Origin of the sequence: Pseudomonas cavernicola (genome assembly GCF_003596405.1) — a bacterium.
GTDB lineage: Bacteria > Pseudomonadota > Gammaproteobacteria > Pseudomonadales > Pseudomonadaceae > Aquipseudomonas > Aquipseudomonas cavernicola.
Map to the genome: position 1 here is coordinate 625,696 of NZ_QYUR01000006.1, position 115,343 is coordinate 741,038.

Consider the following 115,343-nt stretch of genomic DNA (forward strand, 5'->3'; position numbering starts at 1 on the left):
CTTTCCCACCTCATCGTCCTGATGAATCGCTTCCCGCGATGTTCCCGACCAACATCCTTGCCGGCCCGCGTCATTCCCTAGACGCAGGTGTGATAGTAGCGATATCCCTGACAGCAGCAAGTCAGGCTAAATATCTAGAGGCTATTCAATGAACGCAAAATATAAAAATAAAGTTATAAATATCAACATGTTAGAAAATAGCGACGAACACATCAGACACCTTGCTGGCCGATCTTCCCTGCAATCACTTACACCACTTGTAAGCAATCACTTACAAGACCTCACACAAAAAACCCGGCCAGAGCCGGGTCTTTATTGGATCGTTAAACAGTTACTGGAACAGCGCGTCACTCGACAAGCCGTTCTTCTCCAGAATTTCACGCAGACGCTTGAGCGCCTCCACTTGAATCTGTCGCACCCGCTCGCGGGTCAGACCAATCTCCTGGCCAACCTCCTCCAGAGTGCAACTCTCATGGCCTCGCAGCCCAAAGCGCCGTACCACGACCTCACGTTGCTTATCGGTCAGTTCCGACAGCCACTGGTCAATGCTCTGCGATAGATCATCGTCCTGCAACAACTCGCAAGGGTCGGTCGGGCGATCATCGGTCAAGGTATCGAGCAGCGTCTTGTCGGAGTCCGGCCCGAGGGAGACATCCACTGAGGACACGCGCTCGTTAAGTCCCAGCATGCGCTTTACCTCGCCGACCGGCTTTTCCAGCAGACTGGCAATCTCTTCCGCCGAGGGCTCGTGGTCGAGCTTTTGCGTCAGCTCACGCGCGGCGCGTAGGTAAACGTTCAATTCCTTGACCACATGAATCGGCAACCTGATCGTCCGGGTCTGATTCATGATGGCCCGTTCGATCGTCTGCCGAATCCACCAGGTGGCATAAGTCGAGAAACGGAAGCCGCGCTCAGGATCGAACTTCTCCACCGCTCGAATCAGGCCAAGGTTGCCCTCTTCGATAAGATCTAGCAGCGACAAGCCGCGATTAACGTAACGTCGAGCAATCTTCACCACCAGGCGCAGGTTGCTTTCGATCATGCGCTTACGCCCAGCCGGATCGCCCTTCTGCGCCAACCGCGCGAAGTGCACCTCCTCTTCTGGAGTAAGTAGGGGGGAGAAACCAATTTCGTTGAGGTACAGCTGAGTTGCGTCTAGCGCACGAGTGTAGTCGATGTACTTGTGTTGCTTAGGTGAGGTGGAGTGTTTGGATTTGGCGCGCTTGGTAGGAGTATCGGACTCCTCACTCAGCACTTCCTCCAAGACGATGCCCGACTCCATAAGGAGCACTTCATCATCTAAGTCAAACTCCGGCGCTTCTTTGTTGAGTGCCATTTTTGTTGTCCCTTGCTGAGTTCGACAGCAAGCTCTGGCGGCGCCTTGTTTCCCTGGCAACACCTGAGCCCGTCCTCCTACATGGTGGCGCGGGCTGACAGCGGATCAACGGCGAGGCAGGAATTGCAGCGGATCTACAGGTTTACCCTGACGGCGAATCTCAAAGTGGAGTTTCACTCGATCGGCTCCTGTGGAACCCATTTCGGCAATTGTCTGCCCAACTTTGACCTGCTGCCCCTCCCGTACCAAAAGCCTGCGGTTGTGGCCGTAGGCGCTTACGTAGGTATCGCTGTGTTTGATGATCACCAATTCGCCGTAACCCCGTAATCCACTTCCGGCGTACACTACGGAACCATCTGACGCAGCTAAAATAGGCTGTCCTAATTCCCCAGCGATATCAATTCCTTTATTCAAACTACCGTTTGAGGAAAAACGTCCGATCAAAGCGCCGCCGGCAGGCCATGCCCAACCTGTGGCCGAGCGGCTTACTGCTTGCACTGGAGTATTGGCCGGTGACTGCACGTCAGGAGCCTGAACCGGGCGGTTAACCGGCGCAGTTCGCTCTGGCACGGCGGGCGTTTTGACCGCTGATGACGTCACTACGACCGGCGTGGCGGCAGCAACGGATTGTCCGCCGCGCGACTTGCCATCAAAGCGAATCGCCTGCCCCACACGAATCGTATAAGGCGAAGGAATGTTGTTGCGCGCAGCCAGCGCTTTCCAGTCCCAGCCGAAGCGGAAGGCGATCGAATAGAGCGTATCGCCACGTTTAACCACGTATTGCCCGCTAGTTACGGCTTGACGTTTCTGGATGGGTGCCGCGCGATTGTTATTGCGATCGACCACCTGCACGGTACTAGACGGCGAACTACTGCAACCGGCCAATAGCGCACTGAGGACAAGGCCACTCAGCAGACGTTGTACGCCACTGATGCAAATCCGCGGCTGAATGGCTGTGAGACTCACCCGCCTCTCCCTTTCCCAGTGACTATTCATGGTTCATGGTCGTTATTGTGCAGAAATTATTCGGCGCAGCCAGTAACACTTCTGGCGCTACCCTTGGCGCGAAACAATTAGAGATGTTTCTTGAATCTATCCGCACCAAGAGTCAGACCAAGGGTCCATTGAGCAGCGGCACAAAACGCACCGCATCCAGCACATGTCGAGAGAAACCATTCTCTTCACGGACAATCAGCATCAGCTGCTGCACATCACCCGCTCCGACTGGAATCACCAAACGCCCCCCCGGAGCCAGTTGATCGAGCAGTGCCTGCGGCACCACGGCCGCTGCAGCAGTGACGATGATGCCGTTGTAGGGCGCCAGCGCCGACCAACCTTCCCAGCCGTCACCCCAGCGAAAGACCACGTTGCGCAGGTTGAGCTCGATCAACCGCTCTTTCGCGCGGTCTTGCAGCACCTGTATCCGCTCGACCGAAAATACCCGCTCGACCAACTGAGCCAGCACCGCCGTCTGATAACCCGAGCCGGTGCCGATTTCCAGCACCTTGTCCAAAGGCCCGGCCGCCAGTAGCAGCTCGGTCATGCGCCCGACCATGTAGGGCTGGGAGATGGTCTGGTTATGCCCGATGGGCAAGGCGGTGTCTTCATAGGCGCGATGCGCCAACGCCTCATCGACGAACAGATGCCGAGGGGTACGGCGAATCACTTCGAGCACCCGGGGGTTGGACAAACCTTCCTCGTATAGGCGCTGAATCAAACGTTCGCGGGTGCGCTGCGAGGTCATGCCTATGCCGCGGCGCTGCAAATCGTCTTGCTCACGAGCCATCAGAGCAGGCCCTCCAACCAACTGTCGAGGCCCCTGAAGGCCTCATGAAAAGTACGATCCAACTGCAGCGGGGTAATCGATACATAGCCCTGCATCACTGCATGGAAATCCGTCCCCGGCCCACCATCCTCGGCATCGCCGGCCACCGAGATCCAGTAGCCTTCTTTGCCACGCGGGTTCACCACTTTAACCGGTGCCGCCGCGCGGGCACGGTGACCGAGGCGGGTCAGCTGGATGCCACGGATATGATCCAGCGGCAGGTTAGGGATGTTCACATTGAGCACGGTGCGCGGCGGCAGATCGAGCTTGTCGTGGGCCGACACCAATTTGCGGGCAATGTACGCGGCGGCCGGCAGGTTGTCCGGCTGACGCGACAACAGCGAAAAAGCGAATGCCGGCCGGCCGATGAAACGCCCCTCCAGGGCAGCCGCCACGGTGCCGGAATAGAGCACATCATCGCCCAGGTTGGCGCCCAGGTTGATACCCGACACCACCATCTCCGGTACCGACTCCAACAGGCCGTTAAGGCCCAGATGAACGCAATCCGCCGGGGTGCCATTCAGGCTGATAAAACCGTTAGCGAGGTATTGCGGGTGTAGCGGACGGTCGAGGGTCAGGGAGCTGCTTGCGCCGCTCTTGTCCTGATCCGGGGCGATGACTACGCACTCGGCATAATCCACCAGCGCGGCATGCAGCGCGGCGAGACCGGGTGCAGTCACTCCGTCGTCGTTCGAAATCAGAATACGCATGGGTTATCCGTCTGCCCTGCCGGCAGCAGATCGACAAGCTCACGCACCATTACGGTGGCAAAGCATCCAGCCGGCAGGACGAATTCCAGTTGCAGAATGTCAGGCTCAGGATAATGCCACGTCAAACCACCAATGGGGAGGCGCAGGATGCGCCGTTCGTGCGCCATGCCCGCTGCGACCAACCAATCGCGCAATTCCGCCTCATTTTCTGCGACTGCCTGCTCCAAAATATAGGTAGCCCCAGCCGTCGGTGATTCACCCGCGCCCCACATCGGCCCCGTTGGATGCAGATCGAGAATCGCCAAACGCGGGTCACTACATTCGGCCTCTCCCGCTGGGAAAAAGCTGCGGCTATCGGTGAAGGCCAGCAAATCGCCCACCCGTGCCTGCTGCCAACTGCCATCCGCTACACGGGCCGCCAACACCTGATTGAACAAGTAGCTGCGGGCCGCCGAGAGCAGCCGTGAACGCAGATTGCGTTGTTCCGGCAACTCTTTGCGATTGGCGAAATCACGCGCCTGCACCACATTGCCGCCCTGATAAGCAAAACGCTGGCTGCCGAAGTAATTCGGCACCCCCTGGGCCGCGATCTGTTGCAGACGCGCTTCCAGGGCCGCGGGATCGCCGGCTAGCTGAGTCAAGCGCAAGGTAAAACCATTCGCCGCATGAGCCCCACGGTGCAGCTTGCGTTTGTGCCGCGCGACTTTGAGGATACTCAGGGTTTCGCCTTCCGCGGCAGACAGATCAGGGTCAGCCTTGCCGGGTAGATGCAGACTGAACCACTGGCGGGTCAGCGCCTGACGATCTTTCAAACCGGCATAGCTGATCATCTTCAATGGCACACCTGCGGCGCGCGCCAGTCGGCGGGCCGCTTCCTCGGTGTTCAGCCCGCGCTTTTCTACCCACAACCAGAGGTGTTCGCCCTCTCCGGCCAGTGGAATATCCAGCACTTCATCGACCTGGAAGTCTTCCGCCGTGGCTTTCAGTACCGCGCGACCGACGGCCTCACCATGGGCTCGCGGGCCAAGCAGTTCGAACTCAGTCATAGGGCCACCAACAAGGCAACTGCATGCACGGCGATGCCTTCTTCGCGGCCGGTAAAGCCGAGTTTCTCAGTGGTCGTGGCTTTCACATTCACCTGATCCAATTCGACTGCCAGATCGGCGGCAATCGCCGCACGCATCGCCTCGATATGCGGCGCCATCTTCGGCGCCTGCGCCACGATGGTGGCGTCGACGTTGCCGACCTTCCAGCCTTTACCCTTCACCAATCCGAGCACATGACGCAGCAGGACCCGGCTATCCGCGCCCTTGAACTGTGGATCGGTATCCGGGAAGTGCTTGCCGATATCGCCCAGCGCCGCCGCGCCAAGCAGGGCATCGCTCAGCGCATGCAGCAGCACATCGCCATCGGAATGGGCGATCAGCCCGAATGAGTGGGGAATACGCACGCCGCCGAGGGTAATGAAGTTACCTTCACCGAAGCGGTGTACATCGTAGCCGTGGCCAATACGCATCGAACTGCTCATGAAGAAATCGGGCCCTGAAAAGTCAGGGCCCGATTCTAACCGCTTTGGCTGGCGTTAGAACGTGTTCAAGATCGTCGCGAGCGCAGATCAGGGCCGCACCCGTTCTCGAAAATGCTCCCGGCATTTTTCCTACCTCCCCCATCCATGGGGTCGCCTACGGGTAGCGGCATCCCCCACATCCATGTGGGTCACCAGGCGTAACGAGTCAAGCAGGCGAGGGCGCGGACGACTGCATGGATGCAGGAGGTAGGGCGAAGCAGGATGCCCGAGCCGAGTTTACGAGTGGTAAATGAGCAGTCCGAGCCTGCTTTCAACACAGCATGGTCAAGCACAGCAGATATTGAACACGTTCTTAGCCTTTCAGAGCCTGCGCATGATGGCGTAAATGCTCATCGATAAAGCTGGCGATGAAGTAATAGCTATGGTCGTAGCCCGGCTGCAACCTTAGCGTCAGTGGGTGATTCGCTGCTTTTGCGGCAGCCTCCAACGCCTCAGGTTTCAACTGGTTGACGAGAAAGTCGTCGCGATCGCCCTGATCCACCAGGATCGGCAACTTCTCCGTAGCCTCCGCCAGCAGCGCGCAGGCATCCCACTCGCGCCAACGCGAACGCTCTTCACCGAGATAGCGCGAAAAAGCCTTCTCGCCCCACGGGCAGGACGACGGATTGCTGATCGGCGCAAAGGCCGACAGCGACTGATAGCGCCCCGGGTTACGCAGCGCGCAAACCAACGCACCATGTCCACCCATCGAATGACCGCTGACGCCACGCTTGGCCGAAACCGGGAAGTGCGCCTCGATCAGCGCCGGCAACTCCTGCACCACATAGTCGTGCATCCGATAATGCCGCGCCCAGGGCTCCTGGGTGGCATTCAGGTAAAAGCCCGCACCCAGACCAAAATCCCAGGCGCCGTCCGGATCACCCGGTACGTCCGGCCCACGCGGACTGGTATCCGGCGCCACGATGACCAACCCCAGCTCGGCAGCCAGGCGCTGGGCGCCAGCCTTCTGCATGAAATTCTCATCGGTGCAGGTCAGCCCGGACAACCAATACAGCACCGGCAGTTTGGCGCCCTGCTCGGCCTGCGGCGGCAGGTAGACGGCAAACACCATGTCACACCCGAGCACCTCTGAACGGTGCCGGTAGCGCTTATGCCAGCCACCGAAGCTCTTCTGGCAAGAGAGATTTTCCAGACTCATGTTTTTACTCCGAACCTGTTCAAGATCGTCACGAGCGCAGGTCAGGCAAGGCGAAAACAGGCGAGGAAGCGGAGTTGACTGTAGTCAATGAGCATTACTCGCTCCGCTCGCCCCTTCGGGGCCGTCTTTCAGACGTTCTTCCTTCGGTCGTCCGAGCCTGTTTTCAACGCAGCATCACGCGCGAAGCCCGCAGTAGATATTGGGCAGGTTCTTAGAAGTGGATGACCGAACGGATGCTCTTACCTTCGTGCATCAGGTCGAACGCCTTGTTGATATCTTCCAACCCCATGGTGTGGGTGATGAAGGTATCCAAGGGGATCTCACCGGTGCGCGCCATTTCCACATAACTCGGCAGCTCGGTACGCCCGCGTACGCCGCCGAACGCCGAGCCACGCCAAACGCGCCCGGTGACCAACTGGAACGGCCGAGTGGAAATCTCCTGACCGGCACCCGCGACGCCGATAATCACCGACTCCCCCCAGCCCTTGTGGCAGCACTCCAAGGCCGCGCGCATCAGATTGACGTTGCCGATGCATTCGAAGGAGTAATCGACCCCGCCATCCGTCAGCTCGACGATCACGTCCTGAATCGGCCGGTCGTAATCATTCGGGTTGATGCAGTCGGTCGCGCCCAGTTGCTTGGCGATCTCGAACTTGGCCGGGTTGATATCGATGGCGATGATCCGCCCGGCCTTGGCTTTGGTCGCGCCGATGATGGCCGACAGGCCGATCCCGCCTAGACCGAAGATCGCCACAGTGGCGCCCGGCTCGACCTTGGCGGTATTCAACACCGCGCCGATACCGGTAGTGACGCCACAGCCGAGTAGGCAGACCTTTTCCAGCGGCGCTTCCTTAGGGATTTTGGCCAGGGAAATTTCCGGCAGCACGGTGTACTCGGAAAAGGTCGAAGTGCCCATGTAATGGAAAATCGGCTTGCCCTGATAGGAGAAACGGCTGGTGCCGTCCGGCATCAGACCCTTGCCCTGAGTGGCACGGATCGCCTGGCACAGGTTGGTTTTGCCGGACAGGCAGAACTTGCACTTGCCGCATTCCGGGGTATACAGCGGAATTACGTGATCGCCCACCGCTACCAAGGTCACACCTGGGCCGATGGCCTCGACGATGCCACCGCCTTCATGGCCGAGAATGCTCGGGAATATGCCCTCCGGGTCCGCGCCCGACAACGTGTAGGCATCGGTGTGGCAAACGCCGCTGGCCACGATCCGCACCAACACCTCGCCAGCTTTGGGCGGCGCAACGTCGACCTCGACGATTTCCAGCGGTTTCTTGGCTTCGAAGGCAACGGCAGCACGTGACTTGATCATGGAGGTTCTCCGACTATTAAAACGATGCGTAGAGTGTAGGTCAGCGCCTTTTGATTAATAATCCATGGCAAAGCAAAACATTATTGCCATACAGGGATAATCACCGCGCATGAATCGCTGGGAAGGATTGGACGAGTTTGTCGCCGTAGCCGAATGCGGCCAGTTCACCGCTGCCGCCGAACGCCTCGGCGTGTCCTCATCACATATCAGCCGGCAGATAGTGCGCCTGGAAGAGCGCCTGCAAACCCGCCTGCTCTATCGCAGCACCCGGCGAGTCGCGCTGACCGAAGCCGGGCAGACCTTCTTGCAGCATTGCCAGCGCCTACAGGATGCCCGCGAAGAAGCTCTGCGCGCGGTCGGTGAGCTAACCAGCGAGCCCAAAGGATTGCTGCGCATGACTTGCGCCGTGGCCTATGGCGAGCGCTTTATCGTGCCACTGGTGACCGACTTCATGGCGCGCCATCCGCAGCTACGGGTGGACATCGAACTGAGCAATCGCACTCTGGACTTGGTGCAGGAAGGGCTGGACCTAGCGATTCGCCTGGGTCGCTTGCAGGACTCGCGCCTGGTTGCTACGCGCCTAGCGCCCCGACGCATGTACCTGTGTGCGGCGCCTGCGTATCTGGAGCATTACGGCCGACCACACAGCTTGTCGGAACTGGGTCGGCATAACTGCCTGATCGGCAGCAGTGACACCTGGAGCTTTCAGCAGAACGGCCGCGAATCGTCGCAGCGGGTGCAAGGCAACTGGCGCTGCAACAGCGGCCAAGCGGTGCTGGACGCGGCATTGCGCGGCCTGGGCTTGTGCCAGCTGCCGGACTATTACGTGCAGGAGCACCTGAGAAACGGCGCACTGGTGTCGTTACTGGAAAACCATCAGCCGCCAAATACTGCGGTCTGGGCGCTGTATCCGCAGCAGCGGCATTTATCGCCCAAGGTGCGACAGCTAGTGGATCATCTGAAAGCCGGACTGGCCGAGCGACCGGAATACCGGTGCGCTTCGTAATTGGAACAACGGCCGGCCCACGGGGCCGATTGGTGGGTTACAGCCCTTGGCCTAACCCACCCTACCGCTTCAGCGTTTTTGCGACCAGCGTTGACGCAACCACTCCAGGTCTTCCGGCCGGGTGATTTTGAGGTTGTCGGCGCGACCCTCGATCAAGCGCGGCGCCTGACCGGCCCATTCGATTGCCGAGGCCTCATCGGTAATCCGTACGCCGGAAACCAACGCATCAGCCAATACACGATGCAAGGCACCGAGACGAAACATCTGCGGCGTAAAGGCCTGCCAGATCACCGAGCGGTCGACGGTTTCAGCCACCCGGCCATCGGCGCCGGCGCGCTTCAGGGTATCGCGCGCCGGCACGGCGAGTAGGCCGCCGACCGGATCATCGGCTAATTCGGCGAGCAGCAGATCAAGGTCGAAGCGCGACAGGTTTGGTCGCGCGGCATCATGCACCAACACCCAATCGTCGTCGCCCGCACCCAATTCAGTCAGTCGCAGCAAGCCGCTGAGCACCGAGTCGGCACGTTCAACGCCACCCTCGGCTCGTTGGATACGCGAGTCTCGCGAACAATCCAGGTGTGGCCAATAGGGGTCATCACTGGCCAGGCTCACCACCAAACCGCGCAACTGCGGATGCCCGAGGAAACAGGCCAGGGTATGTTCGAGAATGGTCTTCCCGGCCAGCTCGAGGTATTGCTTGGGACGGTCGGCGCCCATTCGTGCGCCCACCCCCGCAGCAGGAATCAGTGCCCAAAAGGCTGGGATTGCAGAGGAAATCATTCAGTCAACTGATAGAGGGTCTCGCCCTCTTTAACCATGCCAAGCTCGTGACGGGCACGCTCTTCGACGGTCTCCATACCCTTCTTCAGCTCCATTACTTCGGCTTCGAGGATACGGTTACGTTCGAGCAGGCGCTCGTTTTCACCCTTTTGCTCGGCGATCTGATGCTGCAGACTGGTGACCTGCGCCAGGCTGCCGTCGCCCACCCACAGACGATACTGCAGACCAGCCAGCAGTAGGATCAGCGCGACGAATAACCAGTAAGGGCTACGCATGGAGTCAGCAATATCCATATGAAAAGGGCAGCTAGCGCTGCCCTTTTACCATTCCTGGTTTAACCGCGGAACTCGGCACGACCACGGTACGGTGCTTTCGCCCCCAATTGCTCTTCGATACGCAGCAATTGGTTGTACTTGGACACGCGATCGGAACGGCACAGTGAACCGGTCTTGATCTGACCGGCAGCGGTACCCACGGCCAGGTCGGCGATGGTCGAATCTTCGGTTTCACCGGAACGATGCGAGATCACTGCCGTGTAGCCAGCCGCCTTGGCCATCTGGATGGCTTCCAGGGTTTCGGTCAACGTACCGATCTGGTTGAACTTGATCAGAATCGAGTTGGCGATGCTCTTGTCGATACCTTCCTTGAGGATCTTGGTGTTGGTCACGAACAGATCGTCGCCAACCAGTTGCACCTTGTCGCCGATCTTCTCGGTCAGCACCTTCCAGCCCGCCCAGTCGGACTCATCCATACCATCTTCAATCGAGATGATCGGATAACGCTGAGCCAGCCCGGCCAGGTAATCGGCAAAACCGGCAGCGTCGAACACCTTGCCTTCACCGGCCAGGTCGTATTTGCCGTCTTCAAAAAACTCGCTGGAAGCGCAGTCCAGCGCCAGGGTCACATCGGTGCCCAGCTTGTAGCCGGCGTTGGCCACGGCTTCGGCGATAGCCGCCAGCGCGTCTTCGTTGGACGCCAGGTTCGGCGCAAAACCGCCTTCGTCACCCACCGAAGTGCTCAGACCACGAGCCTTCAGTACGGCTTTCAAGTGATGGAAAATCTCGGTCCCCATACGCAGACCATCGGCGAAAGTCTTGGCGCCAACCGGCTGCACCATGAATTCCTGGATGTCGACGTTGTTATCGGCGTGCTCGCCGCCGTTGATGATGTTCATCATCGGCACCGGCATGGAGTACTGACCCGGTGTGCCATTCAGATTGGCAATGTGCGCGTAAAGCGGTAGATCCTGGTCATGGGCAGCGGCCTTGGCAGCAGCCAGCGACACGGCGAGAATCGCGTTAGCGCCCAAAGTGGCTTTGTTCTCAGTGCCATCGAGGGCAATCATCGCGCGGTCGAGCGCCTGTTGATCGGCCGGGTCTTTGCCCAGCAGCAGGTTGCGAATCGGGCCATTGATGTTGGCCACGGCTTTCAACACACCCTTGCCCAGGTAACGGCTCTTGTCGCCATCACGCAGTTCCAACGCTTCGCGGGAACCGGTGGAGGCACCGGACGGCGCGCAGGCGCTGCCAACGATACCGTTGTCGAGGATCACATCCGCTTCTACTGTGGGGTTGCCACGGGAGTCGAGAACCTCACGACCTTTGATGTCGACGATTTTTGCCATTGTTATTAGCACTCCAAGATTTGACGAAAACGGCGCTGCAGAGAAGTTGGCGCTACCGTCTGCGAATGTTTACAACGAATCGAGCCGGCTACGACGACTATCTGACTCACGGGTCAGAGCTCGTCCGAGCGGCACTTTACCGAAGAATTACCCGCTTAGGCAGTCTCAATCGGCGGAAAACTCTTCACCAGCTCATCCAGCGCTTTGAGCTGAGCGAGGAAGGGCTCCAACTTGTCCAGACGCAGTGCGCAGGGGCCGTCGCACTTAGCGTTATCCGGGTCTGGATGAGCCTCGAGAAACAACCCCGCCAGACCTTGGCTCATGCCGGCCTTGGCCAGATCGGTGACCTGGGCACGGCGACCACCGGCGGAGTCGGCACGCCCGCCCGGCATTTGCAGGGCGTGGGTCACGTCGAAGAACACCGGGTACTCGAACTGCTTCATGATGCCGAAGCCGAGCATGTCGACCACCAGGTTGTTGTAACCGAAGCTGGAACCGCGCTCACAGAGGATCAACTGGTCATTCCCGGCCTCCACGCACTTGGCCAGGATGTGTTTCATCTCCTGGGGCGCGAGGAACTGGGCTTTCTTGATATTGATCACCGCGCCGGTCTTGGCCATGGCCACGACCAGGTCGGTTTGCCGCGACAGAAACGCCGGCAACTGGATGATGTCGCAGACCGCCGCCACGGACGCCGCTTGATAGGGCTCGTGGACGTCGGTAATCACCGGCACACCGAAGGTCTTCTTCACTTCCTCGAAGATCTTCATGCCCTCTTCCAGGCCGGGGCCACGGAAGGAGCTGACCGAGGAGCGATTGGCCTTGTCGAAGCTGGCTTTGAAGACGTAGGGAATGCCGAGCTTTTCGGTCACCCGCACGTACTCTTCGCAAGTCTTCAGGGCCAGATCGCGCGACTCGAGAACGTTGATGCCGCCGAACAACACAAAAGGTTTGTCGTTGGCGATTTCGATATCGCCAACGCGGATGACTTTCTGGGTCATGCCTTTCTCGCTTTCTGCGCCAGGGCCGCGTTAACAAAACCGCTGAACAATGGGTGACCGTCACGCGGCGTGGAGGTGAACTCCGGGTGGAACTGGCAGGCAACGAACCACGGATGATCCGGCGCCTCCACCACTTCGACCAAGGCGCCATCGCCGGAACGCCCGGTGACTTTCAAGCCGGCGGCCTGCAATTGTGGCAGCAGGTGGTTATTCACTTCGTAGCGGTGACGGTGACGCTCGACTATCACGTCCTTGGCGTAGCAATCGTGCACCAGCGAGCCGCTTTCCAGCTGGCAGTCCTGGGCGCCCAAACGCATGGTGCCGCCCAGATCGGAAGCCTCGGTGCGGGTCTCGACGCCACCGGCCGCGTCTTCCCACTCGGTGATCAGACCGACCACCGGATGGCCGCCGACCTTGTCGAACTCAGTGGAGTTGGCATCGCTCCAGCCCAGCACGTTGCGGGCGAATTCGATGACTGCGACCTGCATACCCAGGCAGATGCCCAGGTAAGGAATCTTGTTCTCGCGGGCATAACGCACGGTGGTGATCTTGCCTTCGACGCCGCGCAGACCGAAGCCGCCCGGCACCAGAATGGCGTCAACGCCTTCCAACAGGCCGGTGCCTTGCTGCTCGATGTCTTCCGAGTCGATGTAACGCAGGTTGACCTTGGTACGGTTCTGGATGCCGGCGTGACTCATCGCTTCGATCAGCGACTTGTAGGCATCCAACAGCTCCATGTACTTGCCGACCATGGCGATGCTGACTTCATGCTCAGGGTTGAGCTTGGCATCGACCACCCGCTCCCACTCGGACAAATCGGCACCGCCACACTCCAGCCCGAAGCGCTCGACGACGAAATCGTCCAGGCCTTGAGCATGCAGCACCGAAGGAATCTTGTAGATCGTGTCGACGTCTTCCAAGCCGATCACCGCGCGCTCTTCGACGTTGGTGAACAAGGCGATCTTGCGCCGCGAGGCCATATCGATCGGATGGTCGGAGCGGCAAATCAGCACGTCCGGCTGCAGGCCGATGGAACGCAGTTCCTTCACCGAATGCTGAGTGGGCTTGGTCTTGGTTTCGCCGGCGGTGGCGATATACGGCACCAGCGTCAGGTGCATCAGCATGGCGCGCTTGGCGCCCACTTCCACACGCAACTGACGGATCGCTTCGAGGAACGGCTGCGACTCGATGTCACCCACGGTGCCACCGATTTCGACCATGGCCACATCGGCATCGCCGGCGCCCTTGATGATGCGCCGCTTGATCTCGTCGGTGATGTGCGGGATCACCTGGATGGTGGCGCCCAGGTAATCACCCCGGCGCTCTTTACGCAGCACGTCTTCGTAGACGCGGCCGGTAGTGAAGTTGTTGCTCTTGGTCATGGTGGTGCGGATAAACCGCTCATAGTGACCAAGGTCGAGGTCGGTCTCGGCGCCGTCGTGGGTGACGAACACCTCACCGTGCTGGAACGGGCTCATGGTGCCCGGATCGACGTTGATGTAAGGGTCCAGTTTGAGCATGGTGACCTTCAGGCCCCGCGCCTCCAGGATAGCCGCCAATGAAGCCGAGGCGATGCCTTTCCCCAATGAAGAAACAACACCGCCCGTGACGAATATGTAGCGCGTCATGAAAAACCCTAGAAGTCTGCGTTTAAGCGGTCAGCGCCGCCGGGGAAAGCGAAGGAAGGCCTGAGCCCACCCATTACAGCAGAACCTTAACTGGCGCTGCCTTGAAAATTGAAAGCCATCCACCGATTCCGAAGGAATCTGCAGAAGCTGTATGAGACGGGAGCGTAGTCTACCGGAAAGGGCCTTTCAGCTCAAACGCTGGTCATTCGTCGGCGGCTGCCAGATCAACTGCCACCTACCCTCGGCCGGCCCATGTAGTCCCGGCAGGTTGGCGACTGCGAGCAACTCGTCAGCACAATAGAGCAACGGCAATCGACCACGCACAAAAGCCGGTAGCCTCGCCTCGTTAAGCAGACGCTTGAGATCACGATGGCCGCGACCCGGCAGTAGTAGCACCTCACCACCCTGTCGATAGCGCACCTGCAACTCCCCTGTTGGCCCCCGCCCTTGCAGACGTAAGCAGCCATTGCCCGGTAGAGTTAGCGGTTGTTTGCAGTCACGCCAAGGCAGCGCCTGAGGATCTTTCTGCAACCAGTCGCCGCTTAGCCACCACAACCGTCCGTCGGCCCGACGCAGCTCTCCCTGGGCTAGACGCCAGATCGGCGCGGCACCCACAGCAGCATCCCGCAAATCCTCCCAACCAGCCCAATGTTCGCTATCCGGCAAGAGCGTCAGCGGCGCCAGCCAATGGCGCAAGGCATTGCGTTGACGCGCTGCCGACAAGGCCAACAGTGGCTCCAGTGCCAGGGAGGGCAAAGGCAACCAGGGAAAGGCCGACGGCGTTTGCGCCCCAGCCAGATCAAGCTCGGCCAACTCATCCAGCAGACCCTGCGCCTCGCGCAGATGCGCAGCGCTTCGCGCCAACGTCACCACGGCTTGCGGCCAGTGGGCGGTCAGCTGTGGTAACACCTGATGACGCAGATAGTTGCGGGAGAATTGGGTGTCGTGATTAGACGGATCCTCCACCCAGCTCAGCCCCTGCTCATGGGCATAGGCTTCCAATTCAGCGCGTGAACACTCCAGCAGGGGACGCAACAACCACCCTCGCCCCAGCGGCCGACTATTCGGCATACCCGCCAAGCCACGCACGCCGGCCCCACGCAGCAAGCGGAACAATAGGGTTTCTGCTTGATCATCACGATGCTGAGCCGTCAGCAGCACCTCAGCATCCGCCAAAGACTCAATGAACGCCGCATAACGTGCCTCACGAGCAGCACGCTCCAGACTGGCGCTCGTCGCGACCTGTACATGCCGCACCTGTAACGGCACCCCCAGGTCCGCACAGACTTTCTGGCAATGCTGAGGCCACGCATCGGCCGCGGCCTGCAAACCGTGATGAATATGGATAGCGGAGAGTGGCGGCAAGGCCTCGCGCTTGGCGAGGCGTGCCAGGAGATGCAGCAGAACGGTGGAGTCGAGTCCGCCAGAAAAAGCGATACGCCACGCCGGCGCATCACGCCAGGGCGCCAGGCGCGCTAGCAACCTGGCGGACAGGTCCATTTAGGCGACGCCGTAGCTCATCAGACGCTCATAGCGGCGTGCCAACAGCGCGTCAGTATCGAGCTTCTTCAACGACTTCAATTGCGCCGTCAGTTCCTTGCGGATCGACTCCGCCGCAACAGCCGGCGCACTATGGGCACCACCCAGTGGCTCGTCGATGACTTTGTCGACGATGCCCAGGCCTTTCAAGCGCTCTGCGGTAATCCCCATGGCTTCCGCGGCATCCGGCGCTTTTTCGGCGGTCTTCCAGAGAATCGAGGCGCAACCTTCCGGCGAGATCACCGCGTAGGTCGAGTACTGCAGCATGTTCAGCTGATCGCAGACACCAATCGCCAACGCGCCACCAGAACCGCCCTCACCAATCACCGTGGCGATGATCGGGGTTTTCAGACGCGCCATCACCCGCAGGTTCCAGGCAATGGCTTCACTCTGGCCGCGCTCTTCCGCGTCAATACCTGGGTAAGCTCCCGGAGTGTCGATAAAGGTCAGGATCGGCATCTGGAAACGCTCGGCCATCTCCATCAGACGGCAGGCCTTGCGATAGCCTTCGGGACGCGGCATACCGAAGTTGCGACGGACCTTCTCGCGCACTTCGCGGCCCTTCTGGTGACCGATCACCATGACCGGTTCATCGTTCAAACGCGCCACACCGCCGACAATCGCCGGGTCATCGGAGAAATGCCGATCACCGTGCAACTCATCGAACTCGGTAAAAATGTGCTCAATGTAGTCGAGGGTATAAGGGCGGCGCGGATGGCGAGCCAGCTTGGCGATCTGCCAACTGCTGAGATTGCCGAAGATGCTGGCAGTCAGCGTGCTGCTCTTGTCCTGCAGGCGAGCAATTTCATCGCCGATATTCAGCGCGTTGTCGTTACCGACCAAGCGCAACTCTTCGATCTTGGCTTGCAGATCGGCGATCGGCTGTTCGAAATCGAGAAAATTCGGGTTCATAGTCATCCGTCTTGCGTCGACGGCCAAGCGGCCGGGCGGCTGAGTCCGTTTAGCGCCTTACCTTACGGGATCAGGCGCATTCAGGTCGAGATTAAAAGTGTCGAGACTAACGCAGTGGGTTACCCCTCGCGCGTTAGCGGTAGTGCAAAAAGACGTTGTCGCGCCCGAACTGGTCACGCAATGTTTGAATCAAGCTGTCCGCCGGGTCGATCCGCCAGCCTTCACCGAACTGCAATAATGCCTTGGCCTCGCTGCCGGTGTAGTCCAGGGTGATCGGGCAGGCGCCGCGATGACGCTTGCACAACTCACCCAGCCAGCGAAGCCGATCGCCTTTCAGCGCATCGCTCTGCACCCGCACTCGCAGGCTCTCCGCCAGCGAAGTTCGGGCATCCTCCAGGCTCATCACGCGCTTGGCACGCAGGCGCAAGCCGCCGGAGAAATCGTCATTGCTGACTTCCCCCTCAACCACCACCAGAGCGTCGGTTTGCAACAGCGCCTGAGCCGAGTGGAACGCATCGGCGAACAGCGAGGCCTCGATCCGCCCTGAGCGGTCATCCAGGGTGATGAAACCCATCTTGTCGCCCTTCTTGTTCTTCATCACCCGCAGGTTGACGATCAACCCCGCCACCGTCTGCGAGTCCCGCGCCGGCTTCAGATCGATAATCCGTTGGCGCGCGAAGCGGCGCACTTCACCCTCATATTCGTCGATCGGGTGACCGGTCAGGTACAGCCCCAGGGTCTCTTTCTCGCCGCGCAGACGCTCTTTCAGTGACAGCTCTTTCGCTCGGCGATGATTGGCGTAGACGTCCGCCGCGCTGTCCGCGAACAGCCCGCCGAACAGGTCGGCATGCCCACTGTCATGGCTGCGGGCGGTCTGCTCGGCGGCCTGAATCGCCTCTTCCATCGCCGCCAGCAGCACTGCGCGGTTACGGTCGATGTTGGCCTGATAGGCTTTGATTTCGTCGTGGAAATACGGCCCGAGACGATCCAGCGCACCGCTGCGGATCAGCGCATCGGTGGTGCGCTTGTTGATGCGCTTCAGATCGACTCGCGCGCAGAAATCGAACAGATCCTTGAACGGACCGTCCTTACGCGACTCGACTATCGCCTCCACCGGCCCCTCACCGACGCCCTTGATCGCGCCCAGACCGTAGACGATACGGCCATCGTCATTCACCGTGAACTTGAATTCCGAGGTATTCACGTCCGGCGCATCGAGGCGCAGCTTCATGCTGCGGCACTCTTCGATCAAGGTCACGACCTTGTCGGTGTTGTGCATATCCGCCGACAGCACGGCAGCCATGAACGGCGACGGGTAATGGGTTTTCAGCCAAGCGGTTTGATAGGAAACCAGACCATAGGCCGCCGAGTGGGATTTGTTGAAGCCGTAGCCGGCGAACTTTTCCACCAGGTCGAAGATGTTGCCGGCCAGGTCTGCATCGATGTTGTTCTGCGCACAACCTTCGATGAAGCCGCCGCGCTGCTTGGCCATTTCCTCGGGTTTTTTCTTACCCATGGCGCGCCGGAGCATGTCCGCCTCACCGAGGGTATAACCGGCCATCACCTGGGCGATCTGCATCACCTGTTCCTGATACAGGATGATCCCGTAAGTCGGCAGGAGTACCGGCTTGAGCCCGTCGTATTGGTAGTCCGGATGCGGGTAGGCCAGCTCGGCGCGACCGTGCTTACGGTTGATGAAGTCGTCCACCATGCCTGACTGCAACGGGCCAGGGCGGAACAGCGCCACCAATGCGATCAAGTCTTCCAGGCAGTCCGGCTTGAGCTTTTTGATCAGCTCCTTCATGCCACGCGATTCCAGTTGGAATACCGCAGTGGTCTCGGCTTTTTGCAGCAGGGTGTAAGTCGGCTTGTCATCCAACGGGATGAAGTCGATGTTCAGCGGCCCGTCGCCCACCTTGGCACGATCGCGATTAATGGTTTTCAGCGCCCAGTCGATGATGGTCAGGGTGCGCAGGCCGAGGAAGTCGAACTTCACCAGACCGGCGGCCTCCACATCGTCCTTGTCGAACTGAGTTACCAGGCCGCCGCCCTCGTCGTCGCAATAGATCGCCGAGAAATCGGTCAGCTTGGTCGGCGCGATCACCACACCACCGGCGTGTTTGCCGACGTTACGGGTGATGCCTTCGAGCTTGCGGGCCATCTCCCAGATTTCCGCCGCTTCCTCGTCGACCTTGAGGAAATCGCGTAGCACTTCCTCCTGTTCGAAGGCTTTTTCCAGGGTCATACCGACTTCGAACGGGATCATCTTCGACAGACGGTCGGCCAAGCCGTACGACTTACCCTGCACCCGCGCCACGTCGCGCACCACCGCCTTGGCCGCCATGGTGCCGAAGGTAATGATCTGGCTAACCGCGTTGCGCCCATAGGTTTCCGCGACGTACTCGATGACCCGGTCACGACCATCCATGCAGAAGTCGATATCGAAGTCGGGCATGGAGACCCGTTCCGGGTTGAGGAACCGCTCGAACAGCAGGTCGTATTGCAGCGGGTCGAGGTCGGTGATCTTCTGCACATAAGCCACCAGCGAACCGGCACCCGAGCCACGGCCAGGACCGACTGGAATGCCGTTGCGCTTGGCCCACTGGATAAAATCCATAACGATCAGGAAGTAACCGGGGAAGCCCATCTGGATGATGATATCCAGCTCGAAATTCAGCCGGTCGACATACACCTGGCGCTTGGCTTCGTAGTTCGGCGTGGTGTCTTTCGGCCAGAGCACGGCCAGACGCTCTTCCAGACCATCGAAGGAGACCTTGCGGAAGAACTCGTCCATGGTCATGCCTTCCGGCACCGGGAAGTTGGGCAGGAAGCTCTTACCCAACTGCACTTCGATATTGCAGCGTTTAGCGATCTCGACGGTGTTTTCCAGCGCCTCAGGCAGGTCGCTGAACAGCTCCCACATCTCCTCGGGCGTTTTCAGGTACTGCTGATCGCTGTAAGTCCGCACCCGACGTGGGTCATCCAGAGCCCGACCTTCGCCGATGCACACGCGGGTTTCATGGGCTTCGAAATCGCCCTGCTTGATAAAGCGCACATCGTTGGTCGCCACCAGGGGCACATCACAACGTTCGGCCAATGCCACCGCCAGGTGCAGATATTCTTCGTCGTTGACCCGGCTGGTACGTTGCAGCTCCAGGTAAAAACGCTCGGGAAAGACGGCCTGCCACTCGCGCAATGAGGCCTCTGCCTCTCCTGGATTTCCGGCCAGCAAATTCAGGCCGATTTCGCCCTCCTTGGCCCCGGACAGCGCGATCAGCCCCTCCGCCGCTTCTTTCACCCACTCGCGCTCGATGATTACTTCACCGTTGCGCTGACCTTCGATGAAACCACGGGAAATCAACTCCGTGAGATTGCGGTAACCCTTGGCGTTCATCACCAGCAAGGTCAAGCGGCTGAGCGGGCCATCCTCATCCTTGCTCGCCAGCCACAGGTCGGCGCCACAGACCGGCTTGATCCCGGCGCCCATGGCGGCTTTGTAGAACTTCACCAGCGAGCACATGTTGCGCTGATCGGTGACCGCCACCGCCGGCATCCCCGCCCCCGCCGCGGCCTTGACCAGCGGCTTGACGCGCACCAAGCCATCGACCAGGGAGAACTCGGTATGCAGACGCAGGTGAACGAACGAAGCGGTCATGGTGATCCTATGAAAAACACAAAAACGACAAGGCCCGGATTGTACCGGGCCTTGGAGGAAACATCAGCTTGCAGGCTTAACGCTTTTAGGTGATCAGATCGAAGGGGCGCGATTGTCGGCCGTTACCGCCGACGGGGGCTTACCCTGCGCAACCAAAGTGGCAACTTAGGCGACATAGCGTCGTTAGCCCTGCAGCTCCAGCAATTTGCGTACCGGTGCGAAGGAGCGTCGATGGATCGGCGTCGGTCCCAGGCGCTGCAAGGCTTCTAGGTGCAAAGGAGTTGGATAGCCCTTATGCCCGGCAATGCCATAGCCGGGGTACTGCGCATCCAACACGAGCATCTCGCGATCACGACTGACCTTGGCCAGGATCGACGCCGCAGCGATCGCAGGCACCTGGCTGTCACCCTTGATCACCGAAGAGCTGGGCACCGCCAGTTTCGGGCAGCGATTGCCATCGATCAGCGCCAGCTTGGGCGTGACACTCAGACCCTCGACCGCACGCTGCATGGCCAACATGGTGGCATGGAGAATATTCAGGCGGTCGATCTCTTCCACCTCGGCGCGGGCGATGTACCAGGCCAAGGCTTTCTCGCGGATTTCATCGAAGAGCTTTTCCCGCCGCGCCTCGCTGAGCTTTTTCGAATCGTTCAAGCCAAGAATCGGCCGACGCGGATCGAGAATGACCGCAGCAGTGACGACTGCACCACACAACGGCCCACGCCCGACTTCATCGACACCGGCGACCAACTCTTCGACCAGACTGAAATCCAAACCCAATTGCATCAGCTCGACCCGATCAAGTTCAGTACGGCCGTCGCGGCCTCCGTCGAGGCATCGCGACGCAACGCCCGATGGATCACATCGAAACCTTCGGTCTGCACTTCGCCACCGTCCAATAGCGGCGCCAGCACCTGCGCCAGCGCTTCCGGCGTGGCGGCATCCTGCAGCATCTCAGGCACTAGCAAGCGCCCGGCCAGCAAGTTCGGCAACGACACATAAGGGCTTTTCAGCAGGCGTTTGAGAATCCGGTAGGTCAGCGGTGCTACGCGATAAGCCACTACCATCGGCCGCTTGTAGAGCAAGGCCTCCAGCGTGGCAGTGCCCGAGGCGATCAAAACTGCATCGCAGGCGGCCAGCGCCGTATGCGAGTGGCCGTCGAGCAGGGTCAGCGGCAAATCACGCCCGGCCAGCATCGACTCCAGCTGCGCGCGCCGCTCCGGGCTGGCGCACGGCAGCAGGAAGCGCGTACCAGGGCGCAACGCCCGCAGGCGCAGCGCGGAATCGAGGAACAAGGCACCCAGCCGCGAGACTTCACCACCACGACTGCCCGGCATCAGCGCGACTACCAGGTCCTCCTCGGGCAGATCCAGCTCAGCCCGTGCGGCAGCGCGATCGGCCTGCAACGGAATGACATCCGCCAGCGGATGACCGACAAAACGCACCGGAACGCCATGTTCGTCGTAGAACTGCGCCTCGAACGGAAACAGCGTCAGCATCAGGTCGCAGGCATCACGGATCTTCAGCACACGCTTCTGCCGCCAGGCCCAGACCGACGGGCTGACGTAATGCACGGTTTTGATCCCGGCGCGACGCAGTTTGAGTTCGACGCCGAGATTGAAGTCCGGCGCGTCGATACCGATGAACACATCCGGCTTGGCCGCAATCAGCGTCTGAATCAGGCGCTTACGCCGCGACAACAGCTCCGGTAGACGGCCGAGCACCTCGACCAGACCCATCACCGCCAGACGCTCCATGGGGAAATAAGGGTTCAGCCCCTCAGCCTGCATTCGCGGGCCACCGACGCCGATGAACTCGATATCCGGGTGCTGGCTTTTCAGCGCCTGCATCAACCCAGCTCCGAGAATATCGCCAGAGGCCTCGCCAGCCACTAGCGCGACGCGCAGTACACGAGCCATTCTAGCGGGTGATGCCGCGTGACGAGGCTTGAATGGAGTCGATAAACACCGCGACTTCCGGAAACTGTTCAGCCAACTCGGCCAGTTCGGCCAGGGCTTTATCGACAGTCAGACCTTGACGGTAAACCACCTTATAAGCACGGCGCAGCGCCTGAATCGCCTCATCGCTGAAGCCACGACGACGCATGCCCTCAAAGTTCATGCTGCGCGCTTCAGCCGGGTTACCGAACACCGTGACATAGGCCGGCACATCCTTACCGATCGCCGTACCCATCCCGGAAAAGCTGTGCGCGCCGATGTGGCAGAACTGATGCACCAGGGTAAATCCGGAGAGAATCGCCCAGTCACCGACATGTACATGGCCCGCCAACGCGGTATTGTTGACCAGGATGCAATGGTTGGCGATCACGCTGTCATGGCCAATATGCGCATATGCCATGATCAGATTGTGATCGCCGATGGTGGTCTCGGCACGATCCTGCACAGTGCCGCGATGGATGGTGACACCCTCGCGAATCACATTGTAATCGCCAATCACCAAGCGAGTTGCTTCACCCTTGTACTTGAGATCGGGAGTGTCTTCGCCCACCGAGGAAAACTGATAGATACGATTATGTTTACCGATCTTGGTCGGCCCCTTGAGGATCACATGGGGACCAACCACTGTACCCTCGCCGATTTCCACACCAGCCCCGACGATCGACCAAGGGCCGACTTGAACGTCGGCTGCCAGCTTGGCTGTCGGGTCGATGATTGCGCGAGGGTCAATCAAACTCATAGCTTGCGTTCCGCACAGATAATTTCAGCCGAGCAGACTTCTTTACCGTCGACACTGGCACGGCACTCGAACTTCCAGATGCTGCGTTTGGTGCTCAGAAATTTGGCCTCCAGGATCAACTGGTCACCAGGCAGCACCGGCTGGCGAAAACGCAGTTTGTCGGAGCCAACGAAGTAGTACAGGGTGCCATCAGCCGGTTTCACGTCGAGCATCTTGAAGCCGAGGATACCGGCCGCCTGGGCCATCGCCTCGATGATCAGCACACCCGGCATGATCGGATGCTGAGGAAAATGCCCATTGAAGAACGGCTCATTGATGCTGACATTTTTGTAAGCACGAATGCACTTGCCTTCAGCAGCATCCAGCTCAACCACGCGATCCACCAGCAGGAACGGGTAGCGGTGCGGCAGGTATTCGCGAATTTCGTTAATGTCCATCATGTTCGGGGGAGCCTGTAGTGAAGGTTGGGGACTCGCGTTAACCGCAAGTCACGCATCAGATGAAGCATCCCCGGCCGGGGTCACGGCTGCCAGGCGCTTTTCCAACTGCTGCAGGCGGCGCGCCATGTCATCCAGCTGGCGGAAGCGCGTTGCGCTTTTCTTCCAGTCCGCGGCCGGTTGCATAGCAGTTCCGGAGGAGTAGGCACCGGGCTCGGTTATCGAGCGGGTGACCATGGTCATGCCCGTGACGAAAACACCGTCACAGATTTCGATATGCCCAACCAGGCCGACACCACCCGCAAGCATGCAATGCTTGCCGATTTTAGTACTGCCGGAAATCCCGACACAGGCGGCCATCGCGGTGTGATCGCCGACCTGCACGTTGTGCGCGATCATGATCTGGTTATCCAGTTTGACGCCATTACCTATAACGGTGTCGGCCAATGCACCACGATCAATGGTGGTATTGGAGCCAATCTCGACATCATCGCCAATAGTGACCCCGCCAATCTGCGCGATCTTCTGCCAGACGCCTTTCTCATTGGCGAAGCCAAAGCCCTCGCCGCCGATCACCGCGCCGGACTGAATGACGACCCGTTTACCGATGCGTACATCGTGATAAAGGGTGACGCGCGGAGCGAGCCAACCACCCTCGCCCAGCACCGTACGCGCACCAATAAAACAATGCGCGCCAACAGTCGCACCAGCGCCGATTTGCGCGCCACTCTCAACCACTGCATACGCACCCACACTCGCGCTGGTATCTACCAGGGCATCGGCTGCAATTACCGCGCTCGGATGCACGCCTGCCGCTGCTTTGGGCTTTGGATCAAACAGGTGAGAGAGCTGGGCATAGGCCAGGTACGGATTAGCGACCACCAGCGCAGCGCCGCTATAACCCTCGGCATCGCTGGGCGTCAGTAACACAGCACCAGCACGGGTCTCGGCGAGGAACTTACGGTATTGCGGGTTAGCCAGAAAACTGAGCTGGTCAGGGCCTGCCTCATGCAGCGTGGCCAATCCCGTAATCGCTTTGTCCGCAGCGCCACGCAGGGTGGCGCCAAGACGCTCGGCCAGTTGGCCGAGGGTAAAAACAGGCACAGTCATAATTAACGCAGCTGATTCATGCGCTCGATGACTTGGCGAGTGATGTCGTATTGAGGTTTGACATCGATCACCGCACCGCGCTCGAGCACCAGGTCAAAGCTGCCCTTTTTGATCACTTCTTCGACCGCCTTATCCAGATTCGGCTTCAGCTTCTTCAGCATTTCACGGTCGGCAACGGCTTTGGCTTCGTTCAGCTCCTTGGACTGGAACTGGAAATCGCGGGCCTTCTGCTTGAATTCAAGCTCGAGACGCTCGCGCTCGCCTTGCTGCATTTTCTCGCCTTCTTTAACCAGACGATCCTGGATGCGTTTGGCATCGGTTTCCAGGGTTTTCAACTTGTTCAGTTGCGGGCCGAATTTCTTTTCCGCATCCACGGCGTACTTCTTCGCCGAGTCGGACTCGAGAAGTGCCATTTGATAATTAAGCACGGCGATTTTCATCTCAGCGAATGCCGGAGTCGCCATAAAGGCAACGCTTAACAGAACCAATTGAGTCAACTTACGCACGATGCACTCCTGCAAACCTGTTGTCGTTATGAATTATCAGACCGTTAGAACGTCTGACCGAGGGAGAACTGGAACACTTGGGTATCGGCATCATCCGGTTTCTTGACCGGCATGGCCAAGCTGAAGCTAAGCGGGCCCAGCGCGGTAATCCAGGTCAGACCAACACCAACAGAACTGGCCAGACTGTCCACACCGAGATCGCAGCCACTGTCGCCGCGATTCTTTTGGGTGGAACTGCAATTGGTATCGAAAACATTACCGACATCCCAAAACAACGAGGTCCGCAGGGAACGCTGATCCTTAACAAAAGGCATCGGGAACAACAACTCGACCCCACCCTGGATCAGCACATTACCACCGAAGGGTAGCGGATCTTGGTCAGGGTCGGTAAAGCGACCGGTAGAATCCGGGCCGGGAATGATATTGCCGTTGGCATCTCGCGCGACGCTTGGGGTGCTGCGCGGACCAAGGCTGCTATCCTCGAAACCGCGTACCGAGTTGAAACCGCCGGCATAGTAGTTCTCATAGAACGGCAAGCCGGAGGTAGAGCCGTAGCTATCGCCATAACCCAGCTCGGTATGGAAACGCATAGTGGTGGCCTTAGTCAGCGGCTGGAAGAGCTGACCACGGTAATCGAGCTTGAAGAACGAAAGGTCGCTACCCGGTACCGTACTCTCTAGTACCAAGCTCTGCGAATGGCCACGGGTAGCCAGCACGCCGCGGTTCAGGGTCGACTCGGACCAACCGGCCGAGGCCTTGAAGTTGAGATAGCTGTCACCTTCCTGCTCGAGGAAATTCAAGATCTCATCGACGGTGAAATCACCCGTTTTAATGTCATCCTGCTGCGCCGTCAGACCAAAAGTCAGACGCGAAGTCTCGCTAATCGGATAACCCACACTAACACCGCCACCCAGGCTATCTACCGCATAGCTGGAAACGTTGGTATCCAGCTCGTCGTAGTCAGTAGTCCGGTAGAAGGCGTTGTAACCCAAGCTAACGCCATCGACAGTCCAGTAGGGGTCGACGAAGCCAAAGTTGTATCGGGTCTGGTACTCGCTGCGAGTCAGACCAATGCTGACCTTGTTACCCGTACCCAGGAAGTTGTTCTGGCTGATCGAGCCGCCGAGGATCAGGCCAGCGTTCTGGGCAAAACCCACGCTGGCAGTGATAGAACCGGATGCTTGTTCCTCGACGCTGTAGTTCACGTCGACCTGGTCATCAGTACCTGGCACTTGCGGGGTTTCGACGTTGACCTCTTTAAAGAAGCCGAGACGCTCCAGGCGAGTCTTGGACTGGTCGATCAGGTAGGTAGAAGCCCAGCCGCCTTCCATCTGGCGCATTTCGCGGCGCAGGACTTCGTCTTCGGATTTGGTGTTGCCGCGGAAGTTGATGCGATTGACGTAGGCACGCTTACCCGGGTTAACCACAAACGTGATCGAAACCGTGTGGTCTTCGTCGTGCGCTTCCGGTACGCCATTCACGTTGGCGAAGGTATAGCCTTCGTTGCCCAGGCGACGGGTGATCAATTCAGAAGTGGTGGTCATCACCTTACGCGAGAACACCTGGCCTTCTTTGACCAGCAGCAACTTCTTGATCTCTTCCTCGGGGACCTTCAGGTCACCACTGAGTTTGACATCGCGCACACTGTACTTCTGCCCTTCATCAACGTTGACCGTGATGTAGACGTGTTTCTTATCCGGGGTAATGGACACCTGTGTGGAGGAGATATCCATATTGATGTAGCCGCGGTCCAAGTAATAGGAACGCAGGCGTTCCAAGTCACCGGAGAGTTTTTCGCGGGCGTACTTGTCATCGTTCTTGAAAAAAGACAACCAGTTGGTGGTCTTCAGCTCGAACAGATCGATCAGGTCTTCATCGGGGAAAACGCTATTGCCCACCACGTTGATGTGCTGGATAGCCGCGACTGTGCCTTCGTTGATATTGATCTTCAATGCCACGCGGTTGCGCGGCTGCGGAATCACTTCCGTTTCGATTTCTGCCGAGTAGCGGCCCTGAGCCACATACTGGCGCTGCAACTCGTTACGCACGCCTTCAAGCGTCGCGCGCTGGAAAATCTCGCCTTCCGACAGTCCCGACTGATTCAAGCCCTTGAGCAGGTCTTCACTGGTGATGGCCTTGTTGCCCTCGATCTCGATGCTGGAGATTGAAGGACGCTCTACCACGGTAATAACCAGTACATTGCCATCACGACCGAGCTGGATATCCTGGAAGAAACCGGTCTTGAACAGCGCGCGAGTAGCATCCACCAATTGTCGGTCATCCGCCTGCTCGCCAACATTGAGCGGCAAGGCACCAAACACGCTGCCCGCGGAAACCCGCTGCAGGCCGTTGACGCGAATATCGGAGATGGTGAAGGACTCGGCGTGAACTTCGGCGATCATCAGTGCGGCGAGCACCATAGGTAGCAGCAGACGTTTCATGAAGTCCTTTCTTATTTCCAACTGACGATAAAAAATCTGCCGCAAAAGGCGACAGATTTGTAATTCAGTAACGCGTTACAGTCGACTCAGGTCATTGACTATGGCAATCAGCATCAGCCCGACGACCAGACTAATACCGATCTGCATCCCCCACCCTTGCACTCGCTCTGACAAGGGGCGCCCACGCACCCACTCGATCAAATAAAACAGCAGATGCCCCCCATCTAGGACAGGAATCGGCAAAAGATTGAGAACCCCCAAACTGATGCTCAGATAGGCTAGGAAATTCAGAAAATCCCCTACCCCCGACTGGGCCGAAGCGCCCGCCACTTTAGCAATGGTTATCGGCCCGCTCAAGTTTTTTACCGAGAGCTCGCCGAAGAGCATTTTCTTTAGCGAATCAAGGGTCAAAACACTCATTGTCCAGGTGCGACTGAACCCCTCGCCCACCGCCTCCAAAGGCCCGAAGCTAACTTCGCGCAGCATCTCGGCCGGCCATTCGACGCCCTGCACCCCCGCCCCCAGGTAGCCGGTACGTGCCTTGCCTTCACCCCGCACCGCGAGTGTCAGCGACACTTCAAACCGTTGCCCAGCCCGCTCAACCGACAAAACAACGCGCTCAGCTGGACGCTGCCGCACCCGGTCGACCAACTGCTGCCAGTCATCCAGGGCTACGCTATCCACCGCCAGCAGACGATCGCCTATCTTGAGTCCTGCTGCTTGTGCCGGTCCTTCCGGATCCAGCTCAGCCAACACTGCCGGTACCGCCGGACGCCAAGGCCGAATACCCAGGGAGCCGATCGGATCAGGCTCCGCAACCCCCTTGAGCCAATCTCGCAGCACCACTTGATGCGGGCTTTCAATACTGGAGTCAGCCTCGCGCACCAGCAGATCAACCTTGCCGCTCTCACCCAAGCGGCGCACCAGCTGCAAGTTGACTGCAGCCCAACCTGCGGTCGGCTCGCCATCCACTGCAACGATTTCCTGCCCGGCCACCAGCCCGGCCTCAGCCGCAAGACTACCGATCTCGACCGCACCAATCACCGGCCGCACTTGTTGGCTGCCGAGCATGGCCAACACCCAGAAAAACACCAGCGCGAGAAGAAAATTAGCGATCGGGCCGGCTGCGACTATGGCAATCCGTTGCCGCACCGACTTGCGATTGAAGGCCTGAGACAGCTGCTCAGGGGGTACCTCGCCCTCGCGCTCATCCAGCATCTTGACGTAGCCACCCAGCGGAATGGCGGCAATAACGAATTCCGTACCCTGGCGATCATGCCAACGCAGCAACGGCGTGCCGAAGCCCACCGAGAAGCGCAGTACCTTCACACCGCAACGCCGGGCGACCCAGAAATGGCCGAACTCGTGAAAAGTAACCAGCACCCCAAGCGCAACCAAGAGGCCAAATACCATATAAAGCGTGCTCATCTACATCCTCCGGGCTAGCGCCCGTGGCGATTCAACCATTGCTCAGCCAGAGCGCGCGCCCTGGAATCTGCCGCCAACACGACATCTAGACTTTCGACCGCAACCGCCGGCTCAAAATTCAGCACTGCGTCGATGATACTCGCGATCTCAGGGAAACGAATGCGCCGCCCGAGAAAGGCAGCCACCGCCACCTCATTGGCCGCATTCAGCATCGCCGGAGCAGTGCCGCCGCACTCAGCAGCCTGACGCGCCAGACGCAGACAGGGGAAACGCAGTTCGTCGGGCGGCAAGAAATCCAGACGCGCGACACTGAACAGGTCCAGCGGCGCCACGCCAGAGTCAATCCGCTCCGGCCACGCCAACGCATGACTGATAGGTGTGCGCATATCCGGATTACCCAGCTGCGCCAGCACTGAGCCGTCGACATAATCGACCAGGGAGTGAATCACGCTCTGCGGGTGGATCACTACCTCCACCTGGGCAGGCTTGGCGTCGAACAACCAGCAGGCCTCGATCAACTCCAGGCCTTTGTTCATCATGCTCGCAGAGTCCACCGAAATCTTGCGCCCCATCGACCAGTTCGGATGGGCGCAGGCTTGCTCGGGTGACACCTGCTCCAGCTCGGCCAACGGGGTTTCGCGGAACGGCCCACCCGACGCGGTCAACAGAATCCGACGCACACCGACCGCACCGAGCCCACGGGCATAGTCGGTCGGCAGGCATTGGAAAATTGCATTGTGTTCGCTGTCGATCGGCAGCAGCACGGCGCCACTTTTGCGCACCGCCTGCATGAATAAAGCGCCGGACATCACCAGCGCTTCTTTATTGGCCAGTAAGACTTTTTTGCCCGCTTCAACCGCCGCCAAGGTTGGCTTGAGGCCGGCCGCCCCGACGATCGCGGCCATCACCGCATCCACTTCCGGATGCGCGGCAACTTCGCACAGCCCAGCCTCACCCACCAGCACCCGCGTAGTCAGACCTGCGGCCTGCAAACCACCTTGCAAGTGCCGCACCGCCTCAGCATCTGGTACCACCGCATAACGCGGACGATAGAGCAGGCACAAGGCCTCCAGCTCAGCCAGACGAGTAAAACCGCTCAAGGCGAAAACCCGATAACGCTCGGGATGACGGGAGATCACATCGAGAGTACTGAGACCGATGGAACCGGTAGCCCCCAGTACGGTGATCTGTTGCGGCCGGCTCACAGCGCGCGCCCACTCGCATCAAATAGCCAAAACAGTAGCGCGAATACCGGGATGGCCGCGGTCAGACTGTCGATGCGATCTAGCACGCCGCCGTGCCCCGGCAGCAGATTGCTGCTGTCTTTCAGCCCAGCCTGACGCTTGAACATGCTCTCGGTCAGATCACCGACCACCGAGACCAGCACCACCAATGCCGCACCGCCCAGACCCAGAACGAACTCATTGACCGACCAATCGCGGTAAACCCCAACCGCCGCAGTGATCAACAGACTGGCCAGCAGGCCACCGAACAGGCCTTCCCAGCTTTTGCCAGGGCTAACTTGCGGTGCCAGCTTGCGTTTGCCGAATGCCTTACCGGAGAAGTAGGCACCGATATCCGCCCCCCACACCAGCACCATCACCGACAGAATCAACCCGTTGGCCAGTGGCCACTGCTTGAGAAGCACCAAACCTTGCCAAGCCGGCAGTAAGATTAGTAGTCCGATCACCAACTTGGCGGGCGCACCCGCCCAATAGCGGCTACTAGACGGAAAGCTCAACACCAGTAGCGTGGCCAACAGCCACCAAACGATCGCTGCCAGCAATATCCAGGGGGCGAGCGCCGGCACCCGATAAAACAGATAGAGCAGAACAGCGACCAGCAGCGCGTAGCCAACACGGGCAGGCTGCGCCGAAAACCCGGCCAGACGCGCCCACTCCCAACCACCCAAGGTGACTACCGCGCCGATGAACAGAGCAAAAGCTCCGCCATCCAGCAGGAAGAACCCGCCTAGCGCGACGGGCAACAGCAGCAACGCCGTGATGATTCGTTGTTTCAACATTGAGCGCGAGCCTCGGCTGCCACTTGCTCACTGGTCTTACCGAAGCGACGTTGGCGGGTGGCATAATCGGCCAGTGCTTTGCGCATGGCTTCGTGTTTGAAATCCGGCCAAAACAAGTCGGAGAAATACAGCTCGGAGTAAGCCAACTGCCAGAGCAGGAAATTACTAATGCGGTGCTCACCGCCAGTCCGGATGCACAGATCCGGCAGCGGCAAGTCGCCGGTTGCGAGACAGGTTTGCAATAAACCAGGGGTTATATCTTCCGGCTGCAGATGACCCGCCTGAACCTCACGCGCCAAGCGTTGCGCAGCCTGCGCGATATCCCACTGACCACCATAGTTGGCGGCGACCTGCAGCACGAAGCGTTTATTTCCAGCTGTCAATGCCTCAGCCTCGCGCATCGCAGCTTGCAGCCCTGGGTGGAAGCGCGTGCGGTCACCGATGATACGCAGGCTGATGGCGTTTTCATTGAGCCTTTTCGCCTCACGGCGCAGCGCCGTCAGGAACAACTCCATCAACGCCCCCACCTCTTCGGCAGGTCGCTCCCAGTTTTCACTGGAGAAGGCGAACAGAGTCAGAACCTCGACACCCGCTTCGGCGCATACCTCAATCACCGCACGCACCGCATCGACGCCTGCTTTATGCCCGGCAATGCCGGGTAGCAGGCGTTTCTTCGCCCAGCGGTTATTACCATCCATGATGATTGCCACATGACGTGGCACTGCCGGAACCCCAGCTTTGACTTTCTTGTCCATGGCGATACTGGCCGTCAGACGGCCATCAGGTCCGCTTCTTTCTGCTTCACAGCCACTTCGATATCCGCCACGAACTTGTCTGTCAGCTTCTGGATATCATCTGCAGCACGACGTTCTTCGTCTTCGCTGATTTCTTTCTCTTTGACCAGCCCCTTGAGCTGACTCAGCGCATCGCGACGGATATTACGCACAGCCACACGGGCATCTTCCGCTGCGTCACGAGCCTGTTTGGTGAAGCCCTTGCGGGTCTCTTCAGTCAAGGCAGGCATCGAGATAAGAAGGAGCTCGCCCAGGTTCGTCGGGTTGAAGCCCAGACCGGAACTCTGGATAGCCTTGTCGACCGCCGCCAGCATATTGCGCTCGAAAGCCACCACTTGCAGGGTCTGGGAATCCTTGACGGTCACGTTTGCGACCTGATTCAGAGGTGTGTCGGCACCATAATAAGGCACCATTACCCCATCCAGAATGCTCGGATGCGCCTTGCCGGTACGAATTCGGCTGAAAGCATGAGCCAGCGATTCCAGGGTTTTCTTCATGCGCTCCTGCGCGTCTTTTTTGATCTCGTTGATCATTGCTCACCCTCCTCGATCAGAGTTCCTTCAGCGCCACCCACCACGATATTCAGCAGGGCGCCTGGCTTATTCATATTGAAGACCCGCAACGGCATCTTGTGATCGCGGCACAGACAGATGGCCGTCAGGTCCATCACGCCCAGTTTGCGATCCAACACTTCGTCATAGGTCAAATGGTCGAATTTTTCTGCATGAGGGTCTTTAAAGGGATCGGCGGTGTAGACGCCATCGACCTTAGTCGCTTTCAACACCACGTCCGCATCAATTTCGATGGCGCGCAGACAAGCTGCGGAGTCCGTAGTGAAAAAAGGATTACCCGTACCTGCAGCGAAGATCACCACATCACCCGAGTTCAGATGACGGATACCTTTACGGCGATCATAGTGATCAGTCACCCCCACCATGGAGATGGCCGACATGACAATGGCGGGGATATTCGAGCGCTCCAGCGCATCGCGCATGGCCAAGGCGTTCATCACCGTCGCCAGCATACCCATGTGGTCGCCGGTTACGCGATCCATGCCGGCCGCGCTCAAAGCGGCGCCGCGGAACAGATTACCACCGCCAATAACCAGACCAACCTGCACGCCGATACCAACCAGTTGGCCGACTTCCAACGCCATGCGATCCAGCACCTTCGGATCAATACCGAAGTCTTCCGAACCCATCAGGGCCTCGCCGCTAAGTTTGAGCAGAATGCGTTTGTAGCGAGGTTGGCGACCACTCACCTGCTGGGCCATGCGTGTCTCTCCTGCGGCGTTTGAATTCTGAGCAGGCTAATGCAGCCTGCATTGATCGAGCGCTTGGACAGCACTCCAGGCATTTGGTGCTGGACAATGCACCAATACCGCTAACACATGCAATTTGTCGCCCTAGTTTGACAAAGAGGCTGCGCGCGTAAGCGGGCAGCCTCTTCGGGGCGACAGCTTGAAACCGTCTTACTGCTTGCTTGCAGCCAGCTGTGCAGCTACTTCGGCAGCGAAGTCGACTTCGCCCTTGTCGATGCCTTCACCCACTTCGAAGCGTGTGAAGGAAACGATTTCGGCGCCAGCTTTCTTGGCCAGATCGCCAATCTTGACTTCAGGATCCTTAACGAAAGGCTGCCCAACCAGGCTCGCTTCAGCGAGAAACTTCTGGATACGGCCTGCAACCATTTTCTCAACGATTTCAGCCGGCTTGCCTTTGATCTTGTCCTCGTTCAAAGCCAGGAAAATTTCTTTTTCCTTGGCAACGGTTTCTGCGGAAACCTGAGTCGGATCGAGGAACTGCGGGTTGCTCGCCGCAACGTGCATGGCGATATCTTTTGCCAACTCGACGCTGCCGCCTTTCAGAGCAACCAGAACACCGATGCGATGGCCGTGCAGGTAAGAACCAACCACGTCAGCCTCAACGCTGGTCAGGCGACGGATATTGACGTTCTCGCCAACCTTCGAGACCAGAGCCAGACGCGCTTCTTCCTGAGCAGCAATCAGCGGAGCCGCGTCAGTCATTTGCTCAGCGAAAGCCTTATTGACGCTGCTGCTGACGAATGCTTTGAAGTCATCCTGAAGAGCCAGGAAGTCGGTCTGCGAGTTGACTTCGATGATCACGGCGCGCTTGTTGTCTTCGGCAACGCGCACAGCGATCGAGCCTTCGGCAGCGATGTTGCCGGCTTTCTTGGCTGCCTTGATAGCACCAGCGGCACGCATGTCGTCGATTGCTTTTTCAATGTCGCCGCCAGCAGCGGTCAACGCTTTCTTGCAATCCATCATGCCCTGGCCAGTGCGCTCACGCAGTTCTTTAACCAACGCTGCAGTAATCTCTGCCATTTTCGAAATCCTCTTGGATAGGTCTTCAACCATTCCACCCGGCGGACCGGGCGATCAATTCTAAGGTGGCAAAAAGGGGGCCTAGCCCCCTTTTTGCGTACCGAGTGACGCTAGACGCCTTCTACTCAGCCTTCAGCTTGCTCAGCAGCCGGAGCCTGCTCGACGAACTCGTCAGTGCCGCCAGCAGCATTGCTGCGACCGCGAACAACGGCGTCAGCCATGGCACCCATGTACAGCTGAATGGCGCGAATGGCGTCATCGTTGCCTGGGATGATGTAGTCCACACCTTCCGGGCTGCTGTTGGTATCGACGATGCCGATAACCGGGATACCAAGCTTGTTAGCTTCGGTGATTGCAATGCGCTCGTGATCAACGTCGATTACGAACAGGGCATCAGGCAGGCCGCCCATGTCCTTGATACCACCCAGGCTGCGATCCAGTTTTTCCAGATCACGGCTGCGCATCAGCGCTTCTTTCTTGGTCAGTTTGGTGAAAGTGCCGTCTTGGGACTGGATTTCCAGTTCACGCAGGCGCTTGATCGACTGACGGATGGTCTTGTAGTTGGTCAGCATGCCGCCCAACCAGCGGTGATCGACGAACGGCGAGCCGCAGCGAGCAGCTTCTTCGCGCACGATCTTGCCAGCGGAACGCTTGGTGCCGACGAACAGAATTTTGTTTTTGCCCGAAGCCAGCTTCTCAACGAAGGACAGAGCCTCATTGAACATCGGCAGGGTTTTTTCGAGGTTGATGATGTGAATCTTGTTACGCGCACCGAAAATGAACTTGCCCATTTTCGGGTTCCAGTAACGGGTCTGGTGGCCGAAGTGCACACCGGCCTTCAACATATCGCGCATATTGACTTGGGACATGATAGTTCCTTAATAAGTCGGGTTAGGCCTCCACGCATCCCAATGACCAACCCCCAGCGTTAGCTGAGAGGCACCCAGGCCACCGTGTCGATACGTGTGTGGGTTTAAGCTTTTCAGGCTGGAGCCCGGAAAGCGGCGCATTTTATATCACAGAAGATGGCGAAACGAAACCAGCAGTAACGAGCAACCGAGAATGTTTGCTCCTTATCGGTGCCAATAAAGCAGCCCCAAATGCAACAGCCGCCGCCCGACATCACACATCTATATGCCGCAGGAATCACTGCGTTGTGCTTAGTTTCCCGAAGGGGTCTGCTAGAATCGCGCTTTCCTGTATTTTTGCCTTGCGCCTGTGTGCGCCGAGAGAGTTCGCATGACCGTCACCATCAAGACGCCCGAGGAAATCGAAAAAATGCGCGTTGCCGGCCGCCTGGCTGGTGAAGTGCTGGAGATGATCGGCGAGTACGTCAAACCTGGCGTCACCACCGAGGAACTGGATCGCATCTGCCACGACTACATCGTCAACGTGCAGCAGGCCATCCCGGCACCCCTCAACTATAAAGGCTTCCCCAAGTCGATCTGCACCTCGATCAACCATGTGGTTTGCCATGGCATCCCGAATGAGAAGCCACTGAAGGACGGCGATGTGCTGAACATCGACATCACCGTGATCAAGGATGGCTACCACGGCGACACCAGCAAGATGTTCATGGTCGGCAAGGTCAGCGAGTGGGCCGAAAAACTCGCCCGCATCACCCAAGAGTGCATGTACAAGGGCATTGAGTTGGTTCGCCCGGGCGCCCGCCTCGGTGATATTGGCGAAGTGATCCAGAAGCACGCCGAGAAAAACGGTTACTCGGTGGTTCGCGAATACTGTGGCCACGGCATCGGCAAGGTGTTCCACGAGGAGCCGCAGGTCCTGCACTACGGCCGTGCCGGCACCGGCATGGAGCTGAAAGAAGGCATGACCTTCACCATCGAGCCGATGATCAACCAAGGCCGCGCGGAAACCCGCCTACTGGGCGACGGCTGGACCGCCATCACCAAGGACCGCAAACTCTCCGCACAGTGGGAGCACACCGTATTGGTGACCGCTACTGGCTACGAGATATTCACCCTGCGCCACGATGACAGCATCCCGCGCACTTCGGCCTGATAGGCCGCTCGCACTATAAAGGAAGGCTGCTGCATGCCGCAGGTGGATCCCGAGTTGTTCGACCGCGGACAGTTCCAAGCGGAACTGGCCTTGAAGTCCAGCCCAATCGCTGCATTCAAGAAAGCGATCCGTCGAGTTCACGAAGTGCTCGACGCCCGCTTCAAGAGCGGCCGGGATATTCGTCGCCTGGTGGAAGACCGCGCCTGGTGCGTCGACCAAATCCTGCGCGAAGCCTGGGCGCGATTCGACTGGAGCCGCGAGGCCGACATCGCCCTGCTGGCGGTCGGCGGCTATGGCCGCGGCGAGCTGCACCCTTACTCGGACATCGACTTGCTGATCCTGCTCGATAGCGCCGATCACGAGACCTTTCGCGAGCCGATCGAGCGCTTCCTCACCCTGCTCTGGGATATCGGCCTGGAAGTCGGCCAGAGCGTGCGTTCGATAGATGAGTGCGTCGAAGAGGCCCGTGCCGACCTGACGGTGATCACCAACCTGATGGAAAGCCGCACCATCGCCGGCCCAGAGCACCTGCGCCAGCGCATGCTGGAAGTCACCAGCAACTCACAAATGTGGCCGAGCAAGAACTTTTTCTTGGCCAAGCGTGAGGAACAGCGCGCCCGTCACGGCAAATACAACGACACCGAGTACAACCTCGAACCCAACGTCAAAGGCTCGCCCGGCGGCCTACGCGATATCCAGACCATCCTCTGGGTCGCGCGCCGACATTTCGGCACGCTCAACCTGCACGCGATGGTCGGCCAGGGCTTCCTGCTGGAAAGCGAGTACGCCCTGCTCGCCTCCTCCCAGGAGTTCCTCTGGAAGGTGCGCTACGCCCTGCACATGCTGGCTGGCCGCGCCGAAGACCGCCTGCTGTTCGATCACCAGCGCAGCATCGCCGGCCTGCTCGGTTTCGAAGACAGCAACAGCAAGCTTGCCATCGAACGCTTTATGCAGAAGTACTACCGGGTGGTGATGAGCATCGCCGAGCTGAGCGAACTGATCGTCCAGCACTTCGAAGAGGTGATCCTGCGCACCGGCGAAACCAGTCAGGCGCAACCGTTGAATAGCCGCTTCCAGCTGCGCGACGGCTATATCGAAGTCACTCATCCGAACGTCTTCAAGCGCACGCCGTTCGCGCTACTGGAAATCTTCGTGCTGATGGCTCAGCACCCGGAGATCAAAGGGGTACGCGCCGACACCATCCGCCTGCTGCGCGACCACCGACACCTGATCGACGCTGAGTTTCGCAACGACATTCGCAATACCAGCCTGTTTATCGAGCTGTTCAAGTGCGAGATCGGCATTCACCGCAACCTGCGGCGGATGAACCGCTACGGTATCCTCGGCCGCTATTTGCCCGAGTTCGGCGACATCATCGGGCAGATGCAGCACGACCTGTTCCATATCTATACGGTCGATGCGCACACCCTGAACCTGATCAAACACCTGCGCAAACTGCAATACACGCCGATCTCGGAGAAGTTTCCGCTGGCCAGCAAGCTCATGGGCAGGCTGCCCAAGCCGGAGCTGATCTACCTGGCCGGTCTGTACCACGACATCGGCAAGGGCCGTGGTGGCGACCACTCGGAGCTGGGCGCGGTGGATGCGGAAGCTTTCTGCCAACGCCATCAACTGCCGACCTGGGACAGCCGGCTGATCGTCTGGCTGGTGCAGAACCACCTGGTGATGTCGACCACCGCCCAACGCAAGGATCTGTCCGACCCGCAGGTGATCCACGACTTCGCCCAACTGGTCGGCGACCAGACGCGCCTGGATTACCTCTATGTGCTGACGGTGTCCGATATCAACGCCACCAACCCCAGCCTGTGGAACTCCTGGCGCGCCAGCCTGCTGCGCCAGCTGTATACCGAGACCAAGCGCGCCCTGCGCCGCGGCCTGGAACACCCGGTCGACCGCGAAGAGCAGATCCGCCAGACGCAAAGCGCGGCGCTGGACATTCTGGTGCGTAGCGGCACCGACCCGGACGATGCCGAACAGCTCTGGTCGCAGCTCGGCGATGACTACTTCCTGCGACATACCGCTGGCGATGTCGTCTGGCATACCGATGCGATCTTGCAGCACAGCGCGAGCCACGACCCGCTGGTGCTGATCAAGGAAACCACCCAGCGCGAGTTCGAGGGCGGCACGCAGATCTTCATTTATGCGCCGGACCAGCACGACTTCTTCGCCGTGACCGTAGCGGCCATGGATCAGCTCAACCTGAACATTCACGATGCGCGGGTGATCACCTCCACCAGCCAGTTCACCCTCGACACCTATATCGTGCTCGACGCCGATGGCGGCTCGATTGGCGACAACCCGGCGCGGATCAAAGAGATTCGCCAAGGTCTGGTCGATGCACTGAAGAATCCGGATGACTACCGGACGATCATCCAGCGCCGCGTACCACGCCAACTCAAGCACTTCGCCTTTGCCCCGCAAGTGACCATTTCCAACGATGCGCAGCGCCCGGTGACCGTGCTCGAGCTGATCTCCCCCGACCGCCCTGGCCTGCTGGCGCGGATCGGCAAGATCTTTCTCGACTTCGATTTGTCGCTGCAAAATGCCAAGATCGCCACGCTCGGCGAGCGCGTAGAAGACGTGTTCTTCGTCACCGACGCGCACAATCACCCCCTGTCAGACCCGGAGCTGTGTGCTCGTCTGCAGGAAGCGATCATCAAGCAGCTGTCTGACGCCGACGGCGAGAAAATCGAATTGTCACGTATCAGTATCTAGCTCGAACTCTAGGGTGCGATCAGGCCAACGGCCGCATTGCACCGAATTTGATCCACCGGCGGCGCACTGCGCTGCGCTTATTATTGACGCCCGACACCATGAATGACGCACTGAAGCAACTGCAGCCATACCCCTTCGAAAAACTCCGCGCCCTGCTGGCCGGCGCCCAACCGCCGGCAGGCAAGTCACCGATCGCCCTGTCGATTGGCGAGCCGAAGCACCGCTCGCCGGCCTTTGTCGCTGAAGCGCTGGCCAGCAACCTCGAACAACTGGCGGTCTACCCGACCACTCTGGGTATCCCGGCCTTGCGTGAAGCCATCGCCCGCTGGTGCACACGGCGCTTCGACCTGCCGGCCGGCTGGCTAGATGCCGCGCGGCATGTGCTGCCGGTCAACGGCACCCGTGAAGCGCTGTTCGCCTTCACCCAGACCGTGGTGCAGCGCCGCGACGACGCGTTGGTGGTCAGCCCCAACCCGTTCTATCAGATCTATGAAGGCGCCGCGTTGCTCGCCGGTGCGCAGCCGCACTACCTGGCGTGTCTGAGCGAGAACGGCTTCAATCCGGATTTCGACGCAGTGCCCGCCGAAATCTGGCAGCGCTGCCAGATTCTGTTCCTCTGCTCGCCGGGCAACCCCACCGGTGCGCTGATCCCGCTGGCAACCCTGAAAAAGCTGATCCAGCTGGCCGACCAGTACGACTTCGTGATCGCTGCCGACGAGTGTTACAGCGAGTTGTACTTCGACGAACAGAATCCGCCCGCCGGGCTGCTGAGCGCCTGCGCGGCGCTGGGCCGCAGCGATTTTGCCCGCTGCGTGGTCTTTCACAGCCTGTCCAAGCGCTCCAACCTGCCGGGCCTGCGCTCAGGGTTTGTCGCCGGCGACGCCGACATTTTGAAATCTTTCCTGCTGTACCGTACCTACCACGGCTGCGCCATGCCGGTACAAACCCAGCAGGCCAGCGTCGCCGCCTGGAACGACGAAGCGCATGTCCGCGCCAACCGCGACCTGTACCGCGAAAAGTATGACGCCGTGCTGGATATCCTCGCCCCGGTGCTGGACGTGCAACGCCCGGATGGCGGCTTCTACCTGTGGGCGAAAACGCCCATCGACGATGCCGAGTTCACCCGCGAGCTGTTCGCCCGCGAGCACGTGACCGTAGTGCCTGGCTCCTACCTGTCACGCGAAGTCGCTGGCTTCAATCCAGGTGCCGGCCGCGTGCGCATGGCCCTCGTAGCGCCGCTGGCGGAATGCGTCGAAGCCGCCAAACGTGTCCGCGATTTTGTTAAAGGTCTTTGAACATGAGCATCACGCTGTACGGCATCAAAGCCTGCGACACGATGAAAAAAGCCCGCACCTGGCTCGACGAGCAAGGTGTCAGCTATGCCTTCCACGACTACAAAAGCCTCGGTATCGACCGCGGCAGCCTGACCAAGTGGTGCGCCGAACACGGCTGGGAAAGCGTGCTGAACCGTGCCGGCACGACCTTCCGCAAGCTGAGCGACGCGCAGAAAGCCGATCTCGACCAACGCAAAGCCATCGAGTTGATGGTCGCCCAGCCGTCGATGATCAAGCGCCCGGTACTCGACCTCGGCACCAGAACCTTGCTCGGCTTCAAGCCGGACAACTACGCTGCGGCGTTCGAGTAAGCCATGGATCTCGCCGCCTGGGCCTTGTTCATCCCCGCCTGCTTTGCGCTGAATATGGCGCCGGGACCGAACAACTTGCTGTCGCTGAACAACGCCGCGCGCCAGGGTCTGCGCATTGCCTGCACGGCGGGGTTGGGCCGCCTGCTGGCCTTCAGCGGCATGTTGACCCTGGCGGCCTCGGGCCTGGCTCTGGTACTGCAAGCTTCCGCCATGCTGTTCCTGGCGATCAAACTGCTCGGCGCGGCCTATCTGTTCTGGCTGGCCGTACAACTCTGGCGCGCGACGCCGGCTGCGCTGGAAAACGCTGCGGACAGCCCCCAGCTATCGCTCTGGCGCCTGACACGCCAAGAGTTCTGGGTCGCGGCCGGCAACCCCAAGGCGATCCTGATTTTCACCGCCTTTCTGCCGCAGTTCGTCAATCCGCAGCAGCCGGTTGCCGCGCAGTTCGCCGCACTCGGCGTCGCTTTCCTGCTGCTGGAATGGCTGGCCATCGGCCTGTATTCCCTGGCCGGGCTGCACCTCGGCCGCCTGCTCGCCGGCCCACGGGCCCGGCGCTTATTTAACCGTGGCTGCGCCGCCCTGTTGGGCAGCGCCGGTCTGGGGCTGTTGCTCAGTCGCCGACCCGCCTGATCCATCCGACTATTTTGCAAGAGGAAAAAACATGACCAACTCCCTGTTCAGCCTGGCCTTCGGCGTCGGCACCCAAAATCGTCAAGGCAACTGGCTCGAGGTGTTCTACGCCCAACCGCTGCTGAACCCGTCCGCCGAACTGGTAACCAAAGTCACGGGAAAGCTGAACTACACCGGCGGCAATCAGGCGATCAGCTTCAGCACCAGCCAAGCCACCGAGCTGGCTGATTTGCTGAAGAGCGTCGATTCGGTCCAGGCCGCACTGCTGACCCGACTGGCCGAAAGTCACCGGCCGCTGGTCGCCACCCTGATCGCCGAGGACGCAGCGCTGACCTCCACGCCTGAGGCTTACCTCAAGCTGCACCTGCTCTCGCATCGCCTGGTCAAGCCGCATGGCCTGAACCTCGCCGGGATCTTCCCGCTGCTGCCGAACGTGGCCTGGACCAGCCAGGGTGCCGTAGACCTGGCTGAACTGGCCGAGCGCCAGTTGGAAGCACGCCTGAAAGGTGAGCTGCTAGAAGTCTTCTCGGTGGACAAGTTCCCGAAAATGACCGACTACGTGGTGCCGGCTGGCGTCCGCTTGGCCGACAGCGCGCGCATTCGCCTGGGTGCCTATGTGGGTGAAGGCACTACCGTGATGCACGAGGGCTTTATCAACTTCAACGCCGGGACCGCCGGCCCGGGCATGATCGAAGGTCGCGTCTCCGCTGGCGTATTCGTCGGCAAGGGCTCGGACCTGGGTGGTGGCTGCTCGACCATGGGTACCCTGTCCGGCGGCGGCAATATTGTCATCGCGGTCGGCGAAGGCTGCCTGATCGGCGCCAATGCCGGCATCGGCATTCCCTTGGGTGACCGCAACACCGTCGAGTCCGGCCTGTACATCACCGCCGGCACCAAGGTGGCGCTGCTGGACGATAAGAACCAACTGGTGAAAGTGCTCAAGGCCCGCGAATTGGCCGGCCAGCCCGACCTGCTGTTCCGCCGCAACTCGCAAACCGGCGCCGTCGAGTGCAAGACGCACAAGTCCGCCATCGAGCTGAACGCAGCCCTGCACGCACACAACTAACAGGTCGCAACAGACGTAGGGTGGGTCAGGCCGAAGGCCGTGACCCACCACCCATGAGCCAAACGACCAATGGTGGGTTACGTCGCTGGCACGGCTAACCCACCCTACGGATTCGATATGTCCCTATCCTCCCCCTGGCGTGCGGATTTCCCGGCGCTCGCCGCCCTTGAAGCCGAAGGCCAGACCTATCTGGACAGCGCGGCCACGGCGCAAAAACCGCAGGCTGTGCTCGACGCCCTGCTCGGCTACTACGCCAAGGGCGCCGCCAATGTTCATCGTGCCCAGCATCTGCCCGGCGAACGCGCGACCCGCGCCTTCGAGGACACACGAACGAAACTCGCCCACTGGCTAAATGCCGCCAGCCCGCATGAGATCGTCTTCACCCGCGGCGCCACCGAAGCCTTGAATCTGCTGGCCTATGGGCTGGAGGAGCAGTTCCAGCCTGACGATGAAATAGTCATCAGCGCCCTGGAGCACCACGCCAATCTGCTGCCCTGGCAGCAACTGGCGCTGCGCCGCGGCCTTAAATTGCGGGTATTACCACTGGATCCAAGCGGGCTGATCGACCTGCAAGCCGCACAGCAGCTGATCGGCCCGCGCACCCGCCTGCTCGCCGTCAGTCAATTGTCGAACGTGCTCGGCGGCTGGCAACCCTTGAACGAACTGCTCGCCCTGGCCAACGCTCAAGGCGCGCTGACGGTGGTGGACGGTGCCCAAGGTGTGGTGCATGGCCGGCATGACCTGCAGGCTACGGGCTGCGACTTCTACGTGCTATCCAGCCACAAGCTCTACGGCCCGGACGGGGTTGGCGTGCTCTATGGCCGTGCCACAGCCCTGCAGCAGCTCAAGCCTTGGCAATTTGGCGGTGAGATGGTTATGCAGGCCGACTATGCCTCTGCCAAGTTCCGCCCAGCGCCCCTCGGCTTCGAAGCCGGTACTCCGGCGATTGCCGGGGTGATCGGCCTTGGCGCCACACTCGACTACCTGAGCGGCCAGGATGCGACGGCAATCGCCCGCCACGAGGCCTCGCTGCACGCCGAATTGTTGGCGGGCCTGGCTGCCCGTGACGGCGTTCGTCTGCTCGGTGAGCCACAAGTGGCATTGGCCAGCTTCGTGATCGAAGGCGTACACAGCGCCGACCTGGCGCATTTGCTCACCGAACAAGGTATAGCCGTGCGCGCCGGCCACCACTGCGCCATGCCACTGCTGAAAAGTCTCGGTCTGCCGGGGGCGATTCGTGTGTCGCTCGGTCTGTATAACGATGGCAGCGATCTAGAGCGTTTCTTCAGTGCCCTCGATCAAGCCCTGGGGCTGTTGCGATGAGCTTGCCGGACGCAGCCAAGAGCGCATTGCAAGCCTTTACCCAGCCCGGCAGCTGGGAACAACGGGCGCGCTTGTTGATGCAATGGGGCGAGCAGCTACAAGCACTAGACGACAACCAGCACAGTGACGAATACCGCGTGCACGGCTGTGAAAGCCAAGTCTGGCTGGTCGGGACAGTGCAGGATGGCCGTTGGCAATTCCGCGCGACCAGCGACGCGCGACTGATCCGTGGCCTGCTGGCGCTACTGCTGGCACGGGTCAACGGTTTGTCGGCGGCCGAGCTGGCGACCGTAGATCTGGCGGATTGGTTCACTCAGCTGGGCCTGGCCCGCCACCTATCACCCTCGCGCAGCAATGGCCTGAATGCGGTGCTGCAACGGATGCGTGAGCTGGCCAGTGGACCGAGCGGTTGATTCGCTGACCTATCGCTGTATCCGTAGGCTGGGTAGAGCCGTTTTTGGCGAAACCCAGCTCATACCCCGCTGGGTTTCATGAGGTGCATCCATGCACCTTGCCATACGGGCAGCTAAAGCTGTGCAAAACGGCTTTCCTGTCGTTTTGTCGCTGCGCTCTACCCAGCCTACGGTCTAGATCTTCAACAGGTTCTTACGACTGAGCGCTTTGCCGCTCCGCCGGGCGGCGCGCGCCGGCCACCAACTTGTCCACCGCCTTGGCCGCGGCGACCATACCGAAGGTCGCGGTCACCATCATCACCGCGCCAAAACCGCCGGCGCAGTCGAGCTTGACCCCTTCCCCGACAAAACCCTTCTGCAAGCAAATACCGCCATCCGGCTTCGGGTAGCGCAGTTGCTCGCTGGAAAACACGCAGGGCACGCTGTAGTGGCGGCCCGGCGTGCGCGAAAAACCATAATCGCGGCGCAAGGTCGAGCGCACCGAGGAGGCCAGCGGGTCGTTGAAGGTCTTGTTGAGGTCGCCGACCTGGATCAGCGTTGGGTCGATCTGCCCGCCGGCGCCGCCGGTGGTGATGATCTGAATCTTGCGGCGTTTGCACCAGGAGATCAGCGCGGCCTTGGCCGCGACGCTGTCGATGCAGTCGATCACGCAATCCATATTCGGCGTGATGTACCCGGCCATGGTCTCGCGGGTGACGAAATCGCTGACCGCATGCACCACGCAGGCTGGGTTGATGGCGCGAATGCGCTCAGCCATCACCTCGACCTTGGGCTGACCGATGGCCCCTTGCAGCGCATGAATCTGCCGATTGGTGTTTGTCATGCAGACGTCATCCAGATCGAACAGCGAAATCTCACCGACGCCACTGCGGGCCAAGGCTTCCGCGGCCCAGGAGCCGACACCGCCGATCCCCACCACCGCCACATGGGCAGCCGCCAGTCGCGCCAGGCCGGCCTGACCATAAAGCCGGGCGACACCGCCAAATCGTTGCTCGTCTGCACTCATCACCACACCTCAGCTTTGCCTTACCCGTCATCTGCGCCTTGCCAGTCATCTTCAAAGCAGGCCGGCGCGCATTATAGGAAGGCACGCCGCCCGCCCCAAGTCTTCTGCATAGCTGGCCAGCTGTTTTTCTACGGGCGGCTAACGCTATAGTCTGCTGCATAACGATAAGAGGAGTTGGCCATGCGTAACTTCAGTTTCTATAACCCGACCAAGATCCACTTCGGCGAAGGCCAGATCGCCAAGCTCAGCAGGGAAATCCCCGCTGGCAGCCGGGTGCTGGTCACCCACGGCGGCGGTAGCATCTTCCAGAACGGCGTCTGGGCGCAGGTAGAAGCAGCGCTGGCCGGCTACAGCATCAGCCGCTTCGGCGGCATCGAAGCCAATCCGCAATTCGACACCCTGGTCCGGGCGGTAGAACAGGGCAAGGCCGAGCAGTGCGACTTTATTCTCGCGGTCGGCGGCGGCTCGGTGATCGACGGCAGCAAATTCATCGCAGCGGCGCTGTGTTATGCCGGCGAGCCCCTCGATCTGCTCACCGGTACCCGCGTGCAAGCCGCGCTGCCGTTGGGTTGCGTGCTGACCCTCGCGGCGACCGGTTCGGAGAGCAACCCGCATGGGGTGGTCACCCATGTGGCACGCCAGGAGAAACTGGGGTTCTCCAGCGCACTGCTCTACCCGCGCTTCGCCATACTCGATCCACGTACCACCTTCAGCCTGCCGACCAGGCAGATCGGCAACGGCGTGGTAGATGCCTTCGTGCATACCATCGAGCAATACCTGACCTTCCCCGTCGATGCGCCGCTGCAAGACCGCTATGCCGAAAGCCTGCTGCAAACCCTGATCGAGGAAGGCCCGAAAGCGCTGGCCGCCCCCGAGGACTACAACGTCCGCGCCAACCTGATGTGGTGCGCCACCCAGGCGCTGAATGGCTTGCTCGGCTGCGGCGTACCTCAAGACTGGGCGACCCACATGATCGGTCATGAGCTGACCGCGCTGTATCACCTGGATCACGCACAAACCCTGGCCGTGGTGCTGCCAGCCTTGCTGGCCGAGCGCCGCGACAGCAAGCGCGCCAAGCTGTTGCAATATGCCGCGCGGGTCTGGCAGATCGAGCAAGGCGACGAGGAGCAACGGATCGACGCGGCTATCGCCGCCACCCGCACGTTCTTCCAACGCATGGGTGTGCCGACCAGTCTGTCCGAGCACGGCCTGGGCGCCGAGGTTATTCCACACGTACTGGCCCAATTGGAGCGGCATAAGATGGTCACGCTGGGTGAGCAACGCGATATCGACCTGGCGGTCAGCGAGCGTATTCTTCTGAGAGCGCTGTGAAGCCTGAGTAACTGTGACCGTCTGCAGGCAGCAGCAGACGGCCGGCGAATAGCCCGCCCAGCGAACTTCTGCTACCCAGCGTTGACCAAGGCTAGCAGGCCGCTTATCCGTCCAGCGCCACTCTGCTGGCGGGAGCTATACAGTCATTTGACGCCGGGGTAGGATGCGCGCCGACCGGCGCTCGCCGGCATGTCCCCGTTCCACCCTTTGGAACCTGAAACGTCTATGTCATCGCGTAAATTTGGACTCAACCTGGTGGTCTTCGTGGCAATCGCCGCGTTGTTCACCGGTATCTGGGCACTCTATAACCGCCCGGTAACCGCCCCGGACTGGCCTGAGCAGATCTCTGGCTTCTCGTTCTCGCCGTTCCGCCTGGATCAGAATCCGCAGAAGGATCAATACCCGAGCGACGAACAGATTCGCCAGGACCTCGAGCTGCTGAGCAAGCAGACCGACAGCATCCGCACCTATTCGGTGGACGGCAGCCTGGGCGACATTCCGCGGATCGCCGAAGAGTTCGGCCTGCGCGTGACCCTGGGGATCTGGATCAGCCCGGACGAGGAGCGCAATGAGCGCGAGATCGCCCGCGGCATCGAGATCGCCAACTCCTCGCGTAGCGTCGTGCGCGTGGTAGTGGGTAACGAAGCACTGTTCCGCCGTGAAGTGACCACCAAGCAGCTGAGCGCCTTCCTCGATCGCGTCCGCGCCGCCGTCAAAGTCCCGGTGACCACCTCCGAGCAGTGGCACATCTGGGAGAAATATCCGGAGCTGGCCAAGCACGTCGACCTGATCGCCGCGCACGTCCTGCCTTACTGGGAATTCATCCCGATGGAGGACTCCACTCAGTTCGTCCTCGATCGCGCCAAGGATCTGAAAAAGCTCTTCCCGAAAAAGCCTTTGCTGCTCTCCGAAGTGGGCTGGCCGAGTAACGGCCGCATGCGTGGCGGTGCCGATGCGTCCCAGGCGGATCAGGCGATCTACCTTCGCACCCTGGTCACCACTTTGAACGCCAAGGGCTACAACTACTTCGTCATCGAGGCCTTCGACCAGCCGTGGAAGGCCAGCGACGAAGGCGCGGTAGGCGCCTACTGGGGCGTGTACAACGCCGCCCGGCAGCCGAAGTTTGCCTTTGAAGGCCCGGTTGTCGCGATTCCGCAATGGCGCGTGCTGGCCGTCGGCTCGGTGGTGCTGGCCATGCTCGCGTTGGCCTTGCTGCTGATCGACGGCAGCGCTCTGCGCCAACGCGGCCGCACCTTCCTGACCTTCGTCGCCTTTGCCGGCGGCTCGGTGCTGGTGTGGATCGGCTACGACTACAGCCAGCAATACAGCACCTGGTTCAGCCTCACCGTCGGCCTGCTGCTCGGGATTGGCGCGCTCGGCGTGTTTATCGTGCTACTGACCGAGGCCCATGAGCTGGCCGAAGCGGTGTGGGTCCGTAAGCGTCGTCGACCGTTCATCCCGGTGATCGGCGATAGCGCCTATCGGCCCAAGGTCTCGATCCATGTGCCGTGCTACAACGAGCCGCCGGAGATGGTCAAACAAACCCTCGACGCGCTGGCCGACCTGGATTATCCAGACTTCGAAGTCATCATCATCGACAACAACACCAAGGACCCGGCGGTCTGGGAACCGGTGCAGGCTTATTGCGAACAGCTCGGCCCACGCTTCAAGTTCTACCATGTCGCGCCGCTGGCCGGCTTCAAGGGCGGGGCACTGAACTACATCCTGCCGTACACCGCAGCGGATGCCGAGGTGGTGGCGGTGATCGACTCGGACTACTGCGTCGACCGCAATTGGCTCAAGCACATGGTGCCGCACTTCGCCGATCCGAAAATCGCCGTGGTGCAATCGCCGCAGGACTACCGCGACGGCAAGGAGAGCACGTTCAAGAAACTCTGTTACGCCGAATACAAGGGCTTCTTCCATATCGGCATGGTCACCCGCAACGACCGCAACGCGATCATCCAGCACGGCACCATGACCATGATCCGCCGTACCGTGATGGACGAATTGAAGTGGGCCGACTGGACCATCTGTGAAGACGCCGAACTGGGTCTGCGCGTATTCGAAAAAGGCTATTCCGCCGCCTACGCCTACGACAGCTTCGGCAAGGGTCTGATGCCGGACACCTTTATCGACTACAAGAAGCAGCGCTTCCGCTGGGCCTACGGCGCCATCCAGATCATGAAGGGCCATGCCGCCAGCCTGTTCCGTGGCAAGGACACCGAACTCAAGCGCGGCCAGCGTTACCACTTCGTCGCCGGTTGGCTGCCCTGGGTCGCCGATGGCCTGAACATTTTCTTCACCATCGGTGCCCTGCTCTGGTCCGCGGCGATGATTATCGTGCCGCAGCGGGTCGATCCGCCGTTGCTGATCTTCGCCATTCCGCCGCTGGCGCTGTTCTTCTTCAAGTTCGGCAAGATCGTGTTCCTCTATCAGCGCGCGGTCGGGGTCAACCTGAAGGACGCCTTCTGCGCGGCCCTGGCCGGTTTGGCGCTGTCGCACACCATCGCCAAAGCGGTGCTGTACGGCTTCTTCACCACCAGCATCCCGTTCTTCCGCACGCCGAAAATGCGTTCCAGCCACGGCCTGATGGTGGCGCTGGCGGAAGCTCGCGAGGAAGTCTTCATCATGCTGCTGTTGTGGGGCGCGGCGATTGGTATTGGCATAGTCCAGGGCTTCCCCAGCGCCGATGTGAAGTTCTGGGTCGCCATGCTGTTGGTGCAGTCGCTGCCGTACCTGGCCGCGCTGATCATGGCGCTGTTGTCTTCCCTGCCAAAACCTATGGAAGCACTCGAGGTGGCGCTGCCAGAGTAAGAACCGTAGGGTGGGTTAGCCAGAGGTGTAACCCACCATGGCTCGACAAGCGGCACGGCCTTGGAAAATGGTGGGTTACGCCGCTGCGCGGCTAACCCACCCTACGAAGCTGGAGCCCACCGCGCAGCAGCTTCACGGCGGCCATTGGCCGCCGTTTTGCTTTAAGATGGCGGCCTTTCCTCTTGATGCCGCCCTGGAACCGCAATGACTGCCCTCTCCCCGACCCTCACTCCCACCCTAGAGCTGGCCTGCGCCCTGATCCGGCGCCCCTCTGTAACCCCAGAGGACGCCGACTGCCAGACGCTGATGATCAAGCGTCTGAGCGCTCTGGGTTTTACGGTGGAGCCGATGCGCATCGAGAACGTCGACAATTTCTGGGCCACCCACGGCGGTGAAGGCCCTGTGCTGTGCTTCGCCGGGCATACCGATGTGGTGCCGACCGGCCCGCTGCAGGCCTGGCAGCATGCGCCATTCGATGCGTTGATCGACGAACAGGGCATGCTCTGCGGGCGCGGCGCGGCGGACATGAAAGGCAGCCTGGCGTCGATGGTTATCGCGGTGGAGCGCTTCGTGGTTGAACACCCACGACACAAAGGCGCCATTGCCTTTCTGATCACCAGTGACGAGGAAGGCCCGGCCCATCACGGCACCAAAGCCGTGGTCGAGCGCCTGGCGGCCCGTGGCGAACGCCTGGATTGGTGCATCGTCGGTGAGCCGTCGAGCACCTCCCTGGTCGGTGACGTGGTCAAGAATGGCCGTCGCGGCTCCCTCGGCGCCAAGCTGACGGTGCGCGGCGTGCAGGGCCATGTGGCCTATCCGCACCTGGCGAAGAACCCAATTCACCTGGCCGCCCCGGCCCTCAGCGAGCTGGCGGCCGAACATTGGGATGACGGCAACGCCTTCTTCCCGCCGACCAGTTTCCAGATCTCCAACCTCAACTCCGGTACCGGTGCGACCAACGTCATCCCGGGTGAGCTGGAGGCGGTGTTCAACTTCCGCTTCTCCACCGAATCTACTGTGGAAGGCTTGCAACAGCGGGTCGCCAGCATCCTCGACAAACACGGCCTGGACTGGCATGTGGAGTGGGCGCTGTCTGGCCTGCCGTTCCTCACAGAACCGGGCGAGCTGCTCGACGCGGTGTCCGCCAGCATCAAGGCCGTCACCGGTCGCGAGACCACGCCGTCCACTAGCGGCGGCACTTCGGACGGGCGTTTTATCGCCACCCTGGGCACCCAGGTGGTCGAACTGGGGCCGGTCAACGCGACCATCCACCAGATCAACGAACGTGTGTTGGCCAGCGACCTCGACGTGCTGACCGAGATTTACTACCAGACCCTGGTGAAGTTGCTCGCCTGATGCTGACCTGTCCGATCTGCGCAGCGCCCTTGAGCGCGGTTGATAACGGCGTGGCCTGCCCGGCCAATCACCGTTTCGACCGTGCTCGCCAGGGCTACCTGAACCTGTTGCCGGTGCAGCACAAGAACAGCCGCGACCCCGGCGACAACCTGGCGATGGTCGAGGCCCGGCGGCGCTTCCTCGATGGCGGCCACTACGCGCCGCTGGCCAAACGCCTGGCCGAACTGGCCGCCGAACGCGCGCCGGCGCGCTGGCTGGATATCGGTTGTGGCGAGGGTTATTACACCGCGCAATTGGCCGCGGCCCTGCCGGATGCCGACGGCTACGCCTTGGATATCTCGCGAGAGGCGGTCAAACGTGCCTGCCGGCGTAACCCGCAATTGACCTGGCTGGTCGCGAGCATGGCACGCATCCCGTTGGCGGATGCCAGCTGCCAGTTTCTCGCCAGCGTATTCAGCCCGCTCGACTGGCAAGAAGCCAAACGCCTGCTCACCCCCGGTGGCGGCTTGATGCGCATCGGCCCGACCAGCGAGCATCTACTCGAGCTGCGCGAAAAACTCTACGACGAAGTCCGCGACTACAGCGATGACAAACACCTGGCCTTGGTGCCCGAAGGCATGCAACAGGCGCACAGCGAAGTGCTGCGCTTCAAACTGAGCCTGAACACAGCCCAAGCCCGCGCCGACTTGCTGGCCATGACTCCGCACGGTTGGCGCGCCAGTGCCGAACGCCGCGCTGCGGTAATCGAACAGCCATTAGAGGTCACTGTGGCAGTGCGCTACGATTGGTTTCAACTCGATCGGTAAGGTGTAACTCACCATGGATGCCAGCAGGCAATACCGAGCAACGGGACATCCACGACTGGATTTTTAAAAGAGAATTGCCATGCGCCAACCCGATATCGAGATCTACCTGAAGGACGCCGACCACAACGCCATCGCCAGTTGGTTGAGTGCCGTGCTCGGTCCCTGCTCGGAATGGCGGCAACAGGGCCAGACCTATAAGTGCGACATCGACAGCGCGGCCGGGGTGATCCCGCTGACCTGGCTGCCCAAAGCCGTGGGCAAGTGGAGCAGCCTGTATCTGGAAAGCGACTCGACGCCCTGGGCCGATGACCTGGCTTGCGCCCGTGCGGCTTTTGCAGCCTTAGGCGTAGAGATCCGCTGCGCACCGGGCGGTTGGAGTGAAGAGGAAAGCGAGGAAACCGCCGACCGCTGGATCAGGGTCAGTGCCGACGGTGAAGAAGAAATCACCTGGCATACGTCCTAGTGTGCTGTTTCAAAAATAACTGTTCAATTTTGGCGGCGTCTTTTGCCGCCATACCGCGCTGCCGCTCCTCGCCATAGCTGGGCTATGACTCGTCGCGGCGCCTTGTCTGGCAGCAACATCCACTCGCCAATTCTTGAACGTATTTCCGAGACAGCACACCAGTGGCTTGAACCGCGGTATCTGTAGGCTGGGTTTCGCCAAAAAACGGCGCTACCCAGCCTACGTGCTGCGCTAAAAACCAAAGGCCCGTCACTGACGGGCCTTTGGTTTTCAAGAGCTCTTAAGCCTGGGCGAGGTCTTTAGGCTTTAGTCACATCTTCGGCCTGAGGGCCTTTCTGACCATCGATAACGGCGAACTCAACACGCTCACCTTCATTTAGGGAGCGGTGACCTTCGCCGCGAATGGCACGGTAGTGAACGAACACATCGGCGCCACTTTCGCGCTGAATGAAGCCATAGCCTTTGGAATCATTGAACCATTTGACGGTTCCAGTCTCACGATCAGCCATTACAACTTTCTCCAACTCGCATTTTATTATTGCCTCTTAACGAGGTATCGACGGATCAGTAAGAGCGCACTTCTTTAACCGCCTGCTCAAGCCAAAATCAGCCTGAAACGGCTATTGCGAAGAGCATTCTTAACGCGACCGCTGCCGGAGTATAAATCAAGCACAAGCACTGCAAAGGACTTTTTAGAAATCAGCTGCAAGCCCCAGCGCATAGGTCTTACAGTCTTACTTTGGTTAATTTTTAACCACCAAATCTTTGAGCTTTTTTGCCAGGGTTTGATACTGATAAGGCTCCAGGCGATAGGCCCAATCAGTTTTACCCGGCAACTGTTCGGTACTGAAGTTACGGCTCTGCGGGAGGGTCAGCCAAAGTTGTTCGCCCTGGCTGTAAACCGCACCGTTAAGCTGCCCGCCAGTGAAGTTTGTCAGGCTGAACTGCAACAATGGCCGGCTCTTGAACTGCACCTGCGCCAGCGGCGCGGCATCGGCAAAGTCCAACTCGGCAAATAGCATGACCATGCCGTTTGCTGCCGCCTCATAGGCCAAGCGCTTGCCTGAGGGCAGTTGTTTAACCTTGAGATTCAGTTCGTTCTGGTTATCGCGCAAGACCGTCAGGCGCTCGCCATTGGCATAACGCAGGTCGAGTTCCTTAACGCTGGCGAAGGGAATCGCAGTGATACGCCGGTCCAGCCACTCCAACTCGGTGGCCGGTAGCTCAAGCGCCTGGTCGATCAACCAGACCTGATCCTCGCCGGCCATCCGCAGCAACTGCCCCTCCCCCTGCTGTGCACGCTTGCCGACCCACAGCCCGAGCGACCGACCGCCGGACAGCTCAAGGCTAATACGCGTCGCCTGCTGCTCCGCCTCGCCCTGTTCGGCGAGCCCCAATTGCCCGTGTAGTTGAGCATTGGCGGTTTTCGCCTCGAGCTTGTGCGCCTCCGCCAGGGCTCGTAGCAGAGTTGCGATGGGTGTCAGCGCTGCCGGATAAGCCGCTTTTGCCGGCACGACCCAAGCTTCACCTTGGCGCTCCAATCGCACCAACGGCTGACCGGGACGCCGTACCTCAATCGCACTGACACTCGTGACCTGCTCCTGCAGCGTCGGCAATAGCGCGACGCGGCTGGGCACGACTGGCGGCAACGGGCGCTGCAACCAGAAGTACGCCAGCACCAGTCCTGCGGCGACTAGCGCCAGCAGCCACAGGCTCTTACGCCCCATGCCCGCGCCGCCCTATCAAGCCTGGCGGCGCCGACGCCACAGCCACAGGGCCAACACGGCCAAGGTCAATAGCAGCGGCACCAGGGCGATATTGATGAACTTCAGCGTTCGGCCCAGCGCCTCGATATCGGCATTCAGTTGGTAGCGCACTTCACGCAGCTCTTTGCGCAGCTTCACCCGCTCCTGCAGGAACTGCTGCACCGTGGCTTGCTGTTCCGGTGTCAGCTCCTGGGTCTTGCTCGGATCCTGCTTCTGCTGCAGGACGGCGAGTTTCTGCTCGGTATCGGCCAAACGCGTCTGCAGGGCCTCTTCCTTCTCGCGGAACTGCACTTCGGCGTCCCGCTGTAGCGCTTCCACTACCGTGAACGGGCGGCTGAAGCGCCCCCGCGAACGCACGCTGATCAGCGCATCGGAGCCGGCCAGGTTATCCAGCGCATTGATCGCGAAGGTGGCGTTATCCGCCCAAGGCTGCGGTACGCGCTGACCGAACATTTCCTGCACCTGCACCCACATGCGATCGGTCAGCAGGTCGGTGTCGGCGACGGCGATCACGTTGATGCTCGCCGCCTCCTTCAGGCCATCCTTGCGGCCCTCGATGCCATTCGGAAATGCGCTCTGCGCCGGGCCGCTGATACGCCCGGCGATGGCATAACGCTCACCGGTCGGCTGCAGTTCACGGATCAGTTCTTCGGGGTTGCGCAGCATGTCGAAACGCTGGGCATCGAATGGCATCGCATATTGGGAACTCTGGATCAGCGGCATGAAGCGGCTCTTCGCTCCTTCCACCGGCTCAAGAATACCGGCGGTGGCCACCGTGATGGTTTCCAGCCCGGCAGTGCTCACGTCGGCTTGATCCAGCGCCGTTTGTGGCAGGCTCAGCCAACCGGCATGGCGTACCGCCCGCTGCCCCTGGCCCATGCTTACCGACATGGCGTAGGAACCATCGCCAAGCACCTTACCCGGCACCAACCGCACGCCCCAGGCCTTGAACAGCGGTTCAAGGTCGGACGCCTTGTCGCTGCCCGGCATGTCTCCCGGCAACTGCATGCCGGTGTCGGCCTCGCTGTAGGGGTCGACGAACACCAGCAACTTACCGCCGCGCAGCACAAATTGGTCGATGGCGTAGAGGGTCGGTTGCGGCAGTTGCTTGGGATGGACCAGCAGCAACACCGATACCGTCTCCGGGATCTGGTCGATGCCCGGCTTGAGGCTTTCGACCTTGAACTGCTGACGGATCTCCTCCATCACCAGCCACGGCGGGGTCGGCTGGCGCGCCTCCATATCGAAGCCGCCGCTGAGCTGCAGGGTGGAAAGCACGCCGACTACCGGCAGCTCAGGTTTGGCCAGACCCTGTACCAGGCGGCTGATGTCGTACTCGAGGAACTCTTCATGGTCGAGCTGGAAGAACGGGATGACTTGCCTCCCCTCCGCGCCGCTGGTGCCGGCCAAGCCGAAGTACGCCTGCTCACCCGCCTGATTAAGCGGCACGGCCTGCAAGCCATACTGCGCCGCCTGGTCTTCCTCTTCCGAGAACGGCTGCGGATCGATGATATGCAGCTTGATCTTGCCAGCCGCCCCCCGCTCATAGGCCTTCAGCATCTCCTCGACGCGTTTGGCGTAGTTGCGCAGCGCCACCAGATCCTTGGTGCTTTTGTCCGAGTAGAAGAAGTACAGATTGATCGGCTGATCGATCTCGGTAAGGATTTTCTTGGTGCCAGCCGAGATGGTGTAGAGCTTCTGCTCAGTCAGATCCAGACGGCTATCGGTCAGGGTCAGGCTGGAGAACATGTTGAACGCTAAAAACGCCAGGGCGATCACTAAAAGCCCGGCGCCGGAATACATCAACTTTTTCATGCGGGCGTCCTCAGTCGGCTTTCTTCAGATCGACAACCACGGCGGTGGCGGCCAGCCAGGCGGCGATCAGGGTGACGAAATACAGCAGATCGCGCAGATCGATCACGCCTTTGCTGATGGCATCGAAGCGAGTCAGGAAGCTCAACGATGCCACCGCATCCAGCAACCATTGCGGTGCCCAGCCACTGAACGCATCCAGCACCAGCGGTAGACCGCTGACGATAAACAGGAAGCAGGCACTGACCGTGAGGATGAAGGCAATCACCTGGTTCTTCGCCAGCGCCGACATGCACGAACCGATCGCCAGGTAGGCGCCGGCCAATAGCCAGCTGCCGATATAGCCAGTGAGAATGGCGCCGTTATCCGGCTCGCCCAGGTAGTTGACGGTGAGCACCATCGGGAAGGTCAGCAACAGCGCCAGACCGGCAAAGGCCCAGGCGGCTAGGAACTTGCCAAGTACCGCTTCGGCGCGGGTGATCGGTAGGGTCATCAGCAGCTCGATCGAGCCGGATTTGCGCTCCTCCGCCCACAGCCGCATGGCAATCGCCGGCACCAGGAACAGATAGAGCCACGGATGGAAATTGAAGAAGGGCGAGAGACTGGCCTGGCCGCTCTCGTAGAAGCCGCCCAGGTATAAGGTAAACACCCCGGATAGCACCAGGAAAATCAGAATAAATACGTAAGCCAGCGGCGTGGCGAAATAGCTCGCCAGCTCGCGCTTGAACAGTACGGGTAACTGCTTCATACCGTCTCCCCGCGCGTCAGTGTGCGGAACACTTCGTCCAACCGACCACGCTCGACATTAAGCTCCTTGACCGCCCAGCCGCGTTGGCTGAGCAGCGTGTTGACCTGCGGGAAGATCACCTGCCCCGGCTGCGCCAGCACGGTCAGGCTGTGTTCGAGGTCGTTGACCTCCACCCCCGCCACACCCGGCAGAGCCGCGAAAGCGGCCTGATCCAGCGCCTCGGCGCCGACCAGCGTGACCGCCTGGTGGTAGCGCGAACGGCTTTCCAGCTCGAACGGCGTGCCATCGGCCAGCAGCTTGCCATGGGCGATCACTACCGCACGGGTACAGACCGCCGTCACTTCCTCGAGGATGTGGGTCGAAATGATCACGATCTTGTCTTTCGCCAGGTTCTGAATCAGCCCGCGCACTTGATGCTTCTGGTTCGGGTCGAGGCCATCGGTGGGCTCGTCGAGAATCAGCACTTTCGGGTCATGCAGAATGGCCTGGGCCAGGCCGACGCGACGCTTGAAGCCCTTGGACAGGGTGTCGATGGACTGATTGAGCACCTGCTCCAGCTCGACTTGGGTCACCGCGGTGGCGACTTTCTGCTGCTTCGCCGCGCCCTTGAAGCCGCGCACCTCGGCGATGAATTCAAGAAAGCCTTTGACCGTCATATCGCCATAGCACGGCGCGCCTTCCGGCAAATAGCCGATCTGCTGCTGGGCCTTGAGCGTCTGCGTCTGGATATCGAAACCGAGGATGCTCGCCGTGCCGGATGTCGGCGCAAGAAAGCCGGTGAGCATCTTCATGGTGGTGGATTTACCGGCGCCGTTCGGCCCGAGAAAACCCAACACCTCCCCCTCTTGAACGCGGAAGGACAAGTTGTCCACCGCCAGTTTGCCCACCGCTGAACGCTGGGCGAAACGCTTAGTTAGATTTTTTATCTCGATCATGGTCTCTCACCATTTTCGGTAAGGGCCCAACCGTCCTGACCACGGGGCCCATAAGGACCCATCTCGACATCCGGAAAACCCAGCGGAGACAGGCTGCCAAAATGCCGCCGGACTATATGAAGCCCTCGGCGCTATTGCAAGACAGCCCGCCACCCAGACCGTTACGCAGAGTGTTTCCGCAAATGACCGTACGACTCCAAGGTCAGGGTGTGACCTGGTAACCGCGCCCCTGCAGGCAACTGGTGTAGGCCGTCGAGTCGACCTCACCGGCATTGGCCGAATCCTGGCGACGCTCCTGGCGCTGGCGCGAGCCACCGACCACCGCTCCGGCCGCGGCGGTCTCCTTGGCCCGATTCTGCCGGTACTCCTGCTGCACGTCGTCATCGACCCGGTCGTACACCTCCTCGTGCTGGTTGCCGCGCACCTGCGCCCCTACCGCCCCGGCGGCGGCACCAGCCGCCGCACCGCGCAGCCGCCCTCCCCCCTGGGTCGTGCTGCTGGTACTGCCGGTGGAGCCGGCAGCAATATTCTGGCAATCCGCCACATCCTGCTGGATCTGTTGGGAACTCTGGCCTTGCAGGGGCACGACCGTCTCGGCCTGGACCTGGACAGAGCCCCCCGACAAGGCAACGCACAGACAGAGCGATGAAAGCCTGTTCATAGCAACCTCCTCGAATAGCATTGGGTATGCAGCGTTCATCCGACCTGCCAGCACAGGCCAATAGCTAGCAAGATAATGGCTCGCGGGGCGCAAACGTCAGGCCTGAAAGAATAGTCCACAACCGGCCTCCAGGCGTGCCGAATCCAGGCCAATCGACAGCGAACGCCACGACCGGGGCTTTTGCCGCAGCTGAGCGAATCCGGCACACTAGCCGGCCCGAGCGCACGCTCGTTCCACAATCAGCAGACGCCGTATGACCCGCTCGCCGTTCCACCGCCTCGTGTTTGGCACCCTGCGCCGCCTGCTGTACCTCTGGGTGCGCTCGGAAACCATCGCCCAGTCCGCCTTCAGCCTCAAGCTCGACCGCAGCAAGCCAGTGCTCTATGTGCTGCAGCAGCCGTCGCTCAGCGACCTGGCGGTGCTGGATCACGAGTGCAGCAAGAGCGGCCTGCCGCGCCCGGTGCTGCCGGTGGCGGTCGGCGGCCTGCAGGAGCCGGCGGCGTTCTTCTACCTCAACCGCGAGGCCGACTGGTTCGGCCGCCAGGACAAGCGCAGCGCCTCGCCGACCCTGGTGCGCCTGGTCAACGCCATCGGCCAGCATGCCGTCGAAGACGCGCAAATCGTCCCCGTCAGCGTATTCTGGGGGCAATCGCCGGATCGCGAAACCAGCCCCTGGAAGCTGTTGTTCGCCGACAGCTGGGCTGTCACCGGGCGTCTGCGCCGGTTGATCAGCATCCTGATTCTCGGCCGCAAGACCCGCGTGCAGTTCTCCGCGCCTATTCATCTGCGCGAACTGATCGAACAGGACAAGGGCCACGAGCGCACCTTGCGCATGGTCCAGCGCATCCTCCGCGTGCACTTTCGCAACCAGAAGGCCGCGGTCATCGGCCCTGACGTTTCGCACCGGCGCAATCTGGTCAAAGGCCTGATCCACGGCCCACTGGTGCGCCAGGCCATCGCCGAGGAAGTCGAGCGCGAGAAAATCTCCGTCGAGAAGGCCGAGGCCCAAGCCCTGCGCTACGGCAACGAGATCGCCTCGGACTACGCCTATACCGCGATCCGCTTCCTCGAAGTGGTGCTCAGCTGGTTCTGGAACAAGATTTACGACGGTATCAAGGTCAACCACATCGAAGGCGTGCAGGACGTCGCCCAGGGCCATGAGGTGATCTATGTGCCCTGCCACCGCAGCCATATCGACTACCTGCTGCTGTCTTACCTGCTGTTTCGCAACGGTTTGACCCCGCCGCACATCGCCGCTGGGATCAACCTGAATATGCCGCTGATCGGTGGCCTGCTGCGGCGCGGCGGCGCCTTCTTCATGCGCCGCACCTTCAAGGGCAACCCGCTGTACACCGCAGTGTTCAACGAATACCTGCACACCCTGTTCAGCAAAGGCTTCCCGGTCGAGTACTTCGTCGAAGGCGGGCGCTCGCGCACCGGGCGGATGTTGCAGCCGAAGACCGGCATGCTGGCCATCACCCTGCGCAGTTTCCTGCGCTCCAATCGCCTGCCAGTGGTCTTTGTGCCGGTCTATATCGGTTACGAGCGCGTATTGGAGGGTCGTACCTACCTGGGCGAGCTACGCGGCGCGAGCAAGAAGAAAGAGTCGATCTTCGACATTTTCAAGGTTATCGGCGCCCTCAAGCAGCGTTTTGGCCAGGTTTGGGTGAACTTTGGCGCACCGATCAAGCTGGCCGAGTTCCTCGACCAGGATCAACCCGGCTGGCGCGAGCAGGAGCTTGGCCCGCAGTACCGCCCGGCCTGGCTCAGCGACACCACCAACCGCCTCGCCGAGCGCGTAGCCCAACACCTGAACGAGGCTGCCGCGATCAACCCGGTCAATCTGGTGGCTCTGGCGCTGCTTTCGACCAGCAAGCTGGCCCTGGATGAACGCGCGCTGACCCGCGTGCTCGATCTGTACCTGACCCTGCTGCGCAGTGTCCCCTACTCACCGCACACCACCCTGCCGGAAGGCGACGGCCAGGCACTGATCGAGTATGTCCAGGGGATGCAGCTGCTCGCCGAACAGAAGGATGCGCTCGGCAAGATCCTTTACCTCGACGAGCAGAACGCGGTGTTGATGACCTACTACCGCAACAACGTGCTGCACATCTTTGCCCTGCCGGCGCTGCTCGCCAGCTTCTTCCAGAGCAGTGCCCGGATCAGCCGCGAGCAGATCCTCCGCTATACCCGCGCGCTCTACCCTTATTTGCAGTCCGAGTTGTTTATCCGCTGGAGCCTCGACGAGCTGGATGCGGTGGTCGATCAATGGCTGGCGGCCTTCGTCGAGCAGGGGCTGCTGCGCTTTGAAGCCGATGTGTATGTACGACCGGCGCCCAGCTCACGCCATTTCGTGTTGCTGACCCTGCTCTCGCGCGCCATCGCGCAGACCTTGCAGCGCTTCTACATGGCCATCGCCTTGCTGCTCAACGCAGGTCAGAACGCCATCAGCGCCGAGGAATTGGAGGACCTTTGTACGGTCATGGCCCAGCGCCTGTCGATTCTGCACGGCCTGAATGCCCCGGAGTTCTTCGACAAAAGCCTGTTCCGCCATTTCATCCAAACCTTGCTGGACCTCGGCGTGCTGCGCCAGGACGAAGCCGGCAAGCTGAGCTATCACAAACTGCTCGGCGAGCTGGCGGAAGGTGCGGCCAAACGCGTATTACCGGCAGAAATTCGCCTGTCGATCCGCCAGGTGGCGATGGACCGCAGCGAGGATGCGGCGGAGCCGGCCTGACACCCCTCTCCAGGGGCGAATGAGTTCGCCCCTGGAGATGCCAACAAAACCACTTTCAACCCGTAGCCTGGGCATCAGTCCGGGGAAGCTTCCCCAGAGCGTCTCCGGCTACGACGCCATGCCGGTTTGCGCCAGCCTTTTGCTCCGCTAAGCTCGCCTGATTCCCACTGCCACAAGGATGCTGCCATGTTTCGTCTTACCGCCTTAGTCGCCGGCCTGGCCCTCTCGGCCAACGTATTCGCCCTCTCGCTGACTGATCTGTCGCAACAGGATGCCAGCGGCGGCCTCAAGGAGGCCCTGACCCAAGGCGCGCAAATCGCCGTCAAACAATTGGGTACGCCCGGCGGCTTCAGCAATAACCCGGACGTGCGCATCGAACTGCCGGGCAACCTCGGCAAAGCCGCCAAGGCCATGAAGATGATGGGCATGGGCGCTCAAGTCGAGCAGCTGGAAACCAGCATGAACAAAGCCGCCGAAGCCGCCGTACCACAGGCCCAGGCGCTGCTGGTGGATGCGGTGAAGAAGATGACCGTGCAAGACGCCAAAGGCATCCTCAGCGGCCCGGACGATGCGGCCACGCAGTACCTGAACAAAACCAGCCGCGAGCAGATCCGCGCCAAGTTCCTGCCGATCGTCAAGAAAGCCACCGACCAGGTTGGTCTGGCCAAGCAATACAACAGCTTCGCCGGCCAAGCCGCCAGCTTCGGGGCCGTCGATGCAAAAAACGCCAACATCGAAGGCTACGTCACCGAGCAAGCGCTGAATGGTCTGTTCGAGATGATCGGCAAGCAAGAAGCCAGCATCCGCGAGAACCCAGCCGGTGCCGCCACCAGCCTGGCGAAGAAGGTGTTTGGCGCGCTGTGATTGCTTGCGGGTGAGTTGCTGGGTTTCGCTGCGCTCTACCCAGTCTACGGATAAGTGAAATGTTGGCTGGGTCGGATGTAGGCTGGGTAGAGCGCTAGCGAAACCCAGCTTTGCCAATATCCCAAGGACGGGAAACATGCAGGCGTACCGACGCAGCTATCGCCGGCTCTGTGAGCCAGGTGGCACCTACTTCTTCACCCTGACATTGGAAAACCGGCGGCTGGATATACTCTCGCGGCATATCGAAGCACTTCGCCATGCCATCCAACGGGAGAAACAACAGCATCCCTTTTGCATGCTGGCCTGGGTGGTTCTACCTGACCACCTGCATATGCTCTGGCGTCTGCAGCCCGGTGACACCGATTACTCCAACCGCATACGCCGTATCAAGGCCCACTTCTCTCGACAATTGCCGCCTTGCGAACAGACCAGTTCGAGCCGCCGGAACAAGCAAGAGCGGGGCATCTGGCAAAGGCGCTTCTGGGAACACCTGATTCGAGATGAGGAAGACCTGCGGCGGCATCTCGACTACGTGCATTACAACCCGGTCAAACATGGCTATGTCGAGCGAGCGGTCGATTGGCCGCATTCGTCGTTTCACCATTTTGTCGAGAGAGGCCTCTACCCGAGGGATTGGGGTGGGCAAGTCGAATGAAAGCTGGGTTTCACGAGGTGCGTCCATGCACCTCGCCCTGCGGGCAGCTAAAGCTGTGCAGAACGGCTTCCTGCCATTCTGTCGCTGCGCTCTACCCAGCCTACGTAGAACGTTGCGAAACCCAACTGGATCAACGCTCTTCCTTGACCCTGAACCAGGCCGCGTACAGCGCCGGCAGGAACAGCAGGGTCAGTGCCGTGGCGACGATCAGCCCGCCCATGATCGCTACGGCCATCGGCCCAAAGAAGGTGCTACGCGACAGCGGGATCATCGCCAGCACCGCCGCCAGGGCAGTCAGCACGATCGGCCGGAAACGCCGTACGGTAGCTTCGATAATCGCGTGCCAGCGGTCTACCCCGGAGGCGATGTCCTGCTCGATCTGGTCAACCAGAATCACCGAGTTACGCATGATCATCCCCGCCAGGGCGATGGTGCCGAGCATGGCGACAAAGCCGAACGGCTGGCGGAACACGAGCAGGAACAGCGTCACGCCAATCAGCCCTAGCGGCGCGGTAAGAAACACCATCGCCGAGCGCGAGAAGCTCTTCAGTTGCAGTATCAGCAGGGTCAGCACCACCACGATAAACAGCGGCACCCCGGCGTTTACCGATTTCTGTCCACGCGCCGAATCCTCGACGGTGCCACCGACATCGAGCAGGTAACCGTCTGGCAGCTCAGCGCGGATCGGCGCCAGGGTCGGCAGTATCTGTTTGACCAGGCTGGCCGGCTGTTCCTTGCCATAGATATCCGCCCGCACCGTAACGGTTGGCAGGCGGTTACGGTGCCAGATGATGCCTTCTTCGAAGCCGTACTCGAGCGTGGCGATCTGCGACAGCGCGACGCTTTGGCCGTTATCCGTCGGCACCGCCAGGCTCGGCAGCAAGGCCAGTTCTTGCCGCTCGCGAACGGTGCCGCGCAGCAGGATTTCGATCAACTCGTTGCCTTCGCGGTACTGGCTGACGCTGCTGCCGGACAGTGAACTTTGCAAGAAGCGCGACAGATCGGCGCTACTCACGCCGAGGGCCCGCGCCCGCTCCTGATCGATGTTCAGATAAACTACCTTGCTCGGCTCTTCCCAGTCCAGGTGCACGTTCACCACATGCGGGTTCTCGCGCACCCTGTCCGCGACCTTGCGGGCCAGCGCCCGCACTACTTCGATGTGCTCACCGGAGACGCGGAACTGCACCGGGTAACCCACCGGCGGGCCATTCTCCAGACGTGTCACACGGGTGCGCAGGGTCGGGAAATCTTCGTCCAGCCGCTCGATCAACCAGCTGCGAATCACCTCGCGATCTTCGATGGTTTTCGCCAATACCACGAACTGGGCAAAACTGGCGGCCGGTAGTTGCTGGTCCAACGGTAGATAGAAACGCGGCGAACCGGTACCGACATAGGCGACATAGTTGTCGATGCCCGGGTGCTCCTTGAGCATCTGCTCCAGCTGTTTGACCTGCTCCTCGGTCGCCTTCAACGAGGCGCCTTCACTGAGTTTCAGGTCCACCATCAGCTCCAACCGGCCCGAGGACGGGAAGAACTGTTGCGGCACGAAGCGGAACACCACCACCGCGGCGACAAACAGGCCAAGGGTCAGCAGGATCACGGTCTTGCGCCGCCGCACGCACCACTCGATCAGACGCCGTACGCGCTTGTAGAACGGCGTCGAATACGGATCATGGCCTTCAGCGCTGCCGCCGTGCTTGGCGGCATGCAGCTTGGCCAGATCCGGCAACAGCCGCGCACCGATATACGGCACGAAGATCACCGCAGCAATCCATGAAGCCATCAACGCGATGGACACCACCTGGAAGATCGAACGGGTGTATTCGCCGGTGCCCGACTGCGCGGTGGCAATCGGCAGAAAGCCGGCAGCGGTGATCAGTGTACCGGTGAGCATCGGAAAGGCCGTGCTAGTCCAGGCAAAGCTGGCGGCCTTTAACCGGTCGAAGCCCTGCTCCATTTTGATCGCCATCATCTCGATCGCGATGATCGCATCGTCGACCAGCAGCCCGAGCGCCAGCACCAAGGCGCCGAGGGAGATTTTGTGTAGGCCGATCCCCAGGTAGTACATGGTGGTGAAGGTCATCGCCAGCACCAGCGGAATCGTCAAGGCGACCACCAGGCCAATGCGCAGACCGAGGGAGAAGAAGCACACCAGCATGACAATCGCCAGGGCCTCGACCAGTACCTGGACGAACTCGCCGACACCGGTTTTCACCGCGGCCGGCTGATCCGAGACCTTGCGCAACTGCATGCCCGCCGGCAGGGTTTCCTGCATGCGGGCAAACTCGGTTTCGAGCGCCTGGCCCAAGACCAGAATGTCGCCGCCAGCCTTCATCGAGACGGTCAGACCAATCGCATCCTCGCCCATAAAGCGCATCCGCGGCGCCGGTGGGTCGTTGAAGCCACGATGCACTTCAGCCACATCGCCGATGCGGAAGGTGCGGTCGCCCACCCGAATCGGGAAGTCGCGAATTTCCTTCACCGACTCGAAACGCCCGGTCACGCGTAGCTGGATGCGATCACTCGGAGTTTCATAGAAACCCGACGAGGCTACCGTGTTCTGCGCATCCAGAGCCTGCTGCACGGCGGCCAGCGGCAGGCCGAGAGTGGCCAGCTTGACGTTGGACAGCTCAATCCAGATCTTCTCGTCCTGCAGACCGAGCAGATCGACCTTGCCGACGTCCTTGACCCGTTGCAGCTGCAGTTGGATACGGTCGGCGTAATCCTTGAGCACGGCGTAGTCGAAACCGCTGCCGGTCAACGCATAGATATTGCCGTAGGTGGTGCCGAATTCGTCGTTGAAGAAGGGCCCCTGGATGCCCGGCGGCAAGGTGTGGCGGATATCGCCGATCTTCTTGCGCACCTGATACCAGAGCTCCGGAATCTGTTTGGAGTTCATCGAGTCGCGCGCCACGAAGGTCACCTGCGACTCACCCGGGCGGGAGAAGGAGATGATCTTGTCGAACTCGCCGGTCTCCATCAGCTTCTTTTCGATGCGCTCGGTAACCTGCCGCGCGACTTCCTCGGCACTCGCTCCCGGCCAGTTGGTGCGCACCACCATGGCCTTGAAGGTAAACGGCGGGTCTTCACTCTGGCCCAGCTTGGCATAAGAAAGTGCGCCGACGACCGCCATCAGCAACATGATGTAGAGGACGATCTGGCGGTTGTGCAGCGCCCATTCGGATAGGTTGAAACGCATCCGGGATTACTCCTGCGCTACCAGTTTGACCGCTCGATTGTCGCGATCCACCGGCCGTACCACCTGGCCTTCGCGCAGCACCTGAACCCCGGCGGCGACCACCCAGTCGGCGGCATTCAAGCCTTCCAGGATCGGCACCCGCTGCTCACCGTAGGCGCCGATGCGCACTGGGGTTCGCACGAGCTTGGAATCCTTGTGGTCGACCACCCAGACAAACGGCGCGCCATTTTCCGCGCTCAGCGCCGAGATTGGCACCGACAACGGCACCGTACCGGCAACCGGGACAAACACCCGAGCGCTCTGCCCCAGTTCGGCGGGCACCTTGCCCTCGCTAAAGGCTACCCGCGCGGCAAAGGTCCGCGACAACGGATCGGCTGCAGGCGACAGCTCACGGATGCGCCCTGGGAAGCGCTGATCCGGCTGCGACCAGAGTTCCACCGCCACCACCTGGCCAATCTTGAAGCGCTCGAAAGCATGCTCCGGCAGGCTGATCAGCACTTCACGCTCGCCGTCAGCCGCCAGGGTAAACACCGTCTGCCCGGCCGCCACCACATTCCCGACCTCGACCAGACGCTTGGCCACCACCCCCGCCTGCGAAGCACGCAGCACCGAGTAACCCGCCTGATTGTTGGCCACATTGAACTCGGCCTTGATTTGCTTCAGGCGTGCTTCACCGGCGCGGTAGAGGTTCTCGGCGTTGTCGTACTGCGAGCGGCTGGCCATCTGGCGATCGAGCAGGGTTCTGTAACGGTCACGCTCGGCACGCACCAGTTGCAGATTGGCCGCGGCAGCCGCCACTTGGGCACGCATGGCCTCCAGTTGCAGGCGCACATCCTGCGGGTCGAGCTCAGCCAGCGGCTGATCCTTCTGCACCCGCTGCCCCACCTCGACCAGGCGCTTGGCTACCTTGCCGCCGATGCGAAAAGCCAGCTCTTGCTCCAGACGCGCGCGCACCTCACCCGGATAGGTGTCCACCACCTCACCGGCCGGCTGCGGCTGCACCACCATGGCCGGGCGCACCGACGGCTGAACTGGCTCGCCATTACCACAGGCAGCAAGCAAAACGAGAAGAGACACAGGCAGGGCGAGCGGCAAGGCATGGCGGAACATGATGAAAGACCTTTCGCAAAGAAGGTTTTGAATACTTATACTGACGGGTATAGTAAAAATAGCAAACTCACCAGTCCAGTATTAAAACGCGAAATGTCTAACAAACTGTTACCCGCCAGCGGCCCAGGGCGCCCTAAAGATCCCGCCAAACGTCAGGCCATTCTTGAGGCCGCGAAAACCCTGTTCCTGCGCCATGGCTATGACGGCAGCAGCATGGACGCCATCGCCGCCGAGGCGGGAGTGTCCAAACTGACGGTGTATAGCCACTTCACCGACAAGGAAACGTTGTTTTCCGCCGCGGTGAAGTCCAAGTGCGAAGAACAGTTGCCGGAGTTGTTCTTCGAGCTGCCGGAAGCGGTGGCGATCGAGAGCGTGCTGCTGAATATCGGCCGTGGCTTTCATGCGCTGATCAACAGCCGCGAATCGATCGAGTTGCATCGCTTGATGGTGACCCTGGGCAGCCAGGACCCGAAGCTCTCGCAGATCTTCTTCGACGCCGGCCCACAGCGCATCCTGAACGAGATGGAGCGCCTGCTGAGCAAGGCCGATAAAGCCGGCAAGCTGTGCATCGCCAAACCAAAACATGCAGCCGAGCACTTTTTTTGCCTGATCAAAGGCGGCGCCAATTTCCGCCTATTGATCGGCTGCTGCGGACCGCAGGAAGGCGAAGAAGCCGAGCAGCATGTGCAAGAGGTGGTCGAGTTGTTTATGCGGGCCTATAGACCCGACTAGCGCGCCGCCTGGTTAATTCGTGGTCTCCGTAGGCTGGCGTATATCGTAGGGTGGGTTAGCCGTAGGCGTAACCCACCATCCGGCGTGCGAGCGGTGGTGCCTGTCGGCACCCTTGGCGGGTTACACCGCTACGCGGCTAACCCGCCCTACGGATCTGCTTATGGCTTGGAAGCTTGCAGCTTCTTCAGCGGATAGATGTCGTAGCGGCTGGACTTACCGTCCAGCGCATAGCTCGGCTTGGGCCCAGCGATGATGGGTGCCTTGCGCGGCCGTTTCACCACCACCCTGTGACTGGCCAAGGCCAAGGCCGCCTCGAGCAACGCCGGAGCATCGAGGTCGTCGCCGACCAGCGGTCGGAACAGGCGCATTTCCTTTTTCACCAAGGCGCTTTTATCGCGATGCGGGAACATCGGATCGAGGTAGATCACCTGTGGCGCCTCGCCCTCCCAACCGCGCAACAATTCGATGGCATTGCCGACCAGCAGGCGCATCTGCGCAACGATCGGGCCTACTTCGGCATCGCCCGCGGCGCGGATCAGGCCATCTTCCAGCAATGCAGCGATCAGCGGCTGACGTTCGATCAGCGTCGTCTCACACCCCAGGCTCGCCAGCACAAAAGCATCGCGCCCCAGCCCTGCGGTAGCGTCCAGCACTCGCGGGCGCACGCCAGGCTGCACGCCGACCGCCTTGGCAATCATCTGCCCACTGCCACCACCAAACAGACGGCGATGGGCCACCGCGCCTTCGATGAAATCCACCCGCACCGGCCCCGGCGCCTGCGGGCCAAGCTCGGCCAACTGCAAGCCCGCCGCGCCTAGCTGCAGAGCAAAGTCGGCCTCACCCTGCAGCGGCAACCCCAGGCGCTCGGCCCAAACACCCGCTGCCGTGGCATAGCTGGGTTCAAGGGCTTCAACACGAATTCTGGCTATCTGCCGCTCATCACTCATCAGGAAATATGCTCAAAAAATGTTCAACCCGACCGATAGCCGGCTAGGGCGGCATTCTGCCAGAGCCGGCGCTTTCCGGCTGCACCGCGCCGAGCAGATCCTCGACGCCCTGGCAGGTGCTCAGGCGTAAACTAGAGGCCTGAATGCTAGCGCGAAGGAGAGGCCGCCATGTCTGCCCCACTCTATCAACGCCTGGAGGTTCCGGGCGGCAAGCCCATCGTACTGTGGACCCAGGATCTACCGGTCGAGCCGCAAGCGCTGCAGCAGTTGCAAAACACTGCGCGCATGCCCTTTATCCACGGTCATCTGGCGGTGATGCCGGATGTGCACCTGGGCAAGGGCTCGACCATCGGCAGCGTGATCCCCAGCAAAGGTGCGATCATCCCGGCGGCGGTCGGCGTCGACATCGGCTGTGGCATGGTGGCCGCGCGCACCAGCCTGAATGCCCGCGATCTGCCGGACAATCTGGCCGGTATCCGCCACGCCATCGAGGAAGCCATCCCCCACGGCAAGAGTTTCGGTCGCCACGACGTCGGCGCCTGGCAGGATGCGCCGCACCTGGTGGATGACAGCTGGCGGCTGCTGGCCAGTCGCTTCGCCCAGATCACCGCGAAGTACCCGCATCTGGCCAAGACCAATAACCGCCTGCACCTGGGCACGCTGGGCGGCGGCAATCACTTTATCGAGGTCTGCCTGGACGAGGCGGACAGGGTCTGGATGATGCTGCATTCGGGCTCGCGCGGAGTCGGTAACGCCATCGGCCGCTGCTTTATCGAGCTGGCCAAAGAGGACATGGGCAAGGCTCTGGGCAACCTGCCGGATGCTGACCTGGCCTACCTCAAGGAAGGCAGTAAGCACTTCGATGACTATGTGCAGGCGGTGGAATGGGCCCAGGACTACGCCCTCAGCAACCGCACGCTGATGATGCGCCTGCTGGTGGAGGCCGTGCGCCACGAGCTGCGGCGCCCGTTCGAGGCGCAGTTGGAGGCGGTCAACTGCCATCACAACTACGTCTCCCGCGAGTTTCACTTCGGCGAAGAGTTGCTGATCACCCGCAAGGGCGCGCTCAGCGCCAAAGCCGGCGAGCTGGGTATCATCCCTGGCAGCATGGGCGCGCAATCCTTTATCGTCCGCGGCAAGGGCAATCCCGAGAGTTTCTGCTCATGCAGTCACGGCGCCGGCCGACTGATGAGCCGCCACGAGGCCAAGCGCCGCTTCACCCTCGCCGATCACCAGCGCGCCACGGCCGGCGTGGAATGCCGCAAGGATCAGGCGGTGATCGACGAAACTCCCGGCGCCTATAAGCCGATCGAGAAGGTGATGGCCGCGCAAGCCGATCTGGTGGAGATCGTGCATAGCCTCAAGCAGATTGTCTGCGTTAAAGGCTGAGAACCTGTTCTGGATCGTCGCGAGCGCAGCAGATAGTGGACAGGCTCCGAGCGCAGCCGGGACCAACGCCAACGGACTCTTATCCAGCGCCAGCTGCAACTAGTCGCTGTATCCCGGCGGCACCTTAGCCCATGGGTAGCCTTTCGCGGCCATCTCGTAGCCGGTCTGGTAGAGGGCGCGCATGAACTCCGTGTCGAACTCCTCGCGGTGAGGGACCGTGAAGCTCGCCGGAATGGCGGCCAGGTTGTAGTCGACGCCATCCCGCTGCGAGGTCAGGTAGATGCGATACAGGTCGCCAATGCCCTGGGTGTGGATGAGTGAGGAGATGGCCCGGCCGGCGATGCTCATAGTCCTGCGCTCGACCTGAGCCCATTCGGGGTCCAGGCGGGCGTTGCGGATGACGTAAACCGCGCGCTCGCGCTCGATGCCATGCTCGCGGGTAATCTTCTGCACGTGGAGCGAGGGTGGGTAGACGAACACCTGGGACATGGTGCCGCCGTCCACGTGCATCTCCTGGTGGGCCTGACCGCCGGCCTCGACGTCGATCATCACCGGCGGAAAGGCGCCGGGGATCGCGGCCGAGGCGATCATCAGCGAACGGAACAGCGCGAGGGCCTTGGGATCGCGGCTCGCGGCGATCTTCGTCATGTTCCAGAGCACGGCCTGACGGGCATCGAGATCGGCGGTCGCAATGAGGAGCAGCCTGCCCTTCTCATACTCGGTGGCGATGGCGTCCAGCAGCGCCTGGTCCACCTCCTTCTCCACTCGCCGCCAGAGCGGGCGGTTATCGGCCATGGCATCGTTGAAGAGGACGGCTATGAAATTACGCGGCTCCAGGACGTCTCGTGGACCAAGGTTGGTGTAGAAGTCCTTGAGCTTCTGATCGTAGGCGGGACCGAGGAAAGCGAAGGGGGCGATCAGGGCCCCAGTGCTGACCCCGGTCACGAGTTTGAACGTCGGCCGATTGCCGGCGGCCGTCCAGCCGTTCAGCAGTCCGGCGCCGAACGCACCGCTGTCACCGCCGCCCGACACCGCGAGAAAAGCCGCCGGCGGCAGCGGTTCCTCGTGTCCGAGCTTGGCGAGATGGGCCTGCTCGCGGCGGACGGACTCGAGGCCGTCGCTCATCAGCGCTTCGTTGTCCATGCCGATGCGGTAGCGCACCCCAGCAAGTCCGGGGATCGCGGCCTGTTCCGCGAGCGCCGGAGGCACCGCATTGCGGCGGACTGGGCCGCTGCAGCCCTGAACGACACCGAGCGCCGCCACGAGTACGGCAAGGAAGATCGCACTCTTGCCCATCAGCTCACCCCCGTCTCGATCGGTACAGGGAACGCAACCCTGGAGCCGACCGGCAACAGGTCACCCACTTTCCAGCGAATGAGGCACAAGCATAGTCAAAGGTTCAGGAGAACGTACCAACCCGCTATGCCATACGGAGATAAGCAGGCCAGCCAATATCAGCAGCGCAACCAGCGGGAATTTCAGTGCGCGCAAAACTGATCTGCGCCGTTACCGGCCAGATGATTCAGGACTTGAACAGCGCATTGATCTGCGCAAAAGGAATCGCCTGCTCGGCAAAGCTGAAGCGGCCCTCGGTGCGTATATCCTGCGCAGCCCGGAAAAACGCGCCATAGGCCGCCCGCGCCAATGCCGAGCCGACGCTCACCCGTTTGACGCCCAACTCGGCTAAGTCCTCCAACGACAGCGACAGCCCGGACAGCCCCATCAGCACATTGACCGGCTTCGGTGCCACGGCACGTACCACGGCGACGATTTCCTCAGGCGTGCGCAGGCCCGGTGCATACAACACGTCAGCCCCCGCCTCGGCAAACGCCTGCAAGCGCCGTATGGTATCCGCCAGATCGTTACGCCCATGCAGCAGGTTTTCCGCCCGTGCCGTGAGCGTGAAGGGAAACGGCAAGCTACGGGCTGCCTCAGCGGCCGCTCGTACCCGCTCGACGGCGAGCTCGAACGGGTAAATCGGCGCATCCGCGCGGCCGCTGGCATCCTCGATCGAACCGCCAACCAAACCCACAGCCGCCGCCCGCAGGATGGTTTCAGCGCAGCCTTGCGGCTCATCGGCAAAGCCATTTTCCAGGTCTGCGGCGACCGGCAAGGGCGTGGCCGCGATTATCGCCTGGGCATTTGCCAGGGTCTCATCGCGAGAAATGGCGCCTTCGGCATCCGGGCGACCCAATGAGAACGCCAGACCGGCGCTGGTCGTCGCCAAGGCCTCAAAACCAAGCGCCGCGAGCATTTTCGCCGACCCCGCATCCCAGGGATTGGGGATCACAAATACCCCAGGCCGCTCGTGCAAAGCTTTGAAGGTTCGGGCACGGCTGATTTGCGATGGCATGGCTAGGCTCCGTTTGATCGGCTGCTGGAAGCCAGAACCTTAGCGCAGTTTTCGCCGTAGCACTGCGAGCATGATCCAATCCAGAGGGGCAAGCGGGCTGACTCAGAGCAAGCCGAGCTGCTCCACTGCAGACTCATCGATCAGCTCCGGCAAGGCTGACAACCCCGGCAGCCGCGTACTCAGTTGAGCATGAAAACGGCGGGCCAGCTGCGGCGCCAATCGGTTATCCGAGGTATGCAGGAACACATAGGGCGTGCGGCCCTCCTCGATCCAGCCGGCGACTTTCTCCAGCCAAGGGGCGAGAAAACGATCGTTGGCCTCCAGCTCGGGATGGCCAATAAAGCGCAGTTGCGGAAATTGCGTGAACGCCGCCGGACGGGTCGGCAGCCGCGACTTTTTCGATTGTGCATCCAGCACGGCGGGAGCAGCCGATTGACAGTTGAATAGCGCACGGGAATCCAGACAGATACGTTCGACGCCCCGGTCCACTAGCAAGCGATTGAGCGCCCGCTCCTCTTCACCTTTGGCGAAAAAGGCCGGATGCCGCACTTCTACCGCCAACGGTCCCCCTAACTCGGCGAGAAACCCCGCCAGCTCCGCCAGCCGCGTCGGGCCAAACGTGGCTGGAAGCTGCAGCCAGAGCGGCGCCAGCCGCATGCCCAGCGGTTTAAGCAGATGCAGGAAAGCCTGAGCGGCACCCAACTGTTCAGCCAAATTGCCGGCATGGCTGATGTCGCGCGGCAGTTTAGCGCAGAAGCGAAAGCCCTCCGGCATCAGTGCCGCCCAGCGCTGAACCGTCTCTGCAGAGGGCCGCGCATAGAACGTGGTATTGCCCTCCACGGCGTTGAAGAACTGCGCATACAGCGCGAGAAAATCCGCCGGGCGGGCGCTGGCTGGATAGAGGGAGTCGCGCCAAGCAGGCTCGCTCCATGACGGGCAACCGAGGTAGTAAGGAAGCACTGAAGTGAGGGTCTTAGGCGTAGAGGTCGAGGCCGAGCACTTCCGGCGCATCCGCCTCGCCGACATAACTGGCTGTGGTGGCGTAGCTAGCCAAGGCCTGGGCCGCGCGATTGCTCACCGACCGTTGATTGAGCAGGTCCTGCGGGCGTGCAGGCAGGCTGTCGCTGCTGGCGTAACTGGCCTGCACTCGACGCGCTTGCGGGGTGTTCTCTAAACCCTGGGTACTGGACGGCAGCGCCGGCTGCTCACGACGGGTTTCTTCCTCGCGCTGCACTTCGCGAAAAGGCGTGACTGCGCTGCCCGGTCGGGAGCTGCGATCCAGCGAGTAGGAAGAAGAAAATCCGTCGATACGCATTTACTGCTCACGCTTCTCGTATTAGGGGCTCGGTATGTTTGGCCAACTACGGGTTTGGCCAACGATAAGGACTGGCAATGTAACGACCGGTGCCCACCAGCGCAATTCTGCCCAGGCCCGCGCAGCTAATTCCAGATATTGGAATCTTAGTGCGGTGCCTTGGGCGTGGCGACCTTGTCGCGCAAATAAACCGGCTGCGCCTGATCCGCAGGCACCGCTTCACCGCGCGCCCAGGCGAATTGCGCCAGGCTCAGCAGGTCTTGCGCGTGCGGCAACATGCCAGCGTCCTGCCCACTGAGAGCCACTGGGATGCGTGCTGCATAACTGCCCCAGCCAGTACCGGCACCGAACCAATCGCCAATGGCATCGCGCGGCAGGCAGGCTTGCTCCGGCGGCAGCACCGCTTCCAGCCCGGCCAAGCGCATTTCACCGTTTTCCTCGCGATAGCAACCCCAGTACACCTCATCCATGCGAGCATCGATGGCCGCAGCCACTTGCTTAGCACCCTGCTCACGCAACGCCCGCTGGGCCAGCACCGCTAGAGTGGAAATCGGCAGCACTGGACGCTCCAAGGCAAACGCCAGGCCCTGCACTACACCGATGGCGATGCGCACCCCGGTAAATGCCCCAGGCCCACGCCCGAAGGCGATGCCATCGACCGCCGACAACGCGACGCCGGCTTGGGCCAGCAGATCCTTGATCATCGGCAGCAGACGCTGGGCGTGCAGGCGCGGAATCACCTCGTAGTGGCTGAGCACCTTGCCCTCGTGGAGCAAGGCAACGGAGCAGGCTTCGGTGGCGGTATCCAGGGCCAGCAAGGTGGTCATCGGCGGTTCCGGTCGGGAAAAAGGTCGGGAATTGTAACAGTCAAATGTCCGGGCAAGCGCTTACCAGAACGGTGAAAACGACAACGGCCCGCAAGCGGGCCGTTGTCGATGCAGCAGAACCGACTTATCAGCTCAGTGCTTCAAGTACCTTGTCGGTGATCGCTTCGACCGTACCGACGCCCGCAATGTGGCTGTACTTTGGCTTGCCTTGGGCTGCGGCGAGCTTCTGGTAGAAGTCCACCAACGGCTTGGTCTGAGAATGATAGACCGACAGACGATGGCGTACGGTTTCCTCGGAATCGTCTTTACGCTGAATCAGATCTTCGCCGGTCACATCATCCTTGCCAGCCACTTTTGGCGGGTTGTAGACGGTGTGGTAAACGCGGCCGGAAGCCTCGTGTACACGACGACCGGCGATACGCTGAACGATTTCTTCGTCATCGACGGCGATTTCGACCACGTTGTCCAGCTCGACGCCGGCTTTTACAAGGGCCTCAGCCTGGGGAATGGTGCGCGGGAAGCCGTCGAACAGGAAACCCCTGGCGCAATCGGCCTGGCTGATGCGCTCTTTGACCAGGTTGATGATCAGGTCATCGGAAACCAGACCACCGCTTTCCATCACGCCTTTGGCCTGAAGACCCAACTCGGTTCCAGCCTTGACGGCCGCACGCAGCATGTCGCCGGTGGAGATTTGCGGAATACCGAATTTCTCGGTGATAAAGCGAGCCTGAGTACCTTTGCCGGCACCGGGCGCCCCCAACAGAATCACGCGCATCGCTGTGCTCCTCAAGATTTAAATAGAAATCGTTGGATTCGCCTCATGGGGCCAATCTCTGAATAGGTCCCGGCAGCACTGAGCGGCCAAAAGGTTGACCAAGATACACAGCGCACCGATACCGCACAAGCCACCGAAAGTCGGATAAACCGGGGCTTTAGCCGGTGTTGCGAAGGCCTGCGGCGATGCCCGCAACACTCACCAATAACGCCTGTTCCACCGGGCTGTCGACGGTACTTTCGCGCAGCCTGGAACGGGCCAGAAGCTCCGCCTGGAGCAGGTGCAGGGGATCCAGGTAGGTGTTGCGGACGCCGATCGACTCCAGGGTCTCCGGGCTATGCGCGAGCAGCTGAGACTGCCCTGTCAGCCCCAACACCGCGGCGCAGGCCTGCGACAATAGGTCGCGTAGTTTCGCACCCAATGGTCGCAGTTCGGCATCGACAAGCCGCTCGTCATACAGCCGGGCGATGGCGCCGTCGGCTTTCGCCAGCACCATCTCGAGCATATCGATGCGCGTACGGAAAAACGGCCAGTGCTCGCGCATTAGCGCCAGCAACTCGCCTTCACCGCGAGCCAGCGCACTGTTCAAGGCCGTTTCCCAGCCCAGCCAGGCCGGCAACATCAAGCGTGTCTGGGTCCAGGCGAAAATCCAAGGAATCGCCCGCAGACTCTCCACACCGCCCTCGCGGCGCTTGGCCGGTCGGCTGCCAAGCGGCAAGCGCCCCAGTTCCTGTTCCGGCGTGGCCTGACGGAAATACTCGACGAACTGCGGATGCTCACGCACCACTGCGCGGTAAGCCGTAAAACCATCGCTGGCGAGCCTGCCCATCAACTCGCGCCAGGCGGGCTCCGGCACGGGTGGCGGCTGCAAGGTGGCTTCCAGCACCGCGGCCAGATAAAGGTTGAGGTTTTGCTCGGCGATATCCGGCAAGCCAAATTTGAAGCGAATCATCTCGCCCTGTTCGGTGGTGCGAAAGCGCCCCGCCACCGAACCCGGCGGCTGCGAGAGGATCGCCGCATGGGCTGGACCGCCACCGCGCCCGACGGTGCCACCGCGGCCGTGGAACAACAGCAGTTCGACCTGATGCTGGCGGCAGATCTCCACCAAGGTTTCCTGTGCGCGGTACTGCGCCCAGGCAGCAGCCGTGGTGCCGGCATCCTTGGCCGAGTCCGAGTAGCCGATCATTACTTCCTGCGGCCCCTGCAAGCGCGCGCGATAGCCCGGTAAACCGAGTAGGCGGTCGATTGCCGGGCCGGCGTTATCCAGATCGGCCAAGGTTTCGAACAGCGGCACCACGCGCATCGACCGCTGCAGTCCACACTCCTTCAGCAACAACTGCACTGCCAGCACATCCGAGGGCGCGCCCGCCATGGAGATCACATAGGAGCCCAGCGAGACCTCCGGCTCTGCCGCCACCACGCGGCAAGTGGCGAGCACTTCGGCGGTGTCTGCCGAGGGTTGGAACTGAGCCGGCAACAGCGGCCGACGGTTACTCAGTTCACGGAGCAAAAAGGCAATACGCGCCTCTTCATCCCATTCGGCGTAGCGCCCGAGCCCCAGGTAGTCGGTGATTTCATCGAGCGCGGCGGCATGCCGGCTAGCGTCCTGGCGTATATCCAGACGCACCAGAAACAGGCCGAAGGTTGCCGCACAGCGCAGGCAGTCGAGCAATGGACCGTTGGCAATCGTGCCCATGCCGCATTCATGCAGCGAGTGATAACACAGCTCCAGCGGCTCCAGCAGTTCGCAATTGCTCTGTAATACTGCTGACGGTGCCGGTAGATCACCGGCCAATGCCGCTTCGGCCCAGGCGCGGGTGGCCTTTAAGCGTTCACGCAGTTGTTTGAGCAGCGCCCGGTATGGCTCCGCGCTGTCCCCGACCAACGCGCGCACTGCGCTGTTGGCCTGCTGCATGGACAGCTCAGCGGCCAACTGGTCGACATCACGCACATACAGATCTGCCGCCATCCAGCGCGCCAGCAACAGCACCTCACGGGTAACCCGCGCCGTGACATTCGGGTTGCCGTCGCGATCACCGCCCATCCACGAAGCAAAGCGGATCGGCGCAGCCGCCAGCGGCAGACGCAGACCCGTGACAGCATGCAGCGCCTCATCGGCGCGGCGCAGATAACTCGGCACAGCCTTCCACAGCGAGTGCTCGATCACCGCAAAGCCCCACTTTGCCTCATCGACCGGGCTGGGTCGGCTACGGCGGATTTCTTCAGTGTGCCAGGCCTCGGCGATCAGCCGCTGCAAACGCTGTTTGACCTGGCCACGCTCGTGAGCGGACAGATCGCCATGATTCTGCGCGGCTAACTGTGCGGCAATGGCGTCGTATTTTTGAATCAGGGTGCGGCGGGAGACTTCCGTCGGGTGAGCGGTCAGCACCAGTTCGATATCCAGCCGGCCGAGCTGACGGGCCAACACCTCGGCACTGTGGCCATCCGCTTTGAGCCGGGCCAGCAGGTCCGGCAATACCCGTACTTCGAAAGGCTCCGGCTCACTTGGCCCACGCCTGCGCACATGGTGGTATTGCTCGGCGATATTGGCCAGGTTGAGGAATTGGTTAAAAGCCCGCGCGACCGGCAACAATTCGTCCTCGGCGAGCGAGTCAAGCGTTGTCGTGAGCTGCTGGGCGCCATCGGCAGAGCCTTGCCGGGCAGCCTTGGCGCCTTTGCGGATGCGCTCGATCTTGTCGAGGAAAGCCGCGCCACGCTGTGCGCGGATGGTATCGCCAAGCAGTTCGCCAAGCTGGTGAACGTCTTCGCGCAAACGTGCGTCGATTTCCGCCATGACCGCCCTCTCCACTGACACTGAAACTTAAAACCTAAAGAACCGGTAGTCCGCGGGTCATGCGGCACATGAATGTTCCGCCGGCGAACTGGGCCCACCAGTGCTGAATTCGTCGAACGCCGAGTCTGGGCCTGCGCCAAACCCTGCGCCGCGGAGAACCCCGAGGAAAATGGTCTCCGAGATAGAGAGTGCCCAGCGCGCCAACTTCTTACAAGCGCGCGACGCAAGGCATTTACCCAGTCTAGAGCGGGCTAGGCTAATAAAGGTAAGTCCCAAAAGGATTTAGCGACCCGGCGGGCTTATGTCCGGGAGCTCAACAACCGCCCACCACGAGTGAGCACAGGAAGAGGTGTTTATGAAGATTCGCGAACTCGTTAGCCATTGGGAGCAAAACGCCAAGGGCCGCCTGACTAATAACCTCTACCAGATCCATCTGGATCTAGAGTCCGCCGCGCGCCTTGCCGCGCTAACCGAGATGTACCCCAAACGCCACCCCGAGGAACTCCTCGGCGAGTTGATCGGTGCTGCCCTGGAAGAACTTGAAGCCAGCCTGCCCTACGTCAAAGGCAGCCAGGTGGTGGCCACGGACGAACAGGGCGACCCGCTGTATGAGGACATTGGGCTGACGCCGCGCTTCCTCGCACTGTCGCGCAAATACCTGCGTGAGCTAGTACAGCAGCAGGACAGCGCCAATCATTGAGCCCTGCCTCGGCGAATAAACCGTCTCAGGCGCTATTCGTCCGACATCAGCAAGCGGCGATAGAGTGCGGCCATCGTCCCTGAAAAAGCCACCAGCACGGCTCTTTCCAGGGAGCTATCGGCGGGTCGCTCGCGCTTTAACTCGGCAACGGCGATAGCCGCCGCCTGCTCTAGGGGATAGCCATACACGCCGCAGCTGATTGCCGGAAAAGCGATGCTGCGCAAACCTTCGGCTTCAGCCAGCGCCAAACTGTTGCGGTAGCAGGCGGCGAGCAGTTCATGCTCACCCTGGCGACCACCCTGCCAGACCGGTCCGACCGTGTGGATGACGTAGCGTGCCGGCAGTTTGAAGCCCGGCGTGAGGCGCGCGGCGCCGGTAGCACAGCCACCGAGAGTGCGGCAGTAAGCCAGCAACTCGGGGCCCGCCGCGCGATGGATGGCACCATCGACACCGCCACCACCGAGCAGACTCGAATTGGCTGCATTGACGATTGCATCCACGTCGAGCGTGGTCAGATCGCCCTGCCAGATATCTATCTTCATTTCACCTCTTGCGGGGTTTCCTGGCCCAGGCAACGCACCGCCTGCTTACGCTTATCCACCAGCACACCGGTCAGACCCTTCTGCTCAGTATCGAACAACACCAGCACTCCGTCGATGCACTGCGCCACCTGGGTCGCCGGCATCAGCGAGACTTTATAGTCCTCACCCGGCACGGTCTTGAGCATGGTGAAGTCGGCCAGGAGCAAGGCGTCTTGCGGTTTGGCGAAGTGCAGGTAACCGTAATACCAAAGCACCGCGACGGTGCCGAAAATGCTGCCGATGCCGGTGATGATCAGGGGAATAGCGTTGCGTTCTTCGCTCATTGGGGGTTCTCGGGATTAGGGACTTCAGCCGACCGCCGCAGACCGGTGAAGCCCTGCGGGTCGTTTAGAAACAGCAGCATCACTTCACGCCAGACGGGTTCGGCGAAGGTCTGCACATGCCCACCGCGGGTCGGCTGGAACACCCGCGGTGGGCGCGCAGCTTGATACAAGCTCACCCCACTGGAAAGAGGCACGAGCGGATCATCGATGCTCTGGTAGATCAGTAGCGGCACGCCCTTGAGCTGCGGCATGGCATGGATCGCGCTGTCGGCATTCGACACCAGCCACGACAACGGCACCTGCAACGGCCAGGTCAGCCAGGCGTTGCTCAGGGTGAACTGGGCGACCTCGCGATAACTGGCCGGCGCACCGTCGAGCACCAAAGCCTTGAGACGTGCCCGCTGTTGCGGATGCTCGGCCAGGTAGTGCACCGCCAGAGCCCCGCCGAGGCTCTGACCGAGCACGATCAGTGGCTTGCCCTGCACCTGTGGCGACTCTTGCAACCAGGCGAAAGCGGCGTCGATATCCTGGTAGACCTCAGGCAAACTGGGCTTGCCTTCCGAGCGGCCATAGCCGCGATAATCCAGCAGCAAGACTTGGTAACCCTGCGCCGGCAACCACCAGCTACCGCCCAGATGACTGGCGACGTTGCCACCATTGCCATGCAGGTGCAGCACCGTGCCTTTTACCGCAACCCCCGCTTTAGCCGGCAGCCACCAGGCATGCAGGCGGGTACCGTCAGCAGCCGTCAGGAACTCATCGCGAAACTCCAGCTTGACGACGCTTGGGGTGAAGGGCTGACCTTTTTCGGGGTAAAACAGCAACGAGCTGCAGCCAGATAAACTCAGGCAGAACAACAGCAGCCATAGACGCATCAGTGGCCCCCTGCGCGCACTTCCTCGCGAACCTTGAACGTCGCCGCATAACTCCGGAGGCTGGGTAGCGCCGTTTTTTGGCAAAACCCAGCGGCGACCCAGCTGGGTCTCATGAGGTGCATCCATGGACCTCACCCTACGGGCAGCTGAAGCTGTGCAAAACGGCTTTCCTGCCGTTTTGTCGCTGGGCCCTACCCAGCCTAGGTGCTGTCCCGAAGTGCCGAGAATTTCGTAGTCGAATTTATGGCTGGGCATGATCGTTCCAGGGTTTACCTGTCTCTGTAGGCTGGGTAGAGCCGTTTTTTGGCGAAACCCAGCGGCGACCCAGCTGGGTTTCATGAGGTGCATCCATGCACCTCACCCTACCGGCAGCTGAAGCTGTGCAAAACGGCTTTCCTGCCGTTTTGTCGCTGCGCCCTACCCAGCCTAGGTGCTGCGTAAGGTATGTGAAACCCGCCAACCGGCCGCGAGACAGGCGATTAGTGCCTGCCGGCACCGATGGTGGGTTATGCCGCAAGCGGCTCTACCCCACCCTACAGAATGTTGGCGTAGTCGGCTTCGATCCGATCCAGGCTCAGGTGATTGAGGAAGTTGGAGAAGCACATCCACGCAGACAACGCGTTGAGGTCGCGAAATTGCGGCGGCAGGTACTTCGGCGGAACCACCAACCCTTCATCGACCAACTGACGCAGGGTGCGCATGTCTTCCAGGGTGGCTTTACCGCAGAACAACAACGGAATCTGCTCCAGCTTGCCCTTACGCACCGCCAGCTGGATGTAGTTGTAGATCAGGATAAAGCCCTTCAGATAGGACAGATCCTTGGTGAACGGCAGGCCATTCGGGGTTGAGCCGCGAAACCCCCGGCTGGCGTTAGCGTAGCTCTCCTCCATGCCGAAGCCCTGCTCACGGTAAAACTCGAACACCTGCAAAAAGTCCGCGCCATCCTCGGCCATATGGATGGCGCGAGTGCGGTTGGTCAACTTGCGCAAGCGGCTCGGATAGGACGCGAAGGCAATCACTTCCATCAGGATCGCCAGGCCTTCCTGGGTCACAGTGGAAGAAGGCGGCCCCTTGGCGAGGAAGGTGCAGATCGGCTGATTCAGCCCATTCAGCGTAGTACCGACATGCACCAGCCCTTCATGGACTTCCAGCGCTCGCACATCGCGTTCGTTGAACAGCGCATCGGCGCGAATCTTGATGTAGTCGGCGCCAGCGGCGGCATCGGCGAGGATACCGTCTGACTCGAACACGCGAATGGTGCCCTCCTCTTCCCCGAATACCTTGTTCAAGCGGCTTTGCAGCAGGTCGACGGCATCCTTGGCGGTCAGCGTTTTCGGCTCGTCCTTGAGATCGCCACGGTCGGCGATATTGTTCAGGTAGTCGGAAAACATCAGGCCGAGGTCGGCGAGGGTCGGGTCACCGGCGTGGAAGGCATCGGAGGCCGCGCCATAGAGTTCCTGAGAGATCAGGCCAAAGTCCGGCGTACCGCGAGCCTCGAGCATGCGGATAACCATGCGATATTCCTTGCACATACGCCGCATGATCTGCCCGACCGGGTTGAACTGGCCGAGTTGGCGGGTGATATCGCGCTCGATGTTCTGGAACTCCAGCTTCTTCGCGCCGGAATCGAAGGCCAGCGGGCGGCTGTCGTAATAGGCCCGATCGACTGCTGGCGGCTCCTTGCCTTTGCTCTTGAGGAAGCCCTGGCGGATGGTCTCATCCCACTTGACCGCATCCAGTACACGAATCGGCGTCTGCGCCTCGACGATGCGATCGGATAATGCACGAATCACCAGTTGGTAGTCGTCGAGCACTATGTGATTGTTCATCTGTCCCTCACTGGACTTGTCATTGCGACTGACTGGTTGCGCCAGCGTGACCTGCGCTAGCGACGATCTTGAACAGGTGCTTAATCGCCGGAGCGCTGGTAACGCGCTACCTCGATAAACACATCGGAGTTTGCCTGATCGTCCAGGTAGGCGAACACCTTATCCAGCGTGCTGGTGACCAGCACACCGTCACCCTCGGGGGTCTCCACGACATTGCCTTCAAGGCTACTGAGTTCCAGCGCTTGCAGGACACGATCAACATCGAGGTTATAGAGCACCAGCTCGTTATCTTTGGTCAGTTCGAAACCGGCGATGGCGAAATTAGCGCCCATGCTCTTCGGCAAACCGGCCGAGAGATACCAGCGGCTGCCGTGGTGGGCAACGGTAAAACCGTATTCTTCAAGACTTTCCAGGTTGTCCAGGCTGTTCACATAGGCTCTGGCCTTGTAGACGTTAGAGCCGGCACGACTGACTTCGAGGTAGAGCTGCTCGCCCCACTCGTTTTTACGCGTCCACTCACCGAGCAGCGGAACCGGCGCCGCTTCGTTGGCGGGAATGGGATCTTTAAAGGTGACCAGGCAACCGCTCAACAGCAGGAAGGACAAGGCGACCACCATACGCCAGGCTTTCATTTCACTCTCCTTGTGAGGACGCTTCTAGACCGCTCCTGCAGGCGCCTGTACGCAATTGAAAGCTGGCTCTGCCCCTCATTGACCCACTGTAAACAGCCCATCACCACCGGCTTTCTCCTGAGCTAACCTGCGTTAAAACCACGCAGCTTATTCCGCATATATGACAAACCCCGCCTAACAGGCCGTGTGAAAACGTAGCGAGCGAAGGTTAGACAAGGCAAAAACAGGCGAGAAAGCGCAGTTTACGTGTTGTAAATGAGCATTTTGAGCCTGTTTTTAACGATGTATAACCAAGCGCAGTAGTTTTCACACGGTCTGCTCGGCGGGGTTCGGTTATCGACTGTGATCAGAGCCCCAGAACCAGATACATGTAGCGCTTGAGAATGGCCAGCATGTCGCCGCAATCCAGATGCTCGACCCCATCGATCAGGCCCTGATATTCCATCCGCTCGATAATGCCCGTCAATACCTTGGCATCCTGCTCCGGCTGTTGCGAGCCCAGCACTTGGAAAAAGTGCGTAACTCCCTGCTGCAGGATCTGGCGATGCGAACGCACCAGATCGTGCAGGCGCGGATTGAGCAGCGCCTCTTGCTGAAAAGCCCGTTCGGCCAACAGATGCTCGGGGCGAGTCACCAACTGTTGCCGCACATACTCCACCGCCAGGGCGGCGATATCGTCAGCCAGACGCCGACGCGACTCGACGCTGCCATTCAGTGCGCCGACCTTCTCCAGCAGCAAACCCTCGGTACCATCCCAGAACGCAGCCATATCGGCTGCGCTGCGCTCGACGAACAGAGTGAAAGTGTCGGTGATTAAGTCATTGATGTCTTTGAAGTAATAAGTGGTTGCCGAGAGTGGCACCTCGGCCTCCGCCGCCACCGCGCGGTGGCGCACCGCACGCACGCCCTCACGCACAATGATGCGCATGGCCGCATCGAGAATCGCCTGACGGCGCTGCTCGCTACCCTGCCGACTGGCCTTGCGACCTTGATACTGGACACTTTCAGCAACGGCACTGGCCACATTGGCAGCGCTGTCTTGGTGGGGATGGGTCACGGCTGGGCTCACCTCTCGCGCGATAAAACAAAAACTCAGGCGTTGGAGCTTTCCTTAGCAGAATAGATCCCTGCACAGACAACAAAAAGCCGCCCGAAGGCGGCTGATTATCGACCGTTAAGCCTGCGGGCGCATGTGCGGGAACAGGATTACATCGCGGATCGACGGGGCGTCGGTCAGCAGCATCACCAAACGGTCGATGCCGATACCTTCACCCGCGGTCGGCGGCATGCCGTATTCCAAGGCGCGAACGAAGTCGGCATCGTAGTGCATGGCTTCGTCGTCGCCGGCGTCCTTGTCGGCCACCTGGGCCTGGAAGCGCTCGGCCTGGTCTTGCGCGTCGTTCAACTCGGAATAGGCGTTGGCGATTTCACGACCACCGATGAACAGCTCAAAGCGATCCGTCACGCTCGGATCGTCGTCGTTACGCCGGGCCAGCGGCGACACTTCGAACGGGTACTGAGTGATAAAGGTCGGCTGTTCCAGCTTGTGCTCGACCAGCTCCTCGAAAATCACCGTCTGCAGCTTGCCCAGCCCCTCGAAGCCGCGCACTTCGGCACCGACCTGCTTGGCGATGGCACGCGCCTTGTCGATATTGCGCAGGTCGTCCGCGCTGATTTCCGGGTTGTATTTGAGGATCGAATCGAACACCGACAGGCGCTGGAACGGCTCGCCGAAATGGAACACCTTGCCCTGGTACGGCACGTCGGTAGTCCCGAGAACAAGCTGCGCCAGCTCGCGGAACAACTCCTCGGTCAGGTCCATCATGTCTTCGTAGTCGGCGTAGGCCTGGTAGAACTCGAGCATGGTGAACTCGGGGTTGTGCCGGGTCGAAACGCCTTCGTTGCGGAAGTTGCGGTTGATCTCGAACACCCGCTCGAAGCCACCGACCACCAGGCGCTTGAGGTACAGCTCCGGGGCGATGCGCAGGAACATGGCCATGTCCAGCGCGTTGTGGTGGGTCTCGAACGGCTTGGCCGCGGCGCCGCCCGGAATGGTCTGCAGCATCGGCGTTTCCACTTCGAGGAAGTCGCGCTGCATGAGGAAGTTGCGGATATGCGCTATGACCTGCGAACGCGCGCGGAAGGTCTGGCGCACTTCCTCGTTGACGATCAGGTCGACATAGCGCTGGCGATAGCGCTGCTCGGTGTCGGTCAGGCCGTGGTGCTTGTCCGGCAGCGGGCGCAGCGACTTGGTCAGCAGACGCACGTCGCTCATCTCGACGAACAGGTCGCCCTTGTTCGAGCGCGCCAGGGTGCCCTCGGCGGCGATGATGTCGCCCAGGTCCCAGTGCTTGATGGCTTCCAGCGTCTCGGCCGACAGGGTCTTGCGGTTGACATACAGCTGAATCCGCCCGCTCATGTCCTGGATCACGATAAAGGCGCCGCGGTTGAGCATGATGCGCCCGGCGACCTTAACCGCAATGGCTGCGCCCTCCAGCTCTTCCTTGCTTTTGCCTTCGTTGGCTTTCTGCAAATCCGCGCAGTAGCTGTCGCGGCGGAAGTCATTGGGGAAGGCCTGGCCCTGTTCGCGCACCGCGGCAAGTTTCTCCTTGCGCTGGGCGATCAGCTTGTTTTCTTCCTGCTGTTGCAGTGCGTGCTGGTCGTACTGGTCGAGTAGTTCGCTCATGTCTTCGTCCGTAGGGTGCGGTTCACCGCACCGATGTATTGAATGGTGCGATGAATCGCACCCTACGCTTTACAGCCCTTGTTTCAGGCTCGCCTCGATAAACTCATCCAGATCGCCGTCCAGCACCGCATCGCAGTTGCTGTTCTCGATGCCGGTACGCAGATCCTTGATCCGCGACTGGTCGAGCACATAGGAGCGGATCTGGTGACCCCAGCCGATGTCCGACTTGGTGTCCTCCAGGGCCTGGGAGGCGGCATTGCGCTTCTGCACTTCTTGCTCGTACAAGCGCGCCCGCAGCATCTTCATCGCGGTGTCTTTGTTAGCGTGCTGTGAGCGTTCGTTCTGGCAACTGACCACGGTGTTGGTCGGTACGTGGGTGATCCGTACCGCCGAGTCGGTGGTGTTTACGTGCTGGCCACCGGCACCGGAGGAGCGGTAAGTGTCGATGCGCAGATCGGCCGGATTGATGTCGATTTCGATGTTGTCATCGATTTCCGGCGAGACGAACACCGCCGAGAACGAGGTGTGCCGACGGTTGCCGGAATCGAACGGGCTCTTGCGCACCAGACGATGCACGCCGATTTCCGTACGCAGCCAGCCAAAGGCGTATTCGCCCTTGATGTGCACGGTCGCGCCCTTGATCCCGGCGACTTCGCCGGCGGAGAGCTCCATGATCGTCGCATCGAAGCCACGCTTGTCGGCCCAGCGCAGGTACATGCGCAGCAGAATGTTGGCCCAGTCTTGCGCCTCGGTGCCGCCGGAACCGGCCTGAATGTCCAAGTAGGCGTGGTTCGGATCCATCTCGCCGCTGAACATGCGACGGAACTCAAGCTTCTCGAGAGATGCGCGCAGACGCTCGACTTCCGCGGAGACGTCATCGACGGCAGCCTGGTCTTCTTCCTCGGCGGCCATTTCCAACAGGTCGCGGGCATCGTTCAGGCCGCTGGACATCTCATCCAGGGTTTCGACGATCTGCGCCAGCAGCGAACGCTCGCGGCCGAGATTTTGCGCGTACTCGGGTTATTCCAGACGTTCGGGTCTTCGAGCTCGCGCTCGACTTCGGTCAGACGATCACGTTTGTGATCGTAGTCAAAGATACCCCCGAATCGTCTGGGAGCGCTCGGACAGGTCCTTGATGCTGTTAAGGATCGGGTTGATTTCCATGGTAGGCAGCACTCGCAGGCGGAACTTTCTGAAAAGCCGGCGAGTATACCCCACTCGACCCGCCCTGGCAGCCCGCTACCGGGCATGATTGATTGCCTTCCAGATCAACGGGGCCGCTCCCTTCACGGACTATTCGCCAGCTGCCCGGCCGCAACTCAGCCCCCCTGCGGCAGGCCCACCGCGTTCTGGGTGACCGACTCGCGAGCCGTGCGCCGAGCTTCGGCCAAAATCAGTTCGGCGGCTTTTTCCGCGATCATCAATGTCGGCGAACAAGTATTGCCCGAGACAATCGTCGGCATGATCGACGCATCGGCCACGCGCAGGCCCGGGATGCCATGTACACGCAACTGGGCATCGACCACCGCTTGCGGATCGTTGCCCATCTTGCAGGTGCCGACCGGATGAAAAATCGTCGTGCCGATAGCTCCGGCGGCCCGTTGCAGATCCTCTTCACTCTGATAGGCCAGACCCGGCGCATATTCTTCAGGCTGATAACGAGCCAAGGCCGGGGCGGCGACGATTCTCCTCGTCAGGCGGATCGAATCTGCCGCCACTTGCAAATCCTCCGCGTGACTGAGGTAGTTGGGTTGAATCAGTGGTGGTGCCAGCGGGTCAGCCGAGCGTATTTCCACCCGCCCCCGGCTCTGCGGACGCAGGTTGCAGACAGAAGCGGTAAACGCCGGAAAAGTATGCAGCGGCTCGCCGAAGCGCTCCAATGACAGCGGCTGCACGTGGTATTCGAGGTTGGCCGACGGCTGCTGCGGGTCGGAACGGGCAAAAGCGCCCAACTGGCTCGGCGCCATCGCCAGCGGGCCACTGCGGCGGAGCAGATACTCCAGGCCCATGTGCAGTTTGCCCCACAGGCTGCCAACCCGCTGGTTCAAGGTCGAAATACCGCTAACCCGGTAGATCAGGCGCAGTTGCAGGTGATCCTGCAGGTTCCCACCAACGCCGGGCAACGCATGCCGCACGCCGATGCCCGAGCGCTCGAGTAAAGCCCTGGGGCCGATACCCGAACGCTGCAACAGCGTTGGCGAGCCAATCGCTCCAGCACACAAAATGATCTCGCGGCGCGCCGCGAATGACTGCTCACGGCCTTGCCAGCGCACCAGCACGGCACTGGCGCGCCCCTGTTCGAGCACTACGCGACTGGCTTCGGCTCCCGTCAGCACGGTCAGATTGCTGCGCTGGCGAATACCACGCAGAAACGCCTTGGCGGCATTCCAACGCACACCACTGCGCTGGTTGACCTGGAAATAGCCGCAGCCTTCATTGTCGCCGCCATTGAAGTCGTCGATCGCAGCGATTCCCGTCTCCCCCGCCGCTTGGCGAAAGGCATCGAGAATGCCCCAGGACAACCGCTGCTGCTCGACGCGCCATTCGCCGCTGGCGCCATGGATAGCGGATTCGCCGGCATAGTGATTCTCGCTGCGCATGAACAACGGCAGCACGTCTTGCCAGGCCCAACCAGGGTTACCCTGCGCCGCCCATTGATCGTAGTCCCGCGCCTGACCGCGCATATAGATCATGCCGTTGATCGATGAACTACCACCCAGCACCTTGCCGCGCGGATAACTCAGCGTCCGGCCGTGCAAACCCGGTTCGGCTTCGGTTTTCAGGCACCAGTCGGTGCGGGGGTTACCGATGCAGAACAAATAGCCGACGGGAATATGAATCCACGGGTAGTTGTCGCGCCCACCGGCTTCGAGCAGCAGCACCCGGATCGCCGGGTCGGCTGACAGCCTATTCGCCAGCAGGCAGCCGGCCGGGCCGGCACCGACCACGATGTAATCGTATGAGCCAGCGGGTTGCTGCATAAGTGGCCGCACCTTTGTTGTCTTTGTTATTGGCAGCCATGTTATGCACTGGTTTTAGACCTGGAAACAATCGTTTTCAGGTCGTTGACGACTTGCTCTTAAACAATCTGATCAGCAAAAATTTCTGCCAGCCCAGCCACCGTGAAGCGCAACGTCGGTGATGCGCAAAGGCGCGAGCTGACCGACTCAGCGGATGCCGAGCCGGTTACAGCTCCGGACTTAATTGATGGCAGAGCACGTCCCTGGCCTTAGCTCAACCTTGCAGTCCGCTGCCGAGCTGCGCTTCCAGCTCGGCCTTCAGTGCCGGGTCGAGTTTGAGCTGGCGAGCCAGTTCATCCAGATAGTCGCGCTCGCCGCCCTGCTGACTGCCGACCAGCAGCACGCTGGCCAGGTACATCTCTGCGGCCATTTCCGGCGTCTGCGCCGCCTGTGCGACTTGCGCCGCATCGAGCGGGCGACTGACTTCCTGATCCAGCCAGTCCTGCAACTCGGGGTCGTCGGTGAGCTTGGCGATTTCCGCGTAGATCAGCTTTTTTTCCTGCTCATCGATGCGGCCGTCGGCTTTGGAGGCGGCGATCAGCGCACGAAGGATGGCATGGCTGTGCTCCTCGGCTGCAGCGCCGGTCAGTTGATTGACCGTCTCCGGCTGCATCGACGTGCGTGCCGACGCCTGCTGTTGCTGCCAAGCGCTGAAGGCCTGGAAGGCGAGCATGCCGAGAGTCGCCAGACCGCCGTAGCCCATTCCGCTGCTGCTGCGGGCCTGACCACTCGGCGCGCCGCCGCCGAGCAGACCACCGAGCAAGCCACCGAGACCGCCCAGACCGCCCTGGGAGCCACCGCCGCTGCTGACACCACCGCCAGCAGCGCCGCCGCCCAAAAGGTCACCGAGCGCACCGCCCAGTAGGCCGCCCAGCCCCCCTTGCGTAGCGCTGGCGCGGGAAGCCGCGCCGCCTTGCTGAGCGAGCCCGGAGCTCAGCAATTGTTCGAGCAAATCGCTGGTATTCATCGCGCCTCCCTCCCGTCGATATGGCGGGCTTAGGCTATACACGATAGTCCGCCGAGAGTGATTCGCTACGGTCGCTGCCGGACGGTCGCGCCGCCCGCGACAGGGTTCCAGAACGCCTGCAGGGAGCTTCCTACGACCGACTAAACGGGCGACTGCAGCGCCTGCCGCGCCTGGTTTTCCAGCTCAGTTTTAAGGCCGGGTTCCAGCTTCAACTGGCGCGCCAATTCATCGAGGTAGGCGCGCTCCATAAAGTGCTCCTCATCCACCATCAAGAGGCTAGCCAGGTACATTTCCGCGGCCATCTCCGGAGTCTGCGCGGCGCGCGCCACGTCGACCGGATCGAGCGGTTTGTTTAGCTCGGTCTCCAGCCAGCGTTGCAACTCTTGGTCATGGGTCAGCTTGCTCAGCTCACCCTCGATCAGTTGCCGCTCGCGGGCATCGACATGGCCATCGGCCTTGGCCGCCGCCACCAAGGCCTTGAGAATCGCCTGGCTATGCTGCTCAACCTGCGGCGCCGGCAGGCGATCCAGGGTCTGCGGTTCGCCTTGCGGCGCATTTGCTTGCTGCGCTTGCCAGTTGCCGTAGGCCTTGTAGGCGATGACACCGAGCGCGGCCAAGCCGCCGTAAGTCAGCGCCTTACCGCCCAGCTTGCGCGCACTCTTGTTGCCCAACAGCAAACCCATGGCGCCCGCGGCCAAGGCGCCACCGCCGGCACCGCTAAGCAGGCTGCCCAAACCGCCAGCCGCGCCGCCCGAGAGCAAATCACCCAAGCCACCCGCACCCCCGGCCGCGCCGCCCTGGCGAGCACCCGCCTTGTTCTGCAAAAGGTCTTGACCGGATTTGAGCAGTTGATCGAGTAAACCACGCGTATTCATAGAGCCCTCCAGTGTTTGCATCAGTCCAATGAAACGAGTCGCAGACTAGAACGAAGTGCCCTTGAGTGGCATTTGGGAATGCTTCCAGATGTTGCACCCGCGAGCCCCACCCGGTCTGCTTAGATTGAGCCGACCTGATTACGACCGTTGCGCTTGGCCAGGTACAGCCCCTGATCCGCCGCCTGGATCAGCAGCCGAAAGGACTCACCCTGCTTAGGCGTCAGGGTCGCAACCCCGACGCTCGCAGTCAGACACGAGTCGGGGACCGGTGAGGCATGGGGGATCTGCAGGGCCTCCACGGCGAGACGGATTTTTTCCGCCACCAACCGCGCACCGCCAGGCGAAGTGCTAGGTAGCACCATGGCGAACTCCTCGCCACCGTAACGCGCCGGCAGATCGGCGGGGCGGATACCTCCTGCGCGAATGGCAATAGCCACTTTACGCAACGCCTCATCACCGGCCAGGTGACCGAAGCCGTCGTTGAAGTCCTTGAAGTAATCGACATCGATCATCAGCAAGGACAGCTGACACTGTTCGCGTAGCGCACGACGCCACTCCATCTCCAGGTACTCGTCGAAGTGTCGACGGTTCGACAGCCCGGTCAGGCCATCCGAGTTCATCAGGCGCTGCAGCACCAGGTTGGTATCCAGCAACTGCTGCTGACTCTCACGCAGTGCCCGATAGGCCTCATCGCGCTGCAGCAGCATCAGGTAGGAACGCGAGTGGTAGCGGATACGCGCGACCAACTCGATGGCGTCCGGCAGTTTGACCAAGTAGTCATTGGCACCCGCGCCGAACGCGGCGCTCTTCACTTGAGACTCTTCTTTGGTCGACAGAACAATGATCGGGATATCGCGTGTCGCTGGATGCTTACGGTATTCACGCACCAACGACAAGCCATCCAGACCCGGCATCACCAGGTCCTGCAGGATCACCGTGGGTCTGATCTGCACTGCCACGGCAATGGCCTGGTGCGGGTCGGAACAGAAGTGAAAGTCGATATTCGTTTCACTCGCTAGCTCGCGCCGGACCGCCTCGCCAATCATGGCCTGATCATCCACCAGGAGCACCATCACGGCATGTTCATCTGTTGTCATCACTGACCTATGGTTTTGAAGGTAATTCATCTGTTTCCTTGGTATCCGCAGGCAGTCGCCCGGATGTCCCGGTGTTATTCGATCACTCAGGCAAAAAAGCGTGCGAGCCTCGGCGCAATCTCGCCGAGGGGGCGGATCTCGGCGGCAGCATCGATATCCGCCGCGGCTTTGGGCATGCCATAGACGGCACAGCTCTGCTGATCCTGGGCGATGGTGAGAAAGCCACGTTCGCGCATCAGTTTGAGCCCTTGCGCACCATCGCGACCCATACCGGTCAGTAGCACGCCAACTGCCTCTCCGGTCCAGAAGGCCGCCACGCTCTCGAAGAACACATCGATGGACGGGCGGTAGGCATAGTGGCTCGGCTCCGCTGTGTAGGCCAAGTTGCCGTTTTTCAGCAGCCGGATGTGGTTGTTGGTTCCCGCAAGCGACACCACACCCGCTTGCGGCGGTTCACCGTCGTGGGCCAGGCGCACCGGCAAGCCTGACTCACTGCTCAGCCATTCGGCCATGCCTGCGGCAAAGACCTCATCGACGTGCTGCACCAGCACAATGGCCGCAGAAAAGCCTGCCGGTATGCCCTTGAGCAACTGCTCCAGAGCCGCCGGACCACCCGCGGAGGCTCCGATCGCCACCAGCCGGTGCTTAGGCTCGGCCTGTAGCACCGGTGCGGGAGCCGCGCGCGCGCGGTTTTCGCGCGGGCCGATCAGCCAGCCGATGTTATAAATCTTGCGCAGTAGCGGCGCGGCGGCTTCCTGGGCATTACCAGAGCCAAGTGCCGGGGTAGCGACCACATCCAGCGCCCCATGGCCCATGGCCTCGAACACCCGATGCAAGTTCCGGTTGATGTCGACGGTCACCAGCAGGATCGCGCAGGGGGATTGCGCCATGATCCGCCGGGTCGCCTCGACACCATCCATGACCGGCATGATCAGGTCCATCAGCACCACATCGGGTGTCCGCACGGCGCACAGCTCGACCGCTTCGGCACCATTGCTCGCGACCCAAGCGATCTGATGCGCCGGCTCGAAGGCCAGCGCCCGACGCAGAGCCTCGACCGCCATAGGCAGGTCATTAACGATGCCGATTCTCATAGGGCCTCTCCAATTAGCACCACCACCGCATCGAGCAAGGCTTCGTCGTGGAAGCTGGCCTTGGCCAAGTAGTAGTCGGCGCCGGCATCCAGTCCCCGGCGGCGATCCTCTTCACGATCCTTGTAGGACACCACCATCACCGGCAGGGATTGTAGATGGTTGTCGCGACGGACCAGGGTGACCAGTTCGATACCGTCCATGCGCGGCATGTCGATGTCAGTGATCAGCAGATCGAAGTGCTCCGAACGCAAGGCATTCCAGCCATCCATGCCATCCACCGCAACCGTCACGTCATAACCACGACCGAGCAACAGCTTGCGCTCCAGCTCACGCACCGTCAGCGAGTCATCGACCACCAGGATGCGCTTGCGCGCGACCACGCTGGCCTGCCGACCGCTGCGATCGATTCGTTCGAGCCGGCCGGTGCTGAGCAGCTTCTCGACCGAGCGCAGCATGTCTTCGACATCCAGAATCAGCACCGGTGAGCCATCGGCGAGTACCGCGCCAGCGGAGATGTCCTGCACTTTGCCCAAGCGCGGATCGAGCGGCAGAACCACCAGCGTGCGCTCGCCGATGATGCGCTCGACGGCCAGCCCATAAACCGCCTCACGCTCGCGAATGACCACCACCGGGAGCGATGCTGGCGCCAGTTTGCCGTCCGGGCGCTGCAGCAGCTGACTGGCCGATACCAGACCGACATGCCGCCCTTCGTGCCAGAAATGCTGGCGCCCTTCCAACTGCACGATGTCCTGCGCGTCCAGCTCGCGCATCCGTTCGATATGCGCCATCGGAAAGGCATAGGCCTCGCCGCCGATCTCGACCACCAGGCTACGCACCACCGAGAGCGTCAGCGGCACCTCCAGGTGGAAATGGCTGCCCTGCCCCCGTATCTGCCGGACCTGTATCCCGCCATGCAACTGGCGAACCATATGCTGTACCGCATCGAGGCCAACCCCCCGCCCGGAGACCTCAGTCACTCGCGCGCGCATGCTGAAGCCCGGCAGAAACAGGAAGCTCAGCAGCTCTGCCTCGCTCAACTGCGCGGTGGTTTCCGCAGGCGCGAGCTGGCGTTGAATGATCGCTTCGCGCAGGCGTTGCAGATCGACACCGGCGCCATCATCGGACAGTTCGAGCACCAGCATGCCCGCTTGATGGCGGGCCTTGAGGCTAATCACGCCCTCGACAGGCTTGCCCGCCAGCAGGCGCACCTCGGGCAGTTCCACCCCATGATCGACAGCGTTGCGCAGCAGGTGAACCAACGGCGCTTCAAGCTTCTCCAGGATCTCGCGGTCGACCTGGGTCGTCTCCCCTTCTATCTCCAGACGCACCTGTTTGCCCAGCGAACGCCCGAGGTCACGGACCATCCGTGCCTGACCGACCAGCACATCGGTAAAGGGGCGCATGCGGCAAGCCAATGCAGTGTCGTAGAGCCGCTGGGCGCGCTGAGCGGCGTGCCAGCCGAACTCGTCCAGTTCGGCAGTCTGCTCGCTGAGCATCTGCTGTGACTCGCCGAGCAGCCGTCGCGCATCCGCCAGCAACGCTTGCGTCTGCAACTCGAAGCCAGCATCTTTCAGCGCTTGCTGGACCGTGTCGAGCGCCCTGTCGACGCCGCTCTGCCTACGCTTGATCCGCTGCAGCGAGCCGAGGAACGGCTTGAGCCGCTGCGTGCCGACCAACGACTTGCTGGACAGATCGAGCAGGCTGTTGAGTCGCTCAGCCGTGACCCGCAGCACCCGCTCAGCGCTCTCCGCCGGGCGGTTCTCGCTGCGCGACAGCTCCGGCAGAAGCATGTCCAGCTCTGGCGCAGCCGGCAGCACGGGGGCGGCGGGCCCAGGCTCAGCGGCTGGCAGCACAACCCGAGCGGCTGACGCAGCGGGCGGCAGCATCGCCTCCAAGCGCACCATAAAAGCCTCGATGTCCGCCGGTCCAACCTCGCCAGCCGGCGAACTGGCGATGCGCAGCAGCAAGTCACTGCCAGACAACAAGCCATCGATATGTTCGGGCAGCAGATACAGGCGCCCCTCCTGGGCTGCGACCAGGCAATCCTCCATGACATGCGCCACGCGCACTCCGGAGTCGATACCGACAATCCGCGCGGCGCCTTTCAGCGAGTGGGCCGCACGCATGCAGGCTTCCAGTTGCTCGGCCTGCGCAGGGTTGCGCTCCAGGGCCAGAAGACCGTCGCTAAGCACCTGGGTTTGCGCCTCAGCCTCCAGACGGAATAGCTCCTGCAGCGAGGCATCGCGCATTTGATCCGGGGTCATGTAAGGCTCCGCGTCACCGCCAGCAGGAGTTGTTCGTCATCCAGCAAGCGGATACTGCGACCACGCCACTGGATGACGCCACGGGTATATTTTGCCGCCGCCAAGGTGCTGGTTTTCGTCGCTGCGGCCAAGCTCCTCTGCTCCAGCGCATGAATCCCGTCCACCTCATCGACCGGGGCCACTACATGTCCGCCCTGCCCACCGATGATCAGCATTCGCGGCATCTTCCGCCCCTGCGCCGCAACAGCTGGGGTGCTGTCCAGCCCGAGCAGTTCGACCAGCGACAGGCACGCCACCAACGCGCCGCGCACATTGACGACCCCCAGCAAGGCACGTGAGCGCTGGTGCGGCAACGAGTGGATCGCCGCCAGTGGCGAGACCTCTACCAGGCTACGGGTCGCCAGGCCCAGCCACTCCTCACCGAGGCGGAAAATCAGCATCGAGCAGGTAGCGGTGACGGGCTCCGGCAGGCTTTGCTCGGCTACTCGGCTGTCATCCTGATGCAGCGCGTAACGATCGAGCAGTCGGGTCGCCGCAGCGGAATACACCGCACAGTTGCGGCAATGAATGTGCTCGACCAGCTGCGGGCAGGATTTGTCGCCGCGAATGCCGATGCGGTTCCAGCAGTCGTCGACTTGCTGCGCACCCTCTTCCGTCATCAGCGACGGGGCGTAATCAAGCATCTTTGCTCACTCCACGCGCGGCCCTGTCCTGCAGCCGCCGCGCACCCGCCGCATCGCCCTGAGCGGCAAGCAGCGCAGCCAGATGGGCCAAGGCTTCCTGATGTTGCGGCTGCAAATACAGCGCCTTGCGGTAAAAGCCCAGGGCGTCGAGCGGCTGGCCTTCGGCATCGCTGAGTAGACCCAACCAGTAAAAGGCATCGGCGGCCGGCCCCTGCTGCGCGAGATAGTCCACGCAGCGCTGCCGTGCTTCATCGACCCGCCCCGCATTGGCCAGGCCGGCGATCGCCTGCAGCTGCTCGACAGCCTGATCCGCCACAGCGTCGGCCGGGCGTTGGCTGTCGAGCAAAGGCTGGCGGCGCGCAGGGGCTGGCCGCGCCAAGGCTTCGCTCCGTCGCCGCAGCGGCTCAGGCGCCGGCCGAACGGGCGGACGCGGCGACAGTGGGCTCTGGCTCGGCGCCGCCGTGCCCGGCGTTACGCGCGAGTGCCTGAAGGCGAACGACAGTGGCACACCGAGCGACTGCATGCCCAGCCGCGAAAGCAGGCTGGCCTCCGCCGGGCCGATAAACACTACGCCATCGCTACGAGTCAGACGCTTGAGCACTTCCAGCGCCGCCTCCTGGGTCGCCAGATCGAAATAGATCAGCAGGTTCCGGCAGAACACAAAGTCATAGGCCGGCTCGCCGGCGAGTAAGCCAGGATCGAGCAAATTGCCGCACTGGAAGCGCACCTGGCGGCCGACCTGTTCCGCGAGAGCATAACCGTCCGCGACCGCCGAGAAATGCCGAGCACGAAACTCGAGCGCGGCGCCGCGAAAGGAGTTCTTGCCGTAGATGGCGCGTTTGGCCCGCTCGATCGAGATCGGGCTGACATCCAGCGCATCGATCTGAAACAGCTGCGCCGGGATGGCCGCATCCAGCAGCCCCATGGCAATCGAATAAGGCTCCTCGCCGGTTGAGCACGGCAGACTGAGAATTCGCAGCGGGCGGGCGCCGTTGAGGTCCGCGAGGCGCTGAAATGCCAGCTTTCCAAGGGTCGCAAAAGACTCCGGATAGCGGAAAAACCAGGTCTCGGGAACTATCACCAGCTCGATCAGCGCCTGCAGCTCCTCGGCCGAGCCGTGCAGCCGCGTCCAGTACTCGTCGGCGTTGCGCGCAGCCAGCATGGCGCTGCGCTGACTGACGGCCCGGGCGATGGCCGCAGGGCCGACGCAGCCGGCATCGAGCCCGATCTGTTCTTTAAGGACACGTTCGAAGCGCTCGTCACCGCTCATAGCCCGACCTCGCCCCGCTGCTCAGCAAGCGTCGCCGGCGGAAACAGGATTGCCCGCACGGCAGCGGGCAGCAACTGTTGCACGCGAATCCATTGCACCAGCCCTCGCGCGCCCTCGAACACCGGGCCGAGGTAAGGCGCGCCCTGATTGTCCAGACCATAGTCACGAAAGTCGCCTGGGTTGCAGCGCAAGGTGTCGGTCACCTGCTCCAGGATCAACCCGAGCGGATGCCCCTGACCATCATCCCCGGCGCGGTAGTGAACCAGGACGATCCGCGTGCTGGTACGCGCTGCAGCCGGCTGAGCGAAGGTCAGCGCGCTGAGGTCGAGTACCGGCACCAGCATGCCGCGATGGGCGAAGACTCCAGCCACCCAGTGCGGCGCCTCCGGAATCTGCTTCAGGCGCAGCAGCGGCAGCACCTCTACCACCTCACAGGCGTCCAGTGCATAGCGATCGGCACCGATCCTGAACAGCAGGAACAGCTTCTTCATTTGCGCCAAGGCGCCGCCGCGGCCAGCCTGTACGCCTGTCAAGTTACCGGCCCCACTCTCAGACTTTGAAGCGGGAGACGCCACTGCGCAGTCCATTGGCCACCAGATTGAGTTCGTCGATGGCGAAGCTGGCCTGACGCAGCGATTCCACTGTCTGCCCGGTCGCTTCACCCAGCTGCACCAGCGCATGATTGATCTGCTCGGCGCCGGTGGCTTGCGCCTGCATGCCCTCGTTGACCATCAGCACACGCGGTGCCAAGGCCTGGACCTGACCAATCACCTGCGCCAGCTGATCGCCGACCTGCTGCACTTCGGACATGCCACGGCGTACTTCTTCGGAGAACTTGTCCATCCCCATCACACCTGCCGACACCGCCGACTGGATCTCGCGGACCATCTGTTCGATGTCGTAAGTCGCCACCGCAGTCTGATCCGCCAGCCGACGAACTTCGGTCGCCACCACGGCGAAGCCACGGCCGTACTCACCGGCCTTTTCCGCCTCGATGGCGGCATTGAGCGAGAGCAGGTTGGTCTGATCCGCCACCTTGACGATGGTGGTCACCACCTGGTTGATGTTGCCCGCCTTCTCGTTGAGGATCGCCAGCTTGGCGTTGACCAGCTCGGCGGCGCCCATCACATGGTTCATGGTGTCTTCCATCCGTGCCAGCCCGAGCTGACCGGAGCCCGCCAGCGCGGACGCCTGTTCCGCCGAGTAGGAAACCTCGGTCATGGTCCGCACCAGATCACGAGAGGTGGCCGCGATCTCGCGCGAGGTAGCGCCAATTTCCGTGGTGGTAGCGGCAGTTTCGCTGGCTGTCGCCTGCTGCTGCTTGGAGGTCGCGGCGATTTCAGTGACCGAAGTGGTGACTTGAATGGCCGAGCGCTGCGACTGGGAAACCAGCCCGGCCAGCTCCGTCACCATGGCATTGAAGCCAGTTTCGATGACACCGAATTCATCCTTGCGCGCCAGCGCCAGCCGCGAGCTCAGGTCGCCGCTGCGCATGACGCCGAGGATCTCGACGATGTGCTGCATGGGAGCCATGATCGCGCGCATCAACAGCAAGCCACAGATGGCGGCGGCGATTACCGCGAGCAGCAAGGTAATACCCATGCCGAGCTTTGCCGCTGCCACGGAAGAGACGATATCAGCAGTGGCACTGTCCACTGCCCGCTTGTTCCGCTCCAGCAGCTTATTCAGCAACTCCCGACCGTGCTGCCAGTCCGGCAGCAACTTTTCCTTCAGCTGGAGGCGCGCCTGCTCCGGTTGTTTCTGCACATACAAATCCAGCACGGCACTATGGAGTTGGTTGTACTCCTGCTGATGCTCTTGAAACTCTGCAAAGAGTGCACGATCGCTCTCTTCAAAGATGGTTTGCTCGTATTTGTCCAGCAACTCGACAACCTGCTCATCGTAGTTGCGGAACTGTTCAAGCTCCGCCTGACTGAGTGCCTTGCCGTCGTTCAGGCCAATCAACTGCTGGGTCAGCAACAGCTCCTCCGCCCAGATTCCACGGATCATGGAGCTGTAATAAAAGCCGGGCATGCCGTCGTCGTGAACCTGATCGGCACCCTTTCCTATGATCAACAGGCGGAAGTAGGACGACACGAACATCAACAACATGATGGCGATGATCACCGCAAAGCTCGCCAGGATGCGTTGGCGGAGGGTCCAGTTGTTCAAAATCATTCCCCTAGGGACTAGCCGTGCAGATGGTCTTATTCGGCGCCAGCAGCACAGTGCCGGGCCCGGCGACTGTAAAGGCCAGCCACCAAGCTCCGCAAGCACTCCAGCTCAGCAGCAGGCTTTATATATCAACGGATTATCGCCACCAACGGACAAAGCCTTTGGCTATGTCTGAGTTAGCTGTTGCAAGGCGCGCATCGAAACAGCGCAGAGCCTGTAGAAGAGCTGCCGTCTAGCCATCTAAATAAAAGATACAAATCATCAATAATCTATAAAACTCATTAAAATTACCCCCTCAAGAGCCATTGCCAGCGGCTTTCGCACCAGACCATGAAGATCAAACCATGATGACCCTGCGCCAGATCCGCCATTTCATTGCAGTTGCCGAAACCGGCTCGATTTCCGCGGCAGCCCAGGCGGTGTTTATCTCGCAATCGACTCTGACCCTGGCGATCCAGCAACTGGAGCAGGAGATCGGCGTCAGCCTGTTCAATCGCCACGCCAAGGGCATGACCCTGACCCACCAGGGCCACCAGTTTCTGCGCCAGGCGCACCTGATTCTGGCCACGGTGGATAATGCCAAACGCAGCCTGCAACAGAGCACCGACCAGGTTGCCGGCCAACTGACTATTGGCGTGACCAGCCTGGTCGCCGGCTATTACCTGGCGGACTTGCTTACCCGCTTCCAGCGCGCCTACCCCAACGTGGAAATCCGCGTGATGGAAGACGAGCGCCCGTATATCGAACACTTGCTGGTGAGCGGCGAGATCGACGTCGGCGTGCTGATCCTCTCTAACCTGGAAGACCGCCACGCCCTGCAAACCGAAGTGCTGACCCACTCGCCGCTGCGCCTCTGGCTGCCACCGCAGCATCCGCTGCTGGAGCACGACAGCATCAGCCTGGCGGATGTGGTCAGCGAGCCGCTGATTCAGTTGAACGTCGATGAAATGGGCCTGAATGCCCAGCGCATCTGGTCGCGCGCCGGCCTGCAGCCACACATCACCCTGCGCACCGGCTCCACCGAGGCGGTGCGCAGCCTGGTCGCCGCCGGACTGGGCCTGTCGATTCAACCGGACATGACCTACCGCCCCTGGTCGCTGGAAGGCGACATCATCGAAGCCCGCGCGCTGGTCGACCTGACCCAGACCCTCGACGTCGGCCTGGCCTGGCGGCGCGGCACCGCTCGCCCGGCACTGGTCGACCCGTTCCTCACCGTTGCCCGCGAACAACCTGCCGGGCGCAGGCCATCTATTTAACCGAACGTTGCGTTCAGTATTAAGAATTTGTAGACCTCACGCCTGCCCTCTAGTCTCTCTTCGCACATAAGAGGCCAGCGTCAGGGTTTAGCTCGTAGGGTGGGTTAGCCATAGGCGTAACCCACCATCCGGCGCGCGAGCGGCGGTGCCTGTCGGCACCGTTGGCGGGTTACACCGCTACGCGGCTAACCCTCCCTACGATCTGATCCGTGATGTGGCTGACCTTGGTAGGTAATCAGGCGGCGTCGGGCTTCAGCGTTGCCTAGAGAAACTCGATGCCCCAACAACAAAAGAGAGCACACAAGATGGCCGGCTCCGCGATTTCCACGCCCCTCTTCAGCGAGCTGTTGATCGACGGTCAACTGGTCGCGGGTGAAGGCTTTGTCGAGCCGATCCTCAATCCGGCAACCGGCGAGCTCCTGGTGCATATCGCCGAAGCCTCCACCGACCAGGTCGAGACCGCCATCCTCGCCGCGCACCGTGCGTTCGGCAGTTGGTCACGCACCACCCCGCAGCAACGCTCGCTGATTCTGCTCGGCATTGCCGACGCCATCGAAAAACGCGCCGATCACCTCGCCCGCCTGGAAGCCCTGAACTGCGGTAAACCGCTGCATCTGGCCCGACAGGATGATCTGAGCGCCACGGTGGATGTGTTCCGCTTCTTCGCTGGCGCGGTGCGCTGTCAGACCGGCCAGCTGTCCGGTGAATACCTGCCGGGTTACACCAGCATGGTGCGCCGCGACCCGATCGGCGTGGTCGCGTCCATCGCGCCGTGGAACTACCCGCTGATGATGGCCGCGTGGAAGATCGCCCCGGCGCTTGCGGCCGGCAACACGCTGGTGTTCAAGCCGTCCGAACACACGCCGCTGTCGATCCTCGCCCTCGCCCCTGCGCTCGCCGAGTTGCTGCCGCGCGGAGTGATCAACATCGTTTGCGGTGGCGGCGAAGGCGTCGGCAGCCACCTGGTCAGCCACCCGAAGGTGCGCATGGTCTCGCTGACCGGCGATATCGTCACCGGACAGAAAATCCTCCAGGCCGCCGCCAAGACCCTCAAACGCACCCATCTGGAACTCGGCGGCAAAGCGCCGGTGATCGTCTGTAACGATGCCGACCTGGAAGCGGTGGTCGAAGGCGTGCGCGCCTACGGCTACTACAACGCCGGCCAAGATTGCACTGCCGCCTGCCGCATCTATGCTCAAACTGGTATCCATGACCGTTTAGTCGCGGAGTTAGGTGATGCCGTGAGCAGCCTGCGCTTTGCCCGCAAGCGCGATGCGGACAACGAGATCGGCCCGCTGATCAGCGCCCGTCAGCGTGACCGGGTGGCCAGCTTCGTCGAGCGCGCCCTCGGCCAGCCGCATATCGAACGAGTCACCGGCGCCGCCGTGCATTCCGGCCCCGGTTTCTATTACCAGCCGACCTTGCTCGCCGGTTGCAAACAGGGCGATGAAATCGTCCAACGCGAGGTCTTCGGCCCGGTGGTGACCGTCACCCGTTTCGATGAACTGGAGCAGGCGGTGGACTGGGCCAATGACTCCGAATACGGCCTGGCCTCCTCGGTATGGACACAAAACCTCGACAAGGCGATGCAGGTCGCCGCCCGCTTGCAGTACGGCTGCACCTGGATCAACAGCCATTTCATGCTGGTCAGCGAGATGCCGCACGGCGGCCTCAAGCGCTCCGGTTATGGCAAGGACTTGTCCAGCGATTCGCTCCAGGACTACAGCGTGGTACGCCACATCATGGCGCGGCACGGCCAGCAACTGAGTTAGTTACCGAAGAGTTAGTTACCGAGTACAGCAAAGAAGTAGCCCGACAAGGGCCAAGCAACACGACGTTTAACTGCCCCGACCCCAAAAACAGAAAAGAGGGAAACCCAATGTTCGTGCAAAAAACCGCTTTATTGAGTGCGTTGACCACCGCACTGCTGGCCAGCGCCAGTCTGCAAGCCGCCGAAACGCTGAAGGCCGTCGGCGCCGGCGAAGGTCGCCTCGACATCGTCGCCTGGCCCGGCTACATCGAGCGCGGCGAGACCGACAAGAACTACGATTGGGTGACTCAGTTCGAGAAAGACACCGGCTGCAAGGTCAACGTGAAGACCGCCGCCACCTCCGATGAGATGGTCAGCCTGATGGCCAAGGGCGGCTACGACCTGGTCACTGCGTCTGGCGACGCCTCGCTGCGCCTGGTCTATGGCAAACGCGTACAGCCGATCAACCCCGAGCTGATCCCTAACTGGAAAAACATCGACCCGCGCCTGAAAGATGCCCCTTGGTATGTGGTCAACAAACAGACCTATGGCACGCCTTATCAGTGGGGCCCAAACCTGCTGATGTACAACACCACGGTGTTCAAAACCGCACCCGACAGCTGGAGCGCAGTGTTCGATGCGCAGAACCTGCCGGATGGCAAGCCCAACAAAGGCCGCGTGCAGGCCTACGATGGCCCGATCTACATCGCCGATGCCGCGCTGTACCTGAAAGCCACCCAGCCTGAGCTGAAAATCAACGACCCCTACGAGCTGAACGAAAAACAATACGCCGCCGTGCTCGATCTGCTGCGTAAACAACACAGCCTGATCCACCGTTATTGGCACGACACCACAGTGCAGATGAGCGACTTCAAGAACGAAGGCGTGGTTGCCTCCAGCACCTGGCCGTACCAGGCCAACGCCCTGAAAGCCGAAGGTCAGCCGATTGCCACCGTGTTCCCCAAAGAGGGGGTCACCGGGTGGGCCGACACCACCATGCTGCATGCCGAAGCCAAGCACCCGAACTGCGCCTACAAGTGGATGAACTGGTCGCTGGAACCCAAGGTTCAGGGCGACCTGGCCGGCTGGTTCGGCTCCGTGCCCGCGGTACCGGCCGGCTGCAAAGCCAGTGAATTGCTCGGCGCACAAGGGTGTTCAGTGAACGGCTACGACCAGTTCGACAAGATCGCCTTCTGGAAGACTCCAGAGGCCAAGTGCAAGACCCAGGATCAGTGCGTGCCATACAGCCGTTGGACGCAGGACTTCATCGCGGTCATGGGCGGCAGGTAAGGATGATCGTTCCCACGCTCCGGCGTGGGAATGCCTCCCCCGGACGCTCCAGCGTCCATTCACGCAGGCTGACGCAGAGCGTCACAGGCTGCATTCCCACGCAGAGCGAGGGAACGATCAAACGTTCGTTTCACCCGTTTTCAGTAGTCCGGGCGGAGTTGCTGTACCCAGCCTTTGCATTTTCGGAGCGTATGCCATGACTCTTGCAGTCCAATTCACCCAAGTTTCCCGTCAATTCGGCGAAGTGAAGGCCGTAGACCGGGTTTCCATCGATATCGAGGACGGCGAGTTCTTTTCCATGCTCGGCCCATCGGGCTCGGGCAAAACCACCTGTTTGCGCCTGATCGCCGGCTTCGAGCAACCCAGTGCCGGCTCCATCCGCATTCATGGCGCCGAAGCCGTGGGCCTGGCGCCCTACCAACGCGACGTCAACACCGTCTTCCAAGACTACGCGCTGTTCCCGCACATGAACGTGCGCGACAACGTCGCCTATGGCCTGAAAGTCAAAGGCATCGGCAAAACCGAACGCCTCACCCGTGCAGAAGAGGCACTGAACATGGTCGCCCTCGGCGGCTACGGCGAGCGTAAGCCCGCACAACTTTCCGGCGGCCAGCGTCAGCGCGTGGCCCTGGCCCGCGCGCTGGTCAATCGGCCGCGGGTGTTGCTACTGGATGAGCCGCTCGGCGCGTTGGACCTGAAGCTGCGCGAGCAGATGCAAGGCGAGTTGAAGAAGCTGCAACGCCAGCTCGGCATCACCTTCATCTTCGTCACCCACGACCAGACTGAAGCGTTGTCGATGTCCGACCGCGTGGCGGTGTTCAACAAGGGCCGCATCGAGCAGGTCGACACCCCGCGCAACCTCTATATGAAACCGGCGACACCGTTCGTGGCCGAGTTTGTCGGCACCTCCAACGTACTGCGTGGCGAGTTGGCCGAACAGTTGACCGGCAATGCCCGGCCGTTCTCCATTCGCCCGGAACACATCCGTTTTGCCGATAGCCCGGTCGCCGGCGACGAGGTGCAAATCAGCGGTCTGCTGCACGACATCCAGTACCAAGGCTCGGCCACCCGCTATGAGATTCAGCTGGAAAACGGCCAAAACCTCAGCATCAGCCATGCCAACAACCAGTGGCAGGAAACCACGCTTGCGTACCAGCCCGGCCAGCGCGTCACTGCACGCTGGGCGCGTGAAGCCATGATCCCACTCCTCGAAACCGCGCTGAGCGAGGGCGTGTGAGATGGAACTGTCGCTAAATGCCCAGACACCGCGGCCCAGCAATGGCCCGCTGCACCGCCTGTCCAACCTTCTGTATCGCAAGCCGAACCTGTACCTGGCGCTACTGCTGGTACCGCCGCTACTGTGGTTTGGCGCGATCTATTTCGGTTCACTGCTGACCCTGCTCTGGCAAGGGCTCTACACCTTCGACGACTTCACCATGACGGTGACGCCGGAGCTGACCCTGGCCAACCTGGCGGCCCTGTTCAACCCGGCCAACTACGACATCATCCTGCGCACCCTGAGTATGGCGGTTGCCGTGTCGCTGGTCAGTGCGATGCTGGCCTTCCCCATCGCCTATTACATGGCGCGCTACACCACGGGCAAGACCAAGGCGTTCTTCTACATCGCGGTGATGATGCCGATGTGGGCCAGCTACATCGTCAAGGCCTACGCCTGGACCCTGCTGCTGGCCAAGGGTGGCGTGGCGCAGTGGTTCGTCCAGGGACTCGGCCTGGAACCGCTGCTGCAATTCATCCTGGGCATTCCCGGCGTCGGCGGCAGCACCCTGTCGACCTCGCACGTGGGGCGCTTCATGGTGTTCGTCTACATCTGGCTGCCCTTCATGATCCTGCCGGTCCAGGCCGCGCTGGAGCGTCTGCCGCCGTCCCTGCTGCAGGCTTCCGCCGACCTCGGCGCGCGCCCCTGGCAGACCTTCGTGCAGGTGATTCTGCCGCTGTCGATCCCGGGCATCGCCGCCGGCTCGATCTTCACCTTCTCACTGACCCTCGGTGACTTCATCGTGCCGCAACTGGTCGGCCCGCCCGGTTTCTTTATCGGCAGCATGGTCTACGTCCAGCAAGGCGCGGTCGGCAACATGCCGATGGCCGCTGCGTTCACTCTGGTGCCGATCGTGCTGATCGCCATCTACCTCTCCATCGTCAAACGTCTGGGGGCCTTCGATGCACTCTGATTCTTCATCGCAAGGGCGGGCCTCCTGGGGCCTGAAACTGGCCGCCTGGGGTGGGCTGCTGTTCCTCCACTTCCCGATCCTGATCATCTTCGTGTACGCCTTCAACACCGAAGATGCCGCCTTCAGCTTCCCGCCGCAGGGCTTTACCCTGCACTGGTTCAGCGTGGCCTTCGCCCGCGCGGATGTGCTCGAGTCGATCAAGTTGTCGCTGCAAATCGCCTGCGTCGCCACCTTGATTGCGATGGTGTTGGGCACCTTGGCCGCCGCTGCGCTGTACCGCCGTGACTTCTTCGGCAAGGAAGGTATCTCGCTGATGCTGATCCTGCCGATCGCCCTGCCCGGCATCGTCACCGGGATCGCCCTGCTCTCGGCATTCAAGACGCTGGGGATCGAGCCGGGGGTGTTCACCATCATCATCGGCCACGCGACCTTCTGCGTGGTGATCGTCTACAACAACGTCATCGCGCGTTTTCGCCGCACCTCGTACAGCCTGATCGAAGCCTCGATGGACCTCGGTGCCGACGGCTGGCAGACCTTCCGCTACATCATCCTGCCGAACCTCGGCTCGGCTCTGCTGGCCGGCGGCATGCTGGCGTTCGCCCTGTCGTTCGACGAGATCATCGTCACCACCTTCACCGCCGGCCACGAACGCACCCTGCCGCTGTGGCTGCTGAACCAGCTGAGCCGGCCGCGTGATGTGCCGGTGACCAACGTGGTCGCGATGCTGGTGATGCTGGTGACCATGCTGCCGATCCTCGGCGCTTATTACCTGACCAAGGGTGGTGAAAGCGTCGCCGGCAGCGGCGGCAAATAACCAAGCACTCCCTCTCCCTCCGGGAGAGGGCCGGGGTGAGGGTGTGCGATGCCCGATCCGGCGCCGGTGTTAGACCAAAGATCGCGCCCTCTCCCTGAAGGGAGAGGGAACAAATGCACCCGACAAGAGGATTCATCCATGCAAACCAAACTGCTGATCAATGGCCAACTGGTCGACGGTGCAGGCGCCAGCCAGCCGGTACTCAACCCCGCCCTTGGCGCCCCGCTGCTGCATATCAACGAAGCCAGCAGCGAGCAGGTGGATGCCGCCGTACGCGCAGCCGACGCGGCCTTCGACAGCTGGTCGCAGACCTCGCCGAAAGACCGTTCGTTGTTGTTGCTGCGTCTGGCCGACAAGATCGAAGCGCATGCCGAAGAACTGGCCAAGCTGGAATCGGATAACTGCGGCAAGCCCTACGCCGCGGCGCTGAACGACGAGATCCCGGCCATCGCCGATGTGTTCCGCTTCTTCGCCGGTGCCAGCCGCTGCCAGAGCGGCTCCGCCGCCGGCGAGTACCTGCCCGGCCACACCTCGATGATCCGCCGCGATCCGATTGGCGTGGTCGCCTCCATCGCCCCGTGGAACTACCCGCTGATGATGGCCGCCTGGAAGCTTGGCCCGGCCTTGGCCGCCGGCAATACCGTGGTGCTCAAGCCGTCCGAACAGACGCCGCTGACCGCTCTCAAGCTGGCCGAATTCATCTCGGAGATCTTCCCCGCCGGGGTGGTCAACATCGTCTTCGGCCGCGGCCCAAGCGTCGGCAGCCCGCTGGTGACCCACCCGAAGGTGCGCATGGTGTCGCTGACCGGTTCGGTGGCCACCGGCTCGAACATCATCTCCAGCACCGCCAGCACCGTGAAACGCATGCACATGGAACTGGGCGGCAAGGCGCCAGTGCTGATTTTCAACGACGCCGACATCGCCGCAGCGGTGGAAGGCATCCGCACCTTCGGCTTCTACAATGCCGGCCAGGACTGCACCGCCGCCTGCCGCATCTATGCGCAGAAAGGCATCTACGAGAAATTCGTCGCCGAATTGGGCGCCGCGGTCGGCAGCATCAAATACGGCCTGCAGAACGACCCGAGCACCGAGCTCGGCCCGCTGATCACCGCGCAGCACCGTGAGCGCGCCAGCGGCTTCGTCGAGCGAGCCAGCGCGCAAACGCATATCGAGGTGGTTACCGGTGGCAAGGCCGTCCCTGGCGCCGGTTTCTTCTTCCAGCCAACCGTGCTGGCCGGCGCGCGCCAGGACGACGAAATCGTCCGCCGCGAAGTGTTCGGCCCGGTGGTCTCGGTCACCCCGTTCGATGATGAAGCGCAGGCGCTGGCCTGGGCCAACGATTCCGACTACGGTCTGGCCTCCTCGGTCTGGACCAGCGATGTCGGCCGCGCCCACCGCCTCGCCGCCCGCTTGCAGTACGGCTGCACCTGGGTCAACACGCACTTCATGCTGGTCAGCGAAATGCCCCATGGCGGGCAGAAGCTCTCCGGCTACGGCAAGGACCTGTCGATGTACGGCCTGGAGGACTACACCACCATTCGCCATGTGATGTTCAAGCACTGACTTTGGACTGCTGCGCTCGCGACGTCCAAAGGCCGCTTCCCACGACTGTCTCATCCGAGGCAGCCATTCACCCGCACCAGGAGAGACAACAGTGAACAACACCCTCCGCAGCATCGGTTTCCTCACGCTCTGCGCGTTCGCCGGCCTGGCCCAGGCCGCGGATGATGCCAAAGCCATAGTCGATGGCTATATGGCCGCCTGGAATGCCCACGATGTGGACAAGGCCGCAACCTTCCTCGCAGAGGATACCGAGTACCTCGACATCACCGTCGGTACCCCGCAAAAAGGCAAAGCCGCTGCCCGTGACAACGTGATCAAGGTATTCGTGACTGCCGTGCCGGACCTGACCTGGAAGATGACAGGCGAACCGATCGTCAGCGCCGATGGCATTGCCTTCCAATGGGTATTCAGCGGCACCAACAGCGGCGCCTGGAGTGCCGAGCTACCAGCCACCAACAAACCGCTGAAGTTTGAAGGGGTCAGCTTCATCCGCATCAAGGACGGCAAGATCGCCTATCAGGGCGACTACTACGACGCCCTCGGCTTCAACAAGCAGCTAGGCTGGTAAAGCCTGCTGCACCAGCCTTCGTCAGTGTCTGACGGAGGCTGGTGTGCGGTTGGAGAGCTGAGCCATGGATAGCCGTAGGTGCTCTCGTAGGTTGGCGCTGAGCGCAGCGATGCCCAACAAGGAGTCGCCCCGCGACTCCCTATTCACGGTCTCGGACTTAGACGCCCGGCCTTGCAGGCCGGTTGTTGGGCATCACCTTCGGCTCAGCGCCAACCTACCGTGGGGCGATATGCGCGATCAGCAGTTGCACGGTTTCCTGCCCGCGGTACTCGTTGACGTCGAGTTTGTAAGCCAGCTCAACCCAGCGCACCGTCGGGTTCGGCCACAGTTCACGGTCGACGCCGAAAGCGATGCCGTCCAGCTGCACCGCCCCGCATTCGCTTTTCAGCACGACTTTCAGGTGCCGCTCGCCGACTATGCGTTGCTGCACCAACTGGAACACCCCGTGGAACAGCGGCTCCGGGAAGTGCTGACCCCACGGCCCGGCATTGCGCAGGGCGCGGGCCAGCTCCAGGTGAAACTCTTCCACGGCCAGGGCGCCATCGGAGAGCAGCCGACCGGTCAGGTCGTCCTCGTCGAGCTGGCGCCGCACCTCGGCATCGAAGGCCGCAGCAAAAGCGCCGAAGTTCTCTTGCGGCAGCGACAAACCAGCCGCCATGGCATGCCCACCGAACTTGCTGATCAACCCCGGGTGCTTGGCCGCCACCGCGTCCAGCGCATCGCGCACATGGAAACCCGGCACCGAACGGGCCGAGCCTTTCAGCACGCCATCACCGGCGTCGGCGAAGGCGATGGTCGGGCGGTGGTAGCGTTCCTTCATCCGTGAGGCGAGGATGCCGATCACGCCTTGGTGCCAATCCGGCTCGAACAGGCAGAGGCCGAACGGCATGGCCTCGAGCGGTAAATCCTTGAGTTGGGCCAGCGCTTCGCGCTGCATGCCTTGCTCGATGGCCTTGCGGTCCTGATTCAGTTGATCGAGCTGCACCGCCATCTCGCGCGCCAGCACGTCGTCGTCACAGAGCAGGCATTCGATGCCGAGACTCATGTCGTCCAGCCGCCCGGCCGCGTTCAAACGCGGGCCGAGGATGAAACCAAGGTCGGTGGAGGTGATGCGCTCAGGCTGGCGCCCGGCCACTTCCAGAATCGCCCGCAAGCCCGGCCGCGCGCGACCAGCACGAATACGCGCCAAGCCCTGATGCACCAAGATGCGGTTGTTGGCATCCAGCGGCACCACGTCGGCAACACTGCCAAGCGCGACCAGATCGAGCAGCTCGGCCAAGTTCGGCTCTTTCAGCTGAGTCCGGTTAAACCAGTCCAGCTCACGCAGCCGTGCGCGCAGCGCCAGCAGCACATAGAAGATCACCCCGACACCGGCCAGCGCCTTACTCGGGAATTCGCAGCCATGCTGGTTGGGATTGACGATGGCGTCCGCCGCTGGCAGCTCATGGCCGGGCAAGTGGTGATCGGTAACCAGCACGCTCAGGCCAGCGGCTTTCGCCGCCGCGACACCTTCGACACTGGAAATACCGTTGTCCACGGTCACCAACAGCTGCGGCTGGCGCTCCAGCGCGACTGCGACGATTTCCGGGGTCAGGCCATAGCCATATTCGAATCGATTCGGCACCAGGTAATCGACATGCGCCGCGCCGAGCATACGCAGGCCAAGCAGGCCGACCGTGCTGGCGGTGGCGCCATCGGCATCGAAGTCGCCGACGATCAGGATGCGCTGGCCCTGCTCCAGCGCCAGCACCAGCAAGTCGATGGCCGCATCGATGCCTTTGAGTTGCTGATAGGGAATCAACCGCGCCAAACCTTTATCCAGCTCAGCGGCGGACTGCACGCCCCGGGCGGCATACAAACGCGTCAACAGGGGCGGCAGGTCGCCGAGAAACGGCAGGGTTGCAGGCAGTGGGCGGGGCTCGATACGCATGGACTCACTCGATCTCGGTGCTTTTACTCCCCTCCCCCTTCAGGGGGAGGGGCTGGGGGAGAGGGGATGGATCACCTCAGCCGCGGTCACCCATCAACCATTCCAGCTGCACTTCATGCTGGCCACGATCATCGGTGACGAAAATCGTGCCTTCGCTGATCATCACCGCCCAACTGATGCTGCGCGGCATGTCTTTGGCCAGCTCTTCCAGGGCTTCCTGTGGCACAGCGGCGATATTGACGTTTTTCAGCATCTTCGCCCCATCGACCACCTTGCTCTGCCACACGCGCAAGCTGCCATAGGCCAGCAGACTGGTGCGTTCGGTGCGGCGCGAGCACCAGGTCAGGCGATCGACATCCGGCTGGCCGACTTCGATCCAGTGCAGCACGCGACCATCCAGGCTTTTCTCCCAAAGCGCCGGCTCATCCACGTCGGACAGGCCGCGGCCGAACGCCAGTTGCTCGTTGTACCAAAGGGCATAGGCCAGCAGGCGCACGGTCATGCGCTCTTCGGTTTCGGACGGGTGGCGAGCGATGGTCAGACGCGACGTTGCATACACCCCGCGGTCCAGATCGGTGAGATTGAGGTCGACTTTATAGGTCGTGGAAGGCTGGGCCATGAACGGGCTTCTAGGTACGGGGAAAGGCGGCAAGTCTACCCCAAGCGACCCGTGCAGGTTAGAGTCGCGGCCACTGTCTGATGCACGGGTACGCCAATGAACCTTGCCACCAAACCCCTCGCCGGCCTGAAAGTCATCGAACTCGGCACCCTGATCGCCGGTCCGTTCGCCTCGCGCATTTGCGCCGAGTTCGGCGCCGAGGTGATCAAAGTCGAATCGCCAGATGGAGGCGACCCACTGCGCAAATGGCGCAAGCTCTACGAGGGTACCTCGCTGTGGTGGTTCGTGCAGGCGCGCAACAAGAAGTCGCTGACCCTGAACCTCAAGCACCCGGCTGGCCAGGCCATCCTCAAACAACTGCTGAGCGAAGCGGACATCCTGATCGAAAACTTCCGCCCCGGCGTGCTGGAAAAATTCGGCCTCGGCTGGGACGTGCTGCACGCGCTGAACCCGAAACTGGTGATGGTGCGCCTCTCCGGTTTCGGCCAAACCGGCCCAATGAAGGATCAACCAGGCTTCGGCGCGGTCGGCGAATCCATGGGCGGGCTGCGCTATATCACCGGTTACGAGGATCGCCCGCCGGTACGCACCGGCATCTCCATCGGCGACTCGATTGCCGCCCTCTGGGGCGTGATCGGCGCGCTGATGGCGCTGCGCCACCGCGAAGTGAATGGCGGTCAGGGCCAGGTGGTCGACGTGGCGCTGTACGAGGCGATCTTCGCGATGATGGAAAGCATGGTGCCGGAGTTCGACGTGTTCGGATTCATCCGCGAGCGCACCGGCAACATCATGCCCGGCATCACCCCCTCCTCTATCCACACCTCCAGCGACGGCAAGCATGTGCAGATCGGCGCCAACGGCGACGCGATCTTCAAACGCTTTATGCTCGCCATCGGCCGCCAGGACCTGGCGGATGACCCGAACCTCGCCAGCAACGACGGCCGCGATGCACGCCGCGACGAGCTGTACGGGGTGATCGACCGCTGGGTCGGCTCGCTGCCGCTGGACACCGTGTTGAGCACGCTGAGCACCGCTGAGGTGCCAGCCAGCCGTATCTACTCCGCGGAAGATATGTTCGCCGACCCGCAATTCCTCGCCCGCGAGATGTTCCTCTCCGCCAAGCTGCCGGATGGCAAGCCCTTCAAAATGCCGGGGATAGTGCCCAAGTTGTCGGAAACCCCTGGCTCGGCCGACTGGGTAGGACCGGAGTTGGGCGAGCACACTGCCGAGGTGCTGGCGGCGCTGGGCTACAGCTCCGAACAGGTCGCAGCGCTACGTGGCGAAGGCGCCATTTAGCGCGGGCCTGGGTGCGAGGCGTCATCTATGCGCCGCCAAACCCGCTAGAGTGAAACCCAGCGCTGGAAACCGAATCGCGGACGAGAAAGGCCCCATGAAGAAGTTCGCCCCTGCCCGCCTGCTGGCATCGCTGCTCCTGACCCTGGCCGGCGGCCTTTGCGTGTCGCTGCCGGCGGTCGCCGAGCCCTCGGTCGCTGGCGATCCAGCCCTGCACTTCACCGAAGAGGCCAACTGGCCGCCCTTTACCGAAGAAACCCACGGCCTGGCCAGCAAGGGCCTGTCCTACGACCTGCTGCAACTGGTTGCCAAGCGCATGGGACGGCAGGCGGATATCGAGCTGCTGCCACAACAGCGCATCATGCAGAAGCTGCGCCAGGGCGAAAAAGACGGCGCCACCCTGGTCAGTTACAACGACGAGCGCGCCAGCTTCCTGACTTTCTCCGACCCCATCCTGCAAAAACGCGGTTACGTCTATTACAACGTCAAGCGTCCACTGCCTATCCAGTTCAACGACTGGCGCGACCTGCAGGGGCTGCTGATCGGTATCGTCATCGGCCACAACTACGGCGCCGCTTTCGATCAGGCGCGACGCGAGCTACCGTTGCAAGTGGTCGAAGTGGTTTCCGTGCAGCAGCTGTTCGAAATGGCCAAGCTCGGCCGCGTCGATGCCTTCCTGGCCATCGACCTGACCGCGCTCGAGCTCATGCGTCGCCCCGAGTTCAGCGGGCAAATCGCCCATGCCCCGCGGCCCTATTACGAAGCGCCCTATTTCATGGCTCTGGCGCGTCACTCGGCGGCCAGTCAGTTGCTGCCACAACTCAACCAGGCGATCGGCGCCTTGAAGCAAAGCGGCGAACTGCAGGCCCTGCTGATGCGCTACGGCATCGCCCAGTAGCTTTACGCACAAACGAAAAGGCCGGCTTCGCAGCCGGCCTCGCTTCGCTGGTAGCACGCCCTAAAGCGGTTTTCCCCGATTGCCATGCTGGCTGACAAAGCCCTGAATCGTCTTCAGGTCATTGGCCAGTACAGTGCAACGTTCTTTCCGCTCGAACAGGTCGGTCAGGTGCGCCGGCAGTACCGGTGCCTGGCCGACGCCGGCCTTAACCACCGCTTCGGGGAATTTCACCGGGTGTGCGGTGCCGAGCACCACCATCGGCACGGCCAGGCTGCGGCGGCAATCGCGGCCGGCTTTGACGCCGATGGCGGTGTGCGGGTCAAGCAGCTCGCCGCATTCCTCGAACACCTGGGCGATGGTTTCGCAGGTTTCCTCGTCATTGACCGCGAGAGAATCGAACAGCTTGCGCGCCTCGACCCAGCGATCTTCTTCGACGCTGAAACCGCCACCCTGCTTGAAGGTATCCATCAAACCAGCGATGGCGGCGCCGTTGCGGCCGTGCAGGTCGAACAGCAGGCGCTCGAAGTTCGAGGAGACCATGATGTCCATCGACGGCGACAGGGTCGGGTGCAGGGTGTCTTTCACATACTGATTGCCGCTCATGAAGCGATGCAGGATGTCGTTACGGTTGGTCGCGACGATCAACTGGCTGATCGGCAGGCCCATGTTGCGCGCCAGGTAGCCGGCGAAGATGTCGCCGAAGTTGCCGGTCGGCACCGAGAACGCGATGGAGCGGGCCGGACCGCCGAGCTGCAAGGCTGCATGGAAGTAGTAAACGATCTGGGCCATGATCCGCGCCCAGTTGATCGAGTTGACCGCCACCAGCCGCGTGCCTTTGAGGAAGCCCTGGTCAGCGAAGCTGTCCTTGACCATCTCCTGGCAGTCGTCGAAGTTGCCTTCGACGGCGATGTTGTGGATGTTCTCGCCGAGGATGGTAGTCATCTGCCGGCGCTGCACTTCCGAGACGCGGTTGTGCGGATGGAGGATGAAGATGTCGACGTTATCGCAACGACGGCAACCTTCGATGGCCGCCGAACCAGTATCGCCGGAGGTGGCACCGAGGATCACCACGCGTTCGCCGCGCTTCTCCAGCACATAATCGAGCAGACGGCCGAGCAACTGCAGGGCGAAATCCTTGAACGCCAAGGTCGGGCCGTGGAACAGCTCCAGCACCCATTCGTTGCCATTCAGCTGGCGCAGCGGCGCCACGGCGTTGTGGGCGAACACGCCGTAGGTTTCTTCCAGGATCTTTTTGAAGTCGGCATCCGGAATGCTGCCGGTAACGAACGGGCGCATCACCCGGAAAGCCAGCTCGTGGTACGGCAGGCCGGCCCAGGAGGCGATCTCTTCAACACTGAAGCGCGGCAGGTTCTCCGGCACGTACAGGCCGCCGTCGCTGGCCAGGCCGGCTAGCAACACATCTTCGAAATTCAGGGCCGGAGCCTGGCCGCGGGTACTGATATAACGCATGACCACTTCCTCTTAAATCTAGTTCAACTGCTCGACGCGGATCCGCACTACGCTGCCGACCACATCGTTCAGGGCTTCCAGGGCGGCGATAGCGTCGTTCATGCGTTTTTCTTCCACGCGATGCGTGACGAGGATCATCGGCACCAGGCCGTCGTGTTCTTCGACTTCCTTCTGCATGATCGATTCGATGTTGATGCCGCGTTCAGAGAGGATGGTCGCCACCTGAGCCAGCACACCCGGATGATCCTTGGCCTGGATGCGCAGGTAGTAGGCGCTTTCGCAGGCTTCGATCGGCAGGATCGGGTGGGCGGACAACGAGTCCGGCTGGAAGGCCAGGTGCGGTACGCGGTTTTCCGGGTCGGTGGTCAGTGCCCGCACCACGTCGACCAGATCGGCCACCACCGACGAAGCGGTCGGCTCCATGCCGGCGCCGGCGCCGTAGAACAGTGTGCTGCCTGCGGCGTCACCGTTGACCATCACCGCGTTCATCACGCCGTTGACGTTAGCGATCAGGCGGTCGGCCGGGATCAGGGTCGGATGCACGCGCAGTTCGATGCCGGCAGCAGTGCTGCGCGCCACGCCCAGGTGCTTGATGCGATAACCCAAGGCTTCGGCGTAGTTGACGTCGGCGGTAGTCAGCTTAGTGATGCCTTCGGTGTAGGCCTTGTCGAACTGCAGCGGAATACCGAAGGCAATGGAGGCGAGGATGGTCAGCTTGTGCGCGGCATCGATACCCTCGACGTCGAAGGTCGGGTCCGCTTCGGCATAGCCGAGTTCCTGGGCTTCTTTCAGCACGTCTTCGAAGGCGCGGCCCTTCTCACGCATTTCAGTGAGGATGAAGTTGCCGGTACCGTTGATGATCCCAGCCACCCAGTTGATGCGGTTGCCGGCCAGGCCCTCACGAATCGCCTTGATCACCGGGATGCCGCCGGCCACAGCGGCCTCGAAGGCGACGATGACGCCCTTCTCGCGGGCCTTGGCGAAGATTTCGTTGCCGTGAACGGCGATCAGCGCCTTGTTCGCAGTGACCACATGCTTGCCGTTTTCAATGGCCTTGAGCACCAGTTCGCGAGCGACGGTGTAGCCACCGATCAGCTCGATGACCACGTCGATTTCCGGGTTGCTGGCAACGTCGAAGACGTCGTTGGTAATGGGTGTACCGGTAATGTCGCACAGAGGGTTCTGCGAGCGCAGGGCAATCTGCGCCACTTCGATGCCACGCCCGGCACGCCGCGCGATTTCCTCGGCGTTGCGTTTGAGCACGTTGAAGGTACCGCCACCGACGGTACCCAGCCCACAGATGCCTACTTTGACCGGTTTCACACTGAACTCCCCATCTGCACTGCGTAAAACGGCCGGAGCAAGCTCCGGCCGTAGAAAAGAGCCGCACCTTACGAAGCGGCTCTCTATTAGTCAATCAAGTGCCAAGCGCGGATTACTTAGCCTCTAGCGCTATTTTGGCCAGCTGCGGGGCTGGCTGATAGCCTGGAATCAGTTGGCCGTTAGCCAGGACGATGGCCGGTGTGCCATTCACCCCAATCATCTGCCCCAACTGGAACTGCTTGGCCACCGGGTTTTCACACTGCGCGGCAGG

Annotated in this window: 100 protein-coding genes and 1 pseudogene (1 of these 101 running past the window's edge); 30 read left to right on the forward strand and 71 right to left on the reverse strand. The window is 61.3% G+C overall.

Annotated features, from left to right (window positions below; translation table 11 throughout):
* Positions 1-331 precede the first annotated feature (331 nt).
* From rpoS to D3879_RS19125, 8 genes are all read right to left on the reverse strand, one after another.
* Positions 332-1,336 carry an RNA polymerase sigma factor RpoS gene (rpoS, locus tag D3879_RS19090; protein WP_119955821.1) on the reverse strand — a complete coding sequence of 335 codons (1,005 nt, stop codon included), beginning with the start codon at positions 1,334-1,336 and terminating at the stop codon, positions 332-334.
* 105 nt (positions 1,337-1,441) lie between these two features.
* A complete protein-coding gene (locus D3879_RS19095) occupies positions 1,442-2,302 on the reverse strand; it encodes a peptidoglycan DD-metalloendopeptidase family protein (RefSeq protein ID WP_119956357.1) in 861 nt (286 codons plus the stop codon).
* A 142-nt stretch (positions 2,303-2,444) separates the two neighbouring features.
* Positions 2,445-3,080, reverse strand: coding sequence for a protein-L-isoaspartate(D-aspartate) O-methyltransferase (locus D3879_RS19100; protein WP_177412474.1), 636 nt, complete (start codon positions 3,078-3,080; stop codon positions 2,445-2,447).
* Between the two features lie 41 nt (positions 3,081-3,121).
* Positions 3,122-3,871 (reverse strand): 5'/3'-nucleotidase SurE, encoded by a 750-nt coding sequence (surE, locus tag D3879_RS19105; RefSeq protein ID WP_119955823.1) that lies wholly within the window; start codon positions 3,869-3,871, stop codon positions 3,122-3,124.
* Positions 3,859-4,917 carry a tRNA pseudouridine(13) synthase TruD gene (gene truD, locus D3879_RS19110; protein ID WP_119955824.1) on the reverse strand — a complete coding sequence of 353 codons (1,059 nt, stop codon included), beginning with the start codon at positions 4,915-4,917 and terminating at the stop codon, positions 3,859-3,861. Before truD ends, surE begins: the two co-directional genes overlap by 13 nt.
* On the reverse strand, positions 4,914-5,387 hold the full coding sequence (gene ispF, locus D3879_RS19115; protein ID WP_119955825.1) for a 2-C-methyl-D-erythritol 2,4-cyclodiphosphate synthase: 474 nt from the start codon (positions 5,385-5,387) through the stop codon (positions 4,914-4,916). Before ispF ends, truD begins: the two co-directional genes overlap by 4 nt.
* A gap of 364 nt (positions 5,388-5,751) precedes the next feature.
* Positions 5,752-6,597: an S-formylglutathione hydrolase gene (gene fghA, locus D3879_RS19120; protein WP_119955826.1), complete on the reverse strand. Its 846-nt coding sequence runs from the start codon at positions 6,595-6,597 to the stop codon at positions 5,752-5,754.
* A gap of 211 nt (positions 6,598-6,808) precedes the next feature.
* Positions 6,809-7,921 (reverse strand): S-(hydroxymethyl)glutathione dehydrogenase/class III alcohol dehydrogenase, encoded by a 1,113-nt coding sequence (locus D3879_RS19125; RefSeq protein ID WP_119955827.1) that lies wholly within the window; start codon positions 7,919-7,921, stop codon positions 6,809-6,811.
* A gap of 109 nt (positions 7,922-8,030) precedes the next feature.
* Here D3879_RS19125 and D3879_RS19130 point away from each other — a divergent pair, with 109 nt between their 5' ends.
* The gene (locus D3879_RS19130; protein WP_119955828.1) at positions 8,031-8,927 is read left to right on the forward strand and encodes a LysR substrate-binding domain-containing protein; all 897 of its coding nucleotides are present in this window, start codon (positions 8,031-8,033) and stop codon (positions 8,925-8,927) included.
* A gap of 69 nt (positions 8,928-8,996) precedes the next feature.
* Here the strand turns inward: D3879_RS19130 and ispD are convergent, their stop codons facing one another.
* From ispD to rpsB, 23 genes are all read right to left on the reverse strand, one after another.
* Complete coding sequence (gene ispD, locus D3879_RS19135) at positions 8,997-9,707, reverse strand: 2-C-methyl-D-erythritol 4-phosphate cytidylyltransferase (protein ID WP_420800936.1); 711 nt, start codon at positions 9,705-9,707, stop codon at positions 8,997-8,999.
* Complete coding sequence (gene ftsB, locus D3879_RS19140; protein ID WP_119956359.1) at positions 9,704-9,982, reverse strand: cell division protein FtsB; 279 nt, start codon at positions 9,980-9,982, stop codon at positions 9,704-9,706. The genes ispD and ftsB overlap by 4 nt, the downstream gene beginning before the upstream one ends.
* Positions 9,983-10,041: 59 nt before the next feature.
* Positions 10,042-11,331, reverse strand: a complete 1,290-nt coding sequence (gene eno / locus D3879_RS19145; protein WP_119955829.1) for a phosphopyruvate hydratase — start codon at positions 11,329-11,331, stop codon at positions 10,042-10,044.
* Between the two features lie 155 nt (positions 11,332-11,486).
* Positions 11,487-12,332 carry a 3-deoxy-8-phosphooctulonate synthase gene (kdsA, locus tag D3879_RS19150; RefSeq protein ID WP_119955830.1) on the reverse strand — a complete coding sequence of 282 codons (846 nt, stop codon included), beginning with the start codon at positions 12,330-12,332 and terminating at the stop codon, positions 11,487-11,489.
* Positions 12,329-13,960, reverse strand: coding sequence for a CTP synthase (locus tag D3879_RS19155; RefSeq protein WP_119955831.1), 1,632 nt, complete (start codon positions 13,958-13,960; stop codon positions 12,329-12,331). The genes kdsA and D3879_RS19155 overlap by 4 nt, the downstream gene beginning before the upstream one ends.
* Positions 13,961-14,146: 186 nt before the next feature.
* On the reverse strand, positions 14,147-15,460 hold the full coding sequence (gene tilS / locus D3879_RS19160) for a tRNA lysidine(34) synthetase TilS (protein WP_119955832.1): 1,314 nt from the start codon (positions 15,458-15,460) through the stop codon (positions 14,147-14,149).
* The gene (locus tag D3879_RS19165) at positions 15,461-16,411 is read right to left on the reverse strand and encodes an acetyl-CoA carboxylase carboxyltransferase subunit alpha (RefSeq protein ID WP_119955833.1); all 951 of its coding nucleotides are present in this window, start codon (positions 16,409-16,411) and stop codon (positions 15,461-15,463) included. It lies immediately after the preceding gene.
* Between the two features lie 133 nt (positions 16,412-16,544).
* On the reverse strand, positions 16,545-20,066 hold the full coding sequence (gene dnaE / locus D3879_RS19170) for a DNA polymerase III subunit alpha (RefSeq protein ID WP_119955834.1): 3,522 nt from the start codon (positions 20,064-20,066) through the stop codon (positions 16,545-16,547).
* Between the two features lie 183 nt (positions 20,067-20,249).
* Complete coding sequence (rnhB, locus tag D3879_RS19175) at positions 20,250-20,852, reverse strand: ribonuclease HII (RefSeq protein ID WP_119955835.1); 603 nt, start codon at positions 20,850-20,852, stop codon at positions 20,250-20,252.
* Positions 20,852-21,985 (reverse strand): lipid-A-disaccharide synthase, encoded by a 1,134-nt coding sequence (gene lpxB, locus D3879_RS19180; RefSeq protein ID WP_119955836.1) that lies wholly within the window; start codon positions 21,983-21,985, stop codon positions 20,852-20,854. Before lpxB ends, rnhB begins: the two co-directional genes overlap by 1 nt.
* Position 21,986: 1 nt before the next feature.
* The gene (lpxA, locus tag D3879_RS19185) at positions 21,987-22,763 is read right to left on the reverse strand and encodes an acyl-ACP--UDP-N-acetylglucosamine O-acyltransferase (RefSeq protein WP_119955837.1); all 777 of its coding nucleotides are present in this window, start codon (positions 22,761-22,763) and stop codon (positions 21,987-21,989) included.
* Complete coding sequence (gene fabZ / locus D3879_RS19190; protein WP_119955838.1) at positions 22,760-23,203, reverse strand: 3-hydroxyacyl-ACP dehydratase FabZ; 444 nt, start codon at positions 23,201-23,203, stop codon at positions 22,760-22,762. Before fabZ ends, lpxA begins: the two co-directional genes overlap by 4 nt.
* Before the next feature lie 48 nt (positions 23,204-23,251).
* Complete coding sequence (lpxD, locus tag D3879_RS19195; RefSeq protein WP_420800937.1) at positions 23,252-24,310, reverse strand: UDP-3-O-(3-hydroxymyristoyl)glucosamine N-acyltransferase; 1,059 nt, start codon at positions 24,308-24,310, stop codon at positions 23,252-23,254.
* 2 nt (positions 24,311-24,312) lie between these two features.
* Positions 24,313-24,816, reverse strand: a complete 504-nt coding sequence (locus D3879_RS19200) for an OmpH/Skp family outer membrane protein (RefSeq protein ID WP_119955840.1) — start codon at positions 24,814-24,816, stop codon at positions 24,313-24,315.
* Positions 24,817-24,860: 44 nt separating this feature from the next.
* Positions 24,861-27,257 (reverse strand): outer membrane protein assembly factor BamA, encoded by a 2,397-nt coding sequence (bamA, locus tag D3879_RS19205; protein WP_119955841.1) that lies wholly within the window; start codon positions 27,255-27,257, stop codon positions 24,861-24,863.
* Between the two features lie 75 nt (positions 27,258-27,332).
* Positions 27,333-28,685, reverse strand: coding sequence for a sigma E protease regulator RseP (rseP, locus tag D3879_RS19210; protein ID WP_119955842.1), 1,353 nt, complete (start codon positions 28,683-28,685; stop codon positions 27,333-27,335).
* Between the two features lie 14 nt (positions 28,686-28,699).
* Positions 28,700-29,890, reverse strand: coding sequence for a 1-deoxy-D-xylulose-5-phosphate reductoisomerase (gene ispC, locus D3879_RS19215; RefSeq protein ID WP_119955843.1), 1,191 nt, complete (start codon positions 29,888-29,890; stop codon positions 28,700-28,702).
* On the reverse strand, positions 29,887-30,708 hold the full coding sequence (locus tag D3879_RS19220; RefSeq protein WP_119955844.1) for a phosphatidate cytidylyltransferase: 822 nt from the start codon (positions 30,706-30,708) through the stop codon (positions 29,887-29,889). Before D3879_RS19220 ends, ispC begins: the two co-directional genes overlap by 4 nt.
* A complete protein-coding gene (gene uppS / locus D3879_RS19225; protein ID WP_119955845.1) occupies positions 30,702-31,463 on the reverse strand; it encodes a polyprenyl diphosphate synthase in 762 nt (253 codons plus the stop codon). The genes D3879_RS19220 and uppS overlap by 7 nt, the downstream gene beginning before the upstream one ends.
* Before the next feature lie 14 nt (positions 31,464-31,477).
* Positions 31,478-32,035, reverse strand: a complete 558-nt coding sequence (frr, locus tag D3879_RS19230; protein WP_119955846.1) for a ribosome recycling factor — start codon at positions 32,033-32,035, stop codon at positions 31,478-31,480.
* The gene (gene pyrH, locus D3879_RS19235; protein ID WP_119955847.1) at positions 32,032-32,775 is read right to left on the reverse strand and encodes a UMP kinase; all 744 of its coding nucleotides are present in this window, start codon (positions 32,773-32,775) and stop codon (positions 32,032-32,034) included. The genes frr and pyrH overlap by 4 nt, the downstream gene beginning before the upstream one ends.
* A gap of 198 nt (positions 32,776-32,973) precedes the next feature.
* Positions 32,974-33,843, reverse strand: a complete 870-nt coding sequence (gene tsf / locus D3879_RS19240) for a translation elongation factor Ts (protein WP_119955848.1) — start codon at positions 33,841-33,843, stop codon at positions 32,974-32,976.
* 125 nt (positions 33,844-33,968) lie between these two features.
* Positions 33,969-34,712: a 30S ribosomal protein S2 gene (rpsB, locus tag D3879_RS19245; protein WP_119955849.1), complete on the reverse strand. Its 744-nt coding sequence runs from the start codon at positions 34,710-34,712 to the stop codon at positions 33,969-33,971.
* A gap of 370 nt (positions 34,713-35,082) precedes the next feature.
* Here rpsB and map point away from each other — a divergent pair, with 370 nt between their 5' ends.
* The 8 genes from map to D3879_RS19285 all read left to right on the forward strand — a co-directional run bounded on the left by map (position 35,083) and on the right by D3879_RS19285 (position 43,678).
* Positions 35,083-35,865 carry a type I methionyl aminopeptidase gene (map, locus tag D3879_RS19250; protein ID WP_119955850.1) on the forward strand — a complete coding sequence of 261 codons (783 nt, stop codon included), beginning with the start codon at positions 35,083-35,085 and terminating at the stop codon, positions 35,863-35,865.
* 33 nt (positions 35,866-35,898) lie between these two features.
* Positions 35,899-38,601 carry a [protein-PII] uridylyltransferase gene (locus D3879_RS19255; protein ID WP_119955851.1) on the forward strand — a complete coding sequence of 901 codons (2,703 nt, stop codon included), beginning with the start codon at positions 35,899-35,901 and terminating at the stop codon, positions 38,599-38,601.
* Between the two features lie 98 nt (positions 38,602-38,699).
* The gene (dapC, locus tag D3879_RS19260; protein ID WP_119955852.1) at positions 38,700-39,896 is read left to right on the forward strand and encodes a succinyldiaminopimelate transaminase; all 1,197 of its coding nucleotides are present in this window, start codon (positions 38,700-38,702) and stop codon (positions 39,894-39,896) included.
* Between the two features lie 2 nt (positions 39,897-39,898).
* Positions 39,899-40,246 carry an ArsC family reductase gene (locus tag D3879_RS19265; protein ID WP_119955853.1) on the forward strand — a complete coding sequence of 116 codons (348 nt, stop codon included), beginning with the start codon at positions 39,899-39,901 and terminating at the stop codon, positions 40,244-40,246.
* A 3-nt stretch (positions 40,247-40,249) separates the two neighbouring features.
* Entirely contained in the window at positions 40,250-40,876 is a 627-nt protein-coding gene (locus tag D3879_RS19270; protein ID WP_119955854.1) for a LysE family translocator, read from the forward strand.
* Positions 40,877-40,907: 31 nt separating this feature from the next.
* Entirely contained in the window at positions 40,908-41,942 is a 1,035-nt protein-coding gene (gene dapD / locus D3879_RS19275; protein WP_119955855.1) for a 2,3,4,5-tetrahydropyridine-2,6-dicarboxylate N-succinyltransferase, read from the forward strand.
* A 117-nt stretch (positions 41,943-42,059) separates the two neighbouring features.
* Positions 42,060-43,265 (forward strand): aminotransferase class V-fold PLP-dependent enzyme, encoded by a 1,206-nt coding sequence (locus D3879_RS19280; RefSeq protein WP_119956360.1) that lies wholly within the window; start codon positions 42,060-42,062, stop codon positions 43,263-43,265.
* A complete protein-coding gene (locus tag D3879_RS19285) occupies positions 43,262-43,678 on the forward strand; it encodes a SufE family protein (protein ID WP_119955856.1) in 417 nt (138 codons plus the stop codon). The genes D3879_RS19280 and D3879_RS19285 overlap by 4 nt, the downstream gene beginning before the upstream one ends.
* A 193-nt stretch (positions 43,679-43,871) precedes the next feature.
* Here the strand turns inward: D3879_RS19285 and tcdA are convergent, their stop codons facing one another.
* Positions 43,872-44,684 (reverse strand): tRNA cyclic N6-threonylcarbamoyladenosine(37) synthase TcdA, encoded by an 813-nt coding sequence (tcdA, locus tag D3879_RS19290; RefSeq protein WP_119955857.1) that lies wholly within the window; start codon positions 44,682-44,684, stop codon positions 43,872-43,874.
* A 180-nt stretch (positions 44,685-44,864) separates the two neighbouring features.
* On the opposite strand from tcdA, the gene D3879_RS19295 reads away from it, so the two are divergent.
* The 5 genes from D3879_RS19295 (at position 44,865) to D3879_RS19315 (ending at position 51,458) form a co-directional block, all read left to right on the forward strand.
* Positions 44,865-46,016, forward strand: coding sequence for an iron-containing alcohol dehydrogenase (locus D3879_RS19295; RefSeq protein WP_119955858.1), 1,152 nt, complete (start codon positions 44,865-44,867; stop codon positions 46,014-46,016).
* 225 nt (positions 46,017-46,241) lie between these two features.
* Positions 46,242-48,833 carry a glycosyltransferase gene (locus D3879_RS19300; protein ID WP_177412459.1) on the forward strand — a complete coding sequence of 864 codons (2,592 nt, stop codon included), beginning with the start codon at positions 46,242-46,244 and terminating at the stop codon, positions 48,831-48,833.
* 204 nt (positions 48,834-49,037) lie between these two features.
* A complete protein-coding gene (gene dapE / locus D3879_RS19305; RefSeq protein WP_119955860.1) occupies positions 49,038-50,189 on the forward strand; it encodes a succinyl-diaminopimelate desuccinylase in 1,152 nt (383 codons plus the stop codon).
* Positions 50,189-50,995, forward strand: coding sequence for a putative RNA methyltransferase (locus tag D3879_RS19310; protein ID WP_119955861.1), 807 nt, complete (start codon positions 50,189-50,191; stop codon positions 50,993-50,995). Before dapE ends, D3879_RS19310 begins: the two co-directional genes overlap by 1 nt.
* Before the next feature lie 79 nt (positions 50,996-51,074).
* Complete coding sequence (locus D3879_RS19315; RefSeq protein ID WP_119955862.1) at positions 51,075-51,458, forward strand: hypothetical protein; 384 nt, start codon at positions 51,075-51,077, stop codon at positions 51,456-51,458.
* 299 nt (positions 51,459-51,757) lie between these two features.
* On the opposite strand, the gene D3879_RS19320 is transcribed toward D3879_RS19315, so the two are convergent.
* The 6 genes from D3879_RS19320 to D3879_RS19345 form a co-directional block, all read right to left on the reverse strand.
* Entirely contained in the window at positions 51,758-51,967 is a 210-nt protein-coding gene (locus tag D3879_RS19320; protein ID WP_119955863.1) for a cold shock domain-containing protein, read from the reverse strand.
* Positions 51,968-52,201: 234 nt separating this feature from the next.
* Positions 52,202-53,185: a DUF4340 domain-containing protein gene (locus D3879_RS19325; RefSeq protein WP_119955864.1), complete on the reverse strand. Its 984-nt coding sequence runs from the start codon at positions 53,183-53,185 to the stop codon at positions 52,202-52,204.
* Between the two features lie 15 nt (positions 53,186-53,200).
* A complete protein-coding gene (locus tag D3879_RS19330; RefSeq protein ID WP_119955865.1) occupies positions 53,201-55,039 on the reverse strand; it encodes a GldG family protein in 1,839 nt (612 codons plus the stop codon).
* 10 nt (positions 55,040-55,049) lie between these two features.
* Positions 55,050-55,784 (reverse strand): ABC transporter permease subunit, encoded by a 735-nt coding sequence (locus D3879_RS19335; RefSeq protein ID WP_119955866.1) that lies wholly within the window; start codon positions 55,782-55,784, stop codon positions 55,050-55,052.
* The gene (locus D3879_RS19340) at positions 55,781-56,719 is read right to left on the reverse strand and encodes an ABC transporter ATP-binding protein (RefSeq protein ID WP_119955867.1); all 939 of its coding nucleotides are present in this window, start codon (positions 56,717-56,719) and stop codon (positions 55,781-55,783) included. Before D3879_RS19340 ends, D3879_RS19335 begins: the two co-directional genes overlap by 4 nt.
* A gap of 202 nt (positions 56,720-56,921) precedes the next feature.
* Positions 56,922-57,380: a YMGG-like glycine zipper-containing protein gene (locus D3879_RS19345; protein ID WP_119955868.1), complete on the reverse strand. Its 459-nt coding sequence runs from the start codon at positions 57,378-57,380 to the stop codon at positions 56,922-56,924.
* 253 nt (positions 57,381-57,633) lie between these two features.
* Here D3879_RS19345 and plsB point away from each other — a divergent pair, with 253 nt between their 5' ends.
* From plsB to D3879_RS19360, 3 genes are all read left to right on the forward strand, one after another.
* Positions 57,634-60,117 (forward strand): glycerol-3-phosphate 1-O-acyltransferase PlsB, encoded by a 2,484-nt coding sequence (gene plsB, locus D3879_RS19350; protein WP_119955869.1) that lies wholly within the window; start codon positions 57,634-57,636, stop codon positions 60,115-60,117.
* A 186-nt stretch (positions 60,118-60,303) separates the two neighbouring features.
* Entirely contained in the window at positions 60,304-60,981 is a 678-nt protein-coding gene (locus D3879_RS19355) for a DUF4197 domain-containing protein (protein WP_119955870.1), read from the forward strand.
* 136 nt (positions 60,982-61,117) lie between these two features.
* Positions 61,118-61,636, forward strand: a complete 519-nt coding sequence (locus tag D3879_RS19360) for an REP-associated tyrosine transposase (RefSeq protein ID WP_119955871.1) — start codon at positions 61,118-61,120, stop codon at positions 61,634-61,636.
* A gap of 130 nt (positions 61,637-61,766) precedes the next feature.
* Here D3879_RS19360 and D3879_RS19365 read toward each other — a convergent pair whose 3' ends face one another.
* Positions 61,767-64,835, reverse strand: a complete 3,069-nt coding sequence (locus D3879_RS19365) for an efflux RND transporter permease subunit (protein WP_119955872.1) — start codon at positions 64,833-64,835, stop codon at positions 61,767-61,769.
* A gap of 6 nt (positions 64,836-64,841) precedes the next feature.
* Positions 64,842-65,945: an efflux RND transporter periplasmic adaptor subunit gene (locus tag D3879_RS19370; RefSeq protein ID WP_119955873.1), complete on the reverse strand. Its 1,104-nt coding sequence runs from the start codon at positions 65,943-65,945 to the stop codon at positions 64,842-64,844.
* Positions 65,946-66,038: 93 nt separating this feature from the next.
* Here D3879_RS19370 and D3879_RS19375 point away from each other — a divergent pair, with 93 nt between their 5' ends.
* A complete protein-coding gene (locus tag D3879_RS19375) occupies positions 66,039-66,677 on the forward strand; it encodes a TetR/AcrR family transcriptional regulator (protein WP_119955874.1) in 639 nt (212 codons plus the stop codon).
* A gap of 158 nt (positions 66,678-66,835) precedes the next feature.
* On the opposite strand, the gene D3879_RS19380 is transcribed toward D3879_RS19375, so the two are convergent.
* Positions 66,836-67,624, reverse strand: a complete 789-nt coding sequence (locus tag D3879_RS19380) for a class I SAM-dependent methyltransferase (protein WP_119955875.1) — start codon at positions 67,622-67,624, stop codon at positions 66,836-66,838.
* Positions 67,625-67,792: 168 nt separating this feature from the next.
* Here D3879_RS19380 and D3879_RS19385 point away from each other — a divergent pair, with 168 nt between their 5' ends.
* Entirely contained in the window at positions 67,793-69,013 is a 1,221-nt protein-coding gene (locus D3879_RS19385; protein ID WP_119955876.1) for an RtcB family protein, read from the forward strand.
* A 99-nt stretch (positions 69,014-69,112) separates the two neighbouring features.
* Here the strand turns inward: D3879_RS19385 and D3879_RS19390 are convergent, their stop codons facing one another.
* The 7 genes from D3879_RS19390 to ppc all read right to left on the reverse strand — a co-directional run bounded on the left by D3879_RS19390 (position 69,113) and on the right by ppc (position 77,077).
* Positions 69,113-70,309 carry a patatin-like phospholipase family protein gene (locus D3879_RS19390; protein WP_119955877.1) on the reverse strand — a complete coding sequence of 399 codons (1,197 nt, stop codon included), beginning with the start codon at positions 70,307-70,309 and terminating at the stop codon, positions 69,113-69,115.
* Positions 70,310-70,535: 226 nt separating this feature from the next.
* The gene (locus tag D3879_RS19395; RefSeq protein ID WP_119955878.1) at positions 70,536-71,366 is read right to left on the reverse strand and encodes an isocitrate lyase/PEP mutase family protein; all 831 of its coding nucleotides are present in this window, start codon (positions 71,364-71,366) and stop codon (positions 70,536-70,538) included.
* A gap of 102 nt (positions 71,367-71,468) precedes the next feature.
* Entirely contained in the window at positions 71,469-72,377 is a 909-nt protein-coding gene (locus tag D3879_RS19400; protein ID WP_119955879.1) for a DUF72 domain-containing protein, read from the reverse strand.
* On the reverse strand, positions 72,340-72,681 hold the full coding sequence (locus D3879_RS19405; RefSeq protein WP_119955880.1) for a hypothetical protein: 342 nt from the start codon (positions 72,679-72,681) through the stop codon (positions 72,340-72,342). Before D3879_RS19405 ends, D3879_RS19400 begins: the two co-directional genes overlap by 38 nt.
* A gap of 146 nt (positions 72,682-72,827) precedes the next feature.
* Entirely contained in the window at positions 72,828-73,508 is a 681-nt protein-coding gene (gene tsaB, locus D3879_RS19410; RefSeq protein WP_119955881.1) for a tRNA (adenosine(37)-N6)-threonylcarbamoyltransferase complex dimerization subunit type 1 TsaB, read from the reverse strand.
* 127 nt (positions 73,509-73,635) lie between these two features.
* Complete coding sequence (gene adk / locus D3879_RS19415) at positions 73,636-74,283, reverse strand: adenylate kinase (RefSeq protein ID WP_119955882.1); 648 nt, start codon at positions 74,281-74,283, stop codon at positions 73,636-73,638.
* A gap of 157 nt (positions 74,284-74,440) precedes the next feature.
* Entirely contained in the window at positions 74,441-77,077 is a 2,637-nt protein-coding gene (ppc, locus tag D3879_RS19420) for a phosphoenolpyruvate carboxylase (protein ID WP_119955883.1), read from the reverse strand.
* A gap of 355 nt (positions 77,078-77,432) precedes the next feature.
* Here ppc and D3879_RS19425 point away from each other — a divergent pair, with 355 nt between their 5' ends.
* A complete protein-coding gene (locus D3879_RS19425) occupies positions 77,433-77,777 on the forward strand; it encodes a pilin assembly protein (RefSeq protein ID WP_119955884.1) in 345 nt (114 codons plus the stop codon).
* Between the two features lie 32 nt (positions 77,778-77,809).
* On the opposite strand, the gene D3879_RS19430 is transcribed toward D3879_RS19425, so the two are convergent.
* From D3879_RS19430 to D3879_RS19515, 18 genes and pseudogenes are all read right to left on the reverse strand, one after another.
* Positions 77,810-78,319, reverse strand: a complete 510-nt coding sequence (locus D3879_RS19430) for an O-acetyl-ADP-ribose deacetylase (RefSeq protein ID WP_119955885.1) — start codon at positions 78,317-78,319, stop codon at positions 77,810-77,812.
* Complete coding sequence (locus D3879_RS19435) at positions 78,316-78,642, reverse strand: PA3694 family proteiin (RefSeq protein ID WP_119955886.1); 327 nt, start codon at positions 78,640-78,642, stop codon at positions 78,316-78,318. The genes D3879_RS19430 and D3879_RS19435 overlap by 4 nt, the downstream gene beginning before the upstream one ends.
* Positions 78,639-79,517, reverse strand: coding sequence for an alpha/beta hydrolase (locus D3879_RS19440; protein ID WP_119955887.1), 879 nt, complete (start codon positions 79,515-79,517; stop codon positions 78,639-78,641). The genes D3879_RS19435 and D3879_RS19440 overlap by 4 nt, the downstream gene beginning before the upstream one ends.
* 533 nt (positions 79,518-80,050) lie before the next feature.
* Positions 80,051-81,346, reverse strand: a complete 1,296-nt coding sequence (locus D3879_RS19445; RefSeq protein WP_119955888.1) for a flavohemoglobin expression-modulating QEGLA motif protein — start codon at positions 81,344-81,346, stop codon at positions 80,051-80,053.
* Between the two features lie 80 nt (positions 81,347-81,426).
* Positions 81,427-81,978 carry a hypothetical protein gene (locus D3879_RS19450; protein ID WP_119955889.1) on the reverse strand — a complete coding sequence of 184 codons (552 nt, stop codon included), beginning with the start codon at positions 81,976-81,978 and terminating at the stop codon, positions 81,427-81,429.
* 346 nt (positions 81,979-82,324) lie between these two features.
* Entirely contained in the window at positions 82,325-83,035 is a 711-nt protein-coding gene (locus tag D3879_RS19455) for a TetR/AcrR family transcriptional regulator (RefSeq protein ID WP_119955890.1), read from the reverse strand.
* A 117-nt stretch (positions 83,036-83,152) separates the two neighbouring features.
* A complete protein-coding gene (gene lysS, locus D3879_RS19460) occupies positions 83,153-84,664 on the reverse strand; it encodes a lysine--tRNA ligase (protein WP_119955891.1) in 1,512 nt (503 codons plus the stop codon).
* 69 nt (positions 84,665-84,733) lie between these two features.
* A pseudogene (gene prfB / locus D3879_RS19465) lies at positions 84,734-85,828 on the reverse strand (peptide chain release factor 2).
* Between the two features lie 155 nt (positions 85,829-85,983).
* Positions 85,984-87,645 (reverse strand): GMC family oxidoreductase, encoded by a 1,662-nt coding sequence (locus tag D3879_RS19470; RefSeq protein WP_119955892.1) that lies wholly within the window; start codon positions 87,643-87,645, stop codon positions 85,984-85,986.
* Positions 87,646-87,898: 253 nt separating this feature from the next.
* Positions 87,899-88,651 (reverse strand): tellurite resistance TerB family protein, encoded by a 753-nt coding sequence (locus D3879_RS19475; protein WP_119955893.1) that lies wholly within the window; start codon positions 88,649-88,651, stop codon positions 87,899-87,901.
* 140 nt (positions 88,652-88,791) lie between these two features.
* Positions 88,792-89,526, reverse strand: a complete 735-nt coding sequence (locus D3879_RS19480) for a tellurite resistance TerB family protein (RefSeq protein ID WP_119955894.1) — start codon at positions 89,524-89,526, stop codon at positions 88,792-88,794.
* A gap of 119 nt (positions 89,527-89,645) precedes the next feature.
* A complete protein-coding gene (locus D3879_RS19485; protein ID WP_119955895.1) occupies positions 89,646-90,623 on the reverse strand; it encodes a diguanylate cyclase in 978 nt (325 codons plus the stop codon).
* Positions 90,624-90,709: 86 nt separating this feature from the next.
* On the reverse strand, positions 90,710-91,717 hold the full coding sequence (cheB, locus tag D3879_RS19490) for a chemotaxis response regulator protein-glutamate methylesterase (RefSeq protein ID WP_119955896.1): 1,008 nt from the start codon (positions 91,715-91,717) through the stop codon (positions 90,710-90,712).
* The gene (locus tag D3879_RS19495) at positions 91,714-93,981 is read right to left on the reverse strand and encodes a hybrid sensor histidine kinase/response regulator (protein ID WP_119955897.1); all 2,268 of its coding nucleotides are present in this window, start codon (positions 93,979-93,981) and stop codon (positions 91,714-91,716) included. Before D3879_RS19495 ends, cheB begins: the two co-directional genes overlap by 4 nt.
* Positions 93,978-94,664, reverse strand: a complete 687-nt coding sequence (locus D3879_RS19500; RefSeq protein ID WP_119955898.1) for a chemotaxis protein CheW — start codon at positions 94,662-94,664, stop codon at positions 93,978-93,980. The genes D3879_RS19495 and D3879_RS19500 overlap by 4 nt, the downstream gene beginning before the upstream one ends.
* Positions 94,657-95,934, reverse strand: coding sequence for a CheR family methyltransferase (locus D3879_RS19505; RefSeq protein WP_119955899.1), 1,278 nt, complete (start codon positions 95,932-95,934; stop codon positions 94,657-94,659). The genes D3879_RS19500 and D3879_RS19505 overlap by 8 nt, the downstream gene beginning before the upstream one ends.
* A complete protein-coding gene (locus D3879_RS19510; protein ID WP_119955900.1) occupies positions 95,931-96,425 on the reverse strand; it encodes a chemotaxis protein CheW in 495 nt (164 codons plus the stop codon). The genes D3879_RS19505 and D3879_RS19510 overlap by 4 nt, the downstream gene beginning before the upstream one ends.
* A gap of 58 nt (positions 96,426-96,483) precedes the next feature.
* Entirely contained in the window at positions 96,484-98,112 is a 1,629-nt protein-coding gene (locus D3879_RS19515) for a methyl-accepting chemotaxis protein (protein WP_420800938.1), read from the reverse strand.
* A gap of 341 nt (positions 98,113-98,453) precedes the next feature.
* Here D3879_RS19515 and D3879_RS19520 point away from each other — a divergent pair, with 341 nt between their 5' ends.
* The 8 genes from D3879_RS19520 to D3879_RS19555 all read left to right on the forward strand — a co-directional run bounded on the left by D3879_RS19520 (position 98,454) and on the right by D3879_RS19555 (position 107,539).
* Positions 98,454-99,365: a LysR family transcriptional regulator gene (locus tag D3879_RS19520; protein ID WP_119955901.1), complete on the forward strand. Its 912-nt coding sequence runs from the start codon at positions 98,454-98,456 to the stop codon at positions 99,363-99,365.
* Between the two features lie 275 nt (positions 99,366-99,640).
* The gene (locus D3879_RS19525) at positions 99,641-101,137 is read left to right on the forward strand and encodes a gamma-aminobutyraldehyde dehydrogenase (protein WP_119955902.1); all 1,497 of its coding nucleotides are present in this window, start codon (positions 99,641-99,643) and stop codon (positions 101,135-101,137) included.
* A 107-nt stretch (positions 101,138-101,244) separates the two neighbouring features.
* Positions 101,245-102,405: a putative ABC transporter substrate-binding protein YdcS gene (gene ydcS / locus D3879_RS19530; RefSeq protein ID WP_119955903.1), complete on the forward strand. Its 1,161-nt coding sequence runs from the start codon at positions 101,245-101,247 to the stop codon at positions 102,403-102,405.
* A 196-nt stretch (positions 102,406-102,601) separates the two neighbouring features.
* A complete protein-coding gene (locus D3879_RS19535; RefSeq protein ID WP_119955904.1) occupies positions 102,602-103,642 on the forward strand; it encodes an ABC transporter ATP-binding protein in 1,041 nt (346 codons plus the stop codon).
* A gap of 1 nt (position 103,643) precedes the next feature.
* Positions 103,644-104,594 (forward strand): ABC transporter permease, encoded by a 951-nt coding sequence (locus D3879_RS19540; protein ID WP_119955905.1) that lies wholly within the window; start codon positions 103,644-103,646, stop codon positions 104,592-104,594.
* Entirely contained in the window at positions 104,584-105,408 is an 825-nt protein-coding gene (locus D3879_RS19545) for an ABC transporter permease (RefSeq protein WP_119955906.1), read from the forward strand. Before D3879_RS19540 ends, D3879_RS19545 begins: the two co-directional genes overlap by 11 nt.
* 138 nt (positions 105,409-105,546) lie before the next feature.
* Positions 105,547-106,971: a gamma-aminobutyraldehyde dehydrogenase gene (locus tag D3879_RS19550; protein ID WP_119955907.1), complete on the forward strand. Its 1,425-nt coding sequence runs from the start codon at positions 105,547-105,549 to the stop codon at positions 106,969-106,971.
* 91 nt (positions 106,972-107,062) lie between these two features.
* The gene (locus D3879_RS19555; protein WP_119955908.1) at positions 107,063-107,539 is read left to right on the forward strand and encodes an ester cyclase; all 477 of its coding nucleotides are present in this window, start codon (positions 107,063-107,065) and stop codon (positions 107,537-107,539) included.
* Between the two features lie 214 nt (positions 107,540-107,753).
* Here the strand turns inward: D3879_RS19555 and recJ are convergent, their stop codons facing one another.
* Positions 107,754-109,469 (reverse strand): single-stranded-DNA-specific exonuclease RecJ, encoded by a 1,716-nt coding sequence (gene recJ, locus D3879_RS19560; protein ID WP_119955909.1) that lies wholly within the window; start codon positions 109,467-109,469, stop codon positions 107,754-107,756.
* A 76-nt stretch (positions 109,470-109,545) separates the two neighbouring features.
* On the reverse strand, positions 109,546-110,088 hold the full coding sequence (locus D3879_RS19565; RefSeq protein WP_119955910.1) for a YaeQ family protein: 543 nt from the start codon (positions 110,086-110,088) through the stop codon (positions 109,546-109,548).
* Positions 110,089-110,184: 96 nt separating this feature from the next.
* Between D3879_RS19565 and D3879_RS19570 the strand changes: the two genes are divergently transcribed.
* A complete protein-coding gene (locus tag D3879_RS19570) occupies positions 110,185-111,384 on the forward strand; it encodes a CaiB/BaiF CoA transferase family protein (RefSeq protein ID WP_119955911.1) in 1,200 nt (399 codons plus the stop codon).
* A 94-nt stretch (positions 111,385-111,478) separates the two neighbouring features.
* A complete protein-coding gene (locus D3879_RS19575; protein ID WP_119955912.1) occupies positions 111,479-112,279 on the forward strand; it encodes a substrate-binding periplasmic protein in 801 nt (266 codons plus the stop codon).
* A gap of 60 nt (positions 112,280-112,339) precedes the next feature.
* Here D3879_RS19575 and thrC read toward each other — a convergent pair whose 3' ends face one another.
* From thrC to D3879_RS19590, 3 genes are all read right to left on the reverse strand, one after another.
* Positions 112,340-113,749: a threonine synthase gene (gene thrC / locus D3879_RS19580; RefSeq protein WP_119955913.1), complete on the reverse strand. Its 1,410-nt coding sequence runs from the start codon at positions 113,747-113,749 to the stop codon at positions 112,340-112,342.
* Between the two features lie 18 nt (positions 113,750-113,767).
* On the reverse strand, positions 113,768-115,072 hold the full coding sequence (locus D3879_RS19585; protein WP_119955914.1) for a homoserine dehydrogenase: 1,305 nt from the start codon (positions 115,070-115,072) through the stop codon (positions 113,768-113,770).
* Positions 115,073-115,184: 112 nt separating this feature from the next.
* Positions 115,185-115,343: the 3' portion of a DsbC family protein gene (locus D3879_RS19590; protein WP_119955915.1), read on the reverse strand. 567 nt of this gene lie beyond the right edge of the window; 159 of the gene's 726 nt are visible here — the last part of the coding sequence; its start codon lies beyond the right edge, outside the window — the gene reads right to left on this strand; its stop codon occupies positions 115,185-115,187.

Bases quoted from the DNA above. Each gene is read 5' to 3' on its own strand.
- rpoS (WP_119955821.1), bottom strand. From the start codon at position 1,336: ATGGCACTCAACAAAGAAGCGCCGGAGTTTGACTTAGATGATGAAGTG.
- D3879_RS19100 (WP_177412474.1), bottom strand. From the start codon at position 3,080: ATGACCTCGCAGCGCACCCGCGAACGTTTGATTCAGCGCCTATACGAG.
- surE (WP_119955823.1), bottom strand. From the start codon at position 3,871: ATGCGTATTCTGATTTCGAACGACGACGGAGTGACTGCACCCGGTCTC.
- truD (WP_119955824.1), bottom strand. From the start codon at position 4,917: ATGACTGAGTTCGAACTGCTTGGCCCGCGAGCCCATGGTGAGGCCGTC.
- ispF (WP_119955825.1), bottom strand. From the start codon at position 5,387: ATGCGTATTGGCCACGGCTACGATGTACACCGCTTCGGTGAAGGTAAC.
- fghA (WP_119955826.1), bottom strand. From the start codon at position 6,597: ATGAGTCTGGAAAATCTCTCTTGCCAGAAGAGCTTCGGTGGCTGGCAT.
- D3879_RS19125 (WP_119955827.1), bottom strand. From the start codon at position 7,921: ATGATCAAGTCACGTGCTGCCGTTGCCTTCGAAGCCAAGAAACCGCTG.
- D3879_RS19130 (WP_119955828.1), top strand. From the start codon at position 8,031: ATGAATCGCTGGGAAGGATTGGACGAGTTTGTCGCCGTAGCCGAATGC.
- ispD (WP_420800936.1), bottom strand. From the start codon at position 9,707: ATGATTTCCTCTGCAATCCCAGCCTTTTGGGCACTGATTCCTGCTGCG.
- ftsB (WP_119956359.1), bottom strand. From the start codon at position 9,982: ATGCGTAGCCCTTACTGGTTATTCGTCGCGCTGATCCTACTGCTGGCT.
- eno (WP_119955829.1), bottom strand. From the start codon at position 11,331: ATGGCAAAAATCGTCGACATCAAAGGTCGTGAGGTTCTCGACTCCCGT.
- kdsA (WP_119955830.1), bottom strand. From the start codon at position 12,332: ATGACCCAGAAAGTCATCCGCGTTGGCGATATCGAAATCGCCAACGAC.
- D3879_RS19155 (WP_119955831.1), bottom strand. From the start codon at position 13,960: ATGACGCGCTACATATTCGTCACGGGCGGTGTTGTTTCTTCATTGGGG.
- tilS (WP_119955832.1), bottom strand. From the start codon at position 15,460: ATGGACCTGTCCGCCAGGTTGCTAGCGCGCCTGGCGCCCTGGCGTGAT.
- D3879_RS19165 (WP_119955833.1), bottom strand. From the start codon at position 16,411: ATGAACCCGAATTTTCTCGATTTCGAACAGCCGATCGCCGATCTGCAA.
- dnaE (WP_119955834.1), bottom strand. From the start codon at position 20,066: ATGACCGCTTCGTTCGTTCACCTGCGTCTGCATACCGAGTTCTCCCTG.
- rnhB (WP_119955835.1), bottom strand. From the start codon at position 20,852: ATGCAATTGGGTTTGGATTTCAGTCTGGTCGAAGAGTTGGTCGCCGGT.
- lpxB (WP_119955836.1), bottom strand. From the start codon at position 21,985: ATGGCTCGTGTACTGCGCGTCGCGCTAGTGGCTGGCGAGGCCTCTGGC.
- lpxA (WP_119955837.1), bottom strand. From the start codon at position 22,763: ATGAGTTTGATTGACCCTCGCGCAATCATCGACCCGACAGCCAAGCTG.
- fabZ (WP_119955838.1), bottom strand. From the start codon at position 23,203: ATGATGGACATTAACGAAATTCGCGAATACCTGCCGCACCGCTACCCG.
- lpxD (WP_420800937.1), bottom strand. From the start codon at position 24,310: ATGACTGTGCCTGTTTTTACCCTCGGCCAACTGGCCGAGCGTCTTGGC.
- bamA (WP_119955841.1), bottom strand. From the start codon at position 27,257: ATGAAACGTCTGCTGCTACCTATGGTGCTCGCCGCACTGATGATCGCC.
- rseP (WP_119955842.1), bottom strand. From the start codon at position 28,685: ATGAGCACGCTTTATATGGTATTTGGCCTCTTGGTTGCGCTTGGGGTG.
- D3879_RS19220 (WP_119955844.1), bottom strand. From the start codon at position 30,708: ATGTTGAAACAACGAATCATCACGGCGTTGCTGCTGTTGCCCGTCGCG.
- uppS (WP_119955845.1), bottom strand. From the start codon at position 31,463: ATGGACAAGAAAGTCAAAGCTGGGGTTCCGGCAGTGCCACGTCATGTG.
- frr (WP_119955846.1), bottom strand. From the start codon at position 32,035: ATGATCAACGAGATCAAAAAAGACGCGCAGGAGCGCATGAAGAAAACC.
- pyrH (WP_119955847.1), bottom strand. From the start codon at position 32,775: ATGGCCCAGCAGGTGAGTGGTCGCCAACCTCGCTACAAACGCATTCTG.
- tsf (WP_119955848.1), bottom strand. From the start codon at position 33,843: ATGGCAGAGATTACTGCAGCGTTGGTTAAAGAACTGCGTGAGCGCACT.
- rpsB (WP_119955849.1), bottom strand. From the start codon at position 34,712: ATGTCCCAAGTCAATATGCGCGATATGTTGAAGGCCGGTGTGCACTTC.
- map (WP_119955850.1), top strand. From the start codon at position 35,083: ATGACCGTCACCATCAAGACGCCCGAGGAAATCGAAAAAATGCGCGTT.
- D3879_RS19255 (WP_119955851.1), top strand. From the start codon at position 35,899: ATGCCGCAGGTGGATCCCGAGTTGTTCGACCGCGGACAGTTCCAAGCG.
- dapC (WP_119955852.1), top strand. From the start codon at position 38,700: ATGAATGACGCACTGAAGCAACTGCAGCCATACCCCTTCGAAAAACTC.
- D3879_RS19265 (WP_119955853.1), top strand. From the start codon at position 39,899: ATGAGCATCACGCTGTACGGCATCAAAGCCTGCGACACGATGAAAAAA.
- D3879_RS19270 (WP_119955854.1), top strand. From the start codon at position 40,250: ATGGATCTCGCCGCCTGGGCCTTGTTCATCCCCGCCTGCTTTGCGCTG.
- dapD (WP_119955855.1), top strand. From the start codon at position 40,908: ATGACCAACTCCCTGTTCAGCCTGGCCTTCGGCGTCGGCACCCAAAAT.
- D3879_RS19280 (WP_119956360.1), top strand. From the start codon at position 42,060: ATGTCCCTATCCTCCCCCTGGCGTGCGGATTTCCCGGCGCTCGCCGCC.
- D3879_RS19285 (WP_119955856.1), top strand. From the start codon at position 43,262: ATGAGCTTGCCGGACGCAGCCAAGAGCGCATTGCAAGCCTTTACCCAG.
- tcdA (WP_119955857.1), bottom strand. From the start codon at position 44,684: ATGAGTGCAGACGAGCAACGATTTGGCGGTGTCGCCCGGCTTTATGGT.
- D3879_RS19295 (WP_119955858.1), top strand. From the start codon at position 44,865: ATGCGTAACTTCAGTTTCTATAACCCGACCAAGATCCACTTCGGCGAA.
- D3879_RS19300 (WP_177412459.1), top strand. From the start codon at position 46,242: ATGTCATCGCGTAAATTTGGACTCAACCTGGTGGTCTTCGTGGCAATC.
- dapE (WP_119955860.1), top strand. From the start codon at position 49,038: ATGACTGCCCTCTCCCCGACCCTCACTCCCACCCTAGAGCTGGCCTGC.
- D3879_RS19310 (WP_119955861.1), top strand. From the start codon at position 50,189: ATGCTGACCTGTCCGATCTGCGCAGCGCCCTTGAGCGCGGTTGATAAC.
- D3879_RS19315 (WP_119955862.1), top strand. From the start codon at position 51,075: ATGCGCCAACCCGATATCGAGATCTACCTGAAGGACGCCGACCACAAC.
- D3879_RS19320 (WP_119955863.1), bottom strand. From the start codon at position 51,967: ATGGCTGATCGTGAGACTGGAACCGTCAAATGGTTCAATGATTCCAAA.
- D3879_RS19325 (WP_119955864.1), bottom strand. From the start codon at position 53,185: ATGGGGCGTAAGAGCCTGTGGCTGCTGGCGCTAGTCGCCGCAGGACTG.
- D3879_RS19330 (WP_119955865.1), bottom strand. From the start codon at position 55,039: ATGAAAAAGTTGATGTATTCCGGCGCCGGGCTTTTAGTGATCGCCCTG.
- D3879_RS19335 (WP_119955866.1), bottom strand. From the start codon at position 55,784: ATGAAGCAGTTACCCGTACTGTTCAAGCGCGAGCTGGCGAGCTATTTC.
- D3879_RS19340 (WP_119955867.1), bottom strand. From the start codon at position 56,719: ATGATCGAGATAAAAAATCTAACTAAGCGTTTCGCCCAGCGTTCAGCG.
- D3879_RS19345 (WP_119955868.1), bottom strand. From the start codon at position 57,380: ATGAACAGGCTTTCATCGCTCTGTCTGTGCGTTGCCTTGTCGGGGGGC.
- plsB (WP_119955869.1), top strand. From the start codon at position 57,634: ATGACCCGCTCGCCGTTCCACCGCCTCGTGTTTGGCACCCTGCGCCGC.
- D3879_RS19355 (WP_119955870.1), top strand. From the start codon at position 60,304: ATGTTTCGTCTTACCGCCTTAGTCGCCGGCCTGGCCCTCTCGGCCAAC.
- D3879_RS19360 (WP_119955871.1), top strand. From the start codon at position 61,118: ATGCAGGCGTACCGACGCAGCTATCGCCGGCTCTGTGAGCCAGGTGGC.
- D3879_RS19365 (WP_119955872.1), bottom strand. From the start codon at position 64,835: ATGCGTTTCAACCTATCCGAATGGGCGCTGCACAACCGCCAGATCGTC.
- D3879_RS19370 (WP_119955873.1), bottom strand. From the start codon at position 65,945: ATGTTCCGCCATGCCTTGCCGCTCGCCCTGCCTGTGTCTCTTCTCGTT.
- D3879_RS19375 (WP_119955874.1), top strand. From the start codon at position 66,039: ATGTCTAACAAACTGTTACCCGCCAGCGGCCCAGGGCGCCCTAAAGAT.
- D3879_RS19380 (WP_119955875.1), bottom strand. From the start codon at position 67,624: ATGAGTGATGAGCGGCAGATAGCCAGAATTCGTGTTGAAGCCCTTGAA.
- D3879_RS19385 (WP_119955876.1), top strand. From the start codon at position 67,793: ATGTCTGCCCCACTCTATCAACGCCTGGAGGTTCCGGGCGGCAAGCCC.
- D3879_RS19390 (WP_119955877.1), bottom strand. From the start codon at position 70,309: ATGGGCAAGAGTGCGATCTTCCTTGCCGTACTCGTGGCGGCGCTCGGT.
- D3879_RS19395 (WP_119955878.1), bottom strand. From the start codon at position 71,366: ATGCCATCGCAAATCAGCCGTGCCCGAACCTTCAAAGCTTTGCACGAG.
- D3879_RS19400 (WP_119955879.1), bottom strand. From the start codon at position 72,377: ATGCGCCGGAAGTGCTCGGCCTCGACCTCTACGCCTAAGACCCTCACT.
- D3879_RS19405 (WP_119955880.1), bottom strand. From the start codon at position 72,681: ATGCGTATCGACGGATTTTCTTCTTCCTACTCGCTGGATCGCAGCTCC.
- tsaB (WP_119955881.1), bottom strand. From the start codon at position 73,508: ATGACCACCTTGCTGGCCCTGGATACCGCCACCGAAGCCTGCTCCGTT.
- adk (WP_119955882.1), bottom strand. From the start codon at position 74,283: ATGCGCGTGATTCTGTTGGGGGCGCCCGGTGCCGGCAAAGGTACTCAG.
- ppc (WP_119955883.1), bottom strand. From the start codon at position 77,077: ATGGCGGAAATCGACGCACGTTTGCGCGAAGACGTTCACCAGCTTGGC.
- D3879_RS19425 (WP_119955884.1), top strand. From the start codon at position 77,433: ATGAAGATTCGCGAACTCGTTAGCCATTGGGAGCAAAACGCCAAGGGC.
- D3879_RS19430 (WP_119955885.1), bottom strand. From the start codon at position 78,319: ATGAAGATAGATATCTGGCAGGGCGATCTGACCACGCTCGACGTGGAT.
- D3879_RS19435 (WP_119955886.1), bottom strand. From the start codon at position 78,642: ATGAGCGAAGAACGCAACGCTATTCCCCTGATCATCACCGGCATCGGC.
- D3879_RS19440 (WP_119955887.1), bottom strand. From the start codon at position 79,517: ATGCGTCTATGGCTGCTGTTGTTCTGCCTGAGTTTATCTGGCTGCAGC.
- D3879_RS19445 (WP_119955888.1), bottom strand. From the start codon at position 81,346: ATGAACAATCACATAGTGCTCGACGACTACCAACTGGTGATTCGTGCA.
- D3879_RS19450 (WP_119955889.1), bottom strand. From the start codon at position 81,978: ATGAAAGCCTGGCGTATGGTGGTCGCCTTGTCCTTCCTGCTGTTGAGC.
- lysS (WP_119955891.1), bottom strand. From the start codon at position 84,664: ATGAGCGAACTACTCGACCAGTACGACCAGCACGCACTGCAACAGCAG.
- D3879_RS19470 (WP_119955892.1), bottom strand. From the start codon at position 87,645: ATGCAGCAACCCGCTGGCTCATACGATTACATCGTGGTCGGTGCCGGC.
- D3879_RS19475 (WP_119955893.1), bottom strand. From the start codon at position 88,651: ATGAATACCAGCGATTTGCTCGAACAATTGCTGAGCTCCGGGCTCGCT.
- D3879_RS19480 (WP_119955894.1), bottom strand. From the start codon at position 89,526: ATGAATACGCGTGGTTTACTCGATCAACTGCTCAAATCCGGTCAAGAC.
- D3879_RS19485 (WP_119955895.1), bottom strand. From the start codon at position 90,623: ATGACAACAGATGAACATGCCGTGATGGTGCTCCTGGTGGATGATCAG.
- cheB (WP_119955896.1), bottom strand. From the start codon at position 91,717: ATGAGAATCGGCATCGTTAATGACCTGCCTATGGCGGTCGAGGCTCTG.
- D3879_RS19495 (WP_119955897.1), bottom strand. From the start codon at position 93,981: ATGACCCCGGATCAAATGCGCGATGCCTCGCTGCAGGAGCTATTCCGT.
- D3879_RS19500 (WP_119955898.1), bottom strand. From the start codon at position 94,664: ATGCTTGATTACGCCCCGTCGCTGATGACGGAAGAGGGTGCGCAGCAA.
- D3879_RS19505 (WP_119955899.1), bottom strand. From the start codon at position 95,934: ATGAGCGGTGACGAGCGCTTCGAACGTGTCCTTAAAGAACAGATCGGG.
- D3879_RS19510 (WP_119955900.1), bottom strand. From the start codon at position 96,425: ATGAAGAAGCTGTTCCTGCTGTTCAGGATCGGTGCCGATCGCTATGCA.
- D3879_RS19515 (WP_420800938.1), bottom strand. From the start codon at position 98,112: ATGATTTTGAACAACTGGACCCTCCGCCAACGCATCCTGGCGAGCTTT.
- D3879_RS19520 (WP_119955901.1), top strand. From the start codon at position 98,454: ATGATGACCCTGCGCCAGATCCGCCATTTCATTGCAGTTGCCGAAACC.
- D3879_RS19525 (WP_119955902.1), top strand. From the start codon at position 99,641: ATGCCCCAACAACAAAAGAGAGCACACAAGATGGCCGGCTCCGCGATT.
- ydcS (WP_119955903.1), top strand. From the start codon at position 101,245: ATGTTCGTGCAAAAAACCGCTTTATTGAGTGCGTTGACCACCGCACTG.
- D3879_RS19535 (WP_119955904.1), top strand. From the start codon at position 102,602: ATGACTCTTGCAGTCCAATTCACCCAAGTTTCCCGTCAATTCGGCGAA.
- D3879_RS19540 (WP_119955905.1), top strand. From the start codon at position 103,644: ATGGAACTGTCGCTAAATGCCCAGACACCGCGGCCCAGCAATGGCCCG.
- D3879_RS19545 (WP_119955906.1), top strand. From the start codon at position 104,584: ATGCACTCTGATTCTTCATCGCAAGGGCGGGCCTCCTGGGGCCTGAAA.
- D3879_RS19550 (WP_119955907.1), top strand. From the start codon at position 105,547: ATGCAAACCAAACTGCTGATCAATGGCCAACTGGTCGACGGTGCAGGC.
- recJ (WP_119955909.1), bottom strand. From the start codon at position 109,469: ATGCGTATCGAGCCCCGCCCACTGCCTGCAACCCTGCCGTTTCTCGGC.
- D3879_RS19565 (WP_119955910.1), bottom strand. From the start codon at position 110,088: ATGGCCCAGCCTTCCACGACCTATAAAGTCGACCTCAATCTCACCGAT.
- D3879_RS19570 (WP_119955911.1), top strand. From the start codon at position 110,185: ATGAACCTTGCCACCAAACCCCTCGCCGGCCTGAAAGTCATCGAACTC.
- D3879_RS19575 (WP_119955912.1), top strand. From the start codon at position 111,479: ATGAAGAAGTTCGCCCCTGCCCGCCTGCTGGCATCGCTGCTCCTGACC.
- thrC (WP_119955913.1), bottom strand. From the start codon at position 113,749: ATGCGTTATATCAGTACCCGCGGCCAGGCTCCGGCCCTGAATTTCGAA.